The organism is Polynucleobacter bastaniensis, from assembly GCF_018882205.1.
GTDB classification, from domain to species: domain Bacteria; phylum Pseudomonadota; class Gammaproteobacteria; order Burkholderiales; family Burkholderiaceae; genus Polynucleobacter; species Polynucleobacter bastaniensis.
Genome location: NZ_JACVOU010000004.1, coordinates 230,687 through 314,547, shown reverse-complemented (window position 1 = coordinate 314,547; position 83,861 = coordinate 230,687). Strand labels below are relative to the sequence as shown.

General features: G+C 45.7%; 71 protein-coding genes, 1 tRNA gene, 1 other RNA gene, 1 pseudogene and 2 riboswitches (1 of these 76 cut by a window edge). Of the genes and pseudogenes, 29 read left to right on the top strand and 45 right to left on the bottom strand.

The features are described from left to right. Window positions 1-53 precede the first annotated feature (53 nt). Window positions 54-1,411, top strand: a protein-coding gene (locus ICN22_RS09340; RefSeq protein ID WP_439650972.1) for an IS3 family transposase whose coding sequence is annotated in 2 segments (ribosomal slippage) — window positions 54-516 and window positions 516-1,411 — 1,359 coding nt in all. Because the reading frame shifts where the segments join, the coding sequence is not laid out codon by codon here. 41 nt (window positions 1,412-1,452) lie between these two features. Next, window positions 1,453-1,551, bottom strand: a riboswitch (SAM-I-IV-variant riboswitch). A gap of 114 nt (window positions 1,552-1,665) precedes the next feature. Continuing rightward, window positions 1,666-2,931, top strand: coding sequence for a hypothetical protein (locus ICN22_RS09335; protein ID WP_216170453.1), 1,266 nt, complete (start codon window positions 1,666-1,668; stop codon window positions 2,929-2,931). Between the two features lie 22 nt (window positions 2,932-2,953). Here the strand turns inward: ICN22_RS09335 and ICN22_RS11150 are convergent, their stop codons facing one another. From ICN22_RS11150 to ICN22_RS09310, 5 genes are read right to left on the bottom strand one after another with little or no spacing between them, the layout of a single operon-like run. Beyond that, window positions 2,954-4,405: a DUF2779 domain-containing protein gene (locus ICN22_RS11150; protein ID WP_255533913.1), complete on the bottom strand. Its 1,452-nt coding sequence runs from the start codon at window positions 4,403-4,405 to the stop codon at window positions 2,954-2,956. 6 nt (window positions 4,406-4,411) lie between these two features. Continuing rightward, the gene (locus tag ICN22_RS09325; RefSeq protein WP_216170486.1) at window positions 4,412-4,957 is read right to left on the bottom strand and encodes an HD domain-containing protein; all 546 of its coding nucleotides are present in this window, start codon (window positions 4,955-4,957) and stop codon (window positions 4,412-4,414) included. A 32-nt stretch (window positions 4,958-4,989) separates the two neighbouring features. Beyond that, window positions 4,990-5,967: a hypothetical protein gene (locus ICN22_RS09320; protein ID WP_216170452.1), complete on the bottom strand. Its 978-nt coding sequence runs from the start codon at window positions 5,965-5,967 to the stop codon at window positions 4,990-4,992. 28 nt (window positions 5,968-5,995) lie between these two features. Next, a complete protein-coding gene (locus tag ICN22_RS09315) occupies window positions 5,996-6,874 on the bottom strand; it encodes a hypothetical protein (protein WP_216170451.1) in 879 nt (292 codons plus the stop codon). Continuing rightward, entirely contained in the window at window positions 6,871-8,340 is a 1,470-nt protein-coding gene (locus ICN22_RS09310; RefSeq protein ID WP_216170449.1) for a DUF4407 domain-containing protein, read from the bottom strand. Before ICN22_RS09310 ends, ICN22_RS09315 begins: the two co-directional genes overlap by 4 nt. A 256-nt stretch (window positions 8,341-8,596) precedes the next feature. Here ICN22_RS09310 and ICN22_RS09305 point away from each other — a divergent pair, with 256 nt between their 5' ends. Then, entirely contained in the window at window positions 8,597-10,249 is a 1,653-nt protein-coding gene (locus ICN22_RS09305; RefSeq protein WP_216170447.1) for a DUF3696 domain-containing protein, read from the top strand. Continuing rightward, window positions 10,239-11,177, top strand: coding sequence for a hypothetical protein (locus ICN22_RS09300; RefSeq protein ID WP_216170445.1), 939 nt, complete (start codon window positions 10,239-10,241; stop codon window positions 11,175-11,177). The genes ICN22_RS09305 and ICN22_RS09300 overlap by 11 nt, the downstream gene beginning before the upstream one ends. A gap of 14 nt (window positions 11,178-11,191) precedes the next feature. Here ICN22_RS09300 and ICN22_RS09295 read toward each other — a convergent pair whose 3' ends face one another. Further along, window positions 11,192-12,343: a hypothetical protein gene (locus ICN22_RS09295; RefSeq protein ID WP_216170443.1), complete on the bottom strand. Its 1,152-nt coding sequence runs from the start codon at window positions 12,341-12,343 to the stop codon at window positions 11,192-11,194. A 252-nt stretch (window positions 12,344-12,595) separates the two neighbouring features. Continuing rightward, a tRNA-Ser gene (locus tag ICN22_RS09290) sits at window positions 12,596-12,685 on the bottom strand. 139 nt (window positions 12,686-12,824) lie between these two features. Between ICN22_RS09290 and ICN22_RS09285 the strand changes: the two genes are divergently transcribed. Beyond that, window positions 12,825-13,070 (top strand): AbrB/MazE/SpoVT family DNA-binding domain-containing protein, encoded by a 246-nt coding sequence (locus ICN22_RS09285; protein ID WP_216170441.1) that lies wholly within the window; start codon window positions 12,825-12,827, stop codon window positions 13,068-13,070. Continuing rightward, window positions 13,070-13,492, top strand: a complete 423-nt coding sequence (locus ICN22_RS09280; protein ID WP_216170439.1) for a type II toxin-antitoxin system VapC family toxin — start codon at window positions 13,070-13,072, stop codon at window positions 13,490-13,492. Before ICN22_RS09285 ends, ICN22_RS09280 begins: the two co-directional genes overlap by 1 nt. Here the strand turns inward: ICN22_RS09280 and serS are convergent, their stop codons facing one another. The 3 genes from serS to ICN22_RS09265 are packed head-to-tail and all read right to left on the bottom strand — an operon-like array spanning window position 13,493 to window position 17,775. Next, a complete protein-coding gene (serS, locus tag ICN22_RS09275; protein WP_216170437.1) occupies window positions 13,493-14,803 on the bottom strand; it encodes a serine--tRNA ligase in 1,311 nt (436 codons plus the stop codon). A 31-nt stretch (window positions 14,804-14,834) separates the two neighbouring features. Further along, a complete protein-coding gene (gene lolA / locus ICN22_RS09270) occupies window positions 14,835-15,578 on the bottom strand; it encodes an outer membrane lipoprotein periplasmic chaperone LolA (RefSeq protein WP_216170435.1) in 744 nt (247 codons plus the stop codon). Continuing rightward, complete coding sequence (locus ICN22_RS09265) at window positions 15,538-17,775, bottom strand: DNA translocase FtsK (protein WP_439650993.1); 2,238 nt, start codon at window positions 17,773-17,775, stop codon at window positions 15,538-15,540. Before ICN22_RS09265 ends, lolA begins: the two co-directional genes overlap by 41 nt. Before the next feature lie 114 nt (window positions 17,776-17,889). Between ICN22_RS09265 and trxB the strand changes: the two genes are divergently transcribed. Then, a complete protein-coding gene (trxB, locus tag ICN22_RS09260; protein WP_216170432.1) occupies window positions 17,890-18,846 on the top strand; it encodes a thioredoxin-disulfide reductase in 957 nt (318 codons plus the stop codon). Between the two features lie 79 nt (window positions 18,847-18,925). Here the strand turns inward: trxB and ICN22_RS09255 are convergent, their stop codons facing one another. Beyond that, entirely contained in the window at window positions 18,926-20,986 is a 2,061-nt protein-coding gene (locus ICN22_RS09255) for a sodium-translocating pyrophosphatase (protein WP_216170430.1), read from the bottom strand. Between the two features lie 170 nt (window positions 20,987-21,156). On the opposite strand from ICN22_RS09255, the gene ppa reads away from it, so the two are divergent. The 3 genes from ppa to glnK are packed head-to-tail and all read left to right on the top strand — an operon-like array spanning window position 21,157 to window position 23,731. After that, window positions 21,157-21,696 (top strand): inorganic diphosphatase, encoded by a 540-nt coding sequence (gene ppa, locus ICN22_RS09250; RefSeq protein WP_216170428.1) that lies wholly within the window; start codon window positions 21,157-21,159, stop codon window positions 21,694-21,696. 24 nt (window positions 21,697-21,720) lie between these two features. Next, on the top strand, window positions 21,721-23,340 hold the full coding sequence (locus ICN22_RS09245; protein WP_216170426.1) for an NAD+ synthase: 1,620 nt from the start codon (window positions 21,721-21,723) through the stop codon (window positions 23,338-23,340). A 52-nt stretch (window positions 23,341-23,392) separates the two neighbouring features. Then, complete coding sequence (gene glnK / locus ICN22_RS09240; RefSeq protein WP_216170424.1) at window positions 23,393-23,731, top strand: P-II family nitrogen regulator; 339 nt, start codon at window positions 23,393-23,395, stop codon at window positions 23,729-23,731. Between the two features lie 42 nt (window positions 23,732-23,773). Here glnK and ICN22_RS09235 read toward each other — a convergent pair whose 3' ends face one another. Then, the gene (locus ICN22_RS09235; RefSeq protein WP_216170423.1) at window positions 23,774-24,814 is read right to left on the bottom strand and encodes a hypothetical protein; all 1,041 of its coding nucleotides are present in this window, start codon (window positions 24,812-24,814) and stop codon (window positions 23,774-23,776) included. 81 nt (window positions 24,815-24,895) lie between these two features. Beyond that, on the bottom strand, window positions 24,896-25,522 hold the full coding sequence (locus tag ICN22_RS09230) for a response regulator transcription factor (RefSeq protein ID WP_216170421.1): 627 nt from the start codon (window positions 25,520-25,522) through the stop codon (window positions 24,896-24,898). 228 nt (window positions 25,523-25,750) lie between these two features. On the opposite strand from ICN22_RS09230, the gene ilvD reads away from it, so the two are divergent. After that, a complete protein-coding gene (gene ilvD / locus ICN22_RS09225) occupies window positions 25,751-27,442 on the top strand; it encodes a dihydroxy-acid dehydratase (RefSeq protein WP_216170419.1) in 1,692 nt (563 codons plus the stop codon). 81 nt (window positions 27,443-27,523) lie between these two features. Here ilvD and ICN22_RS09220 read toward each other — a convergent pair whose 3' ends face one another. The 10 genes from ICN22_RS09220 to ICN22_RS09175 form a co-directional block, all read right to left on the bottom strand. Then, complete coding sequence (locus tag ICN22_RS09220; protein ID WP_216170417.1) at window positions 27,524-27,997, bottom strand: copper chaperone PCu(A)C; 474 nt, start codon at window positions 27,995-27,997, stop codon at window positions 27,524-27,526. A 56-nt stretch (window positions 27,998-28,053) separates the two neighbouring features. Further along, complete coding sequence (locus ICN22_RS09215; protein ID WP_216170415.1) at window positions 28,054-28,458, bottom strand: TlpA family protein disulfide reductase; 405 nt, start codon at window positions 28,456-28,458, stop codon at window positions 28,054-28,056. A 71-nt stretch (window positions 28,459-28,529) separates the two neighbouring features. After that, window positions 28,530-29,693: a sialidase family protein gene (locus ICN22_RS09210; protein ID WP_216170413.1), complete on the bottom strand. Its 1,164-nt coding sequence runs from the start codon at window positions 29,691-29,693 to the stop codon at window positions 28,530-28,532. Window positions 29,694-29,793: 100 nt separating this feature from the next. Beyond that, window positions 29,794-31,956 (bottom strand): TonB-dependent receptor, encoded by a 2,163-nt coding sequence (locus tag ICN22_RS09205; protein WP_216170411.1) that lies wholly within the window; start codon window positions 31,954-31,956, stop codon window positions 29,794-29,796. A gap of 78 nt (window positions 31,957-32,034) precedes the next feature. Continuing rightward, the gene (locus tag ICN22_RS09200) at window positions 32,035-32,406 is read right to left on the bottom strand and encodes a DUF2946 domain-containing protein (protein WP_216170410.1); all 372 of its coding nucleotides are present in this window, start codon (window positions 32,404-32,406) and stop codon (window positions 32,035-32,037) included. Window positions 32,407-32,490: 84 nt separating this feature from the next. Then, window positions 32,491-33,990 (bottom strand): tripartite tricarboxylate transporter permease, encoded by a 1,500-nt coding sequence (locus ICN22_RS09195; RefSeq protein WP_216170408.1) that lies wholly within the window; start codon window positions 33,988-33,990, stop codon window positions 32,491-32,493. Window positions 33,991-34,035: 45 nt separating this feature from the next. Beyond that, on the bottom strand, window positions 34,036-34,563 hold the full coding sequence (locus ICN22_RS09190) for a tripartite tricarboxylate transporter TctB family protein (protein ID WP_216170406.1): 528 nt from the start codon (window positions 34,561-34,563) through the stop codon (window positions 34,036-34,038). An 89-nt stretch (window positions 34,564-34,652) separates the two neighbouring features. Beyond that, window positions 34,653-35,651 carry a Bug family tripartite tricarboxylate transporter substrate binding protein gene (locus tag ICN22_RS09185; RefSeq protein WP_216170483.1) on the bottom strand — a complete coding sequence of 333 codons (999 nt, stop codon included), beginning with the start codon at window positions 35,649-35,651 and terminating at the stop codon, window positions 34,653-34,655. Window positions 35,652-35,840: 189 nt separating this feature from the next. After that, on the bottom strand, window positions 35,841-36,317 hold the full coding sequence (locus tag ICN22_RS09180; protein WP_216170404.1) for a cyanophycin metabolism-associated DUF1854 family protein: 477 nt from the start codon (window positions 36,315-36,317) through the stop codon (window positions 35,841-35,843). Further along, complete coding sequence (locus tag ICN22_RS09175) at window positions 36,314-38,656, bottom strand: cyanophycin metabolism-associated ABC transporter (RefSeq protein ID WP_216170402.1); 2,343 nt, start codon at window positions 38,654-38,656, stop codon at window positions 36,314-36,316. Before ICN22_RS09175 ends, ICN22_RS09180 begins: the two co-directional genes overlap by 4 nt. Before the next feature lie 210 nt (window positions 38,657-38,866). Here ICN22_RS09175 and ICN22_RS09170 point away from each other — a divergent pair, with 210 nt between their 5' ends. Together ICN22_RS09170 and cphA are read left to right on the top strand one after the other, a co-directional pair. Continuing rightward, a complete protein-coding gene (locus ICN22_RS09170) occupies window positions 38,867-41,059 on the top strand; it encodes a cyanophycin synthetase (RefSeq protein WP_216170400.1) in 2,193 nt (730 codons plus the stop codon). Next, window positions 41,060-43,630 carry a cyanophycin synthetase gene (gene cphA, locus ICN22_RS09165; protein ID WP_216170398.1) on the top strand — a complete coding sequence of 857 codons (2,571 nt, stop codon included), beginning with the start codon at window positions 41,060-41,062 and terminating at the stop codon, window positions 43,628-43,630. A gap of 100 nt (window positions 43,631-43,730) precedes the next feature. Here cphA and ICN22_RS09160 read toward each other — a convergent pair whose 3' ends face one another. From ICN22_RS09160 to ICN22_RS09135, 6 genes are all read right to left on the bottom strand, one after another. Further along, window positions 43,731-44,741, bottom strand: a complete 1,011-nt coding sequence (locus ICN22_RS09160; RefSeq protein WP_255533911.1) for a class 1 fructose-bisphosphatase — start codon at window positions 44,739-44,741, stop codon at window positions 43,731-43,733. Between the two features lie 63 nt (window positions 44,742-44,804). Further along, window positions 44,805-47,414 (bottom strand): aminopeptidase N, encoded by a 2,610-nt coding sequence (pepN, locus tag ICN22_RS09155; RefSeq protein WP_216170396.1) that lies wholly within the window; start codon window positions 47,412-47,414, stop codon window positions 44,805-44,807. Window positions 47,415-47,447: 33 nt separating this feature from the next. Further along, window positions 47,448-48,023 (bottom strand): TMEM165/GDT1 family protein, encoded by a 576-nt coding sequence (locus ICN22_RS09150; protein ID WP_216170394.1) that lies wholly within the window; start codon window positions 48,021-48,023, stop codon window positions 47,448-47,450. A 74-nt stretch (window positions 48,024-48,097) separates the two neighbouring features. Beyond that, window positions 48,098-49,216, bottom strand: a complete 1,119-nt coding sequence (gene ald / locus ICN22_RS09145) for an alanine dehydrogenase (protein WP_216170392.1) — start codon at window positions 49,214-49,216, stop codon at window positions 48,098-48,100. Window positions 49,217-49,226: 10 nt separating this feature from the next. Then, complete coding sequence (locus ICN22_RS09140; RefSeq protein ID WP_304610404.1) at window positions 49,227-50,552, bottom strand: amino acid permease; 1,326 nt, start codon at window positions 50,550-50,552, stop codon at window positions 49,227-49,229. 305 nt (window positions 50,553-50,857) lie between these two features. Beyond that, window positions 50,858-51,607, bottom strand: coding sequence for a tRNA threonylcarbamoyladenosine dehydratase (locus ICN22_RS09135; protein ID WP_216170388.1), 750 nt, complete (start codon window positions 51,605-51,607; stop codon window positions 50,858-50,860). Window positions 51,608-51,629: 22 nt separating this feature from the next. Between ICN22_RS09135 and pdxH the strand changes: the two genes are divergently transcribed. After that, on the top strand, window positions 51,630-52,265 hold the full coding sequence (gene pdxH, locus ICN22_RS09130) for a pyridoxamine 5'-phosphate oxidase (protein ID WP_216170386.1): 636 nt from the start codon (window positions 51,630-51,632) through the stop codon (window positions 52,263-52,265). Between the two features lie 3 nt (window positions 52,266-52,268). Here the strand turns inward: pdxH and msrA are convergent, their stop codons facing one another. Then, the gene (msrA, locus tag ICN22_RS09125) at window positions 52,269-52,841 is read right to left on the bottom strand and encodes a peptide-methionine (S)-S-oxide reductase MsrA (protein ID WP_216170384.1); all 573 of its coding nucleotides are present in this window, start codon (window positions 52,839-52,841) and stop codon (window positions 52,269-52,271) included. A 52-nt stretch (window positions 52,842-52,893) separates the two neighbouring features. Between msrA and ICN22_RS09120 the strand changes: the two genes are divergently transcribed. Next, on the top strand, window positions 52,894-54,297 hold the full coding sequence (locus tag ICN22_RS09120) for a coniferyl aldehyde dehydrogenase (RefSeq protein ID WP_216863516.1): 1,404 nt from the start codon (window positions 52,894-52,896) through the stop codon (window positions 54,295-54,297). A 17-nt stretch (window positions 54,298-54,314) separates the two neighbouring features. Here the strand turns inward: ICN22_RS09120 and leuE are convergent, their stop codons facing one another. Then, entirely contained in the window at window positions 54,315-54,983 is a 669-nt protein-coding gene (gene leuE / locus ICN22_RS09115; RefSeq protein ID WP_216170382.1) for a leucine efflux protein LeuE, read from the bottom strand. A 252-nt stretch (window positions 54,984-55,235) separates the two neighbouring features. On the opposite strand from leuE, the gene ICN22_RS09110 reads away from it, so the two are divergent. Further along, window positions 55,236-56,816 carry a DEAD/DEAH box helicase gene (locus tag ICN22_RS09110; protein ID WP_216170381.1) on the top strand — a complete coding sequence of 527 codons (1,581 nt, stop codon included), beginning with the start codon at window positions 55,236-55,238 and terminating at the stop codon, window positions 56,814-56,816. Between the two features lie 2 nt (window positions 56,817-56,818). After that, entirely contained in the window at window positions 56,819-57,391 is a 573-nt protein-coding gene (locus tag ICN22_RS09105; RefSeq protein ID WP_216170377.1) for a chorismate--pyruvate lyase family protein, read from the top strand. On the opposite strand, the gene ICN22_RS09100 is transcribed toward ICN22_RS09105, so the two are convergent. Together ICN22_RS09100 and hemC are read right to left on the bottom strand one after the other, a co-directional pair. Then, a complete protein-coding gene (locus ICN22_RS09100) occupies window positions 57,388-58,197 on the bottom strand; it encodes a uroporphyrinogen-III synthase (protein ID WP_216170375.1) in 810 nt (269 codons plus the stop codon). The genes ICN22_RS09105 and ICN22_RS09100 overlap by 4 nt on opposite strands. A gap of 36 nt (window positions 58,198-58,233) precedes the next feature. After that, a complete protein-coding gene (hemC, locus tag ICN22_RS09095) occupies window positions 58,234-59,214 on the bottom strand; it encodes a hydroxymethylbilane synthase (RefSeq protein WP_216170373.1) in 981 nt (326 codons plus the stop codon). 43 nt (window positions 59,215-59,257) lie between these two features. On the opposite strand from hemC, the gene argH reads away from it, so the two are divergent. From argH to ICN22_RS09080, 3 genes are read left to right on the top strand one after another with little or no spacing between them, the layout of a single operon-like run. Next, the gene (gene argH / locus ICN22_RS09090; RefSeq protein WP_216170370.1) at window positions 59,258-60,676 is read left to right on the top strand and encodes an argininosuccinate lyase; all 1,419 of its coding nucleotides are present in this window, start codon (window positions 59,258-59,260) and stop codon (window positions 60,674-60,676) included. Between the two features lie 5 nt (window positions 60,677-60,681). Then, a complete protein-coding gene (locus tag ICN22_RS09085) occupies window positions 60,682-61,233 on the top strand; it encodes a TRAP transporter small permease subunit (protein WP_216170368.1) in 552 nt (183 codons plus the stop codon). Next, window positions 61,230-62,762 (top strand): TRAP transporter large permease, encoded by a 1,533-nt coding sequence (locus ICN22_RS09080; RefSeq protein ID WP_216170366.1) that lies wholly within the window; start codon window positions 61,230-61,232, stop codon window positions 62,760-62,762. Before ICN22_RS09085 ends, ICN22_RS09080 begins: the two co-directional genes overlap by 4 nt. Window positions 62,763-62,779: 17 nt before the next feature. Here ICN22_RS09080 and ICN22_RS09075 read toward each other — a convergent pair whose 3' ends face one another. The 5 genes from ICN22_RS09075 to ICN22_RS09055 all read right to left on the bottom strand — a co-directional run bounded on the left by ICN22_RS09075 (window position 62,780) and on the right by ICN22_RS09055 (window position 67,175). After that, window positions 62,780-63,043, bottom strand: coding sequence for a Txe/YoeB family addiction module toxin (locus tag ICN22_RS09075; protein WP_215306250.1), 264 nt, complete (start codon window positions 63,041-63,043; stop codon window positions 62,780-62,782). Beyond that, on the bottom strand, window positions 63,033-63,290 hold the full coding sequence (locus ICN22_RS09070; RefSeq protein ID WP_215306249.1) for a type II toxin-antitoxin system Phd/YefM family antitoxin: 258 nt from the start codon (window positions 63,288-63,290) through the stop codon (window positions 63,033-63,035). The genes ICN22_RS09075 and ICN22_RS09070 overlap by 11 nt, the downstream gene beginning before the upstream one ends. 118 nt (window positions 63,291-63,408) lie before the next feature. After that, window positions 63,409-65,676: an arginine/lysine/ornithine decarboxylase gene (locus ICN22_RS09065; protein ID WP_216170364.1), complete on the bottom strand. Its 2,268-nt coding sequence runs from the start codon at window positions 65,674-65,676 to the stop codon at window positions 63,409-63,411. 48 nt (window positions 65,677-65,724) lie between these two features. Continuing rightward, window positions 65,725-66,291 (bottom strand): dCTP deaminase, encoded by a 567-nt coding sequence (gene dcd / locus ICN22_RS09060; protein ID WP_216170362.1) that lies wholly within the window; start codon window positions 66,289-66,291, stop codon window positions 65,725-65,727. A gap of 41 nt (window positions 66,292-66,332) precedes the next feature. After that, the gene (locus tag ICN22_RS09055) at window positions 66,333-67,175 is read right to left on the bottom strand and encodes a formate dehydrogenase accessory sulfurtransferase FdhD (protein ID WP_216170477.1); all 843 of its coding nucleotides are present in this window, start codon (window positions 67,173-67,175) and stop codon (window positions 66,333-66,335) included. Window positions 67,176-67,309: 134 nt separating this feature from the next. On the opposite strand from ICN22_RS09055, the gene metG reads away from it, so the two are divergent. The 4 genes from metG to panC all read left to right on the top strand — a co-directional run bounded on the left by metG (window position 67,310) and on the right by panC (window position 71,041). After that, a complete protein-coding gene (gene metG / locus ICN22_RS09050) occupies window positions 67,310-68,980 on the top strand; it encodes a methionine--tRNA ligase (RefSeq protein WP_216170360.1) in 1,671 nt (556 codons plus the stop codon). Window positions 68,981-69,130: 150 nt separating this feature from the next. After that, window positions 69,131-69,319: a DUF3460 family protein gene (locus ICN22_RS09045; RefSeq protein ID WP_215306243.1), complete on the top strand. Its 189-nt coding sequence runs from the start codon at window positions 69,131-69,133 to the stop codon at window positions 69,317-69,319. After that, complete coding sequence (locus ICN22_RS09040) at window positions 69,312-70,193, top strand: segregation and condensation protein A (RefSeq protein ID WP_216170359.1); 882 nt, start codon at window positions 69,312-69,314, stop codon at window positions 70,191-70,193. The genes ICN22_RS09045 and ICN22_RS09040 overlap by 8 nt, the downstream gene beginning before the upstream one ends. Continuing rightward, entirely contained in the window at window positions 70,190-71,041 is an 852-nt protein-coding gene (gene panC / locus ICN22_RS09035; RefSeq protein ID WP_216170357.1) for a pantoate--beta-alanine ligase, read from the top strand. Before ICN22_RS09040 ends, panC begins: the two co-directional genes overlap by 4 nt. A 27-nt stretch (window positions 71,042-71,068) precedes the next feature. On the opposite strand, the gene ICN22_RS09030 is transcribed toward panC, so the two are convergent. The 5 genes from ICN22_RS09030 to ICN22_RS09010 all read right to left on the bottom strand — a co-directional run bounded on the left by ICN22_RS09030 (window position 71,069) and on the right by ICN22_RS09010 (window position 77,366). Then, the gene (locus ICN22_RS09030) at window positions 71,069-72,001 is read right to left on the bottom strand and encodes a methionyl-tRNA formyltransferase (RefSeq protein WP_216170355.1); all 933 of its coding nucleotides are present in this window, start codon (window positions 71,999-72,001) and stop codon (window positions 71,069-71,071) included. Window position 72,002: 1 nt separating this feature from the next. Then, window positions 72,003-73,250, bottom strand: a complete 1,248-nt coding sequence (gene frc / locus ICN22_RS09025; RefSeq protein WP_216170354.1) for a formyl-CoA transferase — start codon at window positions 73,248-73,250, stop codon at window positions 72,003-72,005. A gap of 244 nt (window positions 73,251-73,494) precedes the next feature. Next, a complete protein-coding gene (gene frc, locus ICN22_RS09020) occupies window positions 73,495-74,745 on the bottom strand; it encodes a formyl-CoA transferase (protein ID WP_215326623.1) in 1,251 nt (416 codons plus the stop codon). 83 nt (window positions 74,746-74,828) lie between these two features. Then, window positions 74,829-76,538: an oxalyl-CoA decarboxylase gene (oxc, locus tag ICN22_RS09015; RefSeq protein WP_216170352.1), complete on the bottom strand. Its 1,710-nt coding sequence runs from the start codon at window positions 76,536-76,538 to the stop codon at window positions 74,829-74,831. A 210-nt stretch (window positions 76,539-76,748) separates the two neighbouring features. After that, window positions 76,749-77,366 carry a Crp/Fnr family transcriptional regulator gene (locus ICN22_RS09010; RefSeq protein ID WP_215306226.1) on the bottom strand — a complete coding sequence of 206 codons (618 nt, stop codon included), beginning with the start codon at window positions 77,364-77,366 and terminating at the stop codon, window positions 76,749-76,751. A gap of 71 nt (window positions 77,367-77,437) precedes the next feature. Next, window positions 77,438-77,652: riboswitch (cobalamin riboswitch) on the top strand. 149 nt (window positions 77,653-77,801) lie between these two features. Between ICN22_RS09010 and ICN22_RS09005 the strand changes: the two genes are divergently transcribed. The 5 genes and pseudogenes from ICN22_RS09005 (at window position 77,802) to ICN22_RS08985 (ending at window position 81,702) form a co-directional block, all read left to right on the top strand. Continuing rightward, window positions 77,802-79,901, top strand: coding sequence for a TonB-dependent receptor (locus ICN22_RS09005; RefSeq protein WP_216170350.1), 2,100 nt, complete (start codon window positions 77,802-77,804; stop codon window positions 79,899-79,901). 174 nt (window positions 79,902-80,075) lie between these two features. Further along, window positions 80,076-80,360, top strand: coding sequence for a hypothetical protein (locus ICN22_RS09000; RefSeq protein ID WP_216170348.1), 285 nt, complete (start codon window positions 80,076-80,078; stop codon window positions 80,358-80,360). Then, window positions 80,335-80,565 (top strand): annotated as a pseudogene (locus tag ICN22_RS11195) (cell division protein ZapA); the annotation flags it as partial. The gene ICN22_RS09000 and the pseudogene ICN22_RS11195, both read left to right, overlap by 26 nt. Window positions 80,566-80,664: 99 nt before the next feature. Then, a non-coding RNA gene (gene ssrS, locus ICN22_RS08990) (6S RNA) lies at window positions 80,665-80,883 on the top strand. Next, on the top strand, window positions 80,884-81,702 hold the full coding sequence (locus tag ICN22_RS08985; RefSeq protein WP_216170346.1) for a sulfite exporter TauE/SafE family protein: 819 nt from the start codon (window positions 80,884-80,886) through the stop codon (window positions 81,700-81,702). A gap of 18 nt (window positions 81,703-81,720) precedes the next feature. On the opposite strand, the gene ICN22_RS08980 is transcribed toward ICN22_RS08985, so the two are convergent. Then, window positions 81,721-83,244, bottom strand: coding sequence for a malonate--CoA ligase (locus ICN22_RS08980; RefSeq protein ID WP_216170344.1), 1,524 nt, complete (start codon window positions 83,242-83,244; stop codon window positions 81,721-81,723). 48 nt (window positions 83,245-83,292) lie between these two features. Then, window positions 83,293-83,861, bottom strand: the 3' portion of a protein-coding gene (locus tag ICN22_RS08975) for a Bug family tripartite tricarboxylate transporter substrate binding protein (protein WP_255533920.1). The gene runs 340 nt beyond the window's last position; 569 of the gene's 909 nt are visible here — the last part of the coding sequence; its start codon lies off the right edge, out of view; the stop codon is at window positions 83,293-83,295.

The window sequence follows — 83,861 nt, the reverse complement described above, 5'->3', positions numbered from 1 at the left end:
TGAACTGACCCCCAAAAGTTGGACGTTATGTCCAACCAAGGGGGTTTTGTTTTATGAGCAAGTACAGCAAGCAGTTCAAGCTAAAGGTGGTTAAAGAGTTTTTAGAGTCAGGCGGTCTTAAGCGGGTAAGTCACCTATTTGAGATCAGTCACTCAGATGTCCGCAAATGGGCCTTAGCTTATCAAGCACATGGCCATAGCGGCCTCAATCCCAGATACCAACGCTATCCCCAGCAGTTCAAACTGCAGGTGCTCGAGTACATGGCTGTGCATCAGATATCAGCTAGGCCAGCTGCTGCCCACTTTGGGATTGGTAGTATGGGTTCGATTTTGCAATGGCAAAAACTCTACAATGAAGGCGGTATTACAGCCCTTGCCAATCGACAGAGAGGACAACCGCCTATGTCCCAATTTAATATCAAAGCATTACTCAAAAAGCCTATCTCAGAACTCACGCCGGCAGAGTTGCGACGACGTTTGGAGTATGCCGAAACGGAGGCTGCCTACTTAAAAAAGTTAGAAGCCTTAGCTCAGAGCAAAGCAGCAAAAGAGAGCAAGCCCAAGTAATTACTGAGCTAAGGCCGCATTACCGTTTACTAGATTTACTACTCATCGCCAAAATGGCTAAAAGCGTTTACTACTACTGGCTTAAAGCCAGTAGTAGTCATGAACCCGATCCTTATGAGTTGGCTAAAGATCGCATTACCCAGATCTTTAATGCCCACCAGGGGCGTTATGGCTATCGGCGGGTGCATTTAGAGCTGCGCAATCAACGGCAATATTTAAACCACAAGACAGTACAAAAGCTCATGACTCAGCTAGGACTTAAATCGACTGTGAGGCCTAAGCGATACCAGTCCTTTAAGGCGAATATTGGTAAAGCGGCTCCCAATTTATTAGAGCGTAACTTTGGAGCAAGCAAGCCTAATCAAAAGTGGGTGACCGATGTCACCGAGTTCAATATCAAGGGTGAGAAGGTGTATCTCTCACCGATCTTAGATTTATATAACCTAGAGATCGTCTCCTATGAGATTGCTGATCGGCCACAGATTAGCTCAGTGATGCAGATGCTCAAAAGCGCATTTAAACAACTGGGGCTAAAAGATAAACCCATGTTGCACTCAGATCAGGGCTGGCAATATCAGATGGGGCTTTATCAACAGGCATTAAAGAAACAAGGTATTACCCAAAGCATGTCTAGAAAAGGTAATTGCTTAGATAACGCGGTGATGGAAAACTGGTTTGGGATTATGAAGACCGAGTTCTTTTACCGAAAGAAGTTTGAAAGTGTTCAATCCTTTAAGGCGCAGCTAAAGGAATACATCCATTACTACAACCATGATCGGATCAAACAAAAACTAAAGGGATTGAGCCCGGTGCAATACCGAACTCAATCCCTCGTGCTAACCTAACTAAACTGTCCAACTTTATGGGGTCAGTTCAATGTGGTGGGTTTGTCGCTTTTGATTACCCCAAAGGGGTCTCATCTTTTTAGCACCTTACTAGCGTTAGCAGGTTGCTGTGGCGACAAAGCCATCTCTTGATGTAAAGTTGATTATGGTGACTTGCATTGTGTTTTGTCAATTAAAAAAATAAGCTCTACAGGCTAAATTGATGCCTAACCAAACCAATTCATAACTACCTCAGACAAACAAGAGAAATTTGAATGGAATATGCGTACAGCCTCCTTAACCGAAAAAATGTCTATGCGGATTCCGCTCAATATCGTCAAAATTTAGATGATCAACTAGTTTGCCCAGAATATTTTGAGCAGGTCTTTAAAAAAGAAATGTGGGTGCCATCTCAGCACTCTACAACACACTTCTTCTCCCACTGTGCTGGCAAATTTGACAGCTGCGACCTAAGAACCCCTAGCGAGAATAACGAAGCCGGCAAGGGAGATAGCTTGGCCAGGCTACAAAAAATGAGTGAATTTAACCAACACTTCAGAAATGAAATAACAAGGAGTTTTGAAAAAGTTTTAGGTAGGTCATTAGCAAATTCAATGTCGGATACACTTGAATTTGCCGCAAGAATATCTATTGAAAAATTAAAAATTGGGAATATCGATAAGCTTTCTGAAAAGCTTTTAGTAGCCCTTTCAGGCCCTATCAATCTATCGATAGATGAGTCATTGGAAGATCTTGAGGAGGCCATATGTCCAATATATGGTCACTTAAGTACCACTTATGGCGAAAATAATTTGTATTTTGTAACTGTGATGAGTCTATTGCTTTCATATCATCAAGAATCACAACACCTTGAGACTCTATTAGATAAAAAATTTCTGAAGCACGCAACGAATTCGAATGAGCTGATATTAGGCAATGCCGTCCTGTTATTAGCGCATTATTTAAGCTGGAACAAATCTCTAGGAAAAGTTCAGGACTTTATTAAGGAATTTAGTCTTCCAGTTAGGGTTGAACTCAAGAAAAAACAACGCAATACCTTAAATAGTATAAAAAATGAGGTCTCACAACCTTCACGAGATTACATCCAATACTGTAGTTTTTGCAAAAATCCATTCATCAACAACGGCACCAAAACCTGCTCAGGTTATTGCGCCTCTAAAGCATCCTCCAAGACCAATAAACCAGTATCTTCGCTATCAAAGAATAATCGCGAGTACGAGAGCTGGCTTTCATCACAACCTTGGGATGAAGATAATCTTCATATGCATAGGTATGGCGCACATAAGGCGGAGTCATTGCCAGCAGTAACGAATAGTCAAACTCATTTAACTACACCGGTATCTGAAATTTTGCCCGAAAAAATATTGTGGATTAAAACTGAGCGAGGTTTAATAAATAAAGAAACGGGAGCCGTTATATTGTTTGCTGACACTCTTCGAAGCGTCTTTCCAATACCGGGCTATAGCGTTAATGGCCATCCAGTTGGCTTCATTAAAGATTCTCAGATCGAAAAAAGTTAATTGCAATTTTCACTTTGTCTTCTCAAGGCCTACTCCAAGCCTTCACAATCTTAACCATCGCAATCGTATCCTGCTCGCAATACTTAAGCATGGCATTCCGAACCTCTTCTTTTCGCTCTGGAGTAGTTTGAGTATGAATCGCTTCTTTATACGCCTCTTGCGCCATAGCTCCATCACTCACCTCCAAGTTTGAATAATCCAATTCAGGCGCGATCGTAGGCAGAACCTCTTTGATTGACCAAGAGCCTTTCATGTCAGGATGGTAGTAATGATTACGTGCCAGTGGCAGCAAATCAAAGAATCGCTCAGGGATAGTCAATAACTCGGAAGAAAGATGTGGAAAGGCTACGGCCAACTCTTTAATACGCGCCCCTTCAAATCCTGCGTTGTAAACAATTACCGGCCCGTCCTTAGACACGGCCTCTATCAATGTTTTTGCAAACATCTCTCTAGGATCGCTTCCAGAAAGATCTAAAAACTCTTGATGTGTAATTGATCCATCCGATTGCTCAATATGACATGACCACTGAAACGGCAATTGCATATATGGGCGGGTACCAGCCCAGATGGGAACAGCAAAACCAATCGTCTCAAAATCGAGGTAATACCGGGGATATGGCAACGCTTGTATTTGATTAATAGCTTCTATCTCTAAGATAGCTTGACCACTAAGGGTGGCTGCATGGACTTTGAGGTGCTTGGGATTACTCAAGCGTTCGGCAGGCACATCACGTAAATCTTTATAGCCATCACCTCTTAATTCAGCGGCTATAGCTTTTCCATAAGGCAAGATCTCTACTGGGTACTCCACGCCTTCCTCTGGCGGGGAACAGTGGTTAATAAAGTCACAAGTAAATGGATTCGTACATTGTTCACCTGGTGCAATCGCAGGCTCTACCGGCGAAGATAAGGTCTTTTTAGCAGCATCAACCCAGGATTGCACTTGAGGCATATTGGGCTTTACCTGGTTTGATAAGTCAGCCTCAGCAAATAAGCCTTCGTAATTACCGTCGCCTTGATAGACAAACTGATTATTGATGTAAGCCAAGGCCATGCTCGTAGGCGTGCAACCTGCTTTCTCCATCACCCAACTTTGGACGGTGACATCATCAACATGATAGCTCTTCACACCAGTAGAAGATTTAACCTCCACCAAGCGATAGCTTTCTTTTTCTGGGAATAGTAAATCCGCACGAATCATGACATCTTCTTCAAAAAAGGCGCCCTCAAAGATAGTTTCGTGTTTCGCTATAGCCTCTTTAGTTAGGGCGATAGCCTCTATTCGGTTAAGCGTCTCTATAAATACGCCGCCTTGATGGTTTTGACGCGCGATGTCGCCGACTTTATTGCCCTCGTCAAATCTGACCTGGGTTGCTGCACTAATTTGGATGAGCTCAGGGCGATTAATTTGCAGCCATAGGCGCTTAGGGCACTGGCGGTGGGCAATGATCTTCGATTTGCTAAGACTTGCCATAAGCTTTTACGTACCCAACTCAGATTGATGCTGAGCCCTGCCTTTTTCTAGCAAAGCATCAAAAATCTTCTCTAGCTTGGAATTTGATCCTCTAATACCGGCAACCACTGCTGCTGCCCATTCGAAGTATTCCTGCTTTCTTTTGAGATCCCATCCCGCTGGAGGGGAAGCCAAGATATCTCGAAGGTTGCAGATCTTGTCAGCAAGCTTAACCAACTTAGCCTCATGGGAGGAATGAGGAGCATGCGCAATTTGTTGCAGCTTACGCTCTGCTTTAGGTAGCAACTTATCGTCAGTGACCTCCAAAACAATTGAGGCTACATTTTTTCCGAATTCTTTAGTTAATTCATCAACCGTAGTTTCGGTATCTTCAATCGTGTCGTGCAACAAGGCGGCACATAGAACATCCCAATTTAGAACACCGCCCTCGTTTACAAGAACATCGACCAGTGAAATTGGGTGATTGATGTAGGGAGACGCCTCTACGTCCTTGCGGCGCTGATCTCTGTGTTTAGCTGCTGAAAAGGCTAAAGCATGAACAAAATGATTAATCATGATGTCATCCATTATAGGGATGAACTAACTTACTCAATACTCACCTGCCCAATGACAGCGCCAGGTTTTTGCAATGCCTCTGCCCGACGCGCAAGGTACTCTGGATTTTTTGCTCCAATGAGACCTATTTGCTTGTCTGCACCATTGGCACCCTGTACTACAACAGCATCGTTTCCGACCGCTTTGACTGACTCAAGCACTGAGCCATCTAACTTTGTAGCAGGAGCAACAAAAGGTCGCGTCGAAGTTGGCGAAAGCGGTGCTGGGGTACGTTCAGCTTTTGATGGCTCATCAAGATTGCTTGGCGTATTGGGACTTGCTAATAAGGGCGGCGATGCCAATACTGGTGCTGGTGCTTTACTTAATTGATCCACCTTAGCTGGCGCTACCTGCTGTACTACTGGAGCTACAGGGGTAACTATTGCTGCTGGACTTGCCTGGTCTTTAGTAACGCTGTCTAATTCCTTAAAGGCCTCACCAGAGCGGTTCTGTATATCTTTAGCTGATTTAGCTACGTTTTTCGATCCCAGCGGTAAAGCTACTAAGACATAAGTGCGAATACGATTACCTTCAGCCACATGCTTCATCTCTACTGTCTCCACTCCAGAGATATCCACATCCGGACAAAGACTGCGTACCGTTAATTCTGACTGCTCTACAGAAGCTGCATCATTATCAGCTCGATACATCTTCATTTGGCTGCGCACTTTACCGCCAGCCCCTGTACAGATCTTCACATAGGCCATAGTTTTAGCTTTGAGGTCAGCCATTGAAAAGTCGCTACTAATCGCTGTGCCATTTTCATAGATGACACCAGACTCCTTGGGAAGCCTACTCATCCAGGCTGGAGCCTCACTTATCGCCTGCTTTGCAACGCGGGCTTGTTGACGATAGTCATCTTGTTGTTGATTTTGCGCTTGCTGCACAGGATTAGTTCCACATGCTGTTAGCAGCATACCTAACGCGCCACTTGCTGCAATTACTCGCAAGCTTATTTGCTTTTTCATGATGTTGATTCCTTTTTATTAAATTGATTCAAAATTTATCGACTACAGTCCATTGATTAACACCTGACCTCACGGTCACTAAGGTAAAACGTACTGCTTGGTTTAAATGCATCTCTGTTTTTGATACAAGTTGGTAAACATTGCCCCTCCATTTGCGTAATGCTGAATTGGAAACTCCGCTTACAAGTTGTCTTGGGCTCATACTCATTTGATCTCCTACGCGAATGAATGGCTTTTCATCTACATAAGGAAAGTTGGTGCAAATTTCTTTGCGGCTTGACCTGTGATCACTAGCTAAATAATTAGTCTGCTGAAATCCAGTCTTTGCTTCAGTCGTTTCCTCAAAATAACAACGTGGTATTGAGGTCGGTGGCAGATTGGGGCTCGCTTGAAGATCTGCCTTTATAAAGTCGCGACTAACTTCAGAACCTTGGCATGCAAATCGTAGAGACCAAATTCGATACTTGGCGAGTGAGTGATAGCTTTTACTGATTTTTCCTGGGTAGGTATTGCCTTCCACCCCATCGACTGTATAAAAGCGGCCGCGACGTAATTGCTCCTCCAATAAAGCAACTTGCTCGGTACCTTTTTCGCAGTCCGGCTCAAAGCGTACTAAATCTTCATAACTTAAACGCTCAAACATAGGTGCGGTGACAGGGGTCTGGGGTGCAGTTGATGTACCTACAGCCGCGGCCATTCTCTGTGTAGATTTTTGTTGGTTATATGTGTTCGCATTTGAATTGTTGCTGACATATGTATTCTTTACCGGCGCTTTATATGTTTGAGTTGTATACGTAGGTTTTGTTGGCGCAACATATGGACTGCTATAGCTGTAGCTGTTGTAGCGAGGCGTGTTTGAGCATCCTACAAGTAGCATTGCTAAGCATCCAGCTATCACCAGTTTCATGATGCCGCCTTTGCTCCTAAGCCATGGATACCGCCAAACTCAAATACTTTTGCGCTTTCATTTGTTGAGTGAACCTGCTCTAGAGCTTTGCTTTCATTCTCGGTTTTTACTGAGAATGGCTTACTTACAGACTCCATTGCCGGCGTTACTACACGGCTCATAAACTGGCCGCTAGCCTGTGCAAAAGTTTGTGTGAATTGGTGCTGAGCTCTCAGATATGAACTGCTCCGGCGCTTGAGCTCTTCTAACTCTTGCCTCAAATGCTCGTTCTCTAAGTCTTGGGTGAGTTTTTGCTTTACTACCAATGAGTCATACTCTTGCCGCTTAGCAAACTGCTCCTTGTCTACAAGAGCATGTTCGTGCTTTGCTAACGTAATTTGGGCTTCTGCATCTAGGCGCCTTGCAGTACTGAGATTAATTTGGCCTACGGCCCTGGTTTTATTCTCATAAGCAAAGAGTGCTATCCGATGACCCAGGGGTGACTGCCCTGCTTGCAGTTTGAGCAAAATTGGCATGAGCTCTAAACACAGCTGCAAGAGAGTAATAAGTGCGTATTTCATTAATGCGCCAGGATTGTTGCGCACCAGAGATGAAAGCACATCAGCTGAGGCAATGTTGATATAGGCCTCATTGACCTTTGTTGCCTTATCTAGATCTTGGGCAATATCTTTCTTTGCCGTATCTATATCACTTTGAGCCTGGGTAATCGCCGCCGCCATTTGCGCAAGCTCAGCCTCCTTAGGACCTACATAGTTGCGATAGTTCTCCCGATAAATGCCATCAATCCGCTCACATTCACGCTTATCCTTGGCGTATAGGCTAATAATTTCAGTCTCGTCTAAATCCGGTGCAAATGTGGTTTTAGTTTTCTTGCTGTAGTCAGCAAAACATTGCCCAACTTGGCCGCGTTGTCGAACCAACTCTGGCGTTAATGTGGAAATCTCTTTTCTGAGCTTAGTAGTCTTGCTCTCAAGATTGGTCAGCCCGGTAGTCTTATCTGCTAATTCGTACTTTTCTTGATAACGCTCTTTTGCCTCCGTAAAGCGTCCATCCTTCATATCCTGCGAATGGATTGCTAGTTCAGACTTTAAAAATAACGGCATCGTAAATTGACTGCTGAGTGAGCCAATTACTGTGATGAGAAAAATTCGAATTCCTAGGTATACGTATGTAAGCTTTTTATCTGCGTCGTACCTTGTATCAGCTAGGTAGATAAAGTTCCGGTCAAGCACCAAGACAATTGCAGCGCCAATGCCGGCGAAAATAAGCGCCATCAAGGCCTGCAAGGCAATATGTAGATCCATCGCCAAGAACCAGCCTGCAATACCAAACTGCAAAGCGGCCAAGAAGCTCGCAAAGGCAATGGCTACGCCAATCTTGCTTAAGCTACCGATCTCTTCAGCTGAGGTATTCGCACTGATGCGATGCCCGGTTAGAAATACTAGGTGCTGACGAATAGTTGACATACATTCATCCAATAGTTGTGAGGATGAATGCAGTATTGCGACCTAAAGGCTCATAGGATGAGCTTCATAAATTTACGGGAAACAATCGCCCAATAAACTTATTTATAGCTGTACAAATATACAGTACTAAATTTTAAATCGCAATCACTATTAATCAAATTACACAAAGTAAGATCTAGATAGTGACAATTCTTACAAGTAATTAGAAATAGAAATCAGTCAATCAAATCCAACCATAAGCTTCATCGCCAACTAAATGCCAAAACTTACAGCAATTGAATTAGAGAACTTTCAAACAGTATCGAAACATGCTGTTATTCCAATTAGAGATTTAACTCTGATGTTTGGCCCCAATGGTGCGGGTAAAAGTGCAATTTTTGATGCCCTAGATCTCATGAATTTGCTTTTTAGCAATGATTGGGGAAATGAAAATAAAAAAATTAATGAGTATCTTGATAGGTGGGCGAGGAGAGAAAGTGCCAGCAAGGGTAATGATCAGATTGCCTTTGGTTTGCAGTTCTTATTTGAGGATGGCTGGCGTCCCGATTTAACCGGCATGGAGCATGAGACATCGCTGAGACATATTGCAGTTGCCTCACTATGGATGGGGGACATGGCCGAAGATTTTGATGGTAAAAATTTCAGGTTTTTCATTGGATTTAAACGAAGTAATTTTTATGGTTGGTCAATTTCAGAGCTCACCATTGCTAATGATGAGAGGAAATTTCTTGAAATTGTTACAGAAGGTGAATCAGACCCAAGAATCAAGATCCATGATGCCGATTGGATTGACTTATATCCAACAAATATCCTCAAAGAAAAACTTAAAACAATTATTCATCAAGATAGTTGCTACTCCTACTATTTAGCACCCAGATTAGAGGGCATGAATCCCAATCAATGGTTTCCTCACGAAATATATTCCCTATCAACATTAGATGATATTGCTGCGTTAAATCAATTAGAGGCTGTGGCACAGCAAATTGTTGGGTTTTTTAAGCTAGCTTTTAACAAACATTTCTTCTCTATAGATCATAAGAGTCTTCCTCTTGTTAAAGCATCTCGGACTGTCCCATCAAGCGAAGAAGTAATTTCAATTATTTCAGGAGAGCCCCATAGAAAAATTGATGGGAAAATTGGTTATGTTCAAAATATTGGCTCCACTACTACCCGCCAAGTATTAGCTAAAACATTAAATAAACTTCAGCCACATTGGAGCTATCTATGCGCTTCAGTTGCGCATAATCAGACAATAGAAACTCCCGCTTCCATCAATACTACTTGGGGCGATCTAGACCCAATATCAAAAATTAATGAGATGCTTCGAGAGGATTTATTTGAAGACAATGGATACCAGCTAAATGGTGAAGTACTCTGCCTTACAGATCTACAGGAAATTATTGATAGCTGGGTAGAGGATCCAAGACACTATGCGAAGATAGTGAGGCTTTATTTAACAGATAATCACCAGAGAAATGTTGAGATTGAGGATGTGGGCAGCGGGATTGGCTACATCCTACCCGTTCTTGCGTCTCTTGCTCATGACGGAAGAGCGCTAATTCAGCAGCCAGAACTCCACCTTCACCCCGCTCTTCAAAGTGCTCTTGGTGAATCCATCATCAGGGCAGTTGAAAACTACAAATACCATGATCAATTTTGTTTAATAGAAACGCATTCAGAACATATTCTTTTAAGAATTCTCAAGCTTCTTAAAAATTCTAATAAAAGAGAGGATGAGGTCCTTTCGCCACTTACATTTGAAAAGGTTTCAATTCTGTACTTTGAGCCTATGCCGGACGGAAGCACCAAGATTCAACGACTCAGACTTACTCCAGATGGAAAATTGATTGATAGATGGCCAGGCGGATTCTTCAATGAGCGTTACAAGGATTTATTTGATGATGAATAAAATTCTCGCCCTATCTCCTTTGGCAATTCAAAAATATAAAGATTGGTTAAAAATTTTTACCAAACTAGGTCCATCACAAGGAATTTTTATTGCAGACTTCCCTAGAAAGAAATGGATTCATAAATTCAATTTAGAGCACTCAACCATCAATACTGATGACTGGGATGATTGGGATGAAAAGAAAATAAATGAATTTTTTGCGCACCTACAGTCTCAAAATGGTTTCATATCGCTAAATTCTCCATACAGAGATGATCTATCTTGGGAACCAAATTTTCTATCTTTACCAGAAGACAAAATACAAGATTGCGTAGCTATAGGCGCTAGAAAGAACCAGCATGGAGTGCAGGATTTTGACCAATTTGATATTAAACTACTAAATGTTAACGACACTGCAAACGTAAGGCTAACCCCCGAAAACTTAGTTTCACTTTTAAAAAACTATATTTTAAATACTGAAAAAGTAGCATTTGTTGATAGACATAACTACCTCCTAACCCCAAACGGGGAAATTTCTGAATTTACAAAAATTATTCAGAAAGTCCTTGAACTTACCAAAACTAAACCCTTGGGGGAGATTCTTATATATTCAATTCATAACACACGCGATCATCCCTATATGGATTCAACAGCAAAGCTTGCTGATACCCTCCAAAAATGCTTCGCAAGATATAAATCACCTTCTTGTGGAATCAAATATATGTGCTGTAGTGAGGCTGGCACGGGTGATGATCTGCATGCTAGGTATATTCTTACCAAAAGCACAGCTTTCCAGCTAACCGACTCTTTTCCTGGAACAAAAAATTCGCAAACGATCACTAGACTTCGCGACCCAGATGAAACCGAGAGATTGCTTAGTAAGTGGATTGATGAAAAACATAAGCTGACTATCAATATTGAATCAACTTACATTAATTTGATAAGCTAGAGTCCCATAAAAAATTATTCATCGAACCCATCATCTCTAATCGGCTCATTCTGTCCAGGCAAACTCATTCCGCTTGCCACCTTATAAATCGGATCCCTCGCGTTAATTTGCTCTTGCGCCCAACTTATCCAACCACCTAGCTCTTCTTTATTTTTACGCCTTACAACCCTGTTGCTCTTGATGGCCTTAACAAACTCTCTAAGCACGGCTAATTCGTTCCAGCGCTCCGCTGCATCCTTGAGCTGACCCCATTTCCAGGCATCTACCTCCCGAGCCCATTTAATGTCGGCTAGGCGCTTGCGCTCTGCCTGCTCCCTTGCCTCACTAGCCTCTCGCTCCACTCTCGCTATCTTGGCGTCAAATGAAAGTTCAGCAATGAGGTTTATCAATTTCCCAAGCTGCTCCTCAACGCTGGTCTTTTCAGAATCCTTAATAATCTTCCAGCCGTATATATCGTTATGGCGAATTCTTAGCTCTAGCCTTCCAGATGGAATGTAGTCAATATCCATCATGTATGAGTGAGTGTGTCCACCGCTAGTCCAACTGTTTTTTCTCTTCATGGGCTTGGGTGGTTTAGTGCTTACCTCATAGAACTCAATTGTCACTACATCATCATCTCTCATGAATGCGGTAACTTCTGGATTTGAATATTTACGATAGCCACCCAACCGATAACCGCGAGAGGTGAATTCGTTGATGAGGGTCTGAAGTATTCGCTTTACCCGTGGAACGCTATGTGGTCCAATCTGGACATCAAAGCCAGCCTTAGATTCTGATCTTCCAAATTTGGAATGGTTTTCCATCTGGAAGTCTTTGAAGGTCTTCTCGATCTCTTCATGGAATTTATTACCCTTGTAAATCTCTACAACTGGAATAGGCTCAGCAGGCTTATTTAGCCTAGCCTCCATGATTGCTTTATCCCGAGTGCGGACATGGATCAGGGGATCATGTTCGTTCCACCAAGGCTCTAATGGAGGCTTCTCTCCTGTTACCTTCCCATGCTCCAGCTTGGCCCAATAGCCCAATGGCGGCTTAGGTACACCGTACTGCTTGCACCACTTGCCAAGGGCCACATCGGAGAGTCCAATCCGCAACGCAACCTTGGTAGCCGGCTCAGTCCACAGAAGTTCATAGATTTCACTGCGTGTGTATGATTCTTTTTCCATCGCAACCCCTCCAGAATATGAAGACAATTTAATCAAATTGTACGAATGAAATCTGGGGGTATTTTTGGGGGTACTCTTTGAAATTCACACCTTATTGGTGGCACGTAACCATATGATTTTGGGCTACAACATGGCGTTTGGCTTGATCTACGCCTCGATTGTCCAAAGCAATGTTTTACTGGTGGGTAGGCTGGTGGGTAGAAGAGGCTCAAAAAGATAGAGCCATATATATAAAGCCTTCTAGGTCAATTCTGGCGGAGAGGGTGGGATTCGAACCCACGGTACCTTTGACAGTACGCTTGATTTCGAGTCAAGTACATTCGTCCACTCTGCCACCTCTCCGAACCAAGGGGTAATTATAGCTACGGATACATAAACCCCTGCGGCCAATGTTGCCTATGAAATTTAGTAGACATAGTTAACAAAGCACATTAATATAGATATACATAAATGTATATCTATATTAAGAGAGAGCCAAACCATGAACATCCAAATATCGAAATGGGGAAATAGCCTCGCCATGCGTATACCGGCAACCTTAATTAAGCAAATTCAACTCAAAGATGGGGACAAGGTTGAGGCAACTTTGTCAAAAGATGGCTCATTAATTATCAGGCCACAGAAATTGGATCGCAAAGCAATTGCAGCAGAACTAAAAGCATTCAGAGATACATTGAAGATGGGCAAATCGGTAATGGATCAACTCCGATCAGAGGCGCGCTATTAATGATTTATGTTGATACAAGCGTTTTTGTAGCCTTATGCATAAAAGAGCAAAAGAGTGATGATGTTGCTAAATGGTACACAAATAGCTCAGCAAAGATGATCTCCTCAACTTGGGCATTTACCGAATTCTCTAGCGCACTTAGTCTTAAAGTCAGAACTAGCCAAATAACTGTTAAGCAAAGTCGAGAGGCTTGGAAAAAGTTTGATGGCCTCTGTCAAAGCGATATCGAACTCTTGCCGATCGAAAACAAGGTTTATTATTCAGCTGGAATCTTAGTGGTTAATAGCAAATCAAATCTGAGGGCTGGAGATGCCCTTCACCTTGCCGTAGCAAAGCAGCTTAAATCTAAATCCTTAGCCACTCTAGATAAAGTTTTAGCCAAAAATGCGAGCAGTGTAAAAATTCAGGCTGTTTTAATTTAATCAGATTGGACTGAGAACTTCCAAACCACCCAAGTAAGGTCGCAAAGCTTTCGGTATCGCAATACTGCCATCAGCCTGCTGGCAGTTCTCCAGAAGAGCTACACCAGTTCTGCCAACCGCAAGCCCGGAACCATTTAAGGTGTGGACCAACTCTGGCTTTCCTTGTCCAGATTTGTATCTCGCCTGCATACGTCTAGCTTGGAAATCGCCCATATTCGAGCAAGAGCTAATCTCGCGATAAGCATTTTGCGATGGAATCCAGACTTCAAGATCATAGGTCTTTGTACTTCCAAAGCCCATATCACCGGTGCAGAGTAATACTTTTCGATAAGGCAGCTCTAGTAGCTCCAAAACTTTTTCTGCATGCGAAGTTAATTCTTCAAGCAACTGCATAGATTCTTCTGGCTTGGCAATTTGCACAAGCTCTACTTTTTCAAATTGGTGTTGACGAATCATGCCGCGTACATCACGGCCATAGCTTCCAGCCTCAGATCTAAAGCATGGGGTATGCGCAACAAACTTGAGTGGCAACTCTTCAGCTGCAGTAATGGTGTCACGCACTAAATTGGTAACGGGCACCTCTGCGGTAGGGATGAGGTAAAAGTTTTCAACTTTTGCTTCACCGGCTCCATCTTCACCGCCCATCTGGCGAGGAACCTTAAACAGATCTTCTTCAAACTTAGGCAGCTGACCAGTTCCGCGCATAGATGCAGCATTCACCATGAGAGGAACGTAGAGCTCTTCGTAACTATGTTGAGTTGTATGCAGGTCGATCATAAATTGCGCTAATGCACGATGTAATCTGGCGACAGGCCCCTTCAAAACAACAAAGCGTGAGCCACTAATTTTTGCAGCAGATTCAAAATCGAGACCTAATGGCGCGCCCAAGTCGACATGGTCCTTCACAGGAAATGAAAACTCGGGGATCGTACCCCAACGTTTTACTTCCTTATTTTCAGCTTCATCTTTACCGACTGGAACCGCCTCATCCGGCAAATTAGGAATATCCATCAAGAAATCAGCAATCTCTACCTGCAATATCGCCAAGCGTACTGCACCTGATTCCATATCGACGTTAATCTGCGTTGCTTCAGCCATCTCGGTAGCCGCATCTTCGCCTTTACCTTTTTTCATGCCAATCGCTTTAGCCAGCTGGTTACGCTTGGCCTGCAATTCTTCAGTGCGAGTTTGTAAGGATTTACGCTCGGACTCTAAGGTGTTGAACTTCTCAACATCAAGTTGAAATTTACGCGTAGCTAAACGGGCAGCAACAGCTGCGATATCTTTGCGGAGTAATTGCGGATCAATCATGTGATGCTCTATTGGTTAATGGGTATGAACACTAGTTTAAGCGTAAGACTTCTGCGCCAGCAGGTGGCGTAAAGGTAAAGCGATTAGCAGGCAGGCTCACGTTGAGCTGAATCTTATCTAAGGTGACCAGGACGACACTTCCCAGGCCATCAATGAGCTCTAGTGCTTTGGGTAAGCCATTAGCCATTCCGACTGAGATCTTGGTGTACGGCAAGTCATTGCCATTTTTTGTATTGGGGATTTTCTTGGGCACAAGAGCAACCCATTTCATACCCAGACGATCTTCGCCTTCAACTAAATCAAAGTGCTGATCTAAAGAAGTCTCCCCAAATAAGATTGCAGCAGGAGTAGTTGCTAAAGCCTGACCTGCAGGCCTAAAGGTGGCTTGATTTAAATCCTTATCCCACATGATAAGTTGCTTGCCATCGGCAATCAGTTTTTGCTCGTATGGTTTTTGGGTATCCCAAATAAATCGGCCTGGACGCTGAAACACAAAACGCCCTTGCGTTTGGCGAACCACCTTTAAACCCTTATCTTGCGGTTCATTTGCTTTGGGTACACGTAACTGCTGTTGCACAAACTCACCCTCCGCAGTTTTTGAGTTACGCACGAACTGACGCAACTGCTCGGCACCACTCTCAACTTCAGCAAGTACAGTGCTTGAAAGCGAAAAGCATGCAAAGCCAATAAAGATTGCTGTTGCTACTGAGAAAAATCTGCGCAAGGAAGTAGCCTTATTCAGAAGAACGATGGAGGATTTCACGATTACCGCCATTGCCCATCTTGGAAACTAAGCCGGCTTTTTCCATATCCTCGAGTAAGCGGGCTGCGCGGTTATAACCAATTCGCAAGTGGCGCTGCACTAAAGAGATCGATGGGCGCTTGTTTTCTAAAACAATAGCGACTGCTTGGTCATACAAAGGATCAGCCTCACCACCGCCTTCACCGGTCAGGGCATCGATAGTGGATTCGTCAGCGCCTTCCAGAACACCATCAATGTAGTTAGCCTCACTCTTCTCTTTGAGCCACTCGACCACACGATGAACCTCATCATCAGAAACAAAGGCACCATGGACGCGAACCGGTAAGCCGGTACCTGGCGCCATATAGAGCATGTCGCCCATACCCAGCAGGGCTTCAGCACCCTGTTGATCTAAAATCGTACGACTATCGATCTTGCTACTCACCTGGAAAGAAATGCGGGTCGGTACGTTAGCCTTAATCAGACCGGTAATCACATCTACACTAGGACGTTGCGTTGCCAAGACCAAATGAATACCTGCAGCACGTGCCTTTTGAGCAATACGGGCAATTAACTCTTCGATCTTCTTGCCGGAGACCATCATCAAGTCTGCCAACTCGTCAATCACGATGACTATCACCGGCGCTTTATAAATTGGCTCTGGATCATCAGGAGTCAAGCTAAATGGATTAGTAAGCTTCTCACCTTTTTCTTCAGCCTCTAAGATTTTTTTATTGAAGCCAGCAAGGTTACGTACACCAAACTTACTCATCAGTTTGTAGCGACGCTCCATCTCATTTACAGCCCAATTGAGAGCGTTATACGCTTGCTTCATGTCAGTCACTACTGGACATAAGAGATGGGGGATCTTGTCGTACATTGCCATCTCGAGCATCTTCGGATCAATCATGATTAGGCGCACTTCATCAGGCTTCGCCTTAAAGAGAATGGACAGAATCATCGCATTGATACCAACGGACTTACCTGCACCAGTAGTACCCGCAACTAAGCAATGCGGCATCTTCGCCAAGTCAGCAACGACCGGGCTACCTGAAATATCCTTGCCCAAAGCAAGGGTCAAGTTAGAGTGGCTATCGTTATAAACCTGTGAACTCAAAATCTCAGAGAGGTAAACCGATTGTCGCGTTGGATTTGGTAACTCCAAAGCCATGCAGGTTTTGCCTGGAATGGTTTCTACTACACGCATACTCACTACACCTAGCGAGCGCGCTAAGTCACGTGAGAGATTAACAATCTGACTACCCTTTACACCAACAGCAGGATCAATTTCATAACGGGTGACTACTGGACCTGGATAGGCTGCAATCACTTTCACTTCGACGTTGAACTCAGCCAACTTGCGCTCAATCAAGCGAGAAGTAAATTCCAATACATCTGCTGAAATGGTTTCTTTTACTTCTGGGACGGGATCCAATAAAGCCAAGGGAGGCAATTCGGAATCCGGAATATCCACAAACAGTGGCTGCTGTTTTTCACGTTCAACACGGGCGCTCTTCAGAATTTCTACCGGGGCACGAACAATCTGTACCGGCTTAGCAATTTCCACTCGCCCACGAAACTCTTCAACGAACTCTTCGCGCTCTTCAGCAGCTGCTTCACCTAACTTGCGATCTTCTTCGCTATCGCGACGCTCACGCAAACGGTTGTAAGCGAGCTCAAGGGTCCGACCTACTTTTTCAGCAATGTCTAACCAGGAAAAGTGAAGGAATAAAGACAGTCCGGCACACAAAGTGAATAACAACACCAGGGTAGAACCCGTAAAACCTAGCGTCATCTGTAAAGGATCGCCAATCAACTCGCCCAAAATACCGCCAGGGGGTCTAGGAAGCTCCCAGGTCAGCGAATGCATGCGAATGGACTCAAGACCCATGCTGCTTAATAAAGTCAGCCCAAAGCCTAACCAACGCACGACTAGGGAGTCTGGTTTAGCTTCTGGATCCAATGGAAGGGGAATGCTCCAAAGTTCACGCCAACCACTCAGAACTCGGCGGCCAAAGAGCATGACCCACCAAAATGCAGAAATACCAAAGATGTAGAGCAATAAATCAGCCAAATAGGCTCCAAAACGTCCGCCCAGGTTCCTGGGAGCCTCAAAGCTGGCATGCGACCAAGCTGGGTCTGCCTTGGAATAAGTCACCAAAATAGCCAATAAACCCAAACAAAGGCCAAGAGAGATAAACCAACGGGCTTCTAAAAGGAGGCGGGGCATCCTGCCCTGCCCTTGATTCTCAGGGGGCTGAAGGCCTAAAGGCGTTTTGGACTTCGGATATGCGGTTCTAGCCATGTTCTACTGATTGTAATCAAGCAATCCTATAATTTGAATATGACTACAGATACCCCAAAACATTCCAAAGTTCTCATCCTCGGTTCAGGCCCTGCTGGCTACACAGCTGCCGTCTATGCAGCTCGAGCCAATTTGAGCCCCACCCTCGTTACTGGCCTAGCACAGGGTGGTCAATTAATGACCACTACAGATGTAGAAAACTGGCCAGCTGACCCAGATGGCGTCCAAGGCCCAGAGCTCATGGATCGTTTTTTAAAGCATGCTGAACGCTTCAACACCAATATCATCTTTGATCATATTCACACTGCAGCTCTAACTGAAAAACCTATCCGTTTAGTTGGTGACTCGGGAACTTACACCTGCGATGCCTTAATTATTTCCACTGGCGCTTCTGCTCAATACATTGGCCTTCCAAGTGAGGAAGCATTTATGGGTCGCGGCGTTTCTGGATGCGCGACCTGTGATGGATTCTTTTATCGCAATCAAGATGTGTGCGTAGTTGGTGGCGGTAACACTGCTGTTGAAGAAGCGCTCTATCTGACTGGCATCGCCAAAAAGGTTACCGTGATTCATCGGCGCGATAAATTCCGTGCAGAGCCAATCCTCAATGACCGTCTCATGGCTAAAGTGGCTGAAGGCAAAGTCGAGCTCAAATTGAACTCCACGCTCGACGAAGTCTTGGGTGATGAAAAAGGTGTCACTGGCGTACGTATTAAGAAAGCGGATGGCAGTACAGAAGATATCGCTGTAACCGGCGCCTTTATCGCAATTGGACACAAACCGAATACCGAGCTATTTATTGGTCAGCTCGATATGAACAACGGCTACATCAAGACACTCTCAGGCTTGGAAGGTAATGCCACTGCTACCAACATCCCTGGCGTATTTGCAGCGGGCGACGTGCAGGACCACATCTATCGTCAAGCGATTACTAGTGCCGGTACTGGATGTATGGCTGCATTAGATGCGCAGCGTTACTTGGAGGCTTTAGATTAATACAGACTAAGCAAGGGGCCAAATAAAAATGCCTAGCAATGCTAGGCATTTTTTTCTTACATTTTATTCCTCTAAATTATTAGCGGCTCACCACTGGTAATAGCGGCACAATCAACAATGCCACGATATTAATAATCTTGATGAGTGGGTTTACTGCAGGACCAGCAGTGTCTTTGTAGGGGTCGCCGACAGTATCACCAGTGACCGCAGCCTTATGGGCCTCAGAACCTTTGCCGCCGAAATGGCCTTCTTCAATATATTTCTTGGCGTTATCCCAAGCGCCGCCACCGGTGCACATAGATATTGCGACAAACAAGCCCGTCACAATGGTGCCCATCAGCAAACCACCCAAAGCAGCGGGTCCCAGCAAGAGACCTACCGCGATAGGAGCCACCACCGGTAAAAGTGAAGGAACAATCATTTCCTTGATCGCGGCTGAGGTCAGCATATCTACTGCTTTGCCGTACTCGGGTTTTGCAGTGCCCTCCATAATTCCTGGGATCTCACGGAACTGTCGGCGGACCTCTTCAACCACAGCACCAGCACAACGTCCAACCGCTTCCATTGCCATCGCACCAAACAAATATGGAATCATGCCGCCAATAAAGAGGCCAATGATTACCATATGGTCCGAGAGATCAAATGATACTTGCTGACCAATAGCCTCCAACGCATGGGTGTAATCTGCAAAGAGAACTAGAGCAGCAAGGCCTGCTGAACCAATCGCATATCCCTTGGTTACGGCCTTAGTAGTATTGCCCACCGCATCCAATGGATCTGTAATGTCACGAACCGATTGCGGCATGCCAGCCATCTCTGCAATGCCACCAGCATTATCTGTAATCGGGCCATAGGCATCAAGAGCCACCACAATGCCAGCCATAGACAGCATCGCAGTCGCTGCAATCGCAATTCCATAAATACCTGCTAACCAGTAAGCTGCATAAATAGCGGCACAAACAAACAGCACTGGATAAGCAGTCGATTTCATCGAAATGCCTAAGCCTGCAATGATGTTAGTACCATGACCTTTGGTAGAAGCCTCAGCAATATGTTGTACTGGTTTAAATTGAGTACCCGTGTAGTACTCGGTAATCCAGACTAATCCGGCAGTTAGCAGTAAACCAACTACAGTGGAGCCAAACAAACGCCATTGGCTTCCTGGGATACCCAGGGCATCGTCAGGCATGATGAAATTGGTAACAAAATAGAATGCGACTAAAGAAATGCCCCCAGCTATGATTAAACCTTTATACAGCGCAGGCATGACATTTTTCATACCTGGCGTTGCTTTCACAAAAGAGCAGCCAATAATCGAGGCAATGATGGAAACTCCACCCAGTAAAAGCGGGTAGACCACCGCAGCCGCTGATGCACTAGAAACCATGAGAGCACCTAACACCATTGTTGCAATTAGTGTCACCGCGTAAGTTTCAAATAAGTCAGCCGCCATACCAGCACAGTCACCGACGTTATCTCCAACATTATCGGCAATCACAGCAGGATTCCGTGGGTCATCCTCCGGAATGCCTGCCTCCACTTTTCCAACTAAGTCCGCGCCTACGTCAGCACCTTTTGTAAAGATGCCGCCGCCCAATCGCGCGAAGATAGAAATCAAGGAAGAGCCGAATGCCAAACCGATTAAAGGGTGTAAAACCGATGATAGGTCTTTACCCGCTCCTAGTGATATCAGGAACATAAAGAAAAGGCCAACACCTAGTAAGCCAAGTCCTACCACCAACATACCGGTAATAGCGCCACCCTTAAATGCCACATTAAGAGCTTCATTCATCCCTTTGGTAGCCGCTTCCGCAGTTCGGACGTTAGCCCGCACCGAAATATTCATGCCAATAAAGCCGCAGGCACCCGAAAGCACCGCACCAATAACGAAGCCGATAGCCGTTGCAAAATCCAGAAACAGTGCTATCAAGATCGTGAGGACTACCCCAACGATGGAAATCGCCTTGTATTGGCGGGATAAATAAGCTGCAGCTCCCTGCTGGATCGCCTCAGCAATTTCTTGCATCTTTGCGTTACCAGCACTTTGCTTCAATATCCATCCGCGCATCACAAAGCCATAAATCACGGCTAGAACACCGCACGCCAAGGAAAAATACAAGCCTAATGTGACATTACCCATGCTTGAACCCCTTATAAATTAGATCTAAATTGTATTTATCTGCCAGCTATGTCAGACCAATTCTGAAAGCGATAAACTGGAGCCTATATGCTTTATTAGTATGTAGCAGAATTACTACCCTAGCGCTTTTGTAAAATCAGGGTATTTACTAATCACTATCCGGAGTATGAATGAGTCTCGACAACGTCAAACCAGGGGAAAAAATCCCTGAAAGCTTTAATGTCATCATCGAAATCCCAATGAATGCAGATCCAATCAAGTATGAAGTTGATAAAGAAAGTGGTGCTATTTTTGTTGATCGCTTTATGGGCACTGCAATGCATTACCCATGCAACTATGGATATATCAATAAAACTATTGCTGGTGATGGTGACCCTGTTGATGTGCTTGTTATCACTCCGTTCCCTTTGATTCCTGGTGTGGTTGTCAGTTGTCGCGCAATTGGGGTATTGATGATGGAAGATGAAGGCGGACAAGATGCCAAATTGTTAGCCGTTCCAGAAGATAAGATTTTGCCTATTTATACCCATTGGCAAAAACCAGAAGACATCAATCCATTACGTTTAAATCAAATCCAGCATTTTTTCGAACACTACAAAGATCTCGAGCCAGGTAAGTGGGTAAAAGTTAAAGGTTGGGGTGGTGTTGCTGATGCCCATAAAGAAATTCTTGAAGGTATTGAGGCGTATAACAAAGAGCATCAAAGCTAATTCATATTCAACTCGTTAACCGGAGTGAACTCACAAAAAATCGCCCTAGCGCAAATCAACCCTCTTTTGGGTGATTTGCCTGGCAATGCGCAGCTCATCTCCCAAGCTGCTGCAGATGCTTATGCACAAGGCGCCACAGTAGTTCTCACGCCCGAGCTCTCGCTCACCGGCTACCCTCCAGAAGATTTATTATTGCGCCCAGCCTTTATTGAGGCAGCAGATCGAGAGCTCAGTTGTTTAATACTGGAGCTCCAGAAATTTCCGGGGTTAACTGTCATCATTGGCCACCCTAAGAAAACTGCGACTGGTTTACAAAACTATGCCTCAGTCATTCGTGATGGCAAGATCATTGCTGGCTATGCCAAACAAGAACTACCCAATCATGAAGTGTTTGATGAGGTGCGTTATTTCACGCCGGGTCATGAAGCCTGCGTCTTTGAAAATGCCAGCATCAAATATGGACTCATTCTTTGCGAAGATGCATGGCATGCGGGTCCAGCAAAACAGGCTCATGCAGCTGGCGCCCAAGTGCTACTGGTTCTGAATGCCTCCCCTTATCACCTCCAAAAAGAAGCTTTACGTATTGAGGTGCTGCGCAATCAAATTGCTCTTAGCAAGATGCCATTGGTTTATGTAAATGCAGTTGGTGGCCAAGATGAACTGGTTTTTGATGGTGGCTCATTTGCTTTAAATAGCGCAGGCAAAGTAGTGATGACCATGCCGCAATTTGAGACTGCTCTTGGCTATGTAGATGTCAACGCCTCCGGCGATTTAGAACCAGGGGTAACGGTAATTCCATCTAGTGTTGAAGCCCAGGCCTACCAAGCACTTGTTCTAGGTGTGCGTGACTATGTTCAGAAGAATCGTTTCCCGGGAGTCATCATCGGCCTCTCAGGTGGAGTTGACTCTGCATTGGTACTAGCGATTGCAGTAGATGCATTGGGTGCAGACAAAGTTCGCGCCGTCATGATGGCCTCACGCTATACCGCGGACATCTCCTGGATTGATGCTAGAGAAATGGCTCAGAATCTGGGTGTTCAATATGATGAGATTCCGATTAGCGAACCCGTTGATGCTTTAGAGCATGCTTTAGCCGAGCAATTCAAAGGCCTAAAGCTCGATGCTACTGAAGAAAATATTCAGGCACGAGTACGCGGCACTCTCTTAATGGCGCTCTCCAATAAAACAGGTCGCTTAGTTTTAACAACAGGCAACAAGAGTGAAATGGCTGTGGGTTACTGCACTTTATACGGAGATATGGCTGGTGGCTTTGCGGTCATTAAAGATATTGCTAAAACTTTGGTCTACCGTTTGTGCGCTTATCGCAATAGTATTGCTCAGATCATTCCGGAGCGGATCTTGACTCGCGCCCCTTCCGCAGAATTACGCCCTGATCAGACCGATCAAGACAGCTTGCCATCATACGAAGTATTGGATGGCATCGTCGAGCGTTATATGGAGCAAAACCAATCTATTGCCCAAATGATTGCCGCCGGCTTTGATCCCGACAGCGTCGAAAAAGTCACCCGCCTCATTAAGCTCAATGAGTACAAACGTCGCCAAGCGCCTCCCGGTGTTCGAGTCACTACCCGGGCCTTTGGGCGTGACTGGCGCTACCCGATTACCTCCCAATTTAGGGCGTAACAGGGCATTGGTTTTCAGTTCTAGGTATGATTACCATATTAAGGGGAAATATATGAAGCTAATCACATCCGTTATTAAGCCGTTCAAACTTGACGAAGTTCGTGAAGCCTTAGCTGAAGTAGGCGTTACCGGGCTGACCGTTACCGAAGTGAAAGGCTTTGGTCGCCAAAAAGGGCACACCGAACTCTATCGCGGCGCAGAGTACGTAGTCGACTTTTTACCTAAGGTAAAAGTTGAAGTAGTCGTTGCTGATGAACGCGTGGATTCAGTAATCGAGGCAATTACTAAAGCTGCACGCACAGGCAAGATTGGTGATGGCAAGATTTTTGTTAGCCCAATTGAACAGGCTATTCGCATTCGCACTGGCGAAACCAACGATTCAGCAGTTTAAGCACTAGCATTCGATGCGCTAACTCACCAACTCTTCCGAGGGTTAGCGTAGCTGAGAATCTGTCCGGTCTGCGGATGGAGCCACTATTTCAGCGGCCTCTAATATTAAAGTTTTGAAATTGAGATTTGTCAGGCGCACTTTTGCGCCCTGAAAAAACACGTCAGCCTGAGCGAGACCGCTAGTGAAGACTTTGAATGGAGGTTTGCCATAAAAAGATGCTCCCCCGCCAGGCTCAATAAGCTTGTTTTGCATCTTCCCAGAAGCATCACTGACGCAAATAACTTGCTTTGATTTCACCTGCACATAAACCATATCTGCCGCCTTGCGCGGCGCATCTGTTTTATAGCTGATAATGCCCTCTTCAGCAGGGCATGCTCCCGTGGCTTCAGCACTGGCAGCGGGAGCTGGCGGTATCACTACTGCTGCTACGACAGGTGCTTGGGCTACTGGTGCCGGCTCCGCGGGCGTAGCTGCTGGCACAGGCTCTATGGTTTCTTCTTTTACAAGGACGATTTCTGCTGGTTTTTCTACGACAAATAAAGGCTTCAGATTAACCACTGCAAATGCCGCTGCTGCAGCCACGCTTAACCAAAGAAACAGATTCTTTTGTGAAGTCGATTTTGGATTTGAGATGTCTTGATTCAGGATGGCTTCTTTTTCCTGAACCTTTTTTTCTTCTACGGGCAACTGAATCTCTTGCACCTGCTCTTGAGTTTGGACGGCCTCTATTTTTGCTTCTGCCTTTTTGGAGGACTCTTTTTTGGCGCCTTTAATCTTTGGAGCATCCGTTAATTTCACTTCTGCAATTGGTAACTGCACTTCACTTGAGGTTTCAGGCGCAGTTGCACCGAAATCAAATGCCTCTTCGTCACTCAACTTGAGCAGCTTTGCTACTTTTTTGGCAGCAGTTGCTTTAATTTGAGCGCTATAGAAGGTGCTGGTTTCACCGCTTTCAATCTGCTCAATTTGGCGAGTAGACAGACATGCTATTCCACCAAGATCTTTGGTAGTTAGGCTCAGCTTCTCACGAGCCTTAGTAAAAGCCTCTTTGCGGATCTCAGGTAGTTTGGAATTGGTATTCACAAAAGTGATTTAAGTGCTTTATCTATCAAAATATTGCCCCATTTTAGTGCTAATTTAGCCAGAGGGAAATTAGCTCAAGAGCTAGCTATTCTGGAGGTTTTCTAAATCGGACTCAAGGTACTTTGCAACTAATAATTGCACTGAATCCACGCTCATCTTATCCATCACTCTAGCCTTGTGAACCTTGATTGTGGCATCAGTTGTGCCCAACTTGACAGCAATATCCTTGTTGAGCAATCCCTTCACCAGCCAAAAGCAGACTTCCTTCTCTCTAGGGGTGAGGGTCGCGTAGTCTTTCTTAGTTTCCACCTCCTTGGAAATCCGCTTGAGCTGACGTCTATCAAACTCAAGGGCATCTGCAACTGCCTTCAGTAAATCTTCTAAATTGAAGGGCTTAAAGAGAAAATCTACAGCGCCACGTTTGAGACTAGTAACAATTTGGTGGGGATGACTCTGGCCACTGACAAACACAATCGGGGTTTTACGGCCAAGTTGGACTAATCTTTCCTGTAAATCTAATCCGGTCACATCCGGCATTTGCATATCAAGCAAGATGACGGCCGGCGCTACTGGCATTGAATGCTCCAAAAATTCCACAGCAGAGGAGAAGTCTTCCACGATATAACCGACATCCTTGAGCATTCGGCTTAAGGAGGTACGCATCGACTCATCGTCATCAATTAGGTAGATGTGGCCAACTTTAGTCATTGAATTTAAAAGGAAAAGTAGTAGGTAAGGCAATGTACCGCAGCTTTTTTACCAAGGATATTAGCTCTATAGCTAATAATGAGGCCAAATCAACAAATACAATAGACATATATCTTCGTTGCAATGCAGGACAAGGGCATTGGAATGGAGCAGAAACCCCTGCATTCCGCCATATATCACGGCACAATAGAGCTTTTCGACAAATTCTTTTCTGGAGTCAATATCAGCATGAAACGCCTCAATGAACGCTCGCGCAATGTCACCGAAGGGGTTGCTCGCGCTCCCAATCGCTCAATGTATTACGCGATGGGCTATGAAGAGAAGGATTTTGTGAAGCCAATGGTTGGTGTTGCTAATGGCCATTCCACCATTACCCCTTGCAATAGCGGCCTTCAAAAACTCGCCGATGCAGCAGTAAGCGCTCTAGAGGAAGCTGGTGCAAAGGCGCAAATGTTTGGCACTCCCACCGTATCAGATGGTATCGGCATGGGTACCGAGGGCATGAAATATTCTCTCGTCTCGCGTGAAGTGATTGCCGATAGTATCGAAGTTTGTGTGAATGGTTTATGGCAGGATGGCGTTTTAGTTATTGGCGGCTGCGATAAAAACATGCCAGGCGGAATGATGGCGATTGCGCGTACCAACGTACCCGCAATTTATGTTTATGGCGGAACCATTAAACCCGGTCATTACAAAGGTAAAGAACTCAATATTGTTTCTGCATTTGAAGCTGTTGGTGAATTCACCTCAGGCCGTCTCAGCGAGGAAGATCTAAAGGGTGTTGAGCAAAATGCTTGTCCAGGTAGCGGCTCCTGCGGAGGTATGTATACCGCCAACACAATGAGCTCCTCATTCGAAGCCTTGGGTATGAGCCTACCTTACTCATCCACTATGTCTAACGTAGATACTGAAAAAGTCACTAGTGCCCATGATTCAGCAATTGTTTTAGTTGAGGCAATTAAAAATAATTTACGTCCACGCGACATCATTACTAAGAAATCGATTGAGAACGCAGTCAGCGTCATCATGGCAGTGGGTGGCTCTACCAATGCAGTTCTACATTTTCTGGCGATCACTAGCGCTGCTGAAATCGATTGGACAATTGATGACTTTGAGCGCATTCGTAAGCGCGTACCCGTCATCGTGGACATGAAACCATCCGGCCAGTATTTAGCAACCGACCTACATCAGGCTGGTGGTATTCCGCAAGTAATGAAGATCTTGTTAGACGGCGGACTTTTGCACGGTGACTGCATGACCATCACCGGTAAAACGATTGCAGAAACATTAAAAGATATTCCATCCGTGCCGCGTGCTGATCAAAAAGTGATTCGCACTCTAGACACCCCGCTATACAAACAAGGTCACTTAGCAATCCTCAAGGGCAATATCTCCCCTGAAGGTTGCGTTGCCAAAATTACCGGTCTCAAGAATCCATCCATCACTGGTCCAGCGCGTGTCTTTGATTCTGAAGATGACGCAATGGCCGCCATCATGGCGCAGAAAATTAAAGATGGTGACGTTGTGATCATTCGTTACGAAGGCCCTAAGGGCGGTCCTGGCATGCGCGAGATGCTTGCTCCTACCTCTGCCCTCGTTGGTCAAGGCCTAGGCGAGACGGTCGGCCTCATTACGGATGGACGCTTCTCTGGCGGTACTTGGGGCATGGTGGTGGGTCACGTTGCTCCTGAAGCCTATGTGGGCGGAACAATTGCTCTCATTAATGAAGGTGACTCAGTAACGATCGATGCTCACAAATTGCTTATTCAGTTAAACGTTGACGAAGCAGAAATTGCTAAGCGTCGTCATGCTTGGGTGCAACCTAAGCCACGCTATACCCGCGGCTTGCTGGCGAAATATGCTAGTCTGGCAAGTAGTGCTAGCAAAGGTGCAGTGACTGATTTGGATTTAAAGATCTAAGTTGACCCACCTAACTAAAAAAGCCCCTAAGTAAAACTAGGGGCTTTTTTATTATTTCAGCATTAATACTAAATCTTCAAATTAGTGCTTAGTCGCGCCTGAATTACCCATCGCATTTACCGGCATTTTTACCTCAACCTCGCCTGCTTTAGCAAACTTCAGCTTAACTGGGACAGTCTCACCAGCTGTCAATGGCGCTTTAATGTTCATGAACATTAAATGTAAACCGCCTGGCTTGAGCTCAACGGATCCACCTGCTGGCACTACTACCTCTTTAACTTGGCGCATTCTCATGACGTTACCTTCCATTGCCATTTCATGTAACTGCACTTCACCAGCTACTGGAGAGCTTGCAGAAATCAATTGATCTACAGACCCCTTGTTTTCGATTTTCATAAAGCCGCCTGCAGCCATTTGACCTGGAACAGTAGAGCGAGTGTAAGCATTTTCAATTTGCACGCTCCCCACCTTGGCATTTTGTGCATGAGTTAGGCCAACCACACCAAAACCTAATACAGCGACCGATAATGCATTTAATAATGTATTGCTTTTCATTGATACATCCTCCTAGTTAATTTTCAAATTCCGATCTATATCTCAGATTAATTTCATTAAATGTTCTTATTGAACCAGCTGCTTAACTGAGAAAAATCCATAGGCCCCGTTTTTCTATTGGCCTGACCTTTTCTATTCACTAAAATAGTAATGGGAGTTTCTCCGCGCCATTTGGGATCAATCTCATAACGTAAAAGCTCGTCAAATGGGCTGCTCACATAATAATTAGTAGCATCATCAAGCTTTGCTTTGGATAGCATCTTCTTGATCATATCTGGCGAAACATCATCAACCTGAATAAAAATAATCTTCAAGTTTTTATTCTTCTCTACAAACCTTCCCCACTGCGGCATTTCTTTTACACAGGCAGGACAAGTCACCCCCCAGAAGTGAATAGCTATTGGGTCATGATTCGCAGATTGGAGAATTGAGGACCACTCACCCTGTTGATATGGCTTCAAATTAATTGGATCAGCAAATGCCGCATGACAAATAGCCAGAAAAATGGAAACTGCTAGTACGATTCTCTTCATTATGGTGAGCTTATTTTGATGAATTGATAACCATCATCACGTGTTAACCAGGACAGATAAACAACATTACCCTGACTAATTAATAGAGGGTGATCAGAGTAGCCCGATGTTTCAAATACAGCCTGGGGTGGCAACCAAGTGCTGCCATCATCTGTGGATTTTTTTAAGTACACGGTGGAAGACTTGCCATTAAATTCTTTCCATACTAAATACACCGTATTCTCTAAAGCCAAAATATATGGTCTAGATATATTGGCACCATCAGCACCAATCCTAGCAGGCTTCCCATAACTGCGCCCCTGATTACTTGAGTTTGCATAAAAAACACCTGAACGAGTCTCACCCTGAGTAAACCAAGCAGCATGTATTTTTCCGGACTCAGAAACAGCAATTGTAGGGCCATGATGTGGGCATGCATCTGTCTTCCACTGATCATCTGAAACCCGCCTTATTGGTTCAGCGCCCCTAGAGCTAATAATCTGAGTTGCATGATCCCTGATGCCTCCGGGGAAGATTGCTCTATAAATCATGATGGGGTTAGAAGCTACGTCGAGGGCAGTCCCTATGCGACAGCACTCACAACTATTCTGATTGGCAATACGTTCAATCTGAAAAGTTCGACCATGATCGCCAGAAAAGGAATAGGCAATCGAAGCTCCTAATTTTTTTGCGCCACTCTGCTTAGCACTCGCAACTAAGCGTTTATCAATCCAGGCTGCAAAGATGGATCCATCTGGTCTAATTAATATAGAGGGAAAGCGCTGACTAGATCCATCCTCAATCAATGAGACTGGAGCAGAGAAGGTCTTGCCACCATCATTAGAACGTGAAGTATTAATCTGGGCATTCCAATTGGAATCTTTAAAAAAGGCGTAGGCCAAAAAAATATTTCCGCTTGAATCAGCGACTATCTGAGGTCGCGCATCACTTCCTGCATCTAAGGATTTACCATGTTCAGCAATTTTTACGGCTGCATTAAATGTTTTACCTAAATCATTGGATTGAGCAAATGACACTGCGCCACCCGCAGTCCAAGTTAGAAATAATTTTCCATCATTGCTTAAAAAAGGAGTGGCAGCATTTGCGCAATCTAAGCCGTTACCTATACATGAATTTTTAGGCTTTTTAGATACGCTCAGCCCTGAGTGGGATAGGTGATCCATTTGAGCCCATAAGTTACCAGCTGCCCCTATGTTCAATAGAGCAAACAGAAGTACCTTACATAGAAAATCACATTGAGATGGATTGCTAATTTTCATAATTTTAAAATGTGATGCGAGCCCCGATAGTACCCGTTTGTGGCTGTCCCCGGATAATTGGACCGCCTGTACCACCAAAAGTTACATAATTTCGATTGAGCAAGTTCACCGCACTAGCAAACATGGTCACATTAGGTGAGATTTCATAGTTAGCTCTCAAGCCTACGACAAAATACGTTGGGACCTCTACTGTATGCAGGGAATCCCACCATGAAGGGCCAATATAGCGGAGGGTAGTTGTTAGGCTTGACTTGACTGTTGGGTAGTAGGTCAAACCCAGATTACCCATTTTGCCTGGCGTACCAGGTAACTGAGAATTAATTGGCTCAGTACTCAAGTTTGCCGCTGCCTGGGATGTCAGAATTGACTGAGTTAAGGTATAGCCGGCTTCCGCTGACCATTGTCTATGAAAGTCATAGCGCCCCTGAACTTCCACACCTTGTGCATGAAGTGTTTGACTATTGGATTGTTGAGTCGCACTGGTACATCCAGAGTACCCGCTTGGGCAATCAACGGTTACAGGATTGATAGCGTTATAGACATTTGCTTTATAACCAGTAAGCTGAAAAATACCTTCATTCCAACGGTAATCAAACCCTGCCTCATAGCCCTTCATTGTTTCTGGCGAAAGATTGGGATTTGCCAATGTATACTTTGAAGTACCATAGCTTCGAATCATGTTATTTAGACCCGGCGCATGAAAACCTTGATACGCGGCAGATCTTAAATTAATATTTTTAGTCAATTCATATAGCAAACCTAAGTTGGGACTAAATTCGGTTTTGCTTTGATTTGGCGAATTGGTAGGCGTTTGTGCGCCAGTGGTGGACTGCACGTAATATGTTGGCACCCGGCTCATCCACTGATCAACACGCGCAGAAAGGGTCATTTGCAACGGAATAGACTGAAGTTTAGATTTGATTTGTCCAGAGGCGCCATAAAATTGCTGCTTACCCTGCGCATAAAACCCCGCCCCAGTTGCCACTCCACTAGAGTTAATAACTGCTCCATTATTAATCGCCTCAACAGTTCTAATATCTGCGCCCGCTGTAAATTGATCAATCATCTGATCTTTTAAATCTTGCACATATTGAATTGATCCACCAAGTGTGTTGTAAGGATTTTTATCAATGCGACTCACATAGGGATTGGCTGAAGTAGTTGCTGCAGTTATATTTTGCTGTATGAGGGTAGTATTTTCATAAAATAAATTAGTGGCTAATTTTTTACCGTCCCCAAACCGGGTATTCGTGCCACCTGAAAACGTTGACTCCTGAGTAGCTTTTACCCCCTGAACATAGCCTCCAGTTGGGAGGTTTTGCATTTCGTGATAACCCATTTTGAAGAAGCCATCTGTATCGGGACTGAATTTAAGGGATCCCTGTAGGCGATAGTTCGATCCATTGGCAAACTCCGGTCCCATTCCCTTAGCAACGCCAGTAGAGCCTGTCGATGTAGAGCTAACAGAAGATGATGCAATGCCACCAATATTTCTAGCTGGGTAAATCAAAGCTGCCTGCACATAGCCCGCAGTGTGAAAATAATCTGTAGAAACTCTAAGCTTCAAAACATCATTGATGGCAATATCTTTTGAGGCTGCCACATTTTGCGTGCCATAACTTCCATAGCTCGCTGATACTTCGTTGCCATTGTCCTTCATCGGCTTAGTTGTGATATTAATCACGCCACCCATTCCATAGTTTCCATATAAATTAGAAACACCGCCACGGATGAACTCCACATCTTGAATAGATGACATGGGTACTAAATTCCACTGCACAGTTCCGTACATCGCATCGTTAGCCGGCACGCCATCAATTAATACTAGGGTTCTCGCAGTTCCCAATCCGCGGACATTGATACCCTGTCCAGTAGGGTCCTTCTCATAATATGGCTGATCATTTAGAAAAACGCTGGGCGTATTTTTGAGTACTTGATCAATGGTTTGATCTGGTGATATCTCCAACTCTTCCTTCGTCAAAACCGTAGTGTTTTGAGTCATATTTTTTAGTTGCGTACCGGATATAGTTGCACTCACCACAACATCCCCTAACTTCTGATCATAATCAGGAGGTGGTGCAATTTGAGCCTTGGCACCCACAGACAATAGTATTGAACTAGATAGCATGCCAATACATGCACTAATTTTCTTTTGCTTGAACAACATCTACTTCTCCACACAATATTTATGCAACCTGCTTGAGGCTTGTTGCTAATTACATAGCTTTGCTATGACCTAAAAGATTTAGGCTTGTGTAGGGGGTGCAGCCGAGGGTGGAGTTACCCAAGTAGCGAGTGGCTTGGGTGATTGATAGAAAAGCTGCGGCAGCAAAGAAAATGTTTGTGGAGCCTGGAATGTTAGATTGGTATTCAAAACTGGGGTAATCACGCTTTGTGCCAAGCAATATGGGCAAGGCTGCTCACCCACCAGATCGACCCGATCATCAGTTTGCACTTGAATCTGCATCTTCATGCCGTCTGCAGAACAGATCTCCATTGCAAAACCTTGACCATGTTTTGCAAGCGATACCGCTTGGGAAACTGCTGGCGCAAGTGCACTCATTGCGATAGCTAGAGCAGCAATCCATTGCATGAGGCGGTTTTTGCGGAAATACATGATGGAATGATTTTATCGGATTTTTTGTAGGAATAGAAAAAGGGGGCTTGCGCCCCCTTCTCTGTGCTTGATAGGCTATTTAGCTTACGCTGCAGCTACCTTTTTCTTACCAATAAACTTACCAATCAATGGCCAGAATAGAAGCAATAGTGCGAGAGAAGTAATTGCACCTACCAAGTAGTTAGAGAAGAAAATATCTAAGCTTCCCTGTGAGAACAACATGGATTGGCGGAAGGAGTCTTCTGCACGGTCGCCCAACACCAAAGCCAAGACCATTGGTGCCATTGGGTAATCGAGTTTTTTGAATACATAGCCCACAACACCGAAGCCCATCATCAACCAGACATCAAACATGGCATTGTGAACGGTGTACGCACCCACAGCGCAAATCACAATAATGACTGGTGCAATGATTGAGAATGGAATTCTCAAGATTGAGGCAAATAGTGGTACGCAAGTTAATACGACAAACAAGCCCGCCAAGTTACCTAAATACATACTAGCAATCAAGCCCCAAACAAAGTCTGGCTTCTCAACGAAAAGTAATGGACCAGGTTGTAGACCCCAGATCAACAGACCACCTAGCAACACTGCTGCGGTTGGTGAGCCTGGAATACCCAATGACAACATTGGTAACAAGGCGGCTGTACCAGCAGCGTGAGCTGCTGTTTCTGGAGCAACAATACCTTCCATTTTTCCAGTACCAAACTTGTCACCTTCTTTGGATACGCGCTTTGCAACGCCGTAAGCCATGAAAGATGCAGGTGTAGCACCACCTGGAGTAATACCCATCCAGCAACCGATTAAACAGCTGCGTAATGAAGTAGCCCAGTATTTTGGCAACTGCTTCCAAGTTTCCCAAACAACCTTACCGCGAATCTTCGCTGCAGCACCTTGGAAAGCCAAGCCCTCTTCCATTGAAAGAAGAATCTCGCCGATACCAAACAAACCGATCACAGCAATCAAGAAGTCAAATCCACGCATCAACTCTGGGTTACCAAAAGTTAAGCGCAACTGACCTGTCACAGTATCCATACCAACAGTAGCCAAGGCAAAGCCCAACATCATTGCGGAGATTGTCTTGAATGGCGAACCTTTGTTCATACCCACAAAACTACAGAAGGTAAGGAGGTAAACCGAGAAAAACTCTGGTGGACCGAATTGGAGCGCAAACTTCGCCACCAATGGTGCCAAGAAAGTAATCATCACAATTGCGAAGAAAGCACCAACGAATGAAGATGTGAACGCTGCAGTTAATGCCTCGCCAGCTTTTCCATTACGTGCCATTGGATAACCATCAAAGGTTGTCGCAACAGACCAAGGCTCGCCCGGGATATTAAAGAGTACAGATGTAATTGCACCACCAAACAATGCACCCCAGTAGATACAGGACAGCATGATGATCGCGGAAGTTGGCGGCATTGTGAAAGTCAATGGCAACAGAATCGCAATTCCGTTGGCGCCACCTAGACCAGGCAATACGCCGATGATCACACCAAGCGTAACACCAACCAGCATCAACAATAGGTTAAAGGGTGTCATTGCAACGGCAAAGCCGTTGAATAGAGCGTTAATTTCTTCCAACTTGGACTCCTTCTTTTCTAATCTTTTTTAATAATTATTGTTTTTTTATTGCACGCCAATGAACTCAAGCGGATTGAACCATGAGCCATGTGGCAATGGAACTTGGAACCAGAATTCGAACATGAGGTAGAGGGCAGCGCTCACTCCAAGAGATACAACAATTGCCTTCCAGATTGGGTATTTTCCCAACCAAACCATGAATATCGCGATGTAGATGGCTGAAGCAACATAAATACCAATCAACTGCACACCCAGAACAAACACAATCGCTGGCAACAATACTGCCATCACCTGCCTAGAAGGCTCTCTGTCAACAAACGATTCTGTTTTCTTATTCTTGTTCACAACTGCAACTTGGTACAAAGTAACCGCGCTAGAGAGCATGATGATCAAGCTGATGTAGAAAGGAAAATAACCAGCCTCTGGGCCATCAACTCCCCAACTAGCACCCAACTTTAGACTACCGATCATTACCGTCAGGCCTAAAGCCAGGAATGCGATAGAGGTAACGATATCCATCATTCTCACGCTAATCAGTGAGTCTTGATTTGTATTATTTTTATGTTCAGACATTTTTATACTTTTTTAATAAATTTAATTAGCACAACTACTTAAAAAATAGGACCCCACTAATGAGGGGTCCTATTGAGTACCTAGAAAAATTACTTAGCCAAGAAACCAGCTTCAGTCATTAACTGCTTATGCAAAGCTTCATTTAATGTGAGCCAATTTCTAAACTCTTTACCAGTCATAAATGTCTGATTGAATGCGCCATCAGCCATAAACTTTTTCCATTCTGGTGTAGCGCGTACTTTCTTGAATAAATCGATATAAAAATCAACCTGTTCTTGAGTTACGCCTGGAGCCATGAAAATACCGCGCAGCATCACATAGTCAGTTTTTACACCTGCCTCGTTACAGGTAGGTACGTCGTACCATGACATAGTTTCGGTCACTTTTTCTTTGTATGGCATCCGTGTGTCATCGAATACGCAGAGAGCACGCAACTTATTAGCACGCCATTGCGCTACCGCTTCGATTGGGTTATTCACAGAAGAATCAATGTGATTACCTACGAGCTGAACAGCAACGTCGCCACCCCCTTTAAATGGGATGTAGGTGAACTTAGCGCCAGTCGCTTTTTCAAGGGCAACGGTAATGATTTGGTCTTCTTGCTTCGAGCCAGTACCACCCATCTTAAATTTACCTGGGCCAGCTGCCTTAGCGGCATCAATATATTCTTTGGCTGTTTTGTATGGCTTGTCAGCGTTATCCCACAAAACGAATTGGTCAAGAGCCAACATCGCTACAGGAGTAATGTCCTGCCAATTAAATGGAACACCAGTTGCTAATGGAGTTGTAAACAAGTTCGAGAGAGTAATCACGATCTTGTTTGGATCGCCTTTAGCCTCTTTCATTGCCAAGAAACCTTCAGCGCCTGCACCGGCACCCTTGTTCACAGGAATTACTGCCTGCTTCATCAGGTTATTTTTGGTAATGATGCCTTGGATCATGCGGGCCATTTGGTCAGCACCACCGCCAGGACCGGCAGGAATAATGAACTCAACTGGCTTCGTCGGCTCCCAAGCAGCGAACGCAGGTGAAGCACCTGTAACACCGAGGGCTAATGCGGTGGAAATCAATGCCTCTTTTAACTTCATCTTCATGAACGCTCCTCCAAAAAAAATTTGAATACCAATATTACTTTGGCTTTTATTTGTTATGTGAGGATTTTTACCTAATCTGAGGGGAGAGCACTTGACTCTTATCAACAATTATTGAATGGACAGTCAGGGATAACACTAATTACCTAGTGCTTACCCTAGTAAGAATTTTGCAGGGATTAACTCCTAGCGGAATCGATCCAAAAGCTTCTTACTGACTTTGTCTAGCTGAGTGGAATCTTTGATCAAAAATTGCAATCCATTGGAGTCGGCAATCAGGAGCGTATTACCAGCTATGCGGCGAATGTCTTCCTCGCCTTTGAGACGAATTCTGGTGGGGCCGCGATCGGTTTCGATATCCCAAATACTGGGGGTTGCAAAAGTCGATACCTTGGTGATTTTTTCAATTACAGGCATGAACTCGCGAGTAGCCAGCTCTTCTTCAATCAGGGCTAACTCGCCTTCAGGAATCGCGGTGATGCCGTCAAACCAGCACAACTCTTTGCCCGACTGATCCATGATGGAAATTCCGGCGCCTGGTGCGGTAATCGGATATGCCCTTATCGGATAAACGCCAACATGGTAAGTTCCAACTGCATCGATGAATACCAATTGACCGAGCGCATCGCGTTCTAATGTGTGCGACTGTTGATGCTGACTCATACCCCGCCCCCAGTTGCTTTAGCAATGACTTGCAGGCTTTCTTCTTTGCGCTCATTCTCATCGATGCTTTCACCAATAGCGCCACCTTCAACTAGCTCTGCAGCGTGGCGTAATTGAGCTTGATAGAGAGCATAGTACGCGCCCTGCGCATCCATCAACTGATCATGCGAGCCAATCTCCACGATCTCGCCTTTATCAAGCACGACCAAGCGGTCTGCTTTTCTTAAAGTAGAGAGGCGATGGGCAATCGCAATCGTAGTGCGGCCCTTGACCAAATTATCTAAAGCACGCTGAATCTCTTTTTCAGTGGTGGTGTCTACTGATGATGTGGCTTCATCCAAAATCAGAATACTTGGGTTAATCAACAACGCACGCGCAATAGAAATACGTTGACGCTCTCCACCTGAGAGGGATTGACCGCGCTCACCTACTAATGAGTCATAAGCAAGTGGTAAGCGAAGAATAAATTCATGGGCATGTGCAGCGCGCGCCGCTTCAATAATTTCTTCGCGAGTAGCCTCTGGCTTTCCGTAAGCAATATTCTCTGCAATCGTGCCAAAGAATAAAAATGGCTCTTGCAAAACCAAACCAATACGCTTGCGATAGTCAGCAATTCTGATACTACGAATATCACGTCCATCTAAGGTAATCGAACCAGCACTCACGTCATAGAAGCGGCAAATCAAGTTCACCAAAGTGCTCTTACCCGAGCCGCTATGACCTACTAAACCAATCATTTCTCCAGGGGCAATATCTAAATCGATTCCTTTAGTAACCGCACGGTTGCCATAGCGGAAACCCACACCCCGCAGGGAGATACGGCCTTTCACTGCACCCAAGGGTGCTGGATTGATTGGCTCAGGAACACTCGATACGTGATCCAAAATATCAAAAATACGCTTTGCCCCAGCTGCTGCTTTTTGCGTATGCGAAACGATGCGACTCATTGAATCGAGTCGAATGTAGAAGCGTCCAATGTAAGCAAGAAATGCAATTAACACACCAACTGTGACCTTTTGATGTGCAACCTGCCAAATACCGAAACCCCACACTACCAAGAGGCCGGTTTCTGTTAGCAGCGTGACTGTTGGGGAGAACAATCCCCATACGCGATTGACGCGATCATTAATTTGTAAATTGTGTTTATTGGAATCAACAAAGCGCTTGAGCTCACGATCTTCTTGAGCAAAGGCTTTGACTACCCGAATCCCTGGAATCGTATCAGTCAAGATATTGGTGACTTCAGACCAAACGCGATCAATCTTTTCAAAACCAAAGCGCAACTTATCGCGCACTACATGAATCATCCATACAATAAATGGCAGTGGTGCCAAAGTGACTAATGCAAGTAAGGGATCGATCGACACCAAAATTGCTGCCGTCATCGTAATCATGATGACATCAGTTATGAAATCCAAAGCGTATAAAGATAGGAATACGCAGATGCGATCTGTCTCAGCGCCAATACGCGCAATCAAGTCGCCAGTTCTTTTGCCACCGAAATACTCTAAGGATAGTTTGAGTAAATGCTCAAAAGTCGTATTACGCAGATCTGCGCCGATGCGCTCACTCACTAATGCGAGTAAGTAGGTTTTCCACCAACCAAGGCCCCAAGCAACAATTGCTGCGGCAAATAAAGCGAAGAGATATTTGCTAGCAAAATCAAAATCAATCGGATTACCTTTTTCGTATGGAATCAACACATGATCCATCAAGGGCATCGTCAAATAAGGTGGAATTAATGTGGCACCAGTTGACAGCAAGGTCAGGACAAAACCCAACAAAAGCTCTTTTTTATATGGGCGTGCAAAGCGCCACAACTTAAATAAAGTCCAAGTCGATGGAGGGGCATCCTCCTCTGGATCGCAAGTTGGACAAGCGTCTGAGTTAGCAGGCTTGGGGCTTAAACACACCGAACAAACTTGTTTGTCGTATTCAGAAGCCTCGTGCTCGTTACTAAGCTGATCACCCCTGATCAACTGCTTAAAACTACTCTGTAGGCGCAGTACTTGAGGATTGACAGCCAGAGTGAAGTACCAGAGTCGTAGAAGACTAGTCTCAGACTCTAGCTTGAGATGCCCCACTCCAGAGTGATCACCATGCAAAAGATGAGCTCCAGAGCTAGCAGGCCAAAATTCTGAGTGAGCACCGTCACTCCAAAATAGGCCCGCAGGGATCAAACAAAGTAGGCTTTTCTCAAAGCGCATTTCACCATCGAGATCAAGCTCAACCCATGCCAGTATGGAGTTGGGGTCTTTTACTGGGGCTTGGGGAGCTGCTAAAACACTGGCCCAATGACCTGGCAACGGGGGAGCGGATGGGGAAATGTCTGGCTTCATTAGTCTTAAAAGTATAGTGGAGCTAGATTTTTTAGATTTAGTAAGACTGTCAACTTTAGTTGGTGGAAAGCCGTTAAATTGGCGAGTCAGGCTTTTTTATGCATTTTTGCTAATTTTGTGGATTTTGAATAATTACTAGAACCAGAGAGACAGTCTGAGACATCTCCGCCAACATTTTCTATGTTGGCGCTGAAATCCCCCACTCCACATATGCCCCAATTACTAGATAAAACCATTGAGATCTTAAGTGTCAAGCATCTTCGCGGCCCCAATATGTGGACTTACCATCCCGTTATTGAAGTTTGGCTCGATATTGGTGAATTAGAAGATTTCCCCTCCAATCTCATCCCTGGGTTTTATGACCGACTTGTTCGGGCGCTTCCCAGTCTTCAAGAGCATCGCTGCAGCTATGGTGAAGCTGGCGGATTTCTCAAAAGAGTTGAGGAAGGCACTTGGCCTGCTCACATCCTTGAGCACCTTACCCTGGAATTACAAAATTTAGCCGGCATCCCCGGCGGCTTTGGTAAAGCACGTGACGGTGATCGTCGCGGTGTTTATAAAGTCATGGTGAGCGCAATCAATGAAGAGGTAACACTGACTGCACTCAAATACGCTCGCGATTTATATCTTGCTCTAGTCCAGGACACCAAAGATCCTGTCGCACTAGTTGCTATCATTCTTGAGGAGCTGCGTGAGCTCGGCGATGATCTATTACTTGGCCCTAGCACCGCCTGCATCGTGAATGCAGCCGAAGAGCGGGGCATCCCCTCTATCCGACTCTCTGAAGGTAATTTAGTACAGCTCGGTTATGGCGCTAAGCAGCGTCGCATCTGGACAGCAGAAACCGATCAAACCAGCGCCATCGCTGAAACGATTTCTCGAGACAAAGATCTCACGAAGAGTCTTCTGTCTAGCGCTGGAGTTCCAACCCCCGAGGGTCGCACAGTTACCAGTGCTGATGATGCATGGGAAGCAGCTCAAGATATCGGTTTACCAGTCGTAATAAAGCCGATCGACGGCAACCACGGCCGCGGTGTATTTATCAATCTCTATACCCAACAAGAGATTGAGGCAGCCTATGCTGTTGCAATCGATGAAGGTAGCGAAGTGCTAGTGGAGCGGCACATTCTGGGTGATGAGCATCGCCTGCTAGTAGTTGGCAATAAAGTAGTTGCAGCTGCCAAAGGTGAGACTATTTGGGTTACTGGAGATAACCAACATACTGTTTTTGAGTTGATACAAATTCAAATTAACTCCGATCCACGTCGCGGCAAAACTGAAGAGTGCCCACTCAATCCAGTTCGAATTGACTCTGCGGTGGAGTTAGAACTTGCGCGCCAAAAGTTAAGCGGCACCAGTGTTCCAGGTTTAGATCAAAAAGTTCTGATTCAAAGCAATGGCAATGTCGCTTTTGATGTCACTGACTTGGTTCATCCAGATGTAGCCAGTCAAGTTGCTCTCGCTGCTCGCGTAGTGGGATTAGAAATTGCTGGCGTCGACCTAGTTGCGCAGGATATTAGTAAGCCACTACAGGAGCAGAATGCAGCCATTGTTGAAGTTAATGCTGGGCCTGGCTTATTGATGCACTTAAAACCTGCCAGCGGTAAACCTCAACCAGTCGGCAAAGAGATCGCCGACCACCTCTTCCCACCTGGAGCAGATTTCCGTATCCCTGTAGTGGGAGTTTGTGGTGCTCGCGGCAAAACCCCTGTAGCTGAAATGATTGCCCACTTCTTGCGACTCACGAATTTATATGTCGGTCTTTCTTGTAGCAAAGGTTTATTTTTTGGTCATCGCTCAATTCAAAAGAGCAATGCTGCTAACTGGGAAAATGCCCGCCGCACTTTACTCAATCGTGCAGTTGAGGCGGCCGTGATCGAAAATAACAATCTATCTATGTTGATAGAAGGATTAGCTTACGACCGCTGCCAAGTAGGCGTTGTATTAAATGTAGATCCAAAAGCCAACTTTCCTCAATACGCTATCTACGATGAAGACCAAGTGTTCAGTATCGTCAGAACTCAAGTAGATGTAGTGCTACCAACGGGAGTTGCTGTTCTTAATGCAGATGATCCCATGGTTGCCAGCATGGCGGAACTCTGTGACGGCGAAGTTATTTTCTTTACTCAAGACTCCTCATCCTCGATTGCACAAGAGCACCTTAAGAACGGTGGTCGTGTCGTGATGATCGGCAATCAACAAATTACTCTAAAGTCCACTAAGCATGATCAAAAGAGTATTCCAGTCCCGCATAACTCTGAGCCTAGCGCCAGTGAGCCATGGAAACCATTAAATCTGGGCGCCGCGATTGCTGCAGCTTGGGCCTTAGATATTCCTTTCAACGTTATCGAAGCTGGTGCTGAAACTTTTGTTTCCGACACTAGCATTCCAGTAGGGGCTTAATTGGAAATCACCCGTATTCGCATGTTGCGTGGCCCCAATTTATGGAGCCGACATACCGCTTTAGAGGCCATTGTGTCTTGCGAGGAATCAGAGCGTTCAATTGATCTGATTCCCGAATTTGAAATTAAGATTCGGGAGCGCTTTCCGCAATTAGGCAGTATGCGTCGCGGTGGGCACAATGAAACACTATCGTTAGCACACGCGCTAGAACATGCTGCTTTAGGTCTTCAGTCTCAAGCAGGCTGTCCCGTTACCTTTAGCCGCTCGGTACAAACCGTTGACGTAGGTGTATATCAAGTCGTAGTGGAGTACACCGAAGAAGTTGTCGGGCGCATGGCTTTTGACTTTGCCTTTGCCTTAATTCAGGCAACACTCAATGATGTGCCATTTGATTTAGCGGCCGCTCTATCAGAGCTAGAAGCCCTTTATGAAGATGTTCGCCTAGGACCGAGTACTGGTTCGATTGTTGATGCTGCAGTACAGAGAAACATCCCCTATCGCCGCATGACTGAGGGCAGCATGGTGCAGTTTGGCTGGGGTAGTAAACAAAAGCGTATCCAAGCCGCTGAGACTAGTGACACTAGTGCCATTGCCGAGGCGATTGCACAAGATAAAGAGATTACTAAAAACCTCCTGGCAGCTGCAGGCGTATCTGTACCAACTGGTGAAGTCGTTACCACCGCAGATGATGCTTGGCGTGTCGCACAAAAAATTGGTGGTCCTATTGTTCTCAAGCCCAAGGATGGTAATCAAGGCAAAGGTGTTGTTGCCAATATTCAAACGGAAGCAGAAGTACGTGCTGGCTTTGTAGTAACTCAGGCTTTTGGTCGTGAAACCATAGTTGAACGCTATTTACCTGGGGCCGACTATCGCCTGTTGGTCGTGGGTAATCGCCTCTCCGCCGCAGCCCGTCGTGAGCCTGCGCAAGTAGTGGGCGATGGTAAGCATAGCGTTGCTGAACTGGTTGAATTAGAGAATAAAAATCCATTACGCGGCGATGGTCACGCAACTGCATTAACCAAGATTCGTTTTGATGACATTGCGCTTGCACATTTAGCTGGTAATGGTCTAAGCCCGCAACATATACCCAATACAGGCGAACGCGTTCTCTTGCGCAATAATGCCAATCTGAGTACTGGCGGTACCGCTACCGATGTGACTGATGATGTCCATCCCGATGTTGCAGCCAGCGCTATCGCTGCTGCACAAATGATTGGGTTAGACATCGCTGGTGTCGATATTTTATGCGAGGCAATTTACAAGCCTTTAGAGGGTCAAGGTGGCGGCATCGTTGAAGTCAATGCCGCACCAGGCCTACGCATGCATCTCAAGCCTTCCTATGGCAAGAGCCGCCCTGTAGGCGAAGACATCATCAGTACGATGTACCCACCTGGCGAGGATGGCAGAATTCCAGTTGTAGCGGTAACCGGGACCAATGGTAAAACGACGACCGTACGTCTGATTGCGCATTTACTCAATGAAACTGGCTTACGTGTTGGTATGACGACTACTGATGGCGTGTATATCAATCATCGCTTAATTGATTCTGGAGACTGTAGCGGGCCTAAGAGTGCTCGTAACGTCCTCATGCATCCCGATGTAGATGCCGCTGTTTTAGAAACAGCTCGCGGGGGAATGCTACGTGAAGGCTTAGGTTTTGATCGCTGTGAAGTTGCTGTAGTTACTAATATTGGTGAAGGAGATCATCTCGGTCTCAACTACATCACTAGCGTTGAAGATCTAGCCATTCTGAAACGGGTGGTTGTTCAAAATGTAGCGCCGTCTGGAGCTGCAGTCCTCAATGCTGCTGATCCCATAGTAGTAAAGATGGGGGATGTTTGCACGGGTCGAGTGATTTTCTTTGCACAAAATCAACATCACCCTGTAATTGCTGCACATCGAGCTAAAAACAAAAAAGTGATTTACTTTGATGGCGCTTTTATCGTCTGCTCCAAAGGATCACGTGTACTCTTCCGCTTCCCAGTCAGCGAAATTCCGTTAACTCAGAATGGTGTTTTAGGATTCCAAATTGAAAATGCCATGGCATCTATTGGTGCGGCCTGGGCATTAGGTCTGGATGCTGAAAAGATTGCGCGTGGCCTCCACTCTTTTGAAAGTACCGCTAATGCAGCACCAGGACGTTTTAATCAATTTCATCATAAAGGCGCCACTGTCATTGCTGACTATGGCCACAATCCAGATGCCATGCGCGCTTTAGCTAGCGCAATTGAGGCTATGAAACCTCTGAAGAGTCACGTAGTAATTAGCGGCGCCGGCGATCGTCGCGATGAAGACATTCGTGATCTGACCCGTATTCTGGGCAATAGCTTTGACAATGTCATCCTGTATCAAGATCAGTGTCAGCGTGGCCGCGAAGATGGTGAGGTGCTCAAGCTTCTTCAAGAAGGTTTAGTGGGCACTAAAAAAGCCAAACAAGTTAAAGAGATTACCGGTGAATTTCTTGCTATTGATACTGCACTCAATGATTTATCTGCCGGTGATATTTGCCTGATTCTCATTGATCAGGTGGAAGAATCGCTTGCCTACCTTAAAGAACAGGTTCGGCCATAATCATTGAATTCATCTTCCGGCGAGCACCTGAAGTAAAAAACGCCCAATCAGTGATTGGGCGTTTTTGTTTGATCTTGGTGATTCAGGTAGAAACGAATATTTACGCCTGAGAATGGTAATGCTGCAAGCGCTCAATCTCTTCTTTAGACCCCAACATCACAGAGACACGCTCATGTAATTCCGTGGGAATCATATCCATGATTAATTGATCACCATTGGTTGATGCACCACCAGCTTGCTCTACTAAAAAGCTCATAGGATTAGCTTCATACATCAGGCGTAGCTTTCCTGGCTTATGGGGCTCACGTTGATCCCATGGATACATAAAGATGCCGCCACGCGATAGGACGCGGTGAACATCGGCAACCATAGAGGCAATCCAGCGCATATTGAAATCTTTATCGCGTTCGCCACTCACGCCTGCTAAGCACTCATCTACATAGCGACGGACAGGCTCAGCCCAGTGACGCATATTCGACATATTGATAGCAAATTCTTTAGTGGAATGAGAAATCTCCACTGCGTGCTTAATTAAGACAAATTCACCGGTCACTTTATTTAAGGTAAACATCACTACGCCATCGCCCAGCGTTAATGCCATGGTTGTTTGCGGGCCGTAGACAACATAACCTGCAGCCACCTGATGACGGCCTGATAATAAGAAATCTGAAGTTTGTAATGGCGCTGCAGGATCTTGTTTCTTGAGCACAGAGAAAATCGTGCCAATGGATACATTCACATCGATATTAGATGAGCCATCCAATGGATCAAACAAGAGCAAGTAGTCGCCAGTGCCCTGAACTGGAAGTGGCAACTCCATCTCTTCAGAAGCTAGGCCAGCCAATGATTTACATCCCTGCACACCGTCAATTAATAAGTCGTTTGCAATCACATCGAGCTTTTGCTGGACCTCACCCTGGACATTACCAGTGCCAGCAGAGCCCAAGAGGCCAATTAAGGCACCTTGTGCGACCTCATGACTCAGGGTTGAGCAAGTGCCTGCAACTGCCAATAACAGCTCTTGTAGACCTGTAGGGATGTCTGCACCCTTTACCTTGGCGGATGTCAGGTATTGCTTGAAATTGGAATTAAAAGTACTTGAAGCGCTCAAAAGGAATGTCTCCGTAATGGGGTTGGTTCTGCAGTGGCTCTATTTTGCCTTGTTCTGAATCTATTAATCACCCAAGGCCTTAGAAACCACCTCTTTCACATCTGGGGAGAGGGTTTCGCATGCCGCAACCTGCTTTAGGGCTGACAGCATCTGCTCCTGATAAATCGGGGCAAACTGACGCCAGCGATCCAATCCCCTAGCTAAACGAGCGGCAACTTGTGGGTTGATTGGGTTCAAGGCCAGAACGGATTCGGCCCAAAATGCATATCCACTGCCGTCCGCCTGATGAAAGCTAGCGGGGTTGTTCATACAAAAGGCATGAATGACACTACGAACTCGGTTGGGGTTATTCATTTTGAAGGCTTCATGCTCACGCAAGCGCTTGACTTCATTTAAGGTAGATTCAGCGTTTGCGACTGGGGGTCTACTCGATTGCAATGCAAACCATTTATCAATCACTAAAGCATCGTCACTAAACCGGGTGTAAAAATCCTCTAAACAAGCTGCTGCTGATGTTGATCCATGAATGACTAAGCCAGCTAAAGCAGCGTATCGGTCAGTCATATTGTCAGCATTTTGATATTGATTGACCGCCATAGACGCCCAGATCAATGGATCTGCTTCGAGCAACATACTTAATGCCAGATTCTTTAAGCCACGCTTACCAGCACTTGCTGCATCAGGATTAAATGGTGCCGGTGTTTGCATCTGCTGATAGAGGGCAGCCCACTCGATGCGCAACTCACTAGCTAGAGCATGACGGAAAGCACGACGCGCATGATAAATTTGTTGTGGATCAACGCTTGCACACTGCTCATATAGATAAGTCTCGGCAGGTAGGGTCAGCGCCAGCTCTTTGAAAGCAGGATCTAAGTCCGGATCAGTCAACAAAGTGCGATAAGCCTCAATCAGAGCTTTATCAGGCAAACAATTACCCAGAATCATTTGCATTGCCAGTTTCTGACCAGCCTCCCAACGATTGAAGGCGTCATCATCACTCGAGAACATGGTGAGTAGGTCGGCCTCACTTTGATCAAAATCTAAATTAATTGGGGCTGAGAAATTGCGATTGATTGATAACACTGGACAGCTCGCTACCTGATCAAAAGTCCAAGTTTGCTGACCTTGAGTCAACTCCAGCAAGGCTTCAGGCTGATCATCTTCCGATGTTAGTAAGCGCATCTTCAATGGAATATGAAAAAGCTTGCTATCTTTGTGCACTGTATTTGCTGAAGAGCTTTGCGTCAAAGTCACTTGATATTGCTTTTTATCCGCATCATAGATTTCCTCTACCTTGACCTGAGGAGTACCAGCCTGGCTGTACCAGTTCTTAAATTGAGAAAGATCACGATCATTGGCATCAGCCATAGCAGCCAAGAAATCATCACAAGTCACCGCTTGGCCATCATGGCGTTTAAAGTACAGGTCCATGCCTTTACGGAAACCCCCAACACCCAATAGGGTTTGATACATGCGCACAACTTCAGCGCCCTTCTCATATACCGTCACGGTGTAGAAATTATTGATCTCTTGGTATTCATCTGGGCGGATTGGATGCGCCATTGGACCTGCATCCTCAGGGAACTGTAGTTGGCGCAATAAACGCACATCTTCAATGCGCTTTACCGCCCTACCAGACTCACTTCCCATCTGATCTGCAGAAAATTCTTGATCGCGGAATACAGTCAAACCCTCTTTAAGAGAAAGCTGAAACCAATCGCGGCAAGTAACGCGATTACCGGTCCAGTTATGGAAGTACTCATGGGCTACGACGCTTTCAATATTGGCAAAGTCGGCATCGGTTGCAGTCTCTGCTTGAGCCAGGACATACTTAGTATTGAAAACATTCAGACCCTTGTTCTCCATCGCGCCCATATTGAAGTCACCCACTGCCACAATCATAAAGCGCTCGAGATCAAGCTCGAGACCATAGCGTTTCTCATCCCAATGAATTGAGGCAATTAAAGAATCCATCGCATGACGGGTCTTTTTCAAATCATGCGGCTCAACCCAAATTTGTAATAACTTTTTTGTACCACTGCTAGTAGTGATCGTCTCTTCAATACACTTCAGCTTGCCGGCAACCAAGGCAAACAGATAGGAGGGTTTTGGAAATGGGTCCCCCCAAACGGCGCTATGCCAACCATTCGGTAATTTTTCAGTACTAATGAGGTTGCCGTTTGATAGCAATACTGGGCACTCCGCCTCACGGGCGCGCAGAGTCACGCGATAACGCGCCATCACATCAGGTCTATCGAGGAAGTACGTAATCTTTCTGAATCCCTCGGCTTCGCACTGGGTAAAGAAATTTCCATTGGAAACATATAAACCCATGAGTGAGGTATTTTTCTCAGGCACACAGACACAGATAATCTCAACAATGAAAGCTTGCTTACCATCATTCGGCAAAGCATGAACAGTGAGCGTTTCTGGGCTTAGTTCAAACTGACGATGAGCCACACCATTAATGCGTAAGCTCACAAACTCGAGTTCATGGCCCTGCAACACTAAAGGCATGCCAGCCTCATGACCAAGACCAGGTAGAACCTCTAGGCGACTCTTCACAATTGTCCTGGCCGGGTCTAAAGCAATGTCTAGTTCAACCTGTGAAAAGGTGTAATTGGGAGCGCGGTATTCGAGCCTGCGAAAGCTCTGTGGAAGATCGGTTTTCATAGGGCAATTTTAAGCCCCATAGGGAAATTCGACCTAAGCCCAAATAAGGGTGGCAACACCAATAGCGATAAAGGTGACAGCCGCTACCGCATGCACCCACTTAATGGGCATACGTTGAGTGAATTTCTGACCTACCCAAACAGCAGGGGCATTCGCCAGCATCATCCCTAAGGTAGTGCCAACCGTTACCGCAAAGACATCAGGGTATTTAGCGCCCAAGGCAATCGTAGCGATTTGGGTCTTGTCCCCCATCTCAGCCAAAAAAAAGAGTCCAACCGTCAGCATGAACACCTGGAAGGCTTTATCCGCCACCTTTGATCCGCCTGCATCATCAATATGATCGGGCACTAAAAGCCAGAGACCTATTCCTAAAAAGCTCAAACCCAAAATCCACTTAACAAGGTCTGGGCTCGTAAAAGTGGTGAGCCAGTGCCCTAGTAAAGCTGCACAAGCGTGATTGACAATTGTCGCGATGAATATCCCGCCAATAATGGCGAGCGCCTGCTTTGGATAGCGTGCAGCCAACATCAAAGAGAGTAATTGGGTTTTATCACCCATCTCAGCTAGGGCGACTACGCCGGTAGAAAGTGCTAATGCAGATAAGTCCATTCTTTGGATGATAGAGGAAAGCTTGGGAGCATCGACTCCCAAGACATTCAAACTCTAGGACTGCACTAAAACTACTAAGCCACTAACAATTCTTCTGCCGGTACAAAGTCGACTTTCTGGGCTTTAGCAACGGGTTCAGATGTGAGCTTACCTCGGTGAACACTCAAACCATTTCGTAAATGATGATCATGTGACAGCGCCTTCACCATGCCACGATTTGCCAAGGCTTCAATGAAGGGATAAGTTGCATTTGTCAAAGCAAAAGTGGAAGTTCTGGCAACTGCACCAGGCATATTCGCAACGCAGTAGTGCAGAACACCATCAACGATAAAGGTGGGATCAGCATGTGTAGTAGCTTTTGATGTCTCAAAACAACCGCCTTGATCAATTGCTACATCTACCACCACTGCACCCGCTTTCATTTTTCGTACCATCTCGCGTGTTACCAGCTTTGGTGCTGCGGCACCAGGCAACAATACAGCGCCAATGACCACGTCTGCTTCACAAACCTCGAGCTCTACCGAAAGTGGGTCGGCATAAAAGGTTCTTACGCGATTGCCATACAGAATGTCAATCTGCCTTAAGCAGTCAATATTACGGTCGAAGATGCACACATCTGCTCCCATACCAACAGCCATCTGTAGCGCATTACGACCCACTACCCCCGCACCCACTATAACTACCTTTGCGGGTGCTACGCCAGGCACACCTGCCATCAAGATTCCTAACCCTCCATTTGTCTTTTCTAGATGCGAAGCAGCCGCTTGTATAGACATCCTCCCCGCAACTTCACTCATCGGAGCCAAAAGCGGTAAAGCGCCATTAAATGAAGTTACTGTTTCATAGGCAATACAACTTGCACCCGATGCGAGTAATGCTTTGGTCTGCTGTGGATCCGGCGCCAGATGTAGATAGGTAAAGAGAAGTTGATCTTCACGCAACATGGCACATTCTTGAGGCTGAGGTTCCTTGACCTTCACGATCATCTCCGCCTTAGCAAAAACTTCAGCAGCACTATTAATTAAAGTAGCGCCAGCCAAACGATAGGACTCATCGCTCAAACCAATCTGCTCACCTGCCCCACGCTGTACTAAAACAGAGTGCCCCTGTTTGCACAAGCCCCTCACATTACCCGGGGTCAAGCCAACACGAAATTCATTATTTTTTACTTCTTGAGGTACGCCAACAATCATTTATGTCTCCTTATTTGAATTCACGACTCAGTTTTGTTTTGCGATGCAAGCCAACGATGTAGAACATGACGAGATACACACCTAATAAGCACGGACCTAAGACCAAGGCAATCCGCGCATCCTCATGAAAGCCCATCAACACCACTACCAAGGCAATAAATGCCAATGCGAACCACGAGGAATAGGGCCACCAAGGTGTGCGATATGCCAACTCGGCAACTTGGACTTTTGTCAACGAGCGACGAAACTGAATTTGCGTGATCAAAATAGCAATCCACACCATCAGACCGATGAAGGTAACTGCCGCCATCACGTATTGAAATGCCTTATCTGGAACAAAGTAGTTCAGCACTACGCCAGTCATACAGACTGCCACTGTCGCCATTACCGCACGATGGGGAACGCCATACTTCGATAACTTGGCAAATGGTGAAGGTGCGTACCCATTGGCTGAAAGTGCGTATAGGAGTCGCCCACCACTAAAGATGCCGGCATTGCAAGATGACAAGGCAGCAGTGATCACTACAAAGTTAATAATTCCGGCAGCTTCACGTAAACCAATGCGCTCAAACATCACCACGAATGGACTGCCTTGTTGACCAACCTCATTCCAAGGGAAGATTGCTAGGATGACAAAAATCGCGCCCATGTAGAAAATGAGGATGCGCCATGCCAATGAATCAATCGCCATCGGAATGGTTTTGCGTGGGTTCTCTGCTTCACCAGCAGATAAGCCAATCATCTCAATGCCAACATACGCAAATAGCACCATCTGCAAAGAGAGCAGCATGCCACTAATGCCGTTGGGGAAAAAGCCACCATGTTGCCATAAGTTAGCAAGGCCAATCGGATTCCAGTCATTAGTAAAGCCAAAGAAAATGACTGAGCAGCCCAAGGCAATCATGGCAACAATAGCAATCACTTTGATGAGAGCAAACCAAAACTCAAACTCACCAAATACTTTGACAGCAATGAGGTTAATCAGACCCATCATCACAATGGAAGATAAAGCCCAAATCCACTGCGGTGTCTCAGGAAACCAAATCCCCATATAAATGCCAACCGCAGTGACCTCAGCTATGCCAACAACGATCCAGTAGGTCCAGTAACCCCACCCGACCATATAGCCAGCAAGCGGTCCTACATAGGTATTGGCATAAGCTGCAAATGAACCGGCGACTGGTTCATGCACTGCCATCTCACCTAAGGCACGAAGCACGATGAAGGCCACGATGCCAGCCAGAAGATATCCCAATAAGATTGAAGGTCCTGCGATTTGAATCGCACTTGCCGAGCCTAGAAATAATCCAACGCCAATAGTGGATCCCAAAGCCATGAGGCGAATATGCCGCACTTTGAGGTGGCGCTGTAAACCAGTTTGTTCAGTCTGCAAAAGAGACCTCCTTTCGATTTATCGTTGGTAAACCACCAACGAGACAAAGTCTAGGGAGGACTGCGCTTCTGTACTAGGGGATGAAAATGCGCAAAGTACTTAAACGAATAAATGTGATGCGCAATAAATGAACGTTCCGCATCAGCGAGGGCTCAATGGGGCATTAATAAATTGGGGATGACATCAGAATCCGTAATTTCCTACAGGGATTCCCCTTAAGGATTTATAGATGGATTTGAAAGAATGGCTTACTGAGTAGCAATCAGATTTAAAACTTCAGCAGCAGCGGCTAAACCACAAGCTGCCGTGACCATCACGGTAGAACCATACCCAGAGCAAGCAAGGCCACCACTAGCAGCGCCAGCGCGTGGCTCATGAGAGTAGATTGCGCGAATACCTATTTTTCTTTTTAAGTTTCTAGAAAAACCATGGTCTTGTCGGAGGCCTTGACGTACTTTTGCCAACAAAGCATCTTGCTCAGTACGCGAGAGGTCATCGCAACGCACAGAAGTCGGGTCTAACTTTCCTCCAGCTGCACCACACATCACTAGAGCGCGCTCATTTTTGTTTGCCCACACTGCTAAAGCGATTTTGGTTTGCACTGAATCAGTAGCATCTAAAACAATTGCCTTTTCTGGAATCAAGATATCGAGATTTTCTGGCTCCAAAAACCCATCATGGGCAGTCAACACGATCTCAGGATTAATTTGGCGAATGCGATCAGTCATAGCCTGTACTTTTGCTTTGCCGTACTCGCCTTCTAAGGCATGCAGTTGTCGATTGGTATTACTCTTAGCAATGTGGTCAAAGTCGATGAGGACGAGATGTCCGATAGCAGTGCGCGCCAATGCTTCAGCGGCCCATGACCCTACTCCACCCAATCCAGCCACCACCACTGTTGCATGACGAAAGCGCTCACGCAGCTCTGGGCCATATAGACGCGCTACACCCCCAAAACGACGATCATCCAAACTGTCTGCTAACTTGTCTTCTGCCATAGACTCTCTTTATACTGAAAAAATGGACTCCATTGCTCAACTCCGCAAAAACTATACCTTCGGCCAGCTTTCAGAGGCCGAGGTTTCACCAAATCCACTGGACTTATTTCAGGTTTGGTTTAATCAGGCTGTCAAAGCGGAGTGTCCCGAACCCAACTCCATGACTTTGGCAACTGCCGATTCAGTGGGTAATCCATCAGCCCGCATTGTCTTACTAAAAGGCGCAGATAAGGCTGGCTTCACCTTCTTTACCAATTATGAAAGCCAAAAAGGCAAAGAGTTGGCTGCTCGCCCACATGCTGCCTTGTTATTTCATTGGCACGAGCTAGAGCGTCAGGTTCGTATCAAAGGGCTTGTTGAACGCGTTAGTTCTGCCGAGAGCGATGAATACTTTCACTCTCGACCAGCGGCATCTCGCATTGGCGCCTGGGCTTCACCACAAAGCTCTGAGATTCCCAATCGCGAATTTCTGGAGGAAGCTGAAAAGCGTTTTGCAGCAGACTTTGGAGATAAGCCACCACGCCCAGAACATTGGGGTGGGTATCGCCTGCATCCCACTGAGATTGAATTCTGGCAAGGCCGTCCTTCACGCCTGCATGACCGTATTCACTATCAACTTGATGGCGCTCAATGGCGCATTACTCGCTTGGCGCCTTAGAATCTAGCGAAACTCTGGCGCAATTAGAGATTGAAACTTTGCTCGGAATTTCGCTAATTTAGGAGCAACGACTGCCATGCAGTAGCCCTGTCCTGGATGCTGGCGAAAATAATTTTGGTGGTATTCCTCAGCCGGATAAATAACGGGTGCCACATCAATTTGTGTCACTACCGGATTGGAATACATTTTCGCACTCTCTAGCTCTTTCACTACTTCATGAGCAGTTGTGCTTTGGGTTTCGCTATGAGTAAAAATCACTGAACGGTATTGAGTCCCACGGTCGTTACCCTGGTAATTCAAGGTAGTTGGATCATGAATAACAAAGAAGATCTCCAATAAATCACGATAAGACACTGCCGCTGGATCAAAGTAAACGTCGACAATTTCAGCATGTCCGGTTTGGCCAGAGCAAATAGAGTCATAGTCCGGATTTGGCATCGCCCCTCCCGCATATCCTGAGACCACGGCACTCACGCCGGAGATTTGCTGATAAACAGCCTCCAGACACCAGAAACAGCCACCGCCCAAAGTGGCGCGCTCAAGATTTGGATGATTTTTGAGAATAGTTTCGTTCATGGCTTTATCCTAATGCCTTATTCAATCGTTTGCTTGCTCTACATAAAACCCCATGTCGATAAACCGCTTCACACTCCAATTAGACGAAATCAAGGCAGCTTATGCCTCAGAACCCAACCCAACACCTCAGGTCCGCCTTGAGCGGATAGGCCGTATTGAGCGGATGATTGCCGCCAATGAAGAAAAGATCTGCAAAGTATTGACTGCGGATTTTGGCAATCGCCACCCCATTGAGAGTCGTCTAATTGAGTTTCAGATGATTTATCAGGCTTGCAAACATGTCCGCGAGCACCTCAAAGAGTGGATGAAGCCTCAGCTTGTAGCAACACCAGGATTTTTAGGCTCATCTCAAGCTTGGACTCAAATGCAATCCATGGGAGTTGTGGGCATTATGAGCCCCTGGAATTACCCAGTACAACTCGCCCTTGTTCCAGCCATTGCAGCCTTTGCAGCGGGTAACCGTGTTTGGCTCAAGCCCTCTGAGAGAAGTTCACGCACCTCTGGATTCTTGGCGGCCTTGATTCAAGAATATTTTCACCCGAGCGAATTTTGCGTTAGCGTTGGTGGCACTGAAGTTGCAGAATCCTTTGCAGCATTGCCATTTGATCACCTCTTTTTTACTGGCTCAGGAGATATTGGTAAGAAGGTCATGCGCGCGGCTGCAGATCATCTGACTCCAATTACATTAGAGCTTGGTGGTAAATCACCAGCGATTGTTGATCCTTCAGCCAATCTTAAAGAGGCTGCTGCTAGCATTGCTTACGGCAAGCTAGTGAACGGTGGCCAGACTTGTATTGCACCTGACTATGTAATGATTCACGCAAGCGATTACGATGCATTTGTTCAAGAGTTGCAGAATGCAGCCCAAAAACAATTCTCCAACCCAGCAGAATTCACTAGCGCCATCGACGAACATCAACTGGCACGTTGGCATCATCTTGTTCAAGATGCTGTGGATCGTGGCGCACAAGTTATCCCACTCATTTCCTCTGCTGACAATGTTGATTTGCCATTCACTCCGGTAGCTCTTCGCAATGCTCCCGAAGATTCACTCATCATGCAAGAAGAGGTATTTGGCCCTATTTTGCCAATTGTGACAATCAACGATATCGATTCCACTATTCGCTATATCAATAATCGTCCAATGCCATTAGCTCTATATTGGTTCGGCAAGAATAAAGAAGTAATGAAGCGCATTCTGAATGAAACTCGCTCTGGCGGTGTAACGATCAATGACACTTTGCTACATGCAGCCGTGGAAGATTTGCCATTTGGCGGCATCGGCGCAAGCGGTATGGGCGCCTATCATGGCAAAGCAGGTTTTGAGGCATTTAGCCATCGCAAATCTGTTTTAGAGGTTCGAGGTTTCCTTGGTCTTCATTTTTTACGCGGCACTCAATTGGCAAGACCACCCTACGGTAAAGGTGTTGAGCGCCTATTGCGATGGCTTAAATAATGATCAAGCGAAATTCATCAATAGAGTAGTAGCTTGCCAGCAAAGCCAATTAGCAGAGTCCCCACTAGAAACCAAAGAGCTGCGGCGTAATGAGGGTGCCGATTAAAGAAGCTGAGAAAAAACTGGCCAGCAAAAATTAGGCTAATCAAGTAGGTCATGCTCACTATTTGCAATACCAGGGCTAGGTATAAAAAGGTATGCACTGGATACGCATACTCTGCTTGAATAAACTGCGTAAAGAATGAGATGAAGAAAAAGATTGCCTTAGGATTGGTTAAGGATAAAGTCAGCGCTGCTATTGTTGGATGAAGAGTGTTGAAGTACTGAGGTCGACTATCTCCTAATACCAATTCTTGAGTGCCATGCCAACGTGCAAGGCCACCTCGAATAAAGCCAAACCCCATCCACGCTAGATAAGCAGCCCCAAGCATACGCAAGAAGTTGAATGTGGTTGGCGATGAGTTGAGTAAAGTTGCAGCACCTAAAGCGATACCCATCATTAAGATAGCGTCACCAATAAAGATGCCTAAAGTTGCCCACGCACCAGCACGCCATCCCTTAAGCGAAGCAATCGCCAAGACATATAAGGAATTTGGGCCAGGAAATAAGATCGTAAAAATGACGCCCGCCAAGTATGCGGGGAAATCAACGATGCCTACACTTGAGGGCGAAATAAACCAATTCATCACCTGATCATAATTAAATTCGGGAATACCCTTGTAATACGCTTCTTAAAATGCCATAATAAGAGGCTTTTTAAAAGCAATTTGATTCATCGCCCCCCAGCTATATTTCAGCGTATCGTTTAGAAGTCATAAACACCGAATTTACAAAACGCGCTGCCGCCTGTCTGATGGTCGATGCCTTTGACCATCACACTCAATAAAAAACAGAGAGTGTATACACGGAGACATCCCATTAACGGGATGTGTAATAGCATGACTTTTTCTAAAGAAACCAACCCTACTGGAACAGAGTTCCAGTCTTTCGCCCTCGCGGCGCCACTCCTTAAAAACGTTGCTGAACTGGGTTATACCCAAGCCACCGAAGTGCAAGCTCAGGTTATACCTGCCGCTCTTGCTGGTGGTGACTTATTAGTCAGTAGCCAAACTGGTAGCGGTAAAACCGCAGCCTTCTTACTGCCTTTAATTAATCAACTCATTGAAGACAATCCAAACGGCTCACCTGTACCAGGTCGCGCACAACCCAAAGTGCTAGTGCTCTGCCCTACTCGTGAATTAGCTCAGCAAGTTGCCGCTGATGCAGTGAACTTAGTTCGCGGTATGAAAGGTATTCGTATTGCAACCGTCATGGGTGGCATGCCTTATGGCAAGCAAATCCAAGCAATTAAAGGTGCAATGTTAGTTGTTGCAACTCCTGGTCGTTTACTCGATTTGACCGACAGCAAAGCAATTCGCTTAGATGATGTGAAACAACTCGTTATCGACGAAGCCGATCGCATGCTCGACATGGGATTTGCCGATGACCTCGAGGCAATTGATAAGCGCTGCGCTAATCGCACCCAAACTTTGATGTTCTCTGCAACTTTTGCGCCAAAGATTATGTCTTTAGCTAATGAGTTGACTAACAACGCTAAGCGTATTGAGCTGGCTCATGCTGGCGAGAAGCACGCAAACATTGAACAGAAGCTGCATTGGGCTGATAGTATGTCACACAAACATAAATTGCTCGAGCACATTTTAGCTGATGCCTCTTTGGATCAAGCGGTAGTGTTTGCAAGCACCCAAATTGAAAGTGAAAAAATTGCTGACACCTTGCGTGCTAACGGCTACGAAGCTAGCGCCCTACACGGTGCCATGCCTCAGGCTGTACGTATGCGTCGTCTTGAGTCATTACGTAAAGGTCACACCAAGATTTTGGTTGCGACTGACGTAGCTGCTCGCGGTATTGATGTGCCACGTATTAGTCACGTGATTAACTTTGGCTTGCCAATGAAACCAGAAGACTATACGCACCGTATCGGTCGTACAGGTCGCGCTGGTCGCAATGGTGTTGCTATCACTTTGGTTGAACATCGTGATCGCGCCAAGATTCGTAATATCGAACGCTTTACACAGCAAGACATCGTTGCTTCAGTCATCGCTGGCCTCGAGCCACAAGCCAAGCCTAGCTTTGGTGGTGGTGGCGGTCGCCCAGGTGGTGGTCGTTCAGGTGGCGGTTTCGGCGGTGGTAATCGCTCTGGTGGTGGCGGTGGTGGTCGTTATGGATCTGGTTCTCGCTCAGATTCTCGCTCTGGTAGCGGTGGCGGAGTCGGTGGTAATCGCTCAGGCAATCATTTCGAATCCCGCTCTAGCGATTCACGCCCTGCTAGTGACTCCCGTCCATCCGGTGATTCACGCCCTACTGGTGCTAATCGTTTTGCTGATTCACGCCCTACGCGCTCTGGTGACTCACGTCCTGCTAACGGCAATCGCTCTGGTGACTCACGTCCGTCCGCTGGCCCACGTTTTGGTAAACCTAAAACTGGCGGTCAACGCAGAAGCTTTAGCGGTAACTAAAAATGGTTCGCCGTCGTCGTCTCCGTTCTTCATGGAATCGAGTCGATTCCGGTGAATTGCATCAAGCGCCACGCCAATGGCAGCCTTGGCTTAGCGATACTGGTTCTTTAACCCAAAAAATTGAGCGTGCAATCGGACAAAAACTAGAGGTAGTAGTTTTGCGTGATTGCCGCCAAAACCTAAATAGCGACGAGAGTCGCTATTTCCATTTTAAGATCAAGCGCTGCCGCATCAGAGAGGTGCTACTTTGCTCCAATGGCATTCCGCTGGTGATGGCACATAGCATCATCCCCAGTACTAGCTCGAGCGGAAGTAATCATGAGGTTCTTTGCTTAGGAAAGAAACCATTAGGTGCAGTGCTGTTTGCCAAAACACGCATGCGCTCCCACAAGAAACCACCCCGTGAGATTGCTCGCCTTGATAAGCAAAGCGCTCTATGGAAAAAATGTTTTCAGCAATATTCAAGCTTGCCACAGGTCAGCTGGGCAAGACGTACGCTATATCAACTGAAAGGACACCCACTCTTAGTGAGTGAAGTTTTTCTGCCGGCCCTTCTCAACTATCCTATTGATTAAATAGACAGCCAAGCTTGCGATGCGGCAATCAAAGCCTCATCTCCAGGTTCACACGTAACCACTTCACCAAAGCCAATCTGCTCAGCCGCCTCAGCAATATTGTGATGCGGGCAAATAGCCGTAGCGAGATCAAGTGGAAGTTTCGCTTGACCCAAATACCTTACCGCCTCCGATGAAGTCAGAAGCCAAAGTGATTTAGAAAACTCCATCTCATGAATTTCATTCCAGGCCGAACTATTGAAATCTAAAGGAACGCGGGCATAGACTGAGAATGCTTCAACTTGCGCACCAGCATTTTTTAGAGTATCAGCCAACCAATCGCGCCCACCCTCACCTTTAAAGATAATCACTTTTTTAGTGAACCAATTCCAGTGTAGATTCTGCAATTCAGTCCACAAGCCCTCCGAATCCCACTGCGTATTATTCTGAGGAAGAATGACTTTTGAGGGCTTACTTTCAAGACCAATGCCATGATTTTTGAGAGCTGCCATGCTGCTACCACCCATCACCCCAATTAGCACTGGCTTGTTAGACAACTCTTGCCAGGAGCACTCCAATAAACGCATCATGCACTCAATGGCATTCGGACTAACAAAGATAGCCAAGTCTGCGGTTTGTAGCGCTGCAGTAATCTGCTCCACCAAAAGATCATCGCCCTTTGGGACAATCGTCAGCAAGGGTAAAGAAATGATTTTGGGGATAGATTCAGAGGTAAAGCCACTATTGCGCAAGCTCAGCTGAAGTGCTTCTGACAACTGACGCGCCTGTCCACTAGGGCGGGTAATGACAATGGTCTTATTACTCATCCGCAACTTGTCTATTGGACTCTTACTTATCAATTCTTATTTAGGCAGGCCATTAGGCAATAAACGCTCAGCACCTTGAGCAATCAGATCTTGCGCTACTAATAAACCTAAAGCTTCTGCATCATCTAGACTCTTTACGGCACCTTGAGCGCTAGCTAGGCAACTTGTAGTGCCGTCCACGCTAGCAACAAAAGAGCGGATGTTCATATGGTCTTGATCCCAAGTAGCATATGCAGCCAAAGGTACTTCACAAGAACCGCCTAATTGACGCGACACCATGCGTTCAGCAGTCACTGCGTAGAGGGTTGGCAAATCATTAAGAGGTGCAAGCCACTCTTTGATTCCGGGATGCTTACTCAGGGTTTCGATGCCAAGAGCACCTTGTCCGGCGGCTGGGGTATACGGATCAATCGGTAGTAAAGCCCGAATACGACTTCCTAAACCCAATCGCTTAAGACCTGCAGCAGCCAAAATAATTGCTTGGTACTCGCCACGATCAAGCTTACCCATGCGGGTATCTAAATTTCCCCTCAAGGGCTGGATCACCAAATGTGGAAATCTAGATCTCAGAACAGACTCTCGTCGCAAACTAGAAGTGCCCACTACTGCACCCTTTGGTAAATCCTCAAGGCTGGCATAGTCATTAGAAACAAATGCATCATGGGCATCTTCCCGTACCATCACACAGGACAAATCAAAGCCCTTTGGCATGACCATAGGAACGTCTTTTAGAGAATGCACCGCCAAATCTGCCCGACCATCTTCTAGGGCAGTTTCTAACTCTTTTACAAATAAGCCCTTACCGCCCACCTTGGAGAGGGCTTTATCCAGTATTTGGTCTCCCCGGGTAGTCATGCCCAGGATCTGTACATCACATGCTGGATAGAGCTTTTTAAGGCAATCCCGAACGTGTTCAGCCTGCCACATAGCGAGGCGGCTCTCACGGGAGGCGATTACGAGGCGCTCAGGGGGACTAGGGTTAGAGGCTGTAGGGCTAGAAACAGGGGTTTGGGACATAGCATTTAAAATAATTAAAGATTTACATCAATATACTGCGTTTATGAGCTCATCCAAAAATTCCCTTTCCAACAAAGCCCAAGCCTGGTCGGCCCGGTTTAACGAACCTGTTGACGAACTTGTTCAACGTTATACCGCCTCTATTGGTTTTGATCAACGATTTGCCTTAGTGGATATTGCCGGATCTTTAGCCCACGCTGAAATGCTGGCTACTAAAAAGATTATTGGCGCCCAAGATTTGGCGGATATTCAAAAGGGTATGGCCCAAATCAAAGCCGAAATTGAAGCCGGTGAATTTAACTGGCAACTCGCGCTGGAAGATGTACATCTAAATATCGAGGCTCGCCTCACTGAGTTGGTTGGCGATGCCGGAAAGCGTCTTCATACCGGTCGTTCGCGTAATGACCAGGTGGCGACTGACTTACGCTTATGGTTGCGTGGCAGCGTTGATGAAATCGCAGCCACCCTCAAAACTCTGCGCACAGCCTTACTGAACCTTGCTGAAACTCATGCTGCCACGATCATGCCTGGCCATACGCATTTGCAAGTAGCTCAGCCAATTACTTTTGGTCATCACTTAATGGCCTATTACGAAATGTTTAGTCGCGATGCGAGTCGCTTGGCTGATCTGCGCGCCCGCTTTAATCGTTTACCGCTAGGTGCAGCTGCTTTAGCCGGAACAACTTATCCCATCGATCGCGAGCAGGTTGCCAAGATCTTAGGTTTTGATGGCATCTGCAATAACTCTCTTGATGCGGTATCTGATCGCGACTTTGCAATTGAGTTCTGCGCCTTTGCATCCATCTTGATGATGCACGTGTCCCGCTTATCTGAAGAGCTAGTACTGTGGCTCAGCCCACGCTTTGGCTTTATTGATTTGCCAGATCGCTTCTGTACCGGCAGCTCGATCATGCCGCAGAAAAAGAATCCGGATGTACCTGAATTGGCACGCGGCAAAACTGGTCGCGTCTACGGTGATTTAATTTCTTTATTAACTTTAATGAAGAGCCAGCCATTAGCGTACAACAAAGATAACCAAGAAGACAAAGAGCCTTTGTTTGATGCGGTGGATACCGTACAAGATACCTTGCGCATTTTTGCTGATATGGTTCCCCATATTCAGGTGAAAGCCGATGTGATGAAGTCAGCTGCTGAAGAAGGCTTTGCAACCGCTACTGACTTGGCTGATTATTTAGTTAAAAAAGGTTTGGCTTTCCGTGATGCACACGAAGCAGTAGCTCATGCAGTGAAAGCCTGTGTAGGTCGCAACTGTATGCTCATCGATTTATCACTCTCTGAATTGCGTTTTGCTTGCGGCTTAGATAATCGTCCTGAGCTTATGGGTGATGATGTCTTTGCTTTATTGACCGTAGATGGCTCCGTGAATTCTCGCCAGCATGCTGGTGGCACTGCACCTGCGCAAGTACTAGCCGCAATTAAACGGGGTCGTGCAGATCTCTAAACTGCATGGGCTTTTGGGGAACACTCTCAACCGGGATTGACCGTTTAAATCAATTCCTAGGCAAGGCGGCTGGCATCATGATCTTGCTGTCTTGTGTAGTGTCAGCTGCTAATGCTGTACTACGCTATACCTTAGACATGAGTAATAACTGGCCACTAGAATTACAGTGGTATTTGTTTGCTGCTGCTGTCATGCTCGGAGCTGCATACACCCTCAAGCTCAATGAACATGTTCGAGTCGATTTAATCTACTCACAGCTTTCTGATCGCGGTCGTCTTTATGTTGACCTTTTTGGCTTGATTGTTTTTTTATTGCCCGCTTGCCTATTGTTTGCCTGGCTATCTTGGACTACTTTGTTTTACCCATCCTGGCTGGTATCTGAACATTCACTTAATGCTGGCGGTTTATCACGCTACCCCATTAAGTTTGTTGTGCCCTTTGGTTTCTTCATGCTGAGCCTCCAAGGACTTTCAGAAATCATTAAACGCATTGGCGCCCTCAAAGGTAAAGCAACATTACCCGCTGCTGATCTCCATTATGAAAAGCCCATGCAATGATTCCACTTGAATGGATGCCACCGCTGATGTTTGGTGGACTCATTGTGTTTATGCTGATCGGTTTTCCGGTGGCTTTTTCTTTGATGGCTGCAGGATTATTCTTTGCAGGTATTGCGATTGCTGAGAATTTCTTTGGTATGCCGTTTTTGCAAGCTATTCCTCAGCGTATCTTTGGTAGCGTTCTTGCTAATGACCTTCTACTAGCAATCCCCTTCTTCACATTTATGGGCGCCATCTTGGAGCGCTGCGGTCTTGCAGAAGAAATGCTGGACTCCATGGGTCAGCTCTTTGGACGCATTCGGGGTGGCCTTGGTTACTCCGTGATTATTGTGGGATTTATTTTGGGGGCAATTACTGGCACAGTAGCCGCTCAGGTGATCGCTATGGCGATGATTTCCTTGCCGGTGATGATGCGTTATGGTTACAACATGCGCTACGCTACGGGCGTTTTAGCAGCTTCTGGGACTATTACTCAGCTTGTGCCGCCGTCCTTATTGCTGATTGTTTTAGCCGACCAGCTAAAAACCCAAAGCGGTAGCGCCGATGTGGGCAGCATGTACCTTGGTGCTTGGGGACCTTCGCTACTGCAAATTGGTCTTTTTGCGCTCTACACCTTTTTTCTTTCTCGCTTTAAGCCTGATTACCTTCCTGCCGCCCCAGAAAACGAGCTCACTCTCAAAGGCTGGGCACTCTGGAAGAAATGCCTACTAGGAATTATTCCCTCTGCGGTGCTAATTTTCTTGGTATTGGGAACCATCATGACTGGTATCGCAACCCCAACCGAGTCTGGTGCTATGGGGGCGATGGGTGCCTTGCTTTTGGCATGGATTCGTAGGGCCGGCATTCCTAATCTCAAAGGATTAATACAAGAGGCTTATCAAAACACCATGCGGATTACCGCCATGGTGGTATTCATCTTGATTGGTTCAACTTGCTTCTCAGTTGTCTTCCAAGGTATTGATGGCGGTCACTGGGTAGAGGCATTATTTTCAGACCTGCCAGGAGGCTGGATTGGATTCTTGGTTGCTGTAAATCTATTTGTTTTCTTCTTGGCATTCTTCTTGGACTTCTTTGAAATCGCTTTCATCGTTGTACCCTTACTTGCACCAGTTGCCGTCAAGCTACTCGCACCAGTATTGCTTGATTCCATGAATGGCAACCCCCAAGCAGCGGCTAGTGCCGCTCTAGTGTGGTTCGGCGTGATGCTTTGTGTGAATATGCAAACCTCATTCATGCATCCCCCATTTGGATTTGCACTATTCTATTTGCGTGGTATAGCGCCTAAGGAAATCAAGAGTAGCGATATCTACTGGGGCGCATTACCTTGGGTTGTTCTGCAACTGATTATGGTTGTGGTGGTTGCGGCATTCCCAGCGCTAGTCACCACCTTGCTTGATAAGCCTGCAGCAGTAGTGCAAAGCCAAGACTTTAATTTCACGGGAAGCGAAGAAGATAAACCAGACTCATTGTCAAACAAGGTTGATGAAGATGCGCCAGTTATCTTTCAGTTAGATAAGCCAGGGAAATAACCATCTTCAGGCCACAATTATTGGTAGTGATATCGGCAAGCAATAACCACAAGCTGATCTTTCTCGATGGCGTAGACAAGACGATGAACATCATCAATTCGTCTGGACCAAAAGCCCGATAGACTTTCCCTTAATTCCTCAGGCTTTCCAATGCCATCCTCAGGATTTCGCATGGCATCTTTTATAAGTGCATTAATACGCCTTAAAGTTTTTTTATCTTGCCCTTGCCAGTAAACGTAATCAGACCATGATGCACTTGTCCATACAACTCTACTCAGCATCTACAAGATTCTTTTCTTTGGTTTGTCCTTTGCGATATTGCGCCAATGATTTCTCCAGATGTTTTACGTTAGCTGGAGATTTTAATAAATGAAGTGTTTCCATCATGCTGTTATAGGTATTCAAAGACATCACCACAGCATCATCAGCATCCCTACGAGAGATGATGGCTACATCGCAATCGCTCACTACTTGATCGATTACTTGTTTAAATTGGTTTCTTGCGTCAGAAAAATTAATTACTCTCATGACTCATCCTTACTTGTTCAATATATTGTACAAGTATAGTTAAAACCCTTTTCACACGCAAGCAAAAAAATACCCTGCAAAAGCAGGGTATTACGAGAGATTGATTACTTAAACTAGATCACAGGGTGATATCTGGCTCCTGCCTTACACAATCAACGTAGTACTCACTACTTCCATTGATGTCGCCTTTTACCAATCCATGAATATCAGTCTCAAAGCCCGGGAATTGCGCATTGAAATCACGCGCAAAGTAGAGGTAGTCAATGATGCGTTTGTTAAAGCGTTCGCCAGGAATCAACAATGGAATACCTGGAGGATATGGAGTGACTAGCATTGCAGTAATGCGGTCTTCGAGTTGATCCAAAGGAACACGATCCACTTTTTTGTGCGCCATCTTTGCCCAAGCTTCTGAAGGCATCATCGCTGGCACCATATCGGAGGTATACATCTCTGTAGTCATACGGGCTACATTACGACCCTTGTAGAACTCATGGATCTGCTGGCAAATATCTTTGAGGCCTACGCGCTCATAGCGAGGGTGTTTAGCAACGAACTCTGGCAATACTTTCCATAATGGAGCGTTCTTATCAAAGTGGTCCTTAAATTGCTGCAACTCAGTTACCAAAGTATTCCAGCGACCCTTGGTGATACCGATGGTGAACATGATGAAGAAAGAGTACAAACCGCACTTCTCTACGATCACGCCGTGCTCAGCCAAGTACTTGGTCACAATGCTCGCTGGGATACCCATAGAGCCGAAGTTACCTTCAACATCTAAACCAGGCGTCACTACGGTAGCCTTAATTGGGTCCAGCATATTAAAGTCTTGTGCAACATTACCAAAGTCATGCCAGCTGGCATTAGGCTCCAGAATCCAATCTGAGCGCTCGCCAATACCCTCTTCGGTCAGATGATCTGGACCCCAAACCTTAAACCACCAGTCTGCGCCAAACTTATCATCCACCTCACGCATCGCACGACGGAAGTCCATCGCCTCGGCAATAGACTCCTCAACCAGCGTAGTACCGCCAGGAGATTCCATCATGGCGGCAGACACATCGCATGAAGCGATGATGGCGTACTGCGGACTAGTAGAGGTATGCATTAAATAGGCTTCATTGAAGCAATCACGATCAAGCTTCGTATCCTCTGCATCCTGTACCAATACCTGCGAAGCTTGTGAGAGGCCAGCCAATAACTTGTGAGTTGATTGGGTAGCAAACATCAAACTCTTCTTAGTACGCTTACGGTCGTTACCAATAGCATGCATATCTTTGTAGAAAGGATGGAATGCAGCATGTGGCAACCAAGCTTCATCGAAATGCAATGAATCGACTTTGCCATCGAGCATGTCTTTAATCATCTCGACGTTATAAATAATCCCGTCATAAGTACTTTGCGTGAGCGTCATGACTCGTGGCACCACGTTTTTATCTTTAATGAAGGGGTTGGCATCAATTTTCTTCTTGATGTTTTTCCACTCAAACTCTTCTTTAGGAATCGGGCCAATAATGCCGAGGTGGTTACGCGTTGGCATTAAGAAGATCGGAATCGCGCCCATCATCGTGATCGAATGAATTACCGACTTGTGGCAGTTGCGGTCTACCAGCACTACATCACCAGGGGCAACGGTAGAGTGCCAAACAATCTTATTGGATGTCGATGTACCGTTTGTCACAAAGAACAAATGGTCCGCGTTAAAGATACGCGCAGCATTACGCTCGCTTTGCAATACAGGTCCAGTGTGATCTAGCAGCTGACCTAATTCTTCGACTGCGTTACAGACGTCAGCACGCAGCATGTTCTCACCAAAGAATTGATGGAACATACGCCCCACCGGACTCTTCAAGAAAGCTACGCCACCAGAGTGCCCAGGGCAATGCCAAGAGTAAGAACCTTCAGAGGCGTAATTGGTAAGCGCGCGGAAGAATGGGGGCGCCAATGAATCCAGATAGACTTTGGCCTCACGAATGATGTGGCGCGCTACAAACTCTGGCGTATCTTCATTCATATGAATAAAGCCATGCAGCTCGCGCAAGATGTCGTTCGGCATATGGCGTGATGTTCGGGTCTCGCCATACAAGAAGATAGGGATATCTTCGTTGCGCTTACGAACTTCAGTAATAAAAGCACGCAAATTATTTAATGCAGGTAAGTCATGATCTTCAGAGTCGGAAACAAACTCCTCATCATCGATCGAGACAATAAAACTAGAAGCGCGGGAGGCTTGTTGGGCAAAGGATGTAAGGTCACCGTAGCTAGTTAAGCCAATCACTTCCATGCCCTCGTTTTCAATCGCCTCCGCTAGGTCGCGAATGCCCGAACCTGAGATGTTTTCAGAGCGAAAGTCCTCATCAATAATGATGATTGGAAAACGAAATTTCATGTGTACCCTTTAAAGTCGCCAATATGGCGATTAAGCAGATTAAGTAGATTAAGTCTTCGGCAGAGTAACGCCGACTTGGCCTTGATACTTGCCACCACGGTCTTTGTACGATGTGCCACAGACTTCATCACTTTCAAAGAACAGAACTTGTGCACATCCTTCGCCGGCATAAATCTTTGCAGGTAATGGGGTTGTATTGGAAAACTCGAGTGTGACGTAACCTTCCCACTCAGGCTCGAATGGAGTGACGTTCACAATAATTCCACAACGCGCATATGTACTCTTTCCAACGCACACTGTTAAGACACTGCGTGGGATCTTGAAGTACTCAACCGTTCTTGCCAAGGCAAATGAGTTTGGAGGAATAATACAAACCGGACCCTTAAAATCGACAAACGATTGTTCATCGAAATTCTTGGGATCAACGATAGTGCTGTTGATGTTCGTAAAAATCTTGAACTCATCAGCACAACGGATGTCATAGCCATAGCTTGAAGTGCCATAGCTCACAATTTTTTGCCCAGCATCATCATGGCGAACCTGCTCAGGCTCAAATGGGCTGATCATGCCTTGCTCGCCCATGCGGCGGATCCAGTGGTCAGATTTAATAGTCATGGCCGAATTGTAAAACCATCACGGGCTAGTTGCCCACGAATTTAAGAGGCGGCAGGTGGAGAGGTAAAAATTACCCTCTCTGGGGCATTAAAGATCTCAAAATGCTTCCCAGAACAACGGGATAGCAAGGTGAGATTGGTCTTGCGGGCAAGCTCCAGCCCCATTAAGGTCATGCCAGAGCGAGTCATGAGGAAGGGGATGCCCATTTGAGCGCCTTTAATGACCATCTCGGAGGTGAGGCGTCCAGTAGTAAAGAAGATCAGGTCTTTGCCTGGCTTGTCCGCCAGCCACATCAGCCCAGAGATTGAGTCAACGGCATTGTGACGCCCAACATCCTCAATAAAATGGAGAAGGCTGACATTGTTGTTACCGTCCCGTTCAAATACAGCACAAGCATGAACTGAGCCAGATTTTTTATAGATGGTGTCATGAACTCGAATGCTATCAATCAGATCAACGATGGCCTCTTGGGTTAATTGAGGGCCATCCGGCAATCTAATCTCTGCCATCTCCTCAATCAAGCCACCAAACATGGTGCCTTGGCCACAGCCTGTTGTTACAACGCGCTTACTGGTGAGAGCATCGATGTCGACCGTGCTGCGATGAGTCTTAACTGCCGCTGAATCGGTTTCCCAATCCACCTGAATACTTGCTATATCGTCTGGCGACTCCACTAGACGTTGATTACGCAAATAGCCCAAAACTAAGGCCTCAGGGGCGCTCCCTAAGGTCATCAGAGTGACCACTTCGCGCTTATCTAAATAAATGGTTAAAGGTCGCTCCCCAGGGATGTGGGTGGTCTTGATGCGCCCTGCCTCATCCATGACCTGCACCTCGTGCACCATGGGCACGGAAGCGTGAGACATCTGAATGTTGTGGGGCAAAGCCATAAAACGCCTCTTGAATAGGTTCAAATCGGTACTAACTTTAACCGCAGACTAAAATTGGTGCTGAAACAGGGCTCCAAGCCCCATAATCTGGTATTCCCATTTGTTAAATTTTTTCTATTTAAGTACGCATGAGTAGCCCCAAACGTCGACTGCTAGTTACCTCCGCCTTACCTTACGCCAATGGCCAGATTCATATTGGTCATCTGGTGGAGTATGTCCAGACAGATATTTGGGTTCGCTTCCAGAGGATGCGTGGTCACGAAGTGCACTATGTTGGCGCTGATGACACTCACGGCACTCCGATTATGTTGCGCGCCGAAAAAGAGGGCATCACCCCGAAAGAACTCATTGCAAATGTTTGGAAAGAGCACAAACGCGACTTTGATGATTTCTTAATCTCGTTTGATAACTACTACACCACCGATAGCCCTGAGAATGAAAAGCTGTCTCAAAGCATCTATCTCAAGTTACGTGATGTCGGCTTAATTGAAATGCGCTCGATTGAGCAAGCATACGATCCCGTTAAAGAAATGTTCTTGCCAGATCGCTTTATCAAAGGCGAGTGTCCTAAGTGTGGCGCCAAAGATCAGTACGGCGACTCTTGCGAAAAGTGTGGGGCAACCTACTCCCCAACCGATTTAAAAAATCCATTCTCAGTTGTCAGTGGTGCAACACCTATTAAAAAAGTTTCTGATCATTACTTCTTTAAGTTATCCGATCCCCGCTGCGAAACCTTTTTACGTGAATGGACTCAGGTAAGAACCCCGCTGCAACCCGAAGCTCGCAACAAAATGAAGGAATGGGTTGGACAACCTGGAGACAGTAAGTTAGGTGACTGGGATATCTCACGTGATGCTCCCTACTTTGGCTTTGAGATTCCGGATGCACCAGGCAAATATTTTTATGTATGGCTTGATGCGCCGATTGGCTATTACGCCAGCTTCCTCAATTACTGCCAAGCTAAAGGCATGAACTTTGAAGAATGGGTCAGGCCAGATACCACTACCGAGCAGTACCATTTTATTGGTAAAGACATTCTGTATTTCCACACACTCTTTTGGCCAGCAACTCTGCACTTTGCAGGTTACCGCACGCCAACCAACGTCTTTGCTCATGGCTTTCTCACGGTCGATGGCGAGAAGATGAGTAAGTCACGTGGCACTTTAATTTCCGCACACAGCGTAATCGAATCTGGATTTAATCCTGAATGGTTCCGCTATTACTTTGCAACCAAGCTCAATGACAGCATGGAAGATTTGGATTTAAATCTCCAAGACTTTGTTGCACGCGTGAATAGCGATCTACTGGGTAAGTACATCAACATCGCCAGTCGTAGTGCTGGTTTTTTAGTGAAGCGTTTTGGTGGAGTAGTTTCTGATGCGGCAATGAACAATCCACTGCTGACTGACATTGCATCTGCTAGCGAAAAAATTGCTGAACTATATGAGGCTCGTGAATATGCCAAGGCATTGCGCACCATCATGGAACTAGCTGACAAGGTCAATGCCTTTGTTGATGAAAATAAACCTTGGGAAATCGCCAAGGATCCAGAACGTGAATCTGATTTACAACGAGTCTGCAGCGTCACCTTGGAGGCATTCCGTTTATTGAGTCTGTATCTCAAGCCTGTACTGCCAGCAGTCACAGCTGGAGTTGAGGACTTCCTCTCTGTGCCGGCTATGACTTGGAATGACGTTAAAACACCGCTCTCCAGCCAAAATCCGATCAAACCCTATCACCACCTCATGACGCGAGTTGAGGCGCCTCAAATCGAGGCTTTATTAGCTGCAAACCTCTAAAAATAGGGTCAAAAGAGCGAATTTCTAGGAATTAGCCAAAAAGTCGGCAGGTTTGTAGGAAAAATCGTTAATAATGATGGGCTAAGTAGATGATTGCTAAGCAATAATTTTTGCAAGTTACTGAATTAATTGAGAATTTTAGGAAATATGATGGCTAGATATACATCCGAATTCACCCAGTTCTTAAATGAACTTAAGTCCGAGAAACCAGACCTCGAAGCTGGCCAGCAAGCTGGTCGCGCACTCCTTTGGGATAAGGAGCCTTTGACTATCGAAGATCAACGTCGCGCTCAGGCAGCCAAATTAAAGCAACGCGCTTACGTGTATTCGAATGACTAACCCAAGCAATATCTTGGGAGCTGATTCAAGCGTTCAAACCGGGCTGCTTGACAGCACACCGTCAGTTACCGATGGAATGTCATCTGCATTTGCTAAGTTGTATGGAGAGCCTCTATTTAAACTTCCGACAGATCTCTATATTCCGCCTGATGCTCTAGAAGTTTTTCTAGAAGCATTTGAGGGTCCGCTTGATCTCCTGCTTTACCTGATTCGTAAACAGAATTTCAATGTACTTGATATTCCAATGGCACAGGTAACTCAGCAGTACCTGAGCTATATCGATCAAATCCGCCATCACAACTTAGAACTTGCCGCTGAATATCTATTGATGGCTGCTATGTTGATCGAGATTAAATCTCGCATGCTATTGCCAATGAAGAAGGCCGATAGTGATGAAGAGGTTGAAGATCCTCGCGCAGAATTGGTTCGCCGCCTCTTAGAGTACGAGCGTATGAAATTAGCCGCGCAAGAGCTTGACCAAATTCCACAACAAGGACGTGATTTCCAAATCGCTCATGGTTACGTTGATACTACTGTTGCAGTGACTTGGCCTGAGGTTAATCAAGATGACCTACAGATGGCTTGGCGTGACGTGCTACACCGCGCAAAACTGAATCAACACCATACGATTACCCGTGAAGAATTATCTGTTCGTGATTTCATGACTCGCATCTTGCGTCGCTTACAAAACACACGCTTTGTCGAGTTTGGCGAGTTATTTGAAGAAGCCATTAAATCCGGCAAAGGCATTCCGATTGTCATCGTGAACTTTATTGCGATGCTTGAGCTCTCACGCGAAGCTCTAGTTGAAATAACCCAAGCAGAGCCATACGCCCCAATCTACGTTCGCCTGGCCTATACCCCTGTTGCATGAAAATTATTAGCGATATACAAGAGTTGCGCGACCACTTGCGCGGACAAAATCGCGCCTCCTTTGTGCCAACCATGGGTAATCTCCATGAAGGTCACTTATCACTGATGCGTCTTGCTAGGCAACATGGAGATCCGGTAGTTGCTAGCATCTTTGTGAACCGCCTGCAGTTTGGTCCAAATGAAGATTTTGATAGCTACCCGCGCACGATGCAGGCAGATATTGATAAGCTTGAAAAAGAAGGTGTCTATATCTTGTTTGCGCCTACTGAGAGCGACCTATACCCACAGCCTCAGGAATACCGCGTAGATCCGCCACAGCAGCTAGGAGACATCCTTGAAGGTGAATTCCGCCCTGGCTTCTTTAAAGGTGTTTGTACTGTTGTACTTAAACTTCTATCTTGCGTACAACCCAAAGTAGCAGTCTTCGGTAAAAAAGATTATCAGCAACTGATGATTATTCGTCGGATGGCTAAACAGTTTGCCCTCCCAGTTGACATCATCCCAGGAGAAACGATTCGCGCCGAAGATGGTCTTGCCCTCTCCTCTCGCAATAGCTATCTCTCCATTGAAGAACGTCTAGAAGCGCCCGAGCTTCAAAAAATCTTGAAGGAAGTTCGTGCACGTGTATTGGATTTGAATGAGCGTAATACACAGTCACTGATTGAGATTGAAAAACTTGCTATAGATCTTTTAGCAGGACGCGGCTGGCAGCCAGACTATATTGCTATACGTCAACAGAGTGATTTGGCGCCCGCCTCTAACGAAAGCCTGCAAGCAGGTGAACCGCTCGTTATATTGACAGCTGCCAAGCTAGGTAAAACGCGTTTGATTGATAATCTAGAAATCTAATTTCTAAAGATGAGATTTGCAACGCGATTATAGTGTGAAGAACTGGCCCACCTCCAAGTTCAACTCTTTAACCAATTCAGCTCCAGCTACTTTACCGCCAGAACCTTTTGCCTTGAGGACTTCGATTTGCCCGCCATGACAAGACACGAAGAATGAGTCCAAAGTAATTTGAGTGATTTCACCAGGCTTGCCTTTAACGGCGCCAAAGGTAGCTACTACATGTTTATGGCAATCGTAGATCTGGACTTTTTGCTCACCAAATTTAGTCCAAGCGCCGGGCGCTGGATTAGCCGCACGAATTAAGTTATGGATCTGATTAATATGGGTAGCCCAATGAATTTGAGCAGCATCCACACCGAACCAGCCCTCGTAGTTCGCCTTTGATTCATCTTGAACAACTTCTTGATGTTTGTTGGCAACTACGAGATCAGCAGCCTCAAGCAAGGTCTGAACACCTAATGGAAATAGTTTATCAAAGTAAACTTTTCCTAAAGTGTCGTCAGGAGCAATTACCACTTCTTTTTGCAGGACCACTTCGCCTTCGTCCAAACCATCGGATGGACGGAAAATAGTTAAGCCCGTCTTCTCCTCACCTAATGCGATCGCCCAGTTAATGGCGCTGGGGCCCCGATATTTCGGCAGTAGTGATGGGTGATATTGAATCGTGCCGTGCTTAGGAATCTTGCAAAGCTCTTGTGGCACGAACTGCAATACATAAGCCATGACGCAGATATCAGCCTTGCTATCAATCATTGCTTGCGCTGCTTCAGGACCCTTGAGAGAAGCAAATTGCAAAGGCGCTAAACCCTTTGCAATAGCGGCCTCTTTCAAAACCTCAGGCTTAGTTGATTTAGGATTATCCGGCGGACAAAATACGGCAACGACCTCATCGCCACGATCTAAAAAGGCCTCTAAGGCCGCCTTACCAAAATCAGCACTACCAATCAGCGCAATCCGCATCTTAGATCACCTTATCGTGGCGCAGAGCAATCAGCTCATCGGTTGAGTAACCCAGTTCACTCAGAATTTCATCGGTATGCTCACCTAATAATGGTGAACGTGTCACATCAGTTGGGCTATCAGACATCTTAATTGGATTACCTACAGTGAGGTACTTGCCTCGAATTGGATGATCTACTTCAACTACAGTTCCAGTCGCACGCAATGCTGGCTCTTCTGCGATTTCTTTCATCGACAAAATAGGACCACAAGGAATATCGTATTTATTCAGAATATCCATGACTTCGAACTTCGTCTTAGTCATTGTCCATTTTTCAATTTCACCAAAGATTTCCATTAAGTGTGGCAAGCGAGCCATTGGTGATGCAAAACGTACATCCGTAATCCAGTCTTCGCGACCGATCACTTTGCAGACCGCCTCCCAAACTGGCGCTTGCACGATGACATACATATAAGAGTTTGGATCTGTTTCCCAACCTTTGCATTTCACAATCCAGCCTGGCTGACCACCACCAGAAGCATTGCCAGCGCGGGGCACAGCGTCACCAAATTCTCCATTTGGAAACTGTGGATACTCTTGCATCAAGCCATTACGCTCTAAGCGCTGTTGATCACGCAACTTCACGCGGCATAAATTCAATACAGCATCTTGCATCGCTGCTAATACTTTTTGACCGCGGCCAGAGTGTGTACGCTGATATAAAGCTGTAACGATACCAAGAGCCAAATGTAATCCAGTACCACTATCGCCAATCTGCGCACCAGTCACCATTGGAGGGCCGTCATCGAAGCCTGTAGTAGATGCTGAACCACCAGCGCACTGTGCTACGTTCTCATATACCTTACAGTCCTCGTAAGGACCGGGGCCAAAGCCTTTTACTGAAGCCATGATCATCATTGGATTGAGTTCCTGAATACGCTCCCAAGAAAAACCCATACGATCTAATGCGCCAGGAGCAAAGTTCTCCACTAGCACATCGCACTCTTTAATCAGGCGCTCAAGAATTTCTTTACCTTTAGGAGTTTTAGTATTCACAGTGATTGAACGCTTGTTATGGTTCAACATTGTGAAATACAAGCTATCTGCATCAGGAATGTCACGTAACTGACCACGGGTAGCATCACCCTCTCCAGATTTTTCCACTTTAATTACATCAGCACCAAACCAAGCAAGCAGCTGAGTACAAGTAGGTCCGGATTGAACGTGCGTAAAGTCAAGAACCTTGACTCCTTCTAATGCTTTTGCCATGATTAAAGCCCCAATAAGAATAAAATTTTGAATTAATCTGATTTTACCAGCGCCGGATTTTGGCGCAATACGGGATGCCTATTTATTGGGCATCCTCGCGATTAATGCTCGAGAATGCCTATTTGGCTACAGACTGAGGGCTTTTTCAAGATCGAGCAAAGCTTCTTTATTGCTGACAAAGCATGAAAAAGGCGCCCACTAGGAGCGCCTTTAAAGCTAAAACGAATACTGCTAATCGTTATTATTAAACTGCTTTTGCTGCGTGCAACTTAGCGATGTCATCAGCGCTATAGCCGAGGTCAGCTAACACTTCATTAGTGTGCTCACCTAATACTGGTGATGGACCAACTTCGATTTCCAAATCAGAGAACTTGATTGGGCTACCGATAGTCAAATACTTACCACGTACTTTGTGATCCACTTCAACGATAGAGCCACTCTTACGCAAGTCAGGTGAATTAGCCAATTCTTTCATTGAGAGTACTGGTGCGCATGGAATATCGAACTTGCGGAGAATGTCCACAGCTTCGTATTTAGTCTTGTCCTTGAGCCACTCTTCAATTGTTGCAAAGATATCAAAAATCTTATCCTGGCGCGCTTCTGCAGTCATGTACGCTGGATCAGTTGCCCACTCTGGCTTACCGATTGCACGAGTGATTGGCTCCCAAGCATGACCTTGAATTGTGAAATAAATGTAGGCGTTTGGATCTGTTTCCCAGCCCTTACACTTTAATACCCAACCTGGCTGACCGCCACCACCAGCGTTACCGCCGCGTGGAACTACGTCAGAGAATGTACCGTGTGGGTACTGTGGATATTCTTCGAGGTAACCAATTTTGTCTAAACGCTGTTGGTCGCGTAACTTCACACGGCACAAGTTCAATACGGCATCTTGCATTGAGCAAGAAACTTTTTGACCCTTGCCAGTTTTTTGACGCTGCATCAATGCAGTCAAAATACCAATAGCCAAGTGCATACCAGTGTTGCTATCACCCAAAGCGGCAGCAGAAACTGTTGGAGGACCATCCCAGAAACCAGTTGTAGAAGCGGCACCACCAGCACACTGAGCCACATTCTCGTAAACCTTTAAGTCTTCGTATGAGTGACCATCGCTAAAGCCTTTTACAGAAGCCATGATCATCTTTGGATTCAATTCCTGAATACGCGCCCAGCTAAATCCCATACGATCCAAAGCGCCTGGACCGAAGTTCTCAACCATGACATCAGAAGTCTTGATCATCTTCTCTAAAACTTCTTTACCTTCTTGAGTTTTAGTATCCAAAGTCAAAGAACGCTTGTTACCGTTCAACATCGTGAAGTACAAAGCATCTGCACCTGGAATATCGCGTAACTGGCTACGAGTAACGTCGCCAGAACCTGGACGCTCAACTTTAATCACGTCAGCACCGTACCAAGCCAACAACTGAGTACATGCAGGTCCTGCTTGTACGTGTGTGAAATCGATGATGCGAATACCGTCTAATGGTTTAGTCATGTTTGATTCTCCTTAAAGTATTGCTTATTTATTACTAAATTTAGTTCAAAAATATTACGTCTTGATTACCAATTAACTTTGAATTAATGCTTACCAGCAGCAGTAGATGGATTCAAGTTAGTTAAACGTCCACTCTCTGTACCAGCAGTTTCATCAATCACAGCATTAATCAAAGCAGGCTTGCCTTCAGCAATCGCTTTAGTCAATGCAGCCTCTAACTCCGCTGGGGTAGTTACGTAGTAACCAACACCACCAAATGCCTCAATCATTTTGTCGTAACGGGCATTTTTCACGAATACTGTTGGGGCTACATCAGCACCACCAGTAGGGTTTACGTCAGTACCACGGTAAACACCATTGTTGTTGAACACCACTGTAGTGATTGGCAAGTTGTAACGGCAAATGGTTTCTAACTCCATACCGCTAAAGCCAAATGCGCTATCGCCTTCAACCGCAACTGTAGGCAAACCGCTCGTTACAGCTGCGCCGATAGCGTAGCCCATACCGATACCCATAATGCCCCAAGTACCGGAGTCAAAACGTTTACGTGGCTTGTACATATCCACGATTGCGCGGCAATAGTCGAGTGTGTTTGCACCTTCGTTTACCAAGTTCACGTCTGGGTTTAACTTGATCACATCACGAATAGCACGCAAAGCACCATGGAAGTTCATTGGTGAAGCTTCTTTGGCCAATGTTTCAGCCATCTTAGCCATATTCTTATCTTTTTTCTCGTTGATCGCGCTGATCCACTCAGAAGAGGGCTTTGGAACTGCAGCAATACCCTTTAGGAGTTCACCAACAACAGAGCCAATATCACCGATCAATGGAGCATCAATTTGTACGTTGCTGTCCACTTCGTTTGATTGAATATCGATCTGAATAAATTTCTTAGGATCTTTGCCCCAGGTCTTGCCCTTACCATGCGCAAGTAACCAGTTCAAGCGCGCACCAACCAACATCACCGCATCAGCCTCAGCCAATACAAATGAACGAGCGGCAGAAGCAGATTGCGGGTGGTTATCTGGCAACAAACCTTTAGCCATCGACATTGGCAAGTATGGGATACCAGACTTTTCAATCAATGCACGAATATCCGCATCAGCTTGAGCATAAGCAGCGCCCTTACCCAACAAAATCAATGGGCGCTTAGCACCCTTCAACACATTCAAGGCGCGCTCGATTGCATCAGACGCAGGGATTTGACGTGGAATTGGATCGATTACTTTGAAGATCGATTTCTTAGCTTCTTCAACAGGCATTGTTTGAGCTAACAACTGTGCCGGCAAGTCTAAGTAAACACCCCCTGGACGACCAGAAACAGCTGCACGAATCGCGCGCGCGAAACCGATACCGATATCTTCAATGTGATTAATACGGTATGCCGCTTTGCAATATGGCTTAGCTGCATTGAGCTGATCCATCTCTTCGTAGTCACCCTGTTGCAAGTCAACGATCTCGCGCTCACTTGAACCAGAGATCAAAATCATTGGAAAGCAGTTCACAGTGGCATTGGCTAATGCTGTTAATCCGTTCAAGAAACCTGGCGCTGACACAGTCATACAGATACCAGGCTTTTGAGTCATGTAGCCTGCAATGGCTGCAGCGTTACCAGCGTGCTGCTCATGACGGAAACCGATGAAGCGCAAACCTTCAGCTTGAGCCAAGCGGCATAAGTCGGTAATTGGAATACCAACAAGACCAAAAATGGTGTCTAAGTCATTTGCTTTTAAAGCGTCGATGACGAGATGAAAGCCATCAGTGACTTGGGTATTTTGATTATCTGTTGTCATAGAAATTTATAGTTAATTACACCGCCCGAACGTAAAGCATGCTCAGTGCAATTTAGCTTTCGCTAACTGTCTCCAATTAAGTTATTAGTGGTGCCACGGGCATCAAAAGCGCTCCCGCTAAGGCTGATATGAATATTAGGCTTAGGGATCAAGTTCATCATTGACTTCGGTCAATTTCCCCTGAAATCTAGAAACATCTAGCCCTGCTATTTAGACAAAAAGCTCTTTATGCTTTGTTTTAAGGCGACTTAATGTCTCCGGAGAGAGATTAAGGTAGGCGGCCAACTCTTTTTTAGGGAGCAGCTCAAACAAGTCTTCGTATTTACGTAAAAAACGCTCTACCCGACCTGGTGCATCAAGCATATGCAGGGTAATCGTATGAGCCATGATCTCGCTCATTAAGCGCATCACCTCAAACTCAAAGCTTTCTTTAAGGGGTTTGTGGACCTCCAAAAATTCAGCCCATTTCTTTAGTGGCATACGGGCAACTCGAGCCTTGGTGACCGAGGCAATACTATATGGGGCGGCGGTCTTAAGGCGCCAGGCCGCATAGCTCGTTTCAATATCCTTTTCGATGGCGAAGCGCAAAATCATCTCTTTTGCATCAGCGCTAGAGACAATGCGCTTCAAGATTCCGTCCAATACAAAGTACTGCTCCATCTGATGGTCACCTTGATGCAGAAGGATTTCTGATTTTTTGAGGTCTGAAATCACTAAATGGCGCTCTAAATCAGCCATTGCCTCAGGATCTAAGCTTTTTAACACCGAGTTTTGGCTCAACTGCAAACGAATGAGGTTTTTTTCGGGGTGCTTATCTAATGCTGTCATGAATCTTTACTCCTAGAGTGTGCATTGTAGGCTTTTTTGGCATTCAAAACGGTTTAACCCCTATTGATAGGATAGAATTGAAACGTCGTGGTGCTTTGTTGCAATGCAATAAAGTTAAACGGGAAACACTAAACGTGTGCTGCCCCCGCAACGGTAAGTAAATGCACCCTAACTTCAAAGTAAAGGTGTCAGGAGTCTGAACAAGCCACTGTGCGCGTCAATTGCATGGGAAGGCCAGATTCTGAGATTTACTAGCCCGGATACCGGCCAAGACAGGTGGAATTTTGCGGACGGGGACCTTCGCGCGCCGATGAAGCATCTCCAGCTAGGGCTGGCAGGATGCCCAATTGACGCCTGAGCTCTCATAATGCGAAATTCTGTTCGACCCAGCTTACGGGGAAGTGAGCCAGGTGATTCGAAGGCAGAAGGTTCATCATGAAACAGCAGTTCAGTAGCAAAACTTTAGTCGCCCTTTTTTGCGGCGTAGTAATGGTATTTAATGCAACAGCACAAAACTCCCAATCGACGGTCATTGTCTCGGGCTCACGTTTTGAAGAAAACCTTAATGAGGTTCCAGCAAATATTCAAGTCATTACCCGAGAAGAAATTGCGGAATCTACATCCTCGAATATTCCAGATATCTTGTCCCAAATTGGAGGTTTAAATATTAGAAGCACTGCGGGTGGACAATTAAATCTTGGGGCAACTGTTGATATGGGTGGATATGGCGCCACAGCCAAAGATGCAACCCTTATTTTAGTTGATGGGCAACGTATAAATCCTATTGATTCATCAGGCATATCCTGGGAGTCAATTCCACTGGACTCCATTAATCGCATTGAAATATTGCGTGGCGGTGCGAGTGTTCAGTACGGCAACGGTGCCTTGGGCGGCGTTATAAACATCATCACAAATGGCGGAAGCAAAAGTCTTAATCAAGCGTCAACTAGCTATGGCAGCTTCAATACTTTAGTGAATAACGCAATTTTAAGAAATACTAATGAACAGACAACATTACAGCTCAGCGCCAACACCTCAAATACAAATGGTTGGCGCCAAAATTCTGGGGCGAACGCATATGCATTTGATGCAAAGGTGACTCAATCTCTGGGAGGAAAAGATAATGCTTATGCCGATCTCTTTTACAGTTACTCTAACCAACAGATGCCAGGTGGAACACTTGGTCAAGTAGGACAAGGCAATGCACAACTTGCTAAATTTAATAACATTAATTCGGGTACAAGCATTAACAATAGTGGTGTCCGCGCAGGCATCTCTAAAGAGTTGAGTGGCATATTCAATTTAGAAATAGATAGCTTCTATGCCAACAAAACAAGTTTTTTTAATCAACCCTATTACTCCACTACCGCATCAGGTGCTGGAGATTACCCAACCATAAGTCCATCCTTTACAAAATATGAAGGATGGCAAGCTAACTTCAGCCCTCGAATAAAAGGTAACTTTGGTGCGTACGGAACGAGCATTATTGGATACGAGTTCAATAAAGCGAATCAATCGTCTGCTGCAAGCTACAGCACTGTCATGAATCAAGCTGCTCAAGCACAAGGCGCTGCAATCAACCCCATAGCAAGCTCTGCTAATGCAAGTCTTTACAACCAATCTGTGTATTTCATTCAAAGAAATCCGCTGACCAGGGTCATAGACTTTGCTGGCGGCTATAGATATCAAACACAGAGCGCCAGTGCCAATGGCGTAAGCGTCTGGAGTGGCTCTACTAACCCCAATCCCAATCAAACTTACTCAGCAAATGCTGGGGATATTGCATTTAATTTCAAATATCTTGAAGGGCAGCGGATTTATATCAAATGGAATCAATCTTATCGATTTCCAAACGTAGATGAATTTTGGACTTGGTCTAGCGCAGGAGGAAGCCCGTCATTTGGTGGCATTCTCAAACCACAAACTGCTCAAACTTATGAGCTTGGTGGAAATTGGCAGCTACTCAAAACAAATTTGACTGCGGCGATTTTTAGCTCAGTTTCTCAAAATGAAATTTTATACAACCCCGCAACCTTTAATAACTCTAATTCGCCATACAACATCAATAGAAATGGTGCGAATCTCAATTTTCTTTCTGCCATGACCTCTCAGCTTTCTATCGGTGGTGGTGGCACAGTACAGAATGCTTTTTATGCCAACGGACCCTATCAAAATCAGGCCATAGCGCAGGTACCAAACCTATTGCTAAATGCTAGAGCTACTTATGTATTAAACAGTAACTGGTCACTTGGGGGTGTAGTGAATTATGTGAGCAATCAACGTTATGATGCCGCTCCAGCCTATTACAGCAGTCTTAACGTTATGCCGTCATATACCGTGGGTGACGTTTATGCGAACTATAAAACCGGTCATTGGGAAACGCGTTTAACCGTGAAGAATATCGGTAATACACAGTATTCAACTTATGGAGGCTATGGCTATGTGCAATTACCAAACAATAGCAGTAGTAATAGTTATTACTACTACGCTAACGACCCTCGTTCGGTTTACATGAGCGCTAAGTACACTTTCTAGAACACTCAACAAGTGACAATAAAAACTATACAAGCCTTGACTCGATCCTGTCTATGGCGGTCGGGCTTATATTTTTTTGGGGTCTCTTTAGCTGTTTTTGCTGTACCCTGACAGCGCTATTTGATGGCCGTACAGGGGTTCCACAAAGTATTCCCCTAAGGCTACAATGCCTATATGACCGAGTACAACCCTCACGTCCCGAGCGACTCCGCTGAATCTGATCCCTTAGCCCTATCTCTGCAGAGAGTGGCCGGAAAAATTCAGCTGATTTCTGATGCCGTAAAAGCATTGCATCAGGATCGCGTCCAACTTGAGAATAAGATTGAGGATGCACAAAAACGGGTTCAGCATATTTTGAGTCGCTTGCCCGAGCAGAGTGATGGCCGTCAATTAAACTTACTCAGCGAACCTGCGACACCAACTAATCCAGAGGATGACAATGAGCCAACAACGCATTGAAGTAACCCTCGCCGGTCAAAAAATTACCTTAGCTACGAGCACTGAGCATGAGCCACTGCTTCGTGCTGCTTGCACATTAGTAGATGAACAAATCCAATTGGCAATTAATGGTGGCAACCGCAGCATTGAACGTGCAAGCATGATGGCTGCACTGAAAATTGCTGGCGATCTCATTAAGCTACAAACTGCATCTCAACTTGCTTCCGCACAGAGCATTTCATTCAACTCCAATGCAGAAGAGATTACTCGACTCCAGAATGAAATTCATAGTCTGGAAGATCAGGTGGATGCCCTGATGCAAACCCTTTCCCTGCCTGGTTCGCCAAGGCCAATAGTTCCTTGAACCGATGCGCAAGCATCAGGAACGATCTTTACACTGTGGGCGTGAGCGTTTCGAATTTTCACAGTGGCAGCTTCGCGCTGTTCACTCCCTGAAATTCTTAATGCACCCAAAGCAGAGTAGCCGTTCCACCTTGAACCTTAGGGTTCAGGATGACGGCCTAGCGGCTAAGGCGGGGAATTCATGTCAATAGCCGATATCGCCATGCTGATGTTATGTGGAGGTATATCGGGCTTCCTAGCGGGCCTCTTAGGTATTGGGGGCGGCATGATTTTGGTGCCCTTCATGATTGTGGTCTTTAATCATTTAGGGTTTGGCCAAAACGTCATTGTACATATGGCCATCGCAACTGGTATGGCAACCATCCTCTTCACCACCACCTCAGCCATATGGGCGCATCACAAACACAACTCTATTGATTGGAAGTTAGTTACAGCACTCAGTCCCGGTCTAGTGATTGGCAGTCTGGTTGGTGGAAGTGAGATTTTCGAGGCAATCAACACTTCTTGGCTGTCTCTATTCTTCGCCCTATTTATTGTCTATACCTCGATCCAAATGATCATCAATAAAAAGCCTTCAGCCGGTCGGGAATTACCCGGCCCTGTTGGTCTTTTCTCATTTGGAGCACTAACAGGGGTAATTGCGAGCCTAGTAGGTGCAGGTGGGGCATTTATTACTGTGCCATTTATGCTTTGGTGCAATGTCAAGCCACATACTGCGATGGCAAGCTCTTCAGGCTTAGGATTTCCGATTGCAGCTGCAGCGACGATTGGCTACATATACGGAAGTTGGGGCAATCCCAATCTTCCCGTAGGTTCACTTGGATTTGTTTATGTACCAGCAGTACTCTGCATTGTGGCAGTGAGTATATTTACTGCTCCGCTGGGCGCAAAGATGGCCAGGAAACTGGATGTAGCCCAACTCAAACGCATCTTTGGTGTGATGCTCTTTATGCTTGCAGCATTCATGTTTAATGAAAGCCGCAAGGCATTTGGTTTTTAAGAAACCCTCTTACTGCTCTTAGCTGGTGTATTGCTGACGCAGAATATTCTTTTGAACCTTACCCATGGCATTACGAGGTAAGTCAGCAACAATCTCTAAACGCTTAGGGATTTTGAAGTTCGCGATTTGTGTTTTCAGTGTTGCGATCATGGCCTGTGCGTCCAGCTTGACGCCTGCTTTTGGAACCACTACCGCCATTACCGCTTCACCAAAATCAGGATGCGGAATACCAATCACAGCACTCTCATCTACGCCATCCATATCATCGATAAAACTTTCGATCTCTTTTGGATACACGTTGTAACCACCAGAAATAATTAAATCCTTGCTACGACCAACGATGCAGAGGTAGTCCTGAGGTGCTTTACCACCATTAGCATCACCACCCCACCGACCCACGTCACCTGTCTTAAACCAGCCGTCCTTAGTAAATTCTTCTGCAGTTTTTTCTGGCATGCGCCAGTAGCCCTTAAATATATTCGGGCCCTTCACTTGAATGCTGCCGATCTCATCAATACCGCAAGGCTGATTACTTTCATCCACCACGCGCACTTTGACGCCCGGTAGGGGCAAGCCAACGGACCCGCCTACGCGACTGCCTTTGTAGGGATTGGAAACGAGCATGACAGTTTCACTCATGCCATAGCGCTCAAGAATTGGTTGACCAATCACTTCTTTAAAAGAGTTGAATGTTTCCGTCAGTAATGGTGCAGAGCCCGATACAAACAGACGCATATTGCGCGCGACACTCTTATTAAAGTTTTTATCTGCAAGTAAGCGTACGTAGAAAGTAGGCACACCCATCATCACAGTCGAACTTGGCATGTGATGAATGAGTTGCGCAGTATCCAAGCGTGGCAACCAAATCATTTTGCTGCCATTAATTAATGCCCCATGCGCAGCAACAAATAATCCATGAACATGGAAGATTGGGAGCGCATGTAATAAGACATCACCTGTTTTCCAACCCCAAAACTTCTGTAATACTTGTGCATTACTTCCCAAGTTTTTGTGGGTCAGCATTGCGCCCTTGCTGCGACCGGTTGTGCCAGAGGTATATAGGATAGCCGCTAAATCATCATCTTTTACAGCAACAGTTTTGAACTTATCACTTTGACCAGCAGCACGATCTAATAAAGTGCCCTTGCGATCCTCATCCAAGGTAAAGACATGCTTAGTGCCTGCTTTAAAAGCAACCTTAGATACCCAAGAGAAATTTTTGCTACTACATACAACTACCGCAGGCTCAGCATTTTCTAGGAAGTATTGAATCTCCGCCGCTTGATAGGCGGTATTTAAAGGCAGATAAACGTATCCTGCTTTTACAGTAGCCAGGTAAAGAAAGAGCGCCTCAGGTGACTTTTCAACCTGAACAGCAACACGAGATCCTGCTGGTAATTTGAGGTTCTTGAGCAGGTTAGCCAACTTGGAAGTAGCACGCTCTAGATCACTCCAGGAGTAGTACAAACCATCATGCGTTTCCAATGCACAAGCCAGCTTATCTTTTGGAAAACCTGTTTCCAATAAAGAATATAAATTCATTCGAGCCTCAAAAAACCAAACAATAAAAACAATTCAAACGATAGTTAATTAATCTAAGGTGGCGCCAGATTTTTTAACCACCCCAGACCAGCGAGCTACGTCGGCACGAACCTGCTTGCCAAAAGTTTCGCCATACATATTGGGTGCATCAGAGCCACTCTTTTCCCAAATTGCTTTGAGCTTTGGTGTATTTAAGGCCTTCTGAACTTCAGCAATCATTTTGTCTACGATAGGCTTTGGAGTGCCGGCTGGAGCAAAAACAGAATACCAAGTAGATACTTCAAAATCTGGCAAGCCAGCTTCCTTAAAAGTAGGTACGTTTGGTATAGCAGTTGAACGCTTACTTGAGGCCACAGCAATCGCCACCAATTTTCCAGCATTGATCTGCGGAGCAGAAGTAGCAAGGCCATCAAACTCTAAGTCAATCTGACCAGCCAATAAATCATTCATTGCTGGGCCAGCACCACGATATGGAATATGGGTAATAAAGGTGCCAGTTTGAATCTTAAATAGCTCGCCAGCCAAGTGATGAACTGTGCCACTACCCGCGCTAGCAAAATTATATTTACCTGGGTTTTTCTTCATGAGCTCAATAAACTCTTTGGCATTACGTGCAC

Excerpts from the sequence above, each read along its gene's own strand:
- ICN22_RS09205 (WP_216170411.1), bottom strand. The coding sequence starts at position 31,956 with ATGTTGTTCAAGCAAAAGAAAATTAGTGCATGTATTGGCATGCTATCT.
- ICN22_RS09040 (WP_216170359.1), top strand. The coding sequence starts at position 69,312 with ATGACTAACCCAAGCAATATCTTGGGAGCTGATTCAAGCGTTCAAACC.
- ICN22_RS09280 (WP_216170439.1), top strand. The coding sequence starts at position 13,070 with ATGATTTATGTTGATACAAGCGTTTTTGTAGCCTTATGCATAAAAGAG.
- ICN22_RS09100 (WP_216170375.1), bottom strand. The coding sequence starts at position 58,197 with ATGAGTAATAAGACCATTGTCATTACCCGCCCTAGTGGACAGGCGCGT.
- ICN22_RS09180 (WP_216170404.1), bottom strand. The coding sequence starts at position 36,317 with ATGAGTCAGCATCAACAGTCGCACACATTAGAACGCGATGCGCTCGGT.
- pepN (WP_216170396.1), bottom strand. The coding sequence starts at position 47,414 with ATGAAAACCGATCTTCCACAGAGCTTTCGCAGGCTCGAATACCGCGCT.
- ICN22_RS09310 (WP_216170449.1), bottom strand. The coding sequence starts at position 8,340 with ATGTCAACTATTCGTCAGCACCTAGTATTTCTAACCGGGCATCGCATC.
- ald (WP_216170392.1), bottom strand. The coding sequence starts at position 49,216 with ATGATTGTTGGCGTACCTCAAGAAGTAAAAAATAATGAATTTCGTGTT.
- leuE (WP_216170382.1), bottom strand. The coding sequence starts at position 54,983 with ATGAATTGGTTTATTTCGCCCTCAAGTGTAGGCATCGTTGATTTCCCC.
- ICN22_RS09065 (WP_216170364.1), bottom strand. The coding sequence starts at position 65,676 with ATGAAATTTCGTTTTCCAATCATCATTATTGATGAGGACTTTCGCTCT.
- ilvD (WP_216170419.1), top strand. The coding sequence starts at position 25,751 with ATGAAACGCCTCAATGAACGCTCGCGCAATGTCACCGAAGGGGTTGCT.
- ICN22_RS09150 (WP_216170394.1), bottom strand. The coding sequence starts at position 48,023 with ATGGACTTATCTGCATTAGCACTTTCTACCGGCGTAGTCGCCCTAGCT.
- ICN22_RS11150 (WP_255533913.1), bottom strand. The coding sequence starts at position 4,405 with ATGGCAAGTCTTAGCAAATCGAAGATCATTGCCCACCGCCAGTGCCCT.
- ICN22_RS09315 (WP_216170451.1), bottom strand. The coding sequence starts at position 6,874 with ATGAAACTGGTGATAGCTGGATGCTTAGCAATGCTACTTGTAGGATGC.
- serS (WP_216170437.1), bottom strand. The coding sequence starts at position 14,803 with ATGATTGATCCGCAATTACTCCGCAAAGATATCGCAGCTGTTGCTGCC.
- ICN22_RS08980 (WP_216170344.1), bottom strand. The coding sequence starts at position 83,244 with ATGAATTTATATTCTTTATTGGAAACAGGTTTTCCAAAAGATAAGCTG.
- glnK (WP_216170424.1), top strand. The coding sequence starts at position 23,393 with ATGAAGCTAATCACATCCGTTATTAAGCCGTTCAAACTTGACGAAGTT.
- ppa (WP_216170428.1), top strand. The coding sequence starts at position 21,157 with ATGAGTCTCGACAACGTCAAACCAGGGGAAAAAATCCCTGAAAGCTTT.
- frc (WP_216170354.1), bottom strand. The coding sequence starts at position 73,250 with ATGGCAAAAGCATTAGAAGGAGTCAAGGTTCTTGACTTTACGCACGTT.
- hemC (WP_216170373.1), bottom strand. The coding sequence starts at position 59,214 with ATGTCCCAAACCCCTGTTTCTAGCCCTACAGCCTCTAACCCTAGTCCC.
- ICN22_RS09200 (WP_216170410.1), bottom strand. The coding sequence starts at position 32,406 with ATGTATTTCCGCAAAAACCGCCTCATGCAATGGATTGCTGCTCTAGCT.
- msrA (WP_216170384.1), bottom strand. The coding sequence starts at position 52,841 with ATGAACGAAACTATTCTCAAAAATCATCCAAATCTTGAGCGCGCCACT.
- ICN22_RS09175 (WP_216170402.1), bottom strand. The coding sequence starts at position 38,656 with ATGAAGCCAGACATTTCCCCATCCGCTCCCCCGTTGCCAGGTCATTGG.
- ICN22_RS09170 (WP_216170400.1), top strand. The coding sequence starts at position 38,867 with ATGCCCCAATTACTAGATAAAACCATTGAGATCTTAAGTGTCAAGCAT.
- ICN22_RS09045 (WP_215306243.1), top strand. The coding sequence starts at position 69,131 with ATGGCTAGATATACATCCGAATTCACCCAGTTCTTAAATGAACTTAAG.
- ICN22_RS09005 (WP_216170350.1), top strand. The coding sequence starts at position 77,802 with ATGAAACAGCAGTTCAGTAGCAAAACTTTAGTCGCCCTTTTTTGCGGC.
- ICN22_RS09320 (WP_216170452.1), bottom strand. The coding sequence starts at position 5,967 with ATGAAAAAGCAAATAAGCTTGCGAGTAATTGCAGCAAGTGGCGCGTTA.
- lolA (WP_216170435.1), bottom strand. The coding sequence starts at position 15,578 with ATGGCGGTAATCGTGAAATCCTCCATCGTTCTTCTGAATAAGGCTACT.
- ICN22_RS09295 (WP_216170443.1), bottom strand. The coding sequence starts at position 12,343 with ATGGAAAAAGAATCATACACACGCAGTGAAATCTATGAACTTCTGTGG.
- ICN22_RS09265 (WP_439650993.1), bottom strand. The coding sequence starts at position 17,775 with ATGCCCCGCCTCCTTTTAGAAGCCCGTTGGTTTATCTCTCTTGGCCTT.
- ICN22_RS09255 (WP_216170430.1), bottom strand. The coding sequence starts at position 20,986 with ATGGGTAATGTCACATTAGGCTTGTATTTTTCCTTGGCGTGCGGTGTT.
- ICN22_RS08985 (WP_216170346.1), top strand. The coding sequence starts at position 80,884 with ATGTCAATAGCCGATATCGCCATGCTGATGTTATGTGGAGGTATATCG.
- ICN22_RS09030 (WP_216170355.1), bottom strand. The coding sequence starts at position 72,001 with ATGCGGATTGCGCTGATTGGTAGTGCTGATTTTGGTAAGGCGGCCTTA.
- ICN22_RS09070 (WP_215306249.1), bottom strand. The coding sequence starts at position 63,290 with ATGAGAGTAATTAATTTTTCTGACGCAAGAAACCAATTTAAACAAGTA.
- ICN22_RS09075 (WP_215306250.1), bottom strand. The coding sequence starts at position 63,043 with ATGCTGAGTAGAGTTGTATGGACAAGTGCATCATGGTCTGATTACGTT.
- ICN22_RS09185 (WP_216170483.1), bottom strand. The coding sequence starts at position 35,651 with ATGAAGTTAAAAGAGGCATTGATTTCCACCGCATTAGCCCTCGGTGTT.
- ICN22_RS09140 (WP_304610404.1), bottom strand. The coding sequence starts at position 50,552 with ATGGCTTTGGGATCCACTATTGGCGTTGGATTATTTCTAGGCTCGGCA.
- panC (WP_216170357.1), top strand. The coding sequence starts at position 70,190 with ATGAAAATTATTAGCGATATACAAGAGTTGCGCGACCACTTGCGCGGA.
- ICN22_RS09285 (WP_216170441.1), top strand. The coding sequence starts at position 12,825 with ATGAACATCCAAATATCGAAATGGGGAAATAGCCTCGCCATGCGTATA.
- ICN22_RS09305 (WP_216170447.1), top strand. The coding sequence starts at position 8,597 with ATGCCAAAACTTACAGCAATTGAATTAGAGAACTTTCAAACAGTATCG.
- ICN22_RS09010 (WP_215306226.1), bottom strand. The coding sequence starts at position 77,366 with ATGACAGCATTAGATAAGCACCCCGAAAAAAACCTCATTCGTTTGCAG.
- ICN22_RS09105 (WP_216170377.1), top strand. The coding sequence starts at position 56,819 with ATGGTTCGCCGTCGTCGTCTCCGTTCTTCATGGAATCGAGTCGATTCC.
- ICN22_RS09230 (WP_216170421.1), bottom strand. The coding sequence starts at position 25,522 with ATGACTAAAGTTGGCCACATCTACCTAATTGATGACGATGAGTCGATG.
- ICN22_RS09120 (WP_216863516.1), top strand. The coding sequence starts at position 52,894 with ATGTCGATAAACCGCTTCACACTCCAATTAGACGAAATCAAGGCAGCT.
- argH (WP_216170370.1), top strand. The coding sequence starts at position 59,258 with ATGAGCTCATCCAAAAATTCCCTTTCCAACAAAGCCCAAGCCTGGTCG.
- ICN22_RS09000 (WP_216170348.1), top strand. The coding sequence starts at position 80,076 with ATGACCGAGTACAACCCTCACGTCCCGAGCGACTCCGCTGAATCTGAT.
- oxc (WP_216170352.1), bottom strand. The coding sequence starts at position 76,538 with ATGACAACAGATAATCAAAATACCCAAGTCACTGATGGCTTTCATCTC.
- ICN22_RS09335 (WP_216170453.1), top strand. The coding sequence starts at position 1,666 with ATGGAATATGCGTACAGCCTCCTTAACCGAAAAAATGTCTATGCGGAT.
- ICN22_RS09110 (WP_216170381.1), top strand. The coding sequence starts at position 55,236 with ATGACTTTTTCTAAAGAAACCAACCCTACTGGAACAGAGTTCCAGTCT.
- ICN22_RS09300 (WP_216170445.1), top strand. The coding sequence starts at position 10,239 with ATGATGAATAAAATTCTCGCCCTATCTCCTTTGGCAATTCAAAAATAT.
- ICN22_RS09135 (WP_216170388.1), bottom strand. The coding sequence starts at position 51,607 with ATGGCAGAAGACAAGTTAGCAGACAGTTTGGATGATCGTCGTTTTGGG.
- ICN22_RS09190 (WP_216170406.1), bottom strand. The coding sequence starts at position 34,563 with ATGTCTGAACATAAAAATAATACAAATCAAGACTCACTGATTAGCGTG.
- trxB (WP_216170432.1), top strand. The coding sequence starts at position 17,890 with ATGACTACAGATACCCCAAAACATTCCAAAGTTCTCATCCTCGGTTCA.
- ICN22_RS09210 (WP_216170413.1), bottom strand. The coding sequence starts at position 29,693 with ATGGATCACCTATCCCACTCAGGGCTGAGCGTATCTAAAAAGCCTAAA.
- ICN22_RS09085 (WP_216170368.1), top strand. The coding sequence starts at position 60,682 with ATGGGCTTTTGGGGAACACTCTCAACCGGGATTGACCGTTTAAATCAA.
- metG (WP_216170360.1), top strand. The coding sequence starts at position 67,310 with ATGAGTAGCCCCAAACGTCGACTGCTAGTTACCTCCGCCTTACCTTAC.
- dcd (WP_216170362.1), bottom strand. The coding sequence starts at position 66,291 with ATGACTATTAAATCTGACCACTGGATCCGCCGCATGGGCGAGCAAGGC.
- ICN22_RS09080 (WP_216170366.1), top strand. The coding sequence starts at position 61,230 with ATGATTCCACTTGAATGGATGCCACCGCTGATGTTTGGTGGACTCATT.
- frc (WP_215326623.1), bottom strand. The coding sequence starts at position 74,745 with ATGACTAAACCATTAGACGGTATTCGCATCATCGATTTCACACACGTA.
- ICN22_RS09220 (WP_216170417.1), bottom strand. The coding sequence starts at position 27,997 with ATGAAAAGCAATACATTATTAAATGCATTATCGGTCGCTGTATTAGGT.
- pdxH (WP_216170386.1), top strand. The coding sequence starts at position 51,630 with ATGGACTCCATTGCTCAACTCCGCAAAAACTATACCTTCGGCCAGCTT.